The following is a 111,507-nucleotide window of genomic DNA, read 5'->3' as shown; positions in this document are numbered from 1 at the left end:
GACGTTCCCTCCGCCGTCTGCCAGACGCCCTGGGCGTTCTTCTCCAGGCGCATGTTGTACAGCACGAAGGCGTCCTTGCCGGGTGCGGAGTGGTCGACCTTTCCGGTCTTGCGGTTCTTGTTGAACGCCTTGGTCTCGTCCGAGCAGAACACGACCCCGGCCGCGTTCTTGCCGAACAAGTCGACCTTCGGGTTGAAGTAGGACGTGGTTCCTGTGAAGGTGAGCCCGGCGTCCTTCCACTTCTGCACCCACTTCACGGTGGAGACAAGGGCTTTGTCCTTGTAGTAGAAGGACATGGCCGACGTATTGGGATCACCCTTGAGGATCGCGTCGTTCATGGCATTCTGGGCACCGCCGGCGTCGGTGAGAACCGCGTCCTTCGTGGCGTCGCCGATCTCCCAGTTCTCGAAGTCGTCCTTCACGTCGCTCGGCAGCGAGATCGCCGGGCGATCGGCCGAGGCCGTCGCGCTCGGGCTGGGCGACGCCGACTGCTTCGTGTCACCGCCACCGGCGCCCGCGATCTTGTCGCTGCCCTTGTCCTTGGAACCGCTGCTGCAGGCGGACAGCGACAGGGCCGCGGCGCTCGTCAGCGCGGCCACGATGAGCAAAGGGCGGCGGTTCACGTGTGACTCCCGGTGAGGCGAGGGCTTCGCGGTGGACATGACGATACCCAGGGCACAGGGTGCCATGACGGCGAATGAGTATCGGAGCGGGAGTGCATTGTGGCCGAAATGGGCCTCATCCCCCCGTCGTCGAAGGATAGTTGTGCGCCATGTTCTATGGCATCAGGATCCCCGCACCCCTGCACGTCATCCATCCTGTAGCCACCGCCTCCCGAGTCCGCGGTACGGGTTCCAGGGGCGACTGCAGGGTGATCCTGGCATCTTCGTACGGTCGTTGCGCGTGGCTGACATTCGCGCACGCGAGACTGGCTCGGGTCACGTCTGTGGACGCGGCCGACGAGGTGCCCCGTCTCGGCTCCGTACCGTGATCACGTCCTTGCCGCCGACGATCTCAGCGACACCCGCCCGGCAGGCGATCCTCCGACGCCTCGCCATTCCTGCCCGCCCCCTGCGAAATCGTCCGCTTCCCCGTATGTGACGAAGGCGCCTTGCGGGGATGCGTGACGACGAATCCGCACTCCCGAAGCTCTTGCGTGGCACACCCGGCAGTCAGGCAATGAGGTTCACTACCTGCATGAAACGATCACGCCGTCGCATTCTTTGGAACACACATTTCCTCGCCAACGCACCCTTCATCCGCGTGTGCCGTGAAATCCCTTCGCGGAATCCCTACGCGGCCTTGATCCTCGCTTGACCCATCCGGGGCAAATCTGCGATGGCAGACGGTAGTCTCGATCTGCGTGTTGCTGTCGACAGCTGAAGGTCGGCGGAAATGCTGCAGAACGGGGAGAAACGACATGTCCGACTTCACTGGGGTCGATCCACACCGGGTACGCCTACTGGCCAACAAGCTCAAAGATCTGGCGGAGACGCTGTCTCGCGAGGCGCCCAACATCCGGAGGCTGTTCGACGAGTGGGGCGGAACGCTCAACCAGACACTGCTGACGCAACAGGTGACACAGGTCCATGACGACGCCCGAGACATGGCCAAACGGGCCGATGAGGCACTGAACCTGCTGCACGGCCCCCGGCTCGTCGACCCGAACGACCCTCACAAGGACTGGATCAACATTCCCTGGGACGTCTCGAAGATCAACACCTCCTACGAAGCGCAACAGGAGGCGCAGGATCTGAAACAGGCGATGGACAATCCGAAGGATCCGACGTCACGGCAGACGATCGCGGAGATTGCCCAGTCGTTGTCCGACCATCAGGACGACCCGGCCTATCTTCAGGCGTTCATGGCGAACAACGGCATGGATCAGGCCTCCCGTGCCGCACGCGTCCTGCATCAGCAGGACGGCACGCACGACGGTGTAGTGCTGTCGAAGGAGTCCGAGGGCATCCTCGCGCAGTTCGGCCAAGGCGTGCAGACCGCAACCAGTCTCGCCCAGGCTGGCAAAATCACCCTGCCGCCGAACTACATGGACAAGCTGACCAAGCCGGACGGCGGCGACATGTGGTCCGTCGGCATGCTCTTCAAGTACGGTCCGGACGGCGACAAGTGGGACCCCCACGTCCTGTCCGCAGTGGGCGGCTCGATGCTGGACTGGCGCCAGAAGAACGAGATGCGGCCCGACTTCATGAAGGCCGACCTCTACAGTGCCGGCGGCTACGTCGAGGACGACAACGCCTGGTACAAGTCGCTCGGCCTCAGCGTCAGCTACCTCAACGGCAACAAGGGAACCGACGCGAAGATCGCCGCCGTCGACGCCAACGACCCTTCGATCGCCCTCATGCAGCGCATGAGCCAGAACGCGGATGCGTCACGCCTGCTGCTCACAGGCCCGGACGGCGCCGATCACGCCAAGGCGCTCGTGAGTTACAAGTGGGCCACTCCCGGGAACGGGTTCGACGACGCCAAGTTCCCCGCCGCGGTCATCACCGCGGCGACCTCCGACCGGATGGGGCACGCCCAGCAGTCCGCCGAGGCCGCAACGAACGTCATCAACGCAGGCGCGGCCGAGTACGCGGCGGAACAGGGCAGGGACGACAACAAGAGGGAGCAGTACCCCTCTTTGCCGGGTGACCTGGCCCATTCACTCGCCCAGTTGTTCGCCAACTACACACCCGACCTCGCGTACTCCACGGACGGCAAGAACGGGGACGGGGCCTACCCCATCCAGCCGCAGACCGACGGCACCTGGATGATCCACGTCGGCCGCGACACCATGAAGAGCTACTTCGCGGAGATCATGCAGAACCCGACCGAGGGCAACAACGTCGTCAACGCCGTCAACGCTCAGGTTGCCCTGACCACCGCCCGAGGTATCGACACCGAACAGGCCAAGGCCTACCTGGCGAACCTGGCCGAGTTGCGTGGCGAGGTGTCCGTCGCGGGTCAGAAGGTGGGCTATGACAAGGCTGCCCGCACGGACGCCCAACACGTCCAGGACATCATGTGGCTCAACGCGGTCGGCGGCTTCATCGCGAGTGTCCCGACCCCCTCAAAGATTCCGTTCGAGTCGGTCAAGACCGGGCTGGACTACACGAAGGCGGCCATCTGGGGCGGTCTCCCGATCGCCAGCTCCGCGTTCTCCACCAACAACGCGGCGACGGTGGACGACAACGCCCAGACCACGGTCTACGACGACTACTCCCAGATGCGTGTCTCGATCATGCAGGGACTCGTCGCCTCCGGGCAGGTCAAACCTCCGGCCGACCATCCGGAGTGGTCCGGCGGCACCATCACCTTCACCAACAAGCAGGACCAGCAGGACTTCGAGGGATGGTGGACCGGGGCCACGCAGAAGGACCCCGCGCTGGAGAACGTGTTCAAGACCAGCATGGGCAGCGCCTACACCCTGGGGACTGAGCGGTTCAACTCCCACTAGGTCACCGTGCTCCCGTACACGAACAACAAGTGAAGGTGTCTTCCGCATGACCTTGCGCGCCTCGTTCGCCGCCCTGGCGGCGATCCTGCTCATGGGAACCGCCGCCGCATGTACCAGTGACAGCGGGGACCACGGCAACCAATGGGTGGCCCCCCTCAAGGGCCAGGCGGTGCAGCTCCTGGACTTCTCGGACGGTGGACGCGACGCCAAGGCCAAAGACGTGGCCTTCTACGGCCTCAGCGGGATGTCGAAGGGCATGACCTCCGGGGCTGACGGCAGTACCTACGCTCTCGGCCAGAAGCTGGTGCGACTCAAGCGTGATCGCACCGTGTCGACGCCGCTCGACACAGGCGGCTCGGCCTGGGGCGTCGTGGTGCTGGCCGACAACTCTCTGATCTTCGGCAGCAATGGTCAAGTGAAGAAGATCAGCTCTCAGGGCAAGGTCACGGTGCTGGCGGGTGTATCGGGGAAGCAGCGAGCCGCGGGGCAAGCCCTTCCGGCATCGGTACCCGCGACCGCTGTCCACTTCACAGCGAACGCGAGCCCGTTCGGAGTCCGTCCTGACGGCACCATCCTGATCGCCGACGGGAACGCCCTGTGGGCGCTGAAGGACGCGACGGTGAAGCGTCTGTACCAGGTCACGGCGAAGTCACCGGATGGCCTGCCTCTTCTACTCGCCCAGAACAACGCGATGGACGGTACGGGAACCGCCTACCTGTCACCGGAGAGCAGCGGGACCGATGTCGACGGAGCACTCGGCGACGTCGTATCGGTCGGGCCGGACGGACGGCTCGGCAAGCTGCTGCTGCCGGCAAAGGTCAGCGGCCTGCCCGGGGCACCAGCGACCTATCGAGTCCGGTGGCTGGCGGGTGACGGCAGCAACGGGGTCTTCGCTCATGTTTACGACAAATCAGGCAACAACGGAGCTGTCATACACCTTCACTCCGGCGAGGCCGAGCTGATCGCCCACGAAGGGGCGGACGCCACGTCGAGCAAGCCCTGTTCAATCACCAGGCCGGTGGACGCGCTTCACCTTCCGTGCATCCTTCCCCAAGCGATGACCTATCGTTCCGGCAGTCTCATCCTCGGCGGGTTGGCGAACTACGTTCTGCAGATCCGCGTCGCGTAGGCATCGACAGGTCGCCCGCTTGTGACGCTCTCGCCGGAAACGACACCGACGGCATCTGGAAACGAAACGTATTTCACTCAAACAGAAACCAAGTAACGGGGGACAGCAGTGGGCATACCTGACGAAGACAAGCTCGGCTATATCTGCCGCCAGGACATGAATGCGATCGAGACATCCGTCTCAAACATCCGGTCCGCCATCAAGGCCGTCAACAACCTCATCGGCTGCGAGACATGGGTGGGTTCCGCCGCTGACAAGTGGGGCAACGACTTCCAGGGACGCATGGGCGCCCTGAGCAAGTTGTTCGACTCCTACCCTGCGGAGGAGAACCGTCTGGTGACCGCGGCTCAGAAGAAGCAGGCGGCCATGGACAGCAAAAGGACAGGTGGTGCATAAAGTGGCCGACTCCAGGATCGCCGACCTGATCCAGGAGGTGCTCACCCGACCCCGCGTGGGCCGCCGTTGACGGTGCCGATGCCGCTGCGGCACTTCCCGACCGCGGGGGTCGAGTTCCCCGACGGGTCAGGGGCGGGGCTCCAGATCGGTGGCTCCATCCAAGATGGTCTACGTGTCGAGGCCGTCAAGGTCTGGGCCATGCCGAGCGGGAAGAAGTCCGCTGTCGACGTACAGGCCCATCGCGTGGAGCCCGTCGCTCGTCCGCTGATCCTCGATATGACGGACCAGCAGCCCGAGGCCGCCCAGCACGCACAGGGTCAGGCCGAGACCGAACAGCCAGCCGATCAGCCGGCTGGAGCCGGGCTCCCGTCGCGACAGGACGGCCGCCACGCCGGCTACGAGCACGACCACGGCACCGATCCCGAGCAGGACCATGGCGGGCCCGGTCGAGAGGGGCCCGACGTGCTGCCCGTCGCGCGGCATCCACTGCGCCGTCAGCATCCGCACCACCCCCATGCATCCCGTGCCGCCGAGCGGCAGCCCACCACAAGGCCCAACGGGCCTTGCCGGTGCGGGCGTCTACGGCGGATCGACCACCGCGTCAAGGCAGGATACGCACCTCACCTCCCGGACCCGAAAACGGCCAGGGCCGGATGCACGCTGCCCAAGTCCCATTGGCATGGGCCCTATTTGACCTCCGACAGCACCGCCACCGGATTCCCCTCCGCCGAGCTGTCGGACGTGTACTTCAGGTTCCCGCCGACCGGTGTCAGCTGGATCTGGTGCGGGGCGGGGTCGCAGCCCCCGTGGTTGCCCTTGGCGCCGGTCGAGGTGGCGATGAGTTTGGTCGGTGTCATCTGCTTCAGGGTGAGGATGTCGGTGCACACCCCGCCGAGCTGGTCGGTCTGGGTCAGGCGGCCCAGTTCCTCGCCGATGCCGACCCGGTGGACGGTGACACGGAAGGTCCCGATGGGCAGGTTGCCGTCGAGGGCGGCGGCCGGGCCCTGCCAGGTGCCCAGGTAGCGGGCCGGGATCGTACCGGGCGAGGGGCTGTTGTCCGGGGCGCCGGTGCCGTCCGTGGGGGCGCCGGAGGCCGCCGTCGGTGCATGGGAGAGGGAGGGGGCGCTGCCCGCGCCCGCGTCACCGTCCTGTTGGGACCAGGGGCGCAGGAGCGCGCCGAGGCCCAGGCCGCCCAGGGCCAGCGCGCCGGCGACCGCCAGGACCACCGTGCAGCTCAGCCGGCGGCCGCGGGCGCCCTCCACCGGTGTGGCGGCCGCCGCCATGCTCACGGAGACCCGGCCGGGTACGGCAGGGGGTTCCGCGGGCGGTTCGGGCGGCGGTTCGGCGGGGTTCATGTCGGGCGGAGGCCCGAAGGCACCGGCTGCGGTGGCGGATGCGGCCGGTACCGAGGGCTCTGTCTGCGAAGGGGTGTCGAAGGCCACCGGCCCCGAAGCCACCGTCTCCCCCGTGTCCAGGTTCAGGACGTGTACGGCGCTGCGGCTGACCTGTTCCACCAAGGGCCCCGGCAGCCAGCCGCCGGTGATCAGGCGGGCGGCGCCGTCGGGGGCGAGACTCCGGCTCACCGCGGCCGGGGCGGGCCTGGCCGCCGGGTCCTTGGCCAGGCAGGCGGCGGCGAGGGCGCGCAACTCGCCGCTCATGGTGGAGAGTTCGGGTTGCTCGTGGACGACCTGGTAGAGCAGCGCGGCCGAGGAGTCGCCGCGGAAGGGGGGGTCGCCGGTGGCCGCGTAGGTGAGGACCGCGCCGAGCGAGAAGACGTCGGCGGCGCCTGTGACGCCCTGGCCGAGGATCTGCTCGGGTGACATGTAACCGGGGGAACCGACCGAGACACCGGTCGACGTCAGGGACGCCGTACCGTCCGTGGCGCGGGCGATGCCGAAGTCGATGAGGAGGGGGCCGTCGAGGGTCAGCAGGACGTTCGACGGCTTCACGTCCCGGTGCACCAGGCCCAGTTCGTGCACCGCCGTCAGCGCCTCGGCGAGGCCCGCGCCCAGGGCCCGTACGGTGTGCGCGGGCAGCGGGCCGGTGTCGGTGACGGCCGCGGCGAGGGAGGGGCCGGCCGCGTAGGCGGTGGCGACCCAGGGCACCGGAGCGTCCGGGTCCGCGTCCAGGACGGGCGCGGTCCAGGCACCGCCGACCCGGCGGGCGGCCGCCACCTCGCGCCGGAAGCGGGCGCGGAACTCCTCGTCCAGGGCGAAGTGCGGGTGCACGATCTTCACGGCGACCGTGCGGCCGCCCGCGCTGCGCCCGAGGTAGACCCGGCCCATGCCGCCGGAGCCGAGCCGGCCGAGCAGCCGGTACGGCCCGACGGTGGCCGGCTCGTCCACGTCCAGCGGCCGCATGGCGGGCTCCCCCCGACGCCTCCGACATTTGCCGTCAGCAGCCTAGTGACGTGATCTCACGACCGCAGCAGGTCCACCTTCACGTCCGCCGGGAAGCCGGTCGTCGGGCCGACCCGGCGGGCGAACTCGGCGACGGCCGCCAGCTGGGAGCTGCCGAAGCTGAAGTCGAGGGTGGTGAAGTACTGCGCGAGGGTCGTCTCGTCGAAGGACTCCCAGCGGGCCGCCTGCTCGGCGACCTTGCCGACCTCCTCCAGGGAGAGGTTGCGGGAGGCGAGGAAGGCCTCGTGGATCTTGCGGGTGAGGTCCGGCTCGCGCTCCAGGTACTCCCGGCGGACGGCCCACACCGCGAAGACGAACGGCAGGCCCGTCCACTCCTTCCAGAGTGCGCCGAGGTCGTGCACGTCGAGGCCGTAGCGCGGCCCGTCGTGGAGGTTGGCGCGCAGGGCGGCGTCGCCGATGAGGACCCCGGCCTCGGCCTCCTGCATCATCAGGCTGAGGTCGGGTGCGGAGGTGTAGTACTCGGGCTGTACGCCGTAGCGCTCGGCCAGCAGGAGCTGGGCGAGCCGGACCGAGGTGCGGGAGGTCGAGCCGAGGGCGACCTTGGCGCCGTCCAGGCGGTCCAGCGGGAGCTGCGAGACGATCACGCAGGACATCACCGGACCGTCGCAGCCGACGGCGATGTCGGGGAAGGCGACCAGCTCGTCCGCGTGCTTGAGGAACTCGACCAGGGTGATCGGCGCGATGTCGAGCTCGCCCCGGACCAGCATCTCGTTGAGCTTGTCCGGGGTGTCCTTGGTCAGCTCGAAGTCGAGGAGGGTGCCGGTTCTCGCGAGCCCCCAGTACAGGGGCAGGCAGTTCAGGAACTGGATGTGGCCGACGCGCGGCCGGGTGCGGGGAAGGTCCACATCGCGAGACTAGACCCCATGCGGTACGGTGCCCCGATCGACCCCGCCGTCAAACGGCCCAGCGGTCGTTCAAACATCTGGGTGACGTGATCTTGCCCCCTATTGCTTTCGGCTGCCTGCGTGCTAGGCTCGCCGCAAGTTGCAGTTTGGTTTCCCTTGCAGTACAGAGCCTGCGGAGCATGTGACCGCGGGCTCTCGTCGTTTTCAGACGAATGCAGTTGTGCAGCACCGTTTCGCACGTGCAGGTTCTGGAGCAGGGCAACCCTTTTGAGCCCAAGGAGGGCTTATGGCTACCGGAACCGTGAAGTGGTTCAACGCCGAAAAGGGCTTTGGCTTCATCGCCCAGGAGGGCGGCGGCCCCGACGTCTTCGTTCACTACTCCGCGATCAACGCGAACGGCTTCCGCTCGCTCGAGGAGAACCAGCAGGTGAGCTTCGACGTGACGCAGGGCCCGAAGGGTCCGCAGGCGGAGAACGTCACCCCCGTCTGATGATCACTGCCTGATCGCAGAACCTGAGAGCAGTACCCAAGGAGCCCCGCGCCGTTCCGGCGACGGGGCTCCTGCCTTTCCGGTCTCGCCGAGAGCAGGCGTCTCGCCGAGAACGGGGTGCCGGTGGAGCCGGACCGGGGCGCTGCGGGGCATTGCGGGGCATTGCGGGGCAGGCTAGGAGGCCGCTCGCCAGACCGTGAGGTCCCCCTGGAGGAAGGCGATGTCGGGCACCGCCGTCGACTTCGTCCCGATGACGAACAGCGCGATGTCTCCCGACGAGTCCTTGACACAGATCTCGGTGCCGTTCGCCGCCGCGGCCAGCGGGAGGCGGTGGTTCTTCTCGCTCCTGAGCATGAGACGGCACGTGTCGAGGGTGCCGTCTCCAGGCTTTCCGAACAGTTGTACGAATACGGCGGTGTCGCTCTCCAGTTCGCAGCCAGCCGTCCTGCAGCCGAAGCGGACGACGTCCCCCTGGCCGTTCTTCGGTTCGCTGTCCGGGTCCTTGATGCTCAGCGGGTGCGTCGCGTCCAGCCACCGCAGGGGGTGGGGCTCGGCCCGCGGCTCCCGGGGCGAGGCCGCGGACGGGTGCGGGGAGTCCGAGGTGCCCGAGGTGCCCGAGGAGGATCGCGGCGCGGAGGCCGGGAGGGACGCCGACGACCGTGCGGCCGGCCCCGTGGCGGACGTCGTGGCGCCCGCGTCGCCCCGGTGGCCGCGCCGGCCCTGCGCGTCCATGACCGACCACGCGAGGGCCGTCACCAGCAGCGCACCACCCGCCGCACCCGCGGCCGTGATCAGCGCCGCGCGGCGCCTGCGGGCCTTCCTCTCCTCCGGTCCCGGCTGCGGCCACCCGAACGGTGGCTGCGGGCCGATCAGCGGCTGCGGGGAGACCGGGGTGGGGTCGGGAACCGGAGCCGGAACCGCGACGTCCGGTCCGGTGATGTCCCGCCACACGGCCGGTCCCCCGCCCGCGTGGCCGTCCGCTCCCAACCGCTGCCGGCACCACTGCACGACCTCCGCCGAAGTGGCCCGCTGCGCCGGATCGGCGGCCAGGCACCGGGCCAGCAGCGGACGCAACGGCTCGGGCAGCGAGGACAGGTCGGGTGCCGAGTGGACGATCCGGTACAGCACGTTGACGGCCGAGCCCTCACCGTAGAGCGGCCTGCCCAGCGCCGCGAACGCCGCCGTCTGACCGAGGGCGAAGACATCGGTCGCCGACGTCACCTCGCCCCCGGACGCCTGCTCCGGAGCCATGAACGAGGGCGTGCCGATCGTGCCCCCCGTCGCCGTGTACGAGGTCCCGTCGGCGGCCAGCGCGATCCCGAAGTCGATCACCCGCGGCCCGTCGGCGGCCAGCAGCACGTTCGACGGCTTCAGGTCCCGGTGCACGACGCCCGCGCCGTGGATGGCCTGCAACGCCTCGGCCACCCCCGCCATCAGCCACAGCACCGCCGGTACGGGCAGCGGCCCGCGCCGGGCCACGGCCTCCGTCAGGGACGGGCCGGGCACGTACAGCGTGGCCAGCCAGGGCGGTACGCCGTCCGCGTCCGCGTCGATCAGTTCGGCGGTGTAGGCGCCCCGGACCTTCCGGGCTGCCTTGATCTCCCGGTCGAACCGCCTCCGGAACCCGGGGTCGTCGGCCAGCTCCGGCCGTACGACCTTGATCGCCAGGGGACGGCCGCCCCGGGTGTGCGAAAGGTAGACGCGGCCCATGCCACCGGCCCCCAGCCGGGCGGCGAGCCGGTACCCGGCCACCACGGGTGGGTCGTCCGCCTGAAGTGGCTGGAAAACCTCCGTCGCATGGCTCATCGACCCATTCCCCCCGTCTGCCGCATCTCGGCCAAAGCAGCAGCCTAAAGGGCGTGTCAGTGGGGGCGGCTACGGTCCCTCCCATGACCGACGCCGAGGGCTTCCTGACCGCCACCCGCACGTTCTACGACAGCGTTGCCGAGGATTACGCCGAGTACTTCCGGGATCCGCTTGCCGACCGGCCGCTGGAGCGGGGACTGCTCGGGGTGTACGCCGAACTGGTCGGCTCCGCCGGGCCCGTCGCCGACCTCGGATGCGGTCCCGGCGCGGTCACCGCGCACCTCGCCTCCCTCGGACTCGACGTCTTCGGGCTCGACCTGTCCGCGGCCATGCTGGAGATCGCCCGGCGCGAGAATCCCCGGCTGCGGTTCGAGCAGGGCTCCATGCTGGACCTCGCCCTCGCGGACGGTTCACTGGCCGGTGTCGTCTCCTGGTACTCCAGCATCCACACCCCGGTCGCCGAACTGCCCGCACTGTTCGCCGAGTTCCATCGGGTCCTGGCGCCCGGCGGGCACCTCCTGCTCGCCTTCCAGGTCGGCGAGGAACCCCTTCGGCTGGAGCGGCCGTGGGGGCGGCCCGTGACGCTGGACTTCCTCCGCCGGCACCCGGAGCGCATGGCGGAGCTGCTCACGGCCGCCGGTTTCACCCTCGGCTCGCGCACGGTCCGCGAACACGACGGCGGCCTCTCCTCGCCCGTCCCGCAAGCGTTCCTGTTCGCCCGGAAGGGGCCCGCTCCGGATTGCGGGCTATGAGCGGGCGTCACCGTCCCGGTCCCCACGGGATATCTCCGAGAGGAACGCGGACCAGGTGGAGTGGGAGAGGGTGAGGTGGGAGGCGATGGGTTGCTTCGAGTCGCGTATGTGGATGGCGGTGGGGTGAGTGGCCACTTCGAGGCACTGGCCGCCTTCGCCGTCGCTGTACGTGGACTTGCGCCAGGTGTAGGCGAGTTCGACGCAGTCTCCCCCCTCGCCGTCGCTATAGCTGGACTTGAACCAGGTCAGGTTCTCGATGCTCATAACTCCTCCAGCTTCTGCGCAATCAGAGACCGGGACTCCTTGGGACTGAGTGCCATTGCGCGCATGATCCCATAGCGGTCGGCGATCTTCCGGACCTCCTCCCGGTCTGTGATGAGTTGGGGGAAGCCCTGGGCTTCCAGGTATGCCACCTGTCCATGCCCCTTGGGCACCAGAAGGTTGAAGGCGCTGCCCAGGTTGGGGTGTTCCTCCAGGCGCGTCGGCATTACCTGAATCTCCACGTTCTGCATGGTGCCCACGCTCAGCAGATGTCGGAGCTGCTCGCCGTGGACGCGTGCCCCTCCGATGGGACGGTCCAGCACCATCTCTTCGAGGATGTAGCTCACGACCGGACGCGGCGACCGCTGGAAGACCTGCTGGCGGTAGAGCCGGTCAGCCACTCTCTTCTCGACGGTCTCCTCGTCGAGGAACGGCCGCCGTTTGGCGAACACCGCCCGTGCGTGGGCCTCGGTCTGCAGCAGGCCGTGCACGGCGTTGTTGGAGTAGTGGTGCAGCTCAAGCGCCTCCCCCTCCATCGCCGCATGACTGCGATACCACTCCGGATGCCGCGTCCGTGCCCTGCTCATCGCCTCCTCGACCTCCGGGATGACCGCCTTCAACAGCCCGCCCGCGTTGAGGATTTCGTCCGCCTTCTCCAGGAACTCCGGCCTCGGCGTCCGTACCCCCCTCTCCATCGCGGAGATCTGGTCGGGGCCGTACCCCACCAGGTTGCCGAACTCCCGCTGACTCAGCCCCGCCCGCTCCCTCAGCAACTTCAGCTGCTTGCCCAGCAGGACGAAGACTCCCACCGCCCCGTTCACCTCAGCGGGCGTCTCCGCCCTCCGCTCCGTTTCCTCCGCCACGCCACCCTCCAAGCGACACCCGTACACCAGACGTACCGCACCCGTACGACTACCCTCCGTCGCCGGATCTCCCCTGGTCAGGGTAGAGAGAAGCGACCACGCTCGGTCACGTGAATCCGGAAATCTCCACCCCCGCAACTGGGACAACCGAACTCGTCCAACGCCTCAGCGCCACCCCACGCGGCGCCCGCCTGGCCCGTCGGCTCACGTCCCACCAGCTCGCCTCCTGGGGATACCCGCATGACGGCGACCCCAGCCACACCGCTCAACTCATCGTCGCCGAGCTGGCCTCCAACGCCGTCACCCACGGCCGGGTGCCCGGTCGGGACTTCGAGCTGCGGTTGGTGCTACTGCCGCAGAAGGGCACGTTGCGTATCGAGGTGAGTGACGCCCGGGGAGACCGCCCGCTGCGGTTCCTGGACGGCCGGCCGGAGGACGAGGGCGGGCGCGGGCTGGTCGTCGTGTTCGTGCTGTCGGCCCGGTGGGGCGTCGCCGAGCGCGCCGTGGGCAAGACGGTCTGGGCGGAAGTCGCGCTCAGCCCGCGGCGGCGGACCCGCCCCGGAACTGTGCGACCGTGTCCGCGAAGGCCCGCGCCGGAGGGCTGAGGGCGTCCCACCGGCGGACGGCCCAGCCGACGGGGAGCGGGCGCAGGCCCGGGAGCGGGATGAGTCGCAGTTCGCCCTCGCCGGGTACCGGGAGGCCCGGTACGGCGGGTACGACCGCCCTGCCCACGCCCAGCTCGACCAGCAACAGTGCCGTGTCCCAGTCGGCGACGCTCGTGTCGTAGGTGAACTGGACGCCCAGGTCGGCACAGGCGGTGTCGAGATGGGAGGCGGACGTGGAGTTCGGGGGGAGCCGGATGAGCCGGACGTCCCGCAGTGCGGCGGGGTCCAGGTCCGGCCGCACGGCGAGAGGGTCGTCGGCGCGGACGGCGAGCAGCCAGGGCAGTTCGGCGACGGTCCGCTGCTCGATGCCGCGGACCGGGGAGCCGATGGTGACCCAGGCGAGATCGAGCGTGCCGTCGGTGAGGGCGTCGAAGCTGCTCCGGCTCGAACTGACCGTACGGAACTCGAGGTTGACCTCGGGGTGGCGGCGGCGGAAGGCGACGACGGCGTCGGACATGAAGTGCCGGACCGTGGTGGCGCCGGTGGCGACGCGGACGTACCCGCTGTGGCCGTCGAGGAGATCGCGCAACTGCCGTACGGCGAGATCCAGTCCGGAGATGCCCTCGGCCGCGGCGGCCTCCAGGACGCGTCCGGCCCGGGTGGGGGCGACTCCGCGGGGTTGCCGCTCCAGCAGGGCGACGCCCGTCTCCCGCTCCAGGCGCTTGACGTGCTGACTGACGGCGGACTGGGTGCAGCCGAGGTCCCGCGCGACGGCGCTGAGGCTGCCGGCGCGGCACACGGCCACGAACACACGGAGGTCGTCCAGGGTCACGATCCCCAAGCTAACACTTGGAGTTGAGGAGGAAACCCAAGGATTGACTCTATGTCAGACGCGTACGAAGATCGGGGGCGGGCCGCGATCGACCCAGGCGGCAACCCGCTCCCCGTCTCGCCGAGTCCGGACGACGCGGGATCAGCGAGGAGCGGGTGCCGACCCTCACCCCAGGGCGCGGACGGCGACGTCGATCGCCGTGGCCATGGCCGCCCGGCCGTGCCCCGCGCGTTCGCGTACGCGCAGCCCGAGCACCGTCGTGAAGAGCAGTTCCACCGCGCCGTCGATGTCGAGGTCGGCGGCCAGTTCGCCCTGACCGCGACCCTTGAGCAGCAGTGAGCGCAGCGCCTGCCGGGTGACCTCGAAGGCCGCCTCGGTCCGCTCGCTGATCCGGGCGTCCGCGGTGCCCAGCTCCGTGGCGGTGTTGACCACGAAGCAGCCGCGGCCGGGTTCGCCGTCGGGCGGGCAGGTGACCAGCCAGAGCATCCAGTCCCGCAGTACGTCGCGGACCGGGCGGTCGTCGACGGCCAGCAGCCGCTCGGCCTGAGCGGATTCGGTGGCCCGGTAGTGGTCGAGCGCGCGCAGGAACAGCGTGTGCTTGTCCGTGAACGTCCGGTACAGGCTGCTGGGGGTGAGCTTCAGCTCGTCACCCAGGTCCCGCACCGACGTGGCGTGATAGCCGCGTCGCCAGAACAACTCGGTCGCCCTGACGACCGCGTCCTGCTCGTCGAACTGTCGGGGTCGTCCCATGCCCTTCATCCTACCCGAGTTGTGGAGCGATCGTTCCCGTACTAGCCTCCCCCTTCATATGGGAGCGATCGCTACCAAATAGTGAAAGGAGACTCCGGTGACGACGGCAGAACAGTCCGCCACCCAGGCGACCGGGCCACAGACCACGCAGAAGAGTCGGTGGCTCGCGGTCGGCGCGGTGGCCTTGGGGACATTCCTGCTGGTGACCGCCGAGCAGCTGCCGATCGGCCTGCTGACTCCGGTGGGCAGGGCGCTGTCGGTCTCCGAGGGGACCGCCGGCCTGATGGTGACCGTGCCCAGCATCGTCGCCGGTTTCGCGGCACCCGTGGTGCCGGTGATCGTCGGCGCGCTGGACCGACGGCTGCTGATGCTCGGCCTGATGGCACTGATGACCGCGGCCAACGTGGTCTCGGCCGTGGCCCCGGACTTCGCCGTCCTCGTGGCGTCCCGGGTGCTGGTCGGCATCGCGATCGGCGGATTCTGGGCCATCGCCGGCGGCCTGGCCGTCCGGCTCGTGCCCGGCGAGGACGTGCCGCGGGCCACCGCGATCATCTTCGGCGGCGTCGGCGCCGCCAACGTGTTCGGCGTACCGCTCGGCACCCTGGTCGGCGACCTCACCGGCTGGCGCATCGCCTTCGCGTCGCTGAGCGCCCTCGCGCTCGTCGCGCTGCTCGCCCTGCTCGCCGTACTGCCGTCGCTGACCGCGGAGCAGGCCGTCCGGCCCCGTCTGCTCCTCGCGCAGCTCCGCAACCCCGGTGTGCGCGTCGGCATCGTCGCGACGGCCCTCATCGTGTTCGGCCACTTCTCGGCGTACACGTTCGTCAGCCCGGCGCTGCAGAAGCTGTCGGGGATCGACGAGCGCCACGTCGGTCCGCTGCTGTTCGGGTTCGGCATGGCGGGCCTGATCGGCAACTTCGCGGCCGGCTCGGCGCTGTCGCGCCGGGTGCACCGCAGCGTGCTGATCATCGCCGTGGCCCTGGCGATCGCGATGCCGCTCTTCCTGCTGCTGGGCCGCACGACCATCGGCGGCGCGATCCTGCTGATCGTCTGGGGTCTGGCCTACGGCGGTGTGTCCGTCGGCCTGCAGACCTGGATGATCAAGGCCGCGCCGAACGCGGTGGAGGCCGCCTCCTCGCTGTGGGTGGCGGTCTTCAACCTCGCGATCGGCCTGGGCGCACTGGCCGGGGGCGTCGTCGTCGACACCCTCGGCCTGCGGGGAGTCCTCCTGCTCGGCGGCGCCTGCGCCCTCCTGGCCGCCCTGTCCCTCTTCGGCGCGCGGGGCGACGAGAGCGTGCGGTAGCCGCGCTCACCGAGCGGCGTACAGCCCCTCCACCTCATGGGTGAAGTCGGTCATGATCTGGGTGCGGCGGAGTTTCATCGAGGGGGTCAGATGGCCGGCCTCCTCGGTGAAGTCCACCGGCAGGACGGCGAACCGGCGGATGGACTCGGGGCGGGAGACCAGCTTGTTGGCCTCGTCGATCGCGCGCTGCAGGATCGCCGCCAACTCCGGGTCGTCCAGGAGCAGTTCGGGGGGCACCGGGTGCTTGCCGATCATCTGGCGCCAGTGCGTGATGCCGTCGGGGTCGAGGGTGATGAGGGCCGCGATGTACGGGCGGTCGTCGCCGACCAGCATCACCTGGGAGATCAGCGGGTGCTGGCGCAGCCAGTTCTCCAGCGGGGCCGGGGCCACCGACTTGCCGCCCGACGTGATCAGCAGCTCCTTCTTGCGGCCGGTGATGGTGAGGTAGCCCTCGTCGTCCAGCTCGCCGATGTCGCCGGTGGGCAGCCAGCCGTCCCTGGTCGCGGGGACGACACCGCCGGCCTGCGGGTCCCAGTAGCCGCGCAGGACGTGGTCGCCGGCCACCAGGATCTCGCCGTCGGCGGCGATGCGGACACGAGTGCCGGGCAGTGGCCAACCGACGGTTCCCAGGCGGGGTTTGAGCGGCGGGGTGACCGTCGTGGCGCCGGTGGTCTCCGTCAGGCCGAAGCCCTCGAAGATCTCGATGCCGGCACCGGCGTAGAACGCGGCGAGCCGCCGGCCGAGCGGGGAGCCACCGCAGATGGCGTACCGGACGCGCCCGCCCATGGCGGCCCGGATCTTGCGGTAGACCAGCGGGTCGTAGAAGCTGCGGGCCGTCTTCAGGGAGCGGCTCGGGCCGCCGCCGGTGCCGGTCTGCTGAGCCTCCAGCGCCTCGCCGTAGCGCCGGGCCACGGCCGCCGCCCGGTCGAAGGCCGCGGCCCGGCCGCCCGACTCGGCCTTCGCGCGGGACGAGTTGTAGATCTTCTCCAGCATGTACGGGATGGTCAGCAGGGCGGTCGGCCTGAAGGCCGCGAGGTCGGGCAGAAGGTCCTCGGCGGCCAGACTCGGCGCGTGGCCGAGGCGCACCCGGGCCCGGACGCAGGCGATGGCCACCATCCGCCCGAAGACATGGGACATGGGCAGGAACAGCAGGACCGAAGGCTCCTCGCCCCGGGCCTTGAAGACCGGGTGGAGCAGTTCGATGGCGTTGTCGACCTCGGCGAAGAAGTTGCGGTGCGACAGGGCGCAGCCCTTGGGGCGGCCGGTGGTGCCGGAGGTGTAGATGAGCGTGGCGAGCGTGTCGGGACCCAACATCCCGCGTCGTACGGCGACTTCACCGTCCGGCACCGGTGCGCCCGCCTCCGCCAGCCTGGTCACGTGCCCCTTGTCCATCACCCACAGATGGCGCAGATCGGGCAGATGCTGGAGTTCGGGGCCGATGGCGGAGGCCTGGGCGACGGACTCGGTGATCAGGGCGACCGCGCCGGAGTCGTGCAGGATCCAGCGGGTCTGGAAGACCGAGGAGGTCGGGTAGACCGGCACGGTCACCAGGCCGGCGGCCCAGGCGGCGAAGTCCAGCAGTGTCCACTCGTACGTCGTACGGGCCATGACGGCGATGCGGTCGCCGGGCACCAGGCCCTCGGCGATCAGCCCCTTGGCCACGGCGAGGACTTCCTCGGCGAACCGCGCGGCGGTCACGTCCGTCCAGTCGCCGCCCGGGAGCCTGCGGCTGAGCACGACCTGGGCGGGGGCCGCGTCGGCGTTGTCGAACGGCAGGTCCGCGAGGGAGCCGTGGGTGACCGGGGGCGCGAACGGCGGTACGGACACCTCCCGTACGGCACCGTCCAACCGCTGGACCCAGGGCTCCACGAGGACCGGGCGGCCGTCGTAGTCGGTGGCGGAGACCGGGGCGCCGGAGGAGGCGGGGGCGTTCGGGAAGGGGGCGGACACGGGCGGCTCCTCTGGCGTGCGTGTACCCGCGGCGCCTTGGGCAGAAAGGGGTTACCGCAGGTTAGGCAGGTGATCGTACGGCTCCGCTGTGAGGGGATCGTGCGGGTTCGGGGGTGGTCCGGGGCCGGGGGTGTGCAGCGTCGGGGGTTGTGTGACAGGGGCTCACGTTTGAACTTTTAGCGGGCTTCGGCCGCGGGAGCTAGACTTACCGGCGGTAACCTTACTCCAGGGTAATCAAGGGGGAACGGACATGGCAGGCGAATTGCTGCGTCTCGCGGGCGGCGCGCTGCGCTCGCCGTTCAAGCGCCCCTCCCCCGAGGCCGGCTTTCCCCAAGCCCGCCTGACGTCGCCCCGTGCACGGATCGACCTCGCCCGGCTCGCCGCCTACGAACGGGTCTGCGGCTACGCCACCGGATCGGACGCCGACGCGGACGGCCTGCCCGTCACCTATCCGCACGTCCTCGCCTTTCCGCTGGCCATGCGGCTGATGAGCCACCGGGCCTTTCCGCTGCCGCTGCTGGGGCTGGTCCACACGTCGATCGAGATCACCCGGCACGCACCCCTCCCTGCGGCCGACCCGTACGAACTCGCCGTGCACATCGAGGGACTCGCCCCGCACCGGCGCGGCACCGAGGCCACGGTGGTGACCGGGATGCGGGTCGGCAGGGACGTCGTATGGGAGTCCCGCAGCACCTATCTCGCACGGCACCGGACCACCACCGGCCCTGCGGCATCGCAGCCGACGCGGGAGGACCGCCCGCTGCCCGTCGTCGCCGAGTGGCGGCTCGCCGGGGACGTCGGGCGGCGGTACGGCGCCGCCTCCGGCGACCGCAACCCCATCCATCTGCACCCGCTCACCGCCCGCCTCTTCGGCTTCCCGCGGGCCATCGCGCACGGCATGTGGACGGTGGCCCGCTGCCTGGCCGCCCACGGCACGGGTGGCTCCGCCAGGGTTCGGGCGCGATTTCTGGCGCCGGTGCTGCTGCCGGGAGTGGTGAGCTACGGGGCCGACGGTTCGGGGCGCTTCGAGTTGCGGGGCGCCGGGGGCCGACTGCATCTGACCGGGGAGGTGGGCTAGTGCGCGGCAGCGGGTGGTTCGTGGCTGGTCACGCAGTTCCCCGCGCCCCTTGGGTGGGTCAGCTGCAGCGTGCTTGAGGGGCTACGGAGCTAAGCCGGGGGCTGGGCCTCCCCCGACGGGGGACTCCAATGGACGCCCCTCATCAAGTTGCCCAAGCCCGTCCACGCGAAGTTCATCAGCGTGGACGCCGCCTCCCGGGCGGTGACGCCCTCCGTGGTGTTGGCCCACGTGGCGAGGGACTCCGCCGCGCCCACCAGGGCCTCGGCGAGACCGGCGACCTCCCGCTCCGGCAGATCGGGATCCCGGTGGGCCTCCCTCGCGGCGACCGCGACCAGCCGGGTCACGAACGCGACGATCTCCGTGCGCATCGCGGCGGCCTCGGCCGCGAAGGGCTCTCCGTGCGTACGGGCCTGCAGATGCAGCACGGACCAGGCGTCGGGGTGCTCGGCGGTGTGCGCGAAGAACGCCGTGAGGCCGTCCCACAGCCGGCGGTCGGCGGGCAGATCGGTGCGGACCCCGGCGCGGACGGCCCGGGTCAGTGCGGTGGCCTCCCGCCGGATGCAGGCGGTGAAGAGGTCTTCCTTGGAATTCAGATACAGGTAGACCAACGGCTTGGAGACGCCCGCGAGTTCGGCTATCTCGTCCATCGAGGCGGCCATGTAGCCGCGTTGGCCGAAGATCTGCACGGCGGCGTCGAGCATCTGCTGCTCCCGCACCGCGCGCGGCATCCGCTTGGTCCTCGCCCCACCCATGAGGGCAAGACTAATTGGGCTCCGGGGGTGCCCGGAGCCGTGCCGTCGGTCAGGAAGCCTGACCCTGCGCCCGGACGGTGTCGTCGGCGACGTCCTCCTGGCTGCGGTTGGCATCCAGGTTGGCCTTCATGCGGTCGACCCTGCCGACGATCCGCACCGAGGCCCGGTCCCGCTCCTTGCGCAGCACCACCCAGCTGATCGGCGCCGACAGCACCAGCGAGAGGAGCAGCACCCACAGGAAGTTGGAGTCGCCGAAACCGCGCGGGAAGATGCCGGAGTAGACGGCTCCCCAGACGACCACGAGGCAGCCGGCGAAGACGCCGAGGCGCATCAGCGTGTAGCGGAGCATCTCAATCCACCCGTCCGATTCCAAATAGGGTCATCGTCCAGTGAAGCACGGTCCGGAAGAGATCTTGCAGGGGGGTCAGTCCAGCGACCGCAGCATGATCACGTCATCGCGGTCGTCGCCGGGCGCGACCCGGATGGCGTCGGGCACCCGGCCGACCTCCTTGTAGCCGCAGGAGCCGTAGAACCGCTCCAGGCCGGTGCCGCCCCGGCAGGTCAGCCGGATCGCCTCGATGCCGTCGAAGGCGCGGGCGGCGTCCTCGGCGGCCGCCAGCAGATCACGGCCGTACCCCTTGCCCTGGTGGCGGGGGTGGATCATCACCGTGTACAGCCACACCCAGTGCTTCTGGAGCCGGTGGGTGTTGTAGGCGAAGAACGCGGTCGCGGCCGGCCGTCCCGTCTCGTCGCACCCGACGAGCAGCCGGTGCCGGCCCTCGGCCATGGCCACGAAGTGCGTGACCAGGTCCGCCCGCACGTCCTCCCGGGTCACGGGAGGTACGAAACCCACGGCGCCGCCCGCGTTCGAGACGTCGGTCCACAGGTCGAGGATGCCGTCGCGCAGCGCCGGGGTGATGGCGGGGTCCAGCGTGAAGGTAAGTGGCATGACGGCACCTTATCTATTACTCGGAGGTGCCGTCAGCCGTCGGCCTTCGGCCGGCCGTCAGACCCGCATCGGCTGGGGGGAGTCGCGGCGCGCCGGGTCGGAGCCCTCGTACTCGCGGATGATCTCGTAGCGGGTGTTGCGCTCCACCGGGCGGAAGCCGGCGTCGCGGATCAGGTCCAGCAGGTCCTCGCGGGTCAGCTTGTTCGGGGTGCCGTAGTTGTCCGCGTCGTGCGTGATCTTGTACTCGACGACCGAGCCGTCCATGTCGTCCGCGCCGTGCTGGAGGGCCAGCTGGGCGGTCTGCACGCCGTGCATCACCCAGAAGACCTTCACGTGCGGGACGTTGTCGAAGAGGAGACGGGAGACGGCGAAGGTCTTCAGGGCCTCGGCGCCGGTGGCCATCTGGGTGCGGGCCTGAAGGCGGTTGCGGATCTTGCCGTCCTTCATGTCCACGAAGTCGTGCTGGTAGCGCAGCGGGATGAAGACCTGGAAGCCGTTCGTCTCGTCCTGCAGCTCGCGCAGGCGCAGGACGTGGTCGACCCGGTGCCTCGGCTCCTCGATGTGGCCGTAGAGCATGGTGCACGGGGTCTTCAGACCCTTCTCGTGCGCCAGCCGGTGGATGCGGGACCAGTCCTCCCAGTGGGTCCTGTGGTCCACGATGTGCTGGCGGACCTCCCAGTCGAAGATCTCCGCGCCACCGCCGGTGAGCGACTCCAGACCGGCGTCGATCAGCTCGTCCAGGATCTCGGACGCGGACAGGCCGCTGATCGTCTCGAAGTGGTGGATCTCCGTGGCCGTGAAGGCCTTCAACGACACGTTCGGGAGGGCGGCCTTCAGCTCGCGCAGGGAGCGGGGGTAGTACCGCCACGGCAGGTTCGGGTGCAGGCCGTTGACGATGTGCAGCTCGGTGAGGTTGTCCGACTCCATCGCCTTGGCGAGCTTCACGGCCTCCTCGATGCGCATCGTGTACGCGTCCTTCTCGCCCGGCTTGCGCTGGAACGAGCAGTAGGCGCAGGAGGCCGTGCACACGTTGGTCATGTTCAGGTGCCGGTTGACGTTGAAGTGCACGACGTCGCCGTTCTTGCGGGTGCGCACCTCGTGGGCGAGGCCGCCGAGCCACGCCAGGTCGTCCGACTCGTACAGCGCGATGCCGTCCTCGCGGGTCAGCCGCTCACCGGCGCGGACCTTCTCCTCCAGCTCGCGCTTGAGCCCGACGTCCATACCTACACCTTTCTCCGACAGCCCGACCAACGGTATCCCTAGACCTCTTCGGGCAGCTCTCCGACCCGGTTCTCCCACTTCGTGGACAGCACGATGGTGGTACGGGTCCGGGAGACGCCCTTGGTGCCGGACAGCCGCCGGATGATCCGCTCCAGGCCGTCCACGTCCGTCGCGCGCACCTTGAGCATGAAGGAGTCGTCGCCGGCGATGAACCAGCAGTCCTCGATCTCCGGCAGGTCCCGCAGCCGCTGGGCGACGTCCTCGTGGTCGGCGGCGTCGGAGAGCGAGATGCCGATCAGCGCGATGACGCCGAGACCGAGGGAGGCCGCGTCCACCGTGGCGCGGTAGCCGGTGATGACACCGGCCGCCTCCAGCCGGTTGATGCGGTCGGTGACGCTGGGGCCCGACAGGCCGACAAGACGGCCCAGCTCCGCGTACGAGGCCCGGCCGTTCTCCCTCAGGGCCTGGATGAGCTGCCTGTCCACCGCGTCCATGCGATCGAGCCTTCCGCTGAAGAGTTCCGACTTCCGAAGTGATGAGAGGTACTGCGACATGCTCCGGTCCGACCCGCTGCCGCGCTATGCGGTCGCCCCGCCGCCCAGCTCGCCGCGCCAGCGCCGGTACAGGCCGTGCCCGACGCCCGCGGCGTCCAGCACCCGCCCGGCGACGAAGTCCACCAGGTCCTGGATGTGGGTGGCGCCCGCGTAGAAGGCGGGCGAGGCCGGTACGACGGTGGCTCCGGCGTCGTCCAGCGCGACGAGGTGGCGCAGCGTCTGGCCGTTCAAGGGGGTCTCCCGTACGGCCACGACGAGCGTCCGGCGTTCCTTCAGGGTGACGCTCGCGGTGCGCTGCAGCAGGTCCTTGGACAGCCCGAGCGCCACACCGGCCACGCAGGCGGTGGAGGCGGGCACGATGAGCATCCCCTTCGCCGGGTACGACCCCGAGGACGGACCGGCGGCGAGGTCGCCGGCGCTCCAGTACCGCACGGCGCTGATGTCCACGTCGAAGGTGCCGGGCTTGCCGTCGGCCCCCCGGGCCAGCCATTCGCGCAGGTCGTCCTGCCAGTGGGCGTCGCGGAACGAGATCCCCGTCTCGTCCAGCAGCGTCAGCCGCGAGGCCCGGCTGACCACCAGGTCGACCGCCTCCCCCGCGTCCAGCAGCGCTCGCAGCACGGCCGCCGCATAGGGAGTCCCGGAAGCTCCGGACACCCCCACGATCCAAGGCACGCGCTGCGTTTCTCCTGCGTTCACACCTTGAGCGTACCGGTGGGTCGGGGAGTGCTCAGGCCGGGTCGGACACCTTGGGTCCGATGCCCGGCGGGGCGTACCGGCGGGGTCTCGGCCCGTGGCGTCGCCGGATGCGCGTCAGGGGCCCAGACCCCGGACCACGAGGTCCAGCAACGCGCACACGAACAGGGCAATGCCGATGAAGCCGTTGACCGAGAAGAAGGCCCGGTTGAGGCGGGAGAGGTCGTGGGGGCGGACGATGCGGTGCTCGTAGAGGAAGGCGCCCGCGACGATCAGCAGGCCCAGCCAGAAGAACACACCGGCGTGGGTGGCCAGGGCGTACCAGACGAACAGGGCCGTGGTCAGGGTGTGGCAGACCCGCGCGCCCCAGATCGCGGCCGGGATGCCGAAGCGTGCCGGGACCGACATGACGCCGATCTCGCGGTCGGTCTCCACGTCCTGGCAGGCGTAGATCAGGTCGAAGCCGCCGATCCAGATGCCCACCGCGAGGCCCAGGATCACCGCGTCCCAGGACCAGGAGCCGGAGATCGCCAGCCAGCCGCCGATCGGGCCCATGGCCTGGGCCAGCCCGAGGATCGCCTGCGGGAAGTTCGTGAAGCGCTTGCCGTAGGGGTAGACCACCATCGGGACCACGGCCACCGGCGCCAGGGCCAGGCACAGCGGGTTGAGCAGGGCCGCCGCGCCCAGGAAGACCACCAGGGCGATCAGGGCGCCCGTCCACGCGTGGCGGACCGACATCGCGCCGGTGACCAGCTCCCGGTGCGCGGTGCGCGGGTTACGGGCGTCGATCTCCCGGTCGATGATCCGGTTGACCGCCATCGCGAACGTCCGCAGCCCGACCATGCAGATCGTGACCAGCAGCAGCCGGCCCCAGTGGATGTTCTCGTCCCACTCGTACATCGCGGTCAGCGAGGCGATGTAGGCGAAGGGCAGCGCGAAGATCGAGTGCTCGATCATCACCAGGCGCAGGAAGGCTTTCGTGCGTCCCGGCTGAGGGATCGCGGCGGAAGCGGAACTCACAGGCCGTACTCCTTCCAGCGGCGGTCCACCAGGGCCGCCGTATCCGGGTCCGACAGGACCATGTCCGGCCAGCCCCCGTCACGGGTGTAGCCCTCCTCCGGCCACTTCTTCGTCGCGTCGATACCCGCCTTGCCTCCCCAGAACTGCTGGTAGGAGGCGTGGTCGAGGTGGTCGACGGGGCCTTCCACGACCGTGAGGTCACGGGCGTAGTCGGTGTTGCCGAAGGCCCGCCAGGCGACCTCGTGCAGATCGTGCACGTCGCAGTCGGCGTCCACGACCACGATCAGCTTGGTCAGGGACATCATGTGCGCCCCCCAGACCGCGTGCATCACCTTCTGCGCGTGCTTGGGGTACTTCTTGTCGATCGAGACGATCGCGCAGTTGTGGAAGCCGCCGGCCTCGGGCAGGTGGTAGTCGACGATGTCCGGGACGATGATCTTGAGAAGGGGGAGGAAGAAGCGCTCCGTGGCGCGGCCCAGGGGACCGTCCTCCGTCGGCGGGCGGCCGACCACGATCGACTGCAGCAGCGGACGCCTGCGCATGGTCACGCAGTCGATCTTCAGCGCCGGGAACGGCTCCTGCGGGGTGTAGAAGCCGGTGTGGTCGCCGAAGGGACCCTCGGGCAGCATCTCGCCCGGCTCCAGCCAGCCCTCCAGGACGACCTCGGCGTTCGCGGGCACCTGCAGCGGGACGGTCTTGCAGTCGACCATCTCGATCCGCTTGCCCGCGATGAACCCGGCGAACAGGTACTCGTCGATGTCACCGGGGAGCGGGGCCGTGGAGGCGTAGGTGACGGCCGGGGGGCAGCCGAAGGCGATGGCGACGGGCAGCCGCTCGCCCTTCCGCGCCGCCACCTGGTAGTGGTTGCGGCTGTCCTTGTGGATCTGCCAGTGCATGCCGATCGTGCGCCTGTCGTGGCGCTGCAGGCGGTACAGGCCCAGGTTCCGGATGCCCGTCTCCGGGTCCTTGGTGTGCGTGAGCCCCAGGTTGAAGAAGGAGCCGCCGTCCTGGGGCCAGGTGAACAGGGCCGGGAGCCGGTCGAGGTCGACCTCGTCGCCGTGCAGCACGACTTCGTGGACCGGAGCTTCCTTCACCTTCCTCGGCGGCACGTGCGTCATCGCGCCGAGCTTCCCGAAGGCCTCGCGCACACCGACGAAGCCGTGCGGCAGCTCGGGCCGCAGCAGGCCGCCGATCTTCTCGGAGATCTCGCCGTACGACGCGAGGCCCAGCGCCTTCAGCAGGCGGCGGTCGGTGCCGAAGACGTTCATCGCGAGGGGCATCGCCGAGCCCTTCACGTTCTCGAAGAGCAGCGCCGGGCCGCCGGACTTCTGCACCCGGTCGACGATCTCCCCGACTTCCAGGTAGGGGTCGACCTCGGCCTTGATGCGCTTGAGGTCGCCCTCGCGCTCCAGCGCCCGCAGCAGGGAGCGAAGATCGTCGTAAGCCATGCGGTCAAGTATCGCCGACGGACCGCCGCCTTCCCGCGCCCACCCCTGCCCGGCCGCGGCCCGGCGGCCGCTGGGATACTCGGCGATCATGAGACGCCGTCGCGTGCTCCCGGTCCTCGCCCCGCTGCTCGCGCTCGCCGCGTGCACCCCCCGGCAGGACCCGGAGACCTCCGCCCCCTCCCTCGTGACCCGCGTCCCGGTCGCCGACCGCCAGGCCGCCCCCGACCTCGCCGGCACCGCCCTCGACGGCGACCGCATCCGGCTGTCCGCCTATCGCGGCAAGGTCGTCGTCCTCAACGTCTGGGCCTCCTGGTGCGGCCCCTGCCGCGCCGAGGCGCCCGAACTCTCGCGGGCCCAACGGCACTTGGCGGCTGAGGGCGTCCAGGTGCTGGGCGTGGACACCGACGCCGACCGGTCCCAGGGCCGGGCGTTCGCGAGCGATCACCAGCTGGCCTATCCGAGTCTGCACGACCCCGGCAGCAGGCAGCTCGTACGGCGGATGCCCAGGCAGTACCTGGCGCGGGCGCTGCCGTACACGCTCTTCATCGACCGGGACGGGAGGATCGCCGCCCAGGGCCTGAGCACCCTCACGGAGGCGGACGTCCGCACCTTCACGCGCCCGCTGCTCCACGAGAAGGGCGGGACGGGCGCGCGGCGCGGCAAGGGCTGAGCGGGGCTCAGCGACTCTCCAGGCAGTGGACGCTCTGGCGGACCGGTGCGACCAGCCGGCTCAGCCGGACGAGGACGGTGTCGGTCTGCCGTACCGAGGCCGCGAGCGTCACCTCCACGGCGGGCCGGCGGCCGTAGGTGACGAGGAGCCTGCGCCCGTCGTGCCGGGGGTCCTCGCGCAGCACCCAGTCCACGCCGTTCACGGCGAAGCACGGGTTCTTCCTCGCTGCGGGCGGGACGATGCCGCAGCGCAGGCGCACGCTTCCGTGGCCCCACGCCGCGAGGCCCTCGTAGCTGACGCGGTCGCGCCGGTCGCCGGCCAGGCGGTCCGGGTAGTGCGCGGCGATCCTGGTGCACGCCGGGTCCTTCGCGAGCGGGCCCTGCCGCATTCCGTAGACCGGCGAGGCCAGTTCCTGCGCGACCAGCACCCCGGCCACGGCCAGCCCGCCCGCGGCCACCCCGGCCGCCGCCCATCTCCTGCGCGCACGAGTCCTCGGCACGGCCATCTCTCCCCCGGCGTGGTCAGCGATCATGGAGCAACCATCATGGCCACCCGCTACCCTGGCCCGGTCACCGGGGCCGTCTCATTCGTGGGGGATCGCACGACATGCTCAGGTATCTGCCGCTCCTACTGGTCCTGGCCCTGTGGATCTACGCCTTCGTGGACTGCTTGAACACCCCCGAGGAAGAGGTGCGGCACCTGCCGAAGATCGCGTGGGTGATCATCATCCTGCTCTTCGGCGAGGTACTGGTCGGCCCGGTCGCCTGGCTGATCACCGGCCGGGCGCGACAGGCGGCGGCGGGCGGCACCCGGCCCGCGGAGCGAGGCCGTGGCGCTGCCACGCGCTGGGTCGCCCCCGACGACAACCCCGAGTTCCTCAAGTCCCTCGGCCCCTCCCGCGAGGACGCCGCCGACGACGCCGACAGGTCCCCGAAGGAGTCCCGCGACACGGACGACACCAAGGGCGACTGACCCGCGCCCCGACCGGGCAAGCGGGCAAGGTCAGAGGAACACCGCGATGGGGTACTCCAGCACGCTCTCGCGGGCCTCGGGGTCCCAGCTCGTCACCTTGCCCAGGCAGTGGGCCGGGAACTGGCCGCCGGGCAGCCTGCGGTCGGGTCTGCGCAGCCCGTCGCCGCGCAGGACGACCCGCAGGTGCGCCGAGGAGTCACCGTCGCCGTAGGGGGCGCGCATCACGAGGGTCTCGCCCCGCTCGCCGGCGGCCTCGAACCGGCCGGTGACCATGACGAACTCACCGATCTCGGTGAGCACCACCTCCTGGCCGGCTCCGGCGGGCGGGGCCGAGCGGGCCAGTTTCCGGCTCAGGACGTGGTTCGGTGCGACCGTCCCGGAGTTCCGTCCCAGCTCCACCTCGACGAGGGCGTCCTTGCGCCTGAGGACGGACAGCAGCAGGCCGATCACCGAGATCGGCTCACTGCTCTCCACGTACTTGGCGACGATCTCGGTGCTGCTGCCGCCGGTCACCTTGAACAGCAGCGACAGCAGCGGAATCGCCGCCAGACAGCCGGCGTTGCGCATCCGCCGCTCCTCGACCTCCCTGCGCGTCGCCGACTTGTAGTTGCCCATCTTGAACAGGCTCATGACGGCGTCGTTGTCGAGGTACAGGGGCTGGTAGTTGGGGTCCTCGGGCGGCTTGCCGAGCCGTCCGAGGACGCGGCGCAGCGCCAGTGCGCCCAGCACGAGCAGACCGGCGAAGGCGGCCAGCCACCACACCATCGCGCCCCACCAGGCGCTCCACCAGGTGCCGTCAAGAACAGCCACGGATCTCCTTGAACGCGGTGGACAGGGACTGTGCGCGGGCGTCGACCATGCGGCCGCCGGTCACCGAGGCGACCTGGCGCAGTTCGGCGGCGTCGGAGTCGCCGAAGTGCAGGGGGTAGGTGTGCACGGCGCGGACGTCGGCCCGGCGGGCCCGGTAGCGGCTGACGAAGGAGGCGCGGTCGATGCCCGCGTTGTTCTCACCGTCGGTCATCAGCACGAGGGACACCGCGTGTCCGGGGTCCGCGCGCAGGGCCTGCTCGGCGGTGCCGTAGCCGTGGTCCAGGGCGGACCAGACGGCGGTGGCGCCGTCGTAGCCTCCGTCGGCGACGAAGTCCTCGAGGGCCGTGAGGTCGGCCGGGCGGCGCACGGTGACCGTGCGCTCGGCCAGCGGCCGGCCGCCGAAGCGGACGACGGTGAGCTTCTCGCCCTGGTAGAAGCGGACGAACTCGGCCGTGGCGGAGGAGTCCGCGCCGCTGAGCGAGGCGAACGCGGCGCGCAGCGCGGTCGTACGGGCGCCGCGCATCGAGGTGGAGGAGTCGAGCAGGAAGATCACCTGGTCGGCGGTGCGCCGCCGGGGGTCGCCGTAGTCGGCGAGGAGCCGGTCGAGGACGGCAGGGTCGTCGGGGAAGTACAGCGCGTTGTCCAGGGGCGCGGCGAGCCGGGGGTCGCGGGTGACGGCGGTGCTGACCGGGCGGCGCAGGGTGCGGCGCATGATGTCCCGCTGGTGTCCGGTCCCGGTCAGCCAGGCCACCACGCGGTCGTAGGCGGCGCGCTGGGCCGGGTCGAGCAGCAGCAGCGGATAGTCGGACAGGACCATGCCGTCGGCGGGGTGGACGATCTGAAGGGGCTGCTTCAGGCGGCCGGAGGCGTTCAGGGTGAGCAGTTCGGACTCGTAGGTGATCAGGGCGTTGGTGCGGCCCGGACGGGCGGCGAAGGCGTCCAGCAGGGCGTGGGAGGTGTCGGCGGTGAGGGTCTGCCCGGAGCGGAAGCCGCGCAGCCGGTCGCAGCTGACGTCCGTGGGGCGCAGTGCGCCGCCGGTGCCCGCGGCGGCGGTGGCGACACCGACCAGCGCGGCCAGGCCGCTGTTGCTGTGCCGGGGGTCGGCCATGCCGAAGCGCACGGTGCCGGTGGCGGCCGCGTCGGCGATGTCCGCCCAGGACAGCCGACCGCCGGGGGACTTGCCCCGCAGCTTGCGGGCCACCTGCGCGGTGAGGCCCACGACGACCGGGGAGCGCATGATCGAGGTGCTCTGGACTCCGGTGGCGGGGGTGCGGCCGGCCGGGGCGCGCTTGGCCTTGAGGCGCAGATAGCGGTCGGAGGAGAGCCAGGCCAGGTCGTAGGAGTGGCGGCCGGTGAGCAGGGTGTCGCTCGCCTCGTTGGTGGGCTCGTAGTCCATGTCCAGGCGGACCCCGGTGTCCTGCCTCAACTGGTCCAACAGCGGTTTCATGTCGGAGAGTTCGTCGCTGGCCAGGACGCGCAGGGTGGTGTCCGGGCCACCGCCGGAGCAGGAGACGAGCCCGCCGAGCGCGGCGAGCAGGACCAGACACAGGGCGAGCGGGAGCCCCCGGGCCGTCATGGCGCCTCCCCGTCGGCCGCGCCCTGGGGCACCGAGGCGCAGGCGCCGATGTCTTCGATCATCCGCTCCAGCAGGCCGAGCCGGGGCAGCACCGCCTTGGTGTCGTCGCCCGACAGGCCCGGAGCCGGGATGTGCCGCTCCCGCAGGAACCGGGTCTGCGCGCTGCTGGTGGCACCGGGGACCTGGGCGTCCTTGACCCGGAAGCCCAGCTCCACCGCCCGCTTCTGCAGGGCCGGATCGTCGTTGACCAGCCTGCTGAGCCGGTCGCCGTCGGGGGTCAGGGCGATGAGCTGGGGCTCGGTGTCGATCTGCGCCGACGGATAGAGCAGCACGCGTTCGCCGTCGACGTGCCCGGTGCGCGCCTGGGCGCGGATCTGGTAGGCCAGGAACTGATGCTCGTAGATCACCGCGATGGGGGCCTCGCTCTTGCCCTCGTCGGAAGCGTACGTCCTGCTCTTCCCTGCGGACGACAAGCCCTGGTCGTTGAAAAGGAGCCGTATCCGGTCGGCGAAGCGGGTCGCCTCGGTCGGGTTCTGCGGGATGCTGTCGTGGTTCCACACGTAGGAGACGAGGCCCATATAGGTTCCGGCGGAGTTGGAGTCGCAGATGCCGGAGGTCTGGGCGAGCACCTGGTTGCCGTTGTGCAGGCCGTGCCGGGCGAGGCCGAGCCTGTCCCAGCGGACGCCGTCGGCGGTCGTCCGCAGGAACTTCTTCATGTTCAACGAGTAGTAGAGCGGCTTCTGCCCGGCCGGCGTGCCGGGTAACGGGGTGGCGATCCCGGCGTCCTGGAGCGTTTCGGCGTACTCGCGGTAGGTGCCGAGCACGATCGGGCTGAAGAAGGGCGCGTACTCGGCCGCCTGGTGGCCCTCGTCCGTGCGCTTGTGGGTGATCAGGTCGGCGGCGGGCTGCCCGGACGGTATGACGACGTCGTAGCCGTCGTAGCTCTGGGTGGCGATGCCCCGCGATCCCATGCGGGTGATGTGCACCCGTAAGCCGTTCCGGATCAGCAGCCGCTGGACCTGCGGGTCCTCGAAGTAGTCGGCCTTGGAGGCCATCTTGGCCTCGACCGTGACGATCCGCCGGAAGGGCAGACCGGCATGGCCCTGGGCGAGGACGACGATCGCGCACAGGGCGGTGGCGGCCGCGACGAGGCGCGGGACCAGTCGGCGCGCCCGGGATCGCGGCGGGGGCACGACGGCGGGAGCACCGACCTTCAGCCGCGGCTCGCCACTGTGTCGGGGGCTGTCGGTCTCGGCTCTGAATGCGGTCACCCGTGTCTCCTGCGTCAGCGGGGACAGGATCGTCCGCTCCCCGGACGATGATGGATCGAACACCCAACCAATGTGAAGCGAAAGGGATGTGAAGAACCGTCAGATCCGGGCCCAGTTCTGCGAGGACGCCCCCGACTGGCAGCTCGCCTCGGCCACCCCGCCGCCGAAGGCGAGGTCGAGGCAGCCGCCGTCGTAGACCGTGCGCAGGGAGTTGCCGGAGCCCGTCGCCCAGCGGAGGTTGCTGCCGCCCTGCGAGCAGTCGCCGACGAAGACGGCCTGGCCGTTGCCGTTGGCGCTCAGACAGGCGCCGGTCGAGACGTTGACGACCTTGACGCTGCCGCCGGCGGCGCTGCGGAAGGTCCAGCGGGCCGTCGAGTCCGAGCAGCTGCCGAGGCCGGTGGAGCCGTAGACCTGGGTCAGGCACTTGCCGTTCTCGCCGTTCTTCAGCCGGAACGTGCCGGAACCGGGGCTGGTGCCCCCGCCTGACGAGCCACCGCTGCCACCACCGGACCCGCTCGAACCGCCGGAGCTGCTCGAACCGCCCGAGCCGCTCGAACCGCCGGAGCCCGAGGAGGTGCCGGAGCCCGAGCCGCTCCCCCCGCTCCCGGTGCCGCCGGAGTCGCCGGAGCCACCGCCCGAGCCGCCGCCCGAGCCGCCGTCGGAGCCGCCGGAGCCGCCCGTGCCCTGCGGATCCGTCTTCGAGTCGCCCTTCTTCCCCTGCCTCTTCTTCCCGTTCGCCGGTGAGGCCGAGCCCTTGGCGCCGGGCTTCGGCGTCCCGGAGGGGCTCAGCGAGGGCACGCCGGGCGTGGCACCGGCCGATGCGGAGACGGAGGCGCCCGGTGTGCCGGCGGCGCCGTCGCGGTGGGTCCCGGTGGTGTACGGGGCCAGCTGGAAGGCGAGGGTCGCCACACCGGCACCGACCACGATCGGTACGACGGCCACCAGCACGCGCCTGCGCCGCCGCTCCCGCTGCCGCTGCTGCTGCTCGGGCCGACGGCCGTCGGGCCGCACGACGATCTCGGGCTCGGACCCGCCACCGCCCGCCCCGCCCGCCCCGTCCGGCTCCTGGGGCCCCTCCTGCCCTTCCGGGCTCTCCTGTTCCGCGAGGTCCGGCACCCGCGCGGCGAAGTCCGCGCGGGTGGTGAGGTGTTCGCCGATGGTGGCGGGCCACAGCGGGGCACCGGAGGGCGGTACCCGGCCGGCGGTCAGCTCCAGCAGCTCGGCGGCGGTCGGACGGCCCTCCGGGTCCTTGTCCAGGCAGGAGGCGACGACGGCCTCCAACTCGGCGTCGACGGCGCGTAGTTCGCCCAGGTCGGGCCGCTCGTGCACGATCCGGTACAGCACCCCGTGCCCGGACTCGTCACCGAACGGCGGTCGCCCGCTGCCCGCGTACGCCACCACGGATCCGAGCGCGAAGACATCCACCGCACCGGTCAGCCGACGGGCGCCGGAAGCCTGTTCGGGCGACATGTAGGCAGGGGTGCCGACGACCATGCCGGTCCGGGTCAGCTGGCTCTGCTCGGCAGCGCGAGCGACCCCGAAGTCGATGAGGGTGACCCCGTCGAGGGTCAGCATGACGTTGGACGGCTTGACGTCCCGGTGCACCATGTCCAGCCCGTGCACCGCCGCCAGCCCCGCCGCCGCCTGCCGCAGCAGCAGCCACAGCGACTGCGCGGGCAGCGGCCCGCCGTGCGCCTCGACGGCCTCGCGCAGGGTCAGCCCGGGGACGTACGCCGTGGCGAACCAGGGCGGGCGGGCGTCCCGGTCCCCCGCGAGCAGCGGCGCGGTGGCCCCGGCGGGCAGCCGGGCGAGATTGTCCAGTTCGTGCCCGAAGCGGCGGACGAAGTCCTTGTCCTCGCCGACGACCGACGGCAGGACCTGTTTGACGGCGGCGTACCGCCCCTCGTGCACACCGAGGTAGACCCGCCCCATGCCGCCGGCTCCGAGCCGGCCGACGAGCGGGATCGGTCCGATCCGCCGGGGATCGTCCCCCTCCAGCGGCTCGACCCCGTCGTGTTCCCCGTTCAACTCTTTCCCCCTGTGCATCAGTTGGCTTCCCGCAACCTACTTCAGCGCGCGTAGGACCCGAGGCCTACCAGGCAGTACACATACTCGTTGATGGTCGCCCCGTTGATCGTGTACCGCGACGAGAAGGCGTACTGGGTGCGCGGGTTGTCGTTGCAGCGGCTCATGTCCGAGGTCAGCGGGATGGTCTCGATCACCTTGTAGTGCGCGTCGGACGCGGAGCAGGAGACCTCCTCCACACCGCTGACGGACTGTGCGGTGGTGGAGTTCGGCAGGGTGCCGTCGAGGCAGGTGCCGGAGGTGTACGGGCTCGGGTCCGGGCTGGGGCTGGTGTACGGGTCGGCGCCGCCGTACGAGCCGCTGCTGGCGTACGGGTCCGGGGTCCCGTACGGGTCCTCGGAGCGGTACGGATCGCTCGGGTACGTGGCGCTCGGGTACGGATCGCCGGTCGCGGTGGGCGAGTACGACGGGGAGCCGCCCGCGTAGTCGCCGGGCGAGCTGCCGCTGCCCGCGGTGTGGTCGGCCATCGCCAGGACCGTCACGACGAGGGCGGCGACGCCCATGACGACGAGCACGGCGAGGCCTCGTCGGCCCCGCCTCGGCGCCGGGGCGGCGGGCCGGTCGAGGACCCGGACGCGCAGGGCGACGTCGCGCCCGCTCAGACGGATGCGTACGACGTCGCCGTCGCGGACCGGCGGTATGGAGATGGGCGGCACACCCGAACTCTCCGGCAGGCGGATGATCGTGCCGCCGGCCGCCTCCTCGGGACTGAGGGAGATCGGGATCTCGGGAATCGCGGAGTTCTCGGGGTTCTCGGGCGACGACACCGGCAGCTCCTGGATGTGAGGATGGTGTACCAGTGTGGGCCGACGGCCCACAGAACTAAAATATCTTTCTAGAAAAGTACTTCAGAATGAGCCCCAAGCAGCAACGTGGCGAGGCCACCGCCGAACAGCTCCTGGACGCCGCCCTGCGGGTCTACGCCGAGTCGGGCGAGCAGGGGCTGACGGTCGCGGCTCTCACCCGGGCGAGCGGGGTCAGCCTCGGCAGCCTCTACCACCACTTCGGCAGCGTCGACGGGCTGATGAACGCCCTGCTCACGCGGTGGCTCGGCCGACTGCTCGGCGAGCTGGCCGGGGCGCTGGAGCACACCCGTACCGCGCACACCGGCATCCGTGCCCTGGTCAGGGCGTACCTGGACTTCGTGCAGGAGCACCGGGAGGCCGCGCTGCTGCTGCACTCCTCGTACGCCGACCGGCAGGGCATGGCCGACGGGAAGCGGCTGCGGGACGCGCAGGAGGCCCGGCTGTCGCCGCTCGCGCAGTGGGCGGAGCGGTATGTGGAGTGCGGTGACCTCGCTCCGCTTCCGGCCGCGCTGCTGGAGTCCCTGATCCTCGGCCCGGTCATCGCGGTCGCCCGCCGGTGGCTGTCCGGGCTCGACGACGTGGATCTCGACCAGGCGGCGGTGCTGCTGCCGGAGCGGATCTGGCGGTCGGTGGCGGCATGAGCGGGACGGCGAGCGCCCCGGCACGGCGGTAGGCCGCGGCCACCCCTGGCCAGGGGGCACGCCCGTGGTCCAGGCTGATCCCTGCCCGCCGCCCAGCCCCTCGCAGGAGTCCGTCCGCCATGTCCAAGCCCCGCTTCGCCGTCCTCGGCGCCGGCACCATCGGCTGTCATCTCGGCGGCCACCTCGTCGCGGCCGGGCACGAGGTGACCTTCATCGGCCGGCCCGCCGCGATGGAGGTGCTGCGCGAGCGCGGACTCACCCTCAGCACCTCCGCCCGGCCGCCCGTCCGTCTCACGCCGGACCGGCTGAGCCTGGCCACCGGGGCCGAGGCCGCGGCCGGCGCCGACTATGTGCTGGTCACCGTGAAGAGCGCCGGCACCGCGGCGGCGGCCGAGGACCTCGCCGCGCACCTCGCCCCGGGCGCCGTCGTGGTCAGCTTCCAGAACGGACTGCACAACCCCGCCACCCTGCGCGCCGCGCTCCCCGGCCGCACCGTGCTGGCCGGGATGGTGCCGTACAACGTGGTGCAGTCCGAGCCGGGCACCGTCCACCAGGGCATGCCGGGCCGGCTCATGACCGAGCCCGACGACCGGCTGCTCACCGCGTTCCGCGAGGCGCGGCTGGCCGCCGAGGCCCGCACCGACATGCCCGAAGTGCAGCACGCCAAGCTGCTGATGAACCTCAACAACGCGATCAACGCCCTCTCCGGGCTGCCGCTGCGCGACCAGCTCGGCCGGCGACCCTACCGCCGCTGCCTCGCCCTGTGCCAGCGCGAGGCCCTCGCCGTCTACCGCGCCGCCGGGGTCGCACCCGCCCGGCTCGGCCCCACCGCGCCCGGCGTCACCCCGTACCTGCTGGAGCTGCCCGACGCCGTCTTCCGCAAGGTGGCGGCGGCGACCCTGCGGATCGACGCCCACGCGCGCTCCTCGATGTGGGACGACCTGGAGCGCGGCCGGCCCACGGAGATCGATTCCCTGCAGGGCGAGATCGTCGCCCTCGCCGCGGCGCACGGGCTCGGCGCGCCGGTGAACGCCCGTCTGGTCACGTTGGTACGAGAGGCGGAGTCGACGCGGCGAGCGTGGCCGGGACCCGAGCTGTACGCGGAGCTGCGGGCGGCACGGAACGGATGAGCACGGGGAGAGCGTCTCGCCGCCGCAGCCGCCGCAGCCGTCACCGGGGGGCGGGGTGCGGGTCCGTCGGCCCCGTTGCTCCGCTCTCCCCCGCCCCGCACAGTGAAGGCATGGACGAACGACTGGCCCGGTCCTGGCTCGCCACCGCCGTGGACGAGGCCCGTGCCGGGCTGGCGGAGGGCGGGATCCCGATCGGCGCCGCGCTCTACGCCCTGGACGGCACCCTGCTCGGCCGCGGTCGCAACCGGCGCGTCCAGGACGGCGACCCCTCGACCCACGCGGAGACGGCCGCGTTCCGCGCGGCGGGACGGCAGCGCACGTACCGTGGCACGACCATGGTCACCACGCTCTCGCCGTGCTGGTACTGCAGCGGCCTGGTCCGCCAGTTCGGCATCTCCCGGGTGGTGATCGGCGAGGCCACCACCTTCCACGGCGGCCACGACTGGCTCGCCGGGCACGGCGTGGAGATCGTGGTCCTTCAGGACCCGGAGTGCGTCGCGATGATGCGCGCCTTCGTCACGGACAACCCGGAGCTGTGGAATGAGGACATCGGTGAGTAGCGCGCGTGTTCCCGTCATCGACCTGCGGCCCTGGCTCGACGGCGACGAGGCGGCCCGCACCGCCCTCGCCCGTACGGTCGACGAGGCGCTGCAGACCGCGGGGTTCCTGCTGGTCACCGGGCACGGGGTGGATCCCGGACTGCGGTTTGGGATCCGGGCGGCGGCGCGGGCGTTCTTCCTGCTTCCGGAGGCGGTCAAGCAGCGGTACGCAGTGCGGGTCGGCGGCCGGGGCTGGCTCGGCCCCGGCGCCGAGGCCAACGGGTACGCGGAGGGCACCGAGACGCCGCCCGACCTGAAGGAGTCGCTGAGCTTCGCCACGGACGAGCCCTACGACGATCCCGTCGTCAACGCGCGGTGGTACGCGCCCAACGTGTGGCCGGCCGAGGTCCCCGCGCTCAGGGCGCTGTGCCAGGAGTACCTGGCGAGGATGGCCGCCCTGGAGAAGGAGCTGCTGTCGCTGCTGGGGCACGCGCTGGGGCTCGAACGCGACTTCTTCTCCCGGCACATGGACCATCCGACGTACGGCTTCAACATCAACTGGTATCCGGGCACGGAGGTGGTGGGCGAGCCCCTGCCGGGCCAGTTCCGGATCGGGCCGCACACCGACTTCGGGACCGTCACCATCCTCGACCGGCAGGCCGGCAAGGGCGGGCTGCAGATCTACACCGAGGACGGCGGCTGGGCGGACGCGCCCTACGACCCCGCCGCGTTCACCGTCAACACCGGTGATCTGCTGGCCCGTTGGACCGGCGACCGGTGGCGCTCCGGACGGCACCGGGTGCTGCCGCCACCGGTCGACGCGCCCGCCGAGGAGCTGATGTCGCTCGTGTACTTCGGCGAGTGCACCCCCGGCACCCTCGTGGAGTCGGTGCCTGCGCCGGTGGGCCGGGTTGCGTATCCGCCGATCGACTCGCATGTGTACCTGCGCGAGAAGCTCGACTCGATCACCGTCGGTTGAACCAGGGCCCCACCCGTCACCGCCAGTCAATGAATCACGCGTTCGGGCCACCACCCGTTGGGGTGAAATGAACCCGGCGCGCATGTCCCGGCCGCGTCCCACGGCATTGCCATTGGAGGGGGCCCGTAACCAGGGCCCCTTTTCTGTGATGGGAGACGCGTGCGAATCACTGACATCCAGCGCTGCGAGGTCCGGCCGGGACGGCTCGTCGAATGGACACTGAGTCCGGCGAGCGTGGCGGCGGCCACGGCGCTCCCGGACGACTCCCGGCCACCCGCCTACATCCAGGAGTCGCACATCAGGACCGCCAGGTGCGTCCGGGAGGACGGGCTGTTCGTGCCGACCTGGCTCGGCACCGGCTTCGACCTGCCGGGCCCGGTCGACCTCGATGTGCTCCAGGGGGCGCTGCGCGCCTGGACGGTACGGCACGAGACGCTGCGCAGCGGATTCCGCTGGGCGGGCCCCTCGGGAAACGAGCTGCGCCGGTTCACCCTCGACGCCGCCGATGTGTCGCTGCACCGGGAGGAGGCGGGCGACTTCCCCGACGCGGAGGAGCTGGTCCGCCACCTCCAGGACCGTTTCGACACCGTCGCGGACGCGCTGCGCTGGCCGAATCTCATCTACACCGCGGTCGTACGGGACGACGGCGCCAGTGTGTACATGGCCTTCGACCACAGCAACGTCGACGCCTACTCCCTGACCCGGATCGCCGCCGACGTGCACGATCTGTACATGGCCGGCCTGGCCGGCGCCGAGCCCGACTCCCTTGCCCCGACGGCCAGTTACGTCGACTTCTGCGAGATCGAGCGGGCCGACGCGGACGCCATCGACGGGCGGCACGCGATCGTGAGCCGCTGGCGCGAGTTCATCCAGCGCGGCGACGGCAGGCTGCCGGGCTTCCCGGTCGACCTCGGCCTGGAGCCGGGCGGCCCGCTGCCGCGCCAGCGGATGCTGTGCGAGCCGCTGGCGGACGCGGACGAGGCGGCGGCGTTCGAGGCGTACTGCAGGCCCTACGGCGGCAGCATGGTGGGACTGCTGGCCGCGACCGGGCTGATCGCGCACGAGCTGGGCGGACACTCGGTGTACCGGACCGTGGTGCCGTTCCACACCCGGGTGAAGTCCCGGTGGAACGACTCGGTGGGCTGGTACGTGGGCGGCGCCCCCATCGAGGTCCCGATCGGCCGGTCGGCAAGCTTCCCGGACGCCCTGCGGGCGGTGCGCGGCGAACTGCAGGCCAACCGGCCGCTGGCCCGGATGCCGCTGGCCCGGGTGCTGCGGCTGCTCGGCGCGGACTTCCGGCCGACGTCGCCGGACCTGTACTCGATCGTCTCCTACGTCGACACCCGGTCCGTCCCCGGCGCCGAGCGGTGGGCCGAGCAGCGGGCGCACGCGCTGCTGCGGGTGTCGTACGGCGATCAGGTGTGCGTGTGGGTGAACCGGCTGCACGAGGGGCTGTGGGTGGCGAGCCGGTACCCGGACACGGACGTGGCGGCGAAGAACCTGCGGCTGTACGTCGAGCGGCTGCGCGACCGCATCGCCTCGGTGGCCCACGGCAGCCTGTCCGCGGTGTCCTGACCGTGAGGACGGCGCCGGGGAGGGAGTGCCTGCCGCCGTCCTAGAAACGGGGCGAAGCCCCCAGCCGTTCGACCAGACGCTCGAAGCGTCCGCGCCAGACCGCCTCGGACTCCCGCTCCCCCTGGAACTCACGGGTGAAGCGCAGCACGCTCCCCGTGTCCCCGGCCCGCTCCAGATGGAACCGGATCCGGCCGCCGCCCTCGACGGTGTACTCGGCGACCCGGTCGACGTCCCAGGCGGTGACCCGGCCGGAGCCCAGCTCACGCAGGGTGACCGCGCCGTCGAGACGAGGCTGCAGAACGTCGACGGCGGTGCACCACGCCCCGAGTCCCTCAGGGGTGGACACCGCCGGCCAGACGTCTTCCATGGACCTCGGGAGCCGCACCAGGAAGTGGAGTATGTGCGTGTTCCCGTGGGTCTGACTGGTGCCCTGTGCGATGGAACCGCTCATGACACCAGTGTGGGCGCCGCTCGGCTCACACGCCCGCGTAGGAGTGCTTGCCGCTGACGAAGATGTTGACGCCGTAGTAGTTGAACAGCCAGCAGCCGAAGGCGATCATCGCCAGATAGGCGGCCTTGCGACCCTTCCAGCCGGCCGTCGCGCGGGCGTGCAGATAGCAGGCGTAGGCGACCCAGGTGATGAAGGACCAGGTCTCCTTCGGGTCCCAGTTCCAGTAGCGGCCCCAGGCGTCGCCCGCCCAGATCGCGCCCGCGATGATCGTGAAGGTCCACAGCGGGAAGACGGCCGCGTTGACCCGGTAGGCGAACTTGTCCAGGGACGCCGAGGCGGGCAGCCGCTCCAGCACCGAGGTGGCGAAGGCGCCCGGCTTGCCGCCGGTCTGGAGCTTGTTCTCGTACGAGTCCTTGAACAGGTAGAGGATCGTGGCGACCGCGCCGACGTAGAACACCGCGCCGCAGAAGATCGCGGTGGAGACGTGGATGTACAGCCAGTACGAGTGCAGCGCGGGAACCAACTGGTCGCTCGCGGTGTACAGGACGGTGACGGCGAGACCGAGGTCGAGCAGGACCGTGGTGATCAGGAACAGCCCGAGCCAGCGCACGTTCTTCTTCAGCGCCAGCAGCCCCAGGTACACCCCGACGGCGACGGTGGAGAAGGTGATGTTGAACTCGTACATGTTGCCCCACGGCGCCCGCTCCACGGAGGCCGCGCGGGTGGCGACACCGGCCAGCTCCACCAGGAAGGCGAGCACGGTGAGCGAGACGGCGATCCGCCCGTAGAGGTCGCCCTGCGCGTCCCCGCCGTGCGCACCGGGACCGTCCGGAACGTCACGGGCGCCGGCCGCCGAGCGGACGACGACCTTGGGCCGCTCCAGTACGGCGGTGCCCCCGGCCTGCTTGACGGTGACGGCGGGCCCGCTCGCCTTCGCCGCGCCCTCGGAGGTCAGCGCGGCCGCCGTGCGGGCGACCTTGCTGCGGCTGCCGAAGAGCCATTCGGCGATGTACGCGAAGAACGCCAGGGTGTAGACGGCCATGGACGAGTAGATCAGCGTGTTGCTGATACTCGCCAGGTGTTCGTTGGTTGCGGCGGCGAGAGTCACTTCTCAGCCCCTTCGGCAGGAACGACGGGAGAATCGGTGGAGTCGTCGTCGGGTTCGGGTGCCCCCGGCGCCTGGTCGTAGAGGATTCCGGCGAGGTCGCCCAGCTCCTCGGGCACCTTGGCGGACTCGCTGCGGCCGAGCCCGGCCATCTCGACGACCGTCACGCCGTCGGCGCCGCGCACCGCGCGCACCCACACCCGGCGCCGCTGGATGAACAGGGACCCGGCCAGACCGAAGATCGCGGTGAGGGCACCGCCGAGCGCCCAGCCGCTGCCCGGCTCCTGGACGATCTCGAAGCCGGCCCACTCCTTGATGTCCTTCTCGAAGGTGAGGGACCCGGCGCCGTTCGGCAGGGTGAGCGTGTCGCCCGGCTGCAGGAGCTTCTTCAGCAGCTGGCCCTTGCCGTCCTTGAACGCCTTCATCCGCGTCTTGTCCAGCTGGTACACGCTCTGCGCCATGCCGGCGTTCACACCGCCGAGGTCGCCGTGGTAGGCGTTCACCGCGAGCAGCGGGTTCACCAGCGCCGGGAACTGCGAGAGCATCGTGCCGCTCTTCGGATCGAAGGTCGGCACGAAGAAGGCCTGGAAGCCGAGCTGTTCCTTCTTGCCCTGGGCGTTGCGGTAGCCGTCCAGCACCTTCACCACACCGTTGGAGGTGACGTTGCCGTCGAGCGGCAGCAGCGGCACGGCGTCCTTGTAGACGATCTTGCCCTTGCCGTCCCGGACGGTGATGACGGGCGCGTAGCCGTGGCTGACGAGGTAGACCTTGGAGTCGCCGATGTGCAGCGGCTGGTTGACCTTGATGGTGGTCGACTTCTCCTTGCCGTACGCACCCTCGCTGTAGCCGATCTTCGCTTCGAAGGTGCGCGGCGTGCCCCTGTTGGGGCCGGTGACCTCGTAGGTGCCCTTGAAGTCCTTCAGATCGAAGCTGAACGGCACGAGATCGTCGTTCTGGAAGAGGCTGCCGGCCTTGAAGTCGTCGTACTGCAGGAGCGCGTTGGAGAAGCCGTCGCCCTCGACCACCAGCTTGGTGCCGTCGGACTTGTACAGCTGCCCGGAGGCGAAGGCGACCAGCAGCACGATCAGGGCGATGTGGAAGGCCAGGTTGCCCAGCTCGCGCAGATAGCCCTTCTCGGCGGCGATGGCGTCACCGGCGGCGTGGGCGCGGAAGCGGCGCTTCTTCAGCAGGGCGAGCGCGGCCTCGCGGACCTGCTCGGGCTCGGCCGTGGTGCGCCAGGTGGTGTAGGCGGGCAGCCGGGTGAGGCGCCTCGGCGCGCCCGGCGGCCGGCCGCGCAGCTGGCCGACGAACTGCCAGGTGCGCGGGACGATGCAGCCGATGAGGGAGACGAACAGCAGGATGTAGATCGCGGAGAACCACACCGAGCTGTAGACGTGGAACAGGCCGAGCTTGTCGTAGATCGGCGCGAGCGTCTTGTGGGCCTTGCGGAAGTCGTCGACCTTGTTCAGGTCGGCGCCGGTCTGCGGGATGAGCGAGCCGGGGATCGCGCCGAGCGAGAGCAGCAGGAGCAGCAGCAGCGCGACCCGCATGGAGGTCAGCTGCCGCCAGAACCAGCGGGCCCAGCCGATGACGCCGAGGCCGGGCGCGACGGAGAGTTCCTCCGTGGGCGCGGTGGACAGCTGGGAGCCGGCCGCGCCGAGGTCCTCCTGGTCCGGGCCGTTGTCGGTTTCGGTCTTGCTCATCGGTCAGATCCCCACATCGAAGCCGCCGGACCAGATCTGCATCTGCTGCACAAGACTGTCCCAGGCACCGGTCAGCAGCAGCACACCGGTCACGATCATCATCGTCCCGCCGATGCGCATCACCCAGACATAGTGGCGCTTGACCCAGGCGAAGGCGCCGAGCGCCTTGCGGAAGGCCACGGCGGCGAGCACGAAGGGCAGGCCGAGACCGATGCAGTAGACGACCATCAGCAGGGCGCCGCGCCCGGCGCTCGACTCGCGCATGGCGAGGATGTTCACCGACGACAGCGTCGGGCCCAGGCAGGGGGTCCAGCCGATCCCGAACAGGGCTCCCACGATCGGCGCGCCCACCAGGCCGGTCGACGGCCGCTTGTGGAAGCGGAACTCGCGCTGGGTGAACCAGGGCATCAGCCCCATGAAGAAGACACCCATGAGGATCATGAACACGCCGAGCACTTGGGACAGTACGTCCTTGTGCTCCTGCAGGGTCCAGCCGAAGGAGCCGAACAGGGCTCCGGTGGAGATGAACACGGCACTGAAGCCGAGCACGAACAGGGAGGCCCCGGTGACCATCCGCCAGCGCCTGGCCTCGCCCAGGTCGGTGCCGGCGACCCCGGTGACGTAGGAGAGGTAGCCGGGGACGAGCGGCAGGACACAGGGCGAGAAGAAGGAGACGAGTCCGCCGATCAGGGCGATCGGCGCGGCTGTGAGCAGGGCGCCGTGGAGCACGGTCTGGTTCTGGCCCACGGCCAGCGTCAGCGTCGCGCTCACGTCACTTCTCCGCGAGGACGGGCTTGAGCATCTTCAACAAGGACGTGTCGTCGAGCGCTTCCAGGGCCCGCGCGGCGACCTTCCCGTGCTTGTCGATGACGAGCGTGGAGGGGATCAGCTGCGGGTTGAGCGTGCCCTTCTTGAAGCGGAGCATCAGCTTGCCCGTGGGGTCGTACAGGCTCGGGTAGTCGATGCCGTGCTCCTTCTCGAAGGCGACCGCGGGCGTGGTGCTGGTGTCCCGGGTGTTGATGCCGACGAACTGCACGCCCTTGCCCTCGTACTGCTTCGACACCTTCGAGAAGTACGCGGCCTCCTCGCGGCACGGTCCGCACCACGAGCCCCAGACGTTGACGACGACGACCTGGCCCTTGTAGTCGGCGACGTCCAGGGTCTTGCCGTCGATGGTCTTGCCCGACAGGTCCGGGACCGCGGTGCGCTTGCCCGCCGGCACGGTGTCGATGCCGTTGTTGCCGGTGACGAAGTTGGTGTTGCCACCGCCGCCGGAGGTACCGCCCTTGCCGCACGCGGACAGGGTCAGAGCCGCCACGGCGGCCACGGCACTGAGCAGGACAGCGCGGCTACGGGTACTCATGTGAAAAGTTTCGCATGCCAGTTCCGGGGATCTCGCGCGCCCCCCTGTCGGGCGGAAAACCCCATTTCAGGAGCTATTTACACGGGACATTTCCGGCAAGGGGACAGAGGGGCGGCGCGGCGCCCGCAAGGCGGGCGACCGGCAAGGCGGGCGACCGGCGGGCGATCAGGCGAGGAACTGCTTCCAGCCGCTGGTGGGCTGCTGGCCGACGCCCAGCGTGCGCAGCTTGTCGAGCACCTCGGGCTTCTGCACGTCCATCCAGTCGACGAACTGCCGGAAGGAGACCAGCCGCACGTCCGCGCCCTTCTCCTTCTCCCGCGCGATGTGCTTGAAGGCCTCCTCGACGGAGTCCATGTAGATGCCGCCGTTCCAGTGCTCGAAGTGGTTGCCGATGAAGAACGGCGCCCGGTTTGTCTTGTATGCCCGCTCGAAGCCCGCGATGTACGCCCCCGCGGACTGCTTGCGCCAGCCCGGGTAGTTGGCGGGCGGCGCCTTGGTCGAGTTGACCGACTGGTTGGCGAGCATGTTGTAGTCCATGGACAGGACCTCGAAGGAACGTCCGGGGAAAGGAATCTGCTGCAGCGGGAGGTCCCAGATGCCCAGCCGCTTCACCGGCCACACCTGACGGCCGCCCGGCGAGGAGGCGTCGTAGCGCCAGCCGAGCTTCTTGGCGGTGGGCAGCAGGTTGTTCTGGCCGAGCAGGCACGGCGTACGGCCGCCGACCAGTTCCTTGTCGTAGTCGAAGGGCAGCGAGGGCATGTCGGACCAGCCGGTGTTGGTCCGCCACTGCTTCACGAAGGCCTTGGCCTGGTCGATCTCGCTCTGCCACTGCTGCGGGGTCCAGTTGCCCACCGTGCCGTGGCCGGAGCAGAAGTGCCCGTTGAAGTGGGTGCCGATCTCGTGGCCCTCGAGCCAGGCGCGGCGCACATTGGTCAGCGTCGCCTTGATGTGCTCGTCGGTGAGGTAGCCGATGTCGGAGGCACCGCGCGGGTTGTTCGGGGGCTCGTACATCCGCTTCTTCGACTCGGGCAGCAGATACAGCCCCGAGAGGAAGAAGGTCATGCTCGCGCCGTGCTGCTTGGCGAGGTCCAGGAAGCGCGGGAAGAGTCCGTTGCCGACCTCGCCGGCGCCGTCCCAGGAGAAGATCACGAACTGCGGCGGGGTCTGGCCCGGCTCGAGCGGCTCGGGCTTGGCCGGCTGGTGCGGCTGCTTGCCCGTGAAGGACGTCGAGCCGTCCCCGATGGGCCGGCCCGCCTGCGAACCGCCCCCGCCCTGGGCGTCCTTGCCATCGCCGGAACCGGCCGAGTGCCCGGCACCGTCCGATGACGTGTTGCTCCCGCAACCGGCGAGGGTGGCGGCAGCCGCCGCGCCCGCGCCGAGGCCGAGTATTCCCCGGCGGGAGAGAGTCCGGGAGACGGTGCGCATGGAGATCCCCGATTCGTCGCGCCTGCTGGTAGTCACCAACTGAGAGGGCGCGGCGATCGGGGAGGTTCACTTCGATTCGTATGTTTTTCGCAATATCTCAGGCAAAAGCGCCAAAGGTACGTCAAGCAGCCTGCGAGAAGCGGCAGTTACGCGCCGAAGGCCTTGCTCTTCCCCTGCACCGGCTTGGCACCGGCACGGAGATGGGCCGGGACGAGATCGATGGCGGGCTCGCTGTAGCCGACCGACACGATCTTGTCGCCCAGATATGTGAAAGTCGTCAGCGAAGCCAGCGTGCACTGCCGCTTGCGCGGATCGTGCCACAGCCGCCGCCGCTCCACATAGGAGCGCACGATCCAGATCGGCAGCTGGTGACTGACCAGCACCGCCTCGTGCCCGCGCGCGGCGTCCTTGGCGGAGTTCAGCGCGCCCGTCATCCGCACCACCTGGTCGACGTACGGCTCGCCCCAGGACGGCCTGAACGGGTTGACCAGATGCTTCCAGTTGTCGGGCTTGCGCAGCGCGCCGTCCCCCACCCCGAAGGTCTTGCCCTGGAAGACGTTGTCGGCCTCGATGAGCCGCTCGTCGGTGTCCAGGTCGAGACCGTGCGCCTTGGCGATCGGGGTGGCCGTCTCCTGCGCCCGCTCCAGCGGCGAGGCGCAGACGTACGTCACGTCCCGCGAGGCGAGGTGCTCGGCGACCCGGTCGGCCATCCGCCGGCCCAGCTCGGACAGGTGGTACCCGGGCAGCCGCCCGTACAGGATCCCGTCCGGGTTGTCGACCTCGCCGTGGCGCATGACATGGACGACCGTGACGTCCTTGTCCCTGTTGCCGTTGCTGCCGCCGGTGCTGCTGATGCTGGTGCTCACGCGGTGGCCTCCGCAGCCGCCCGGGCCGCCGCCGGAAGGGCGTCGGCGATGATCTGGACGGCCCGCTCGTCGTGGGCCGTGGACACGAACCAGGACTCGAAGGACGACGGCGGCAGATAGACGCCGTTCGACAGCAGCGAGTGGAAGAACGCGGTGAAGCGGAACGACTCCTGGCGCTTGGCGTCCTCGTAGTTCCGCACCTGCCGGTCGGTGAAGAACACGGAGAACATGTTGGAGGCGGTCTGCAGCCGGTGCGCGACGCCCTCCTTGCTCAGCGCCTCGGTGACGAGGGCCCGGATCTGCGCGGACACGGCGTCGACCTTGTCGTACGCCGCGTCGTCGAGCAGCCGCAGCTGGGCGAGCCCGGCGGCGGTGGCGACCGGGTTCCCGGACAGCGTGCCGGCCTGGTACACGGGCCCGGCGGGCGCGAGGTGGGCCATGACATCGGCACGGCCGCCGAAGGCGGCGGCGGGGAACCCACCGCCCATGACCTTGCCGAAGGTCATGAGGTCGGGCCTGACCCCGTCGATGCCGAACCATCCGGCCCGGCTGGTCCTGAAGCCCGTCATGACCTCGTCGGAGATGTACAGGGCGCCGTTCTTCCCACAGGCGTCCTTCAGCCCCTGGTTGAAGCCGGGGTCCGGCGGGACGACGCCCATGTTGCCCGGCGAGGCCTCGGTGATCACGCACGCGATCTCGCCGGGGTACCGGTGGAAGGCCTCCTGCACGGCCTCCAGATCGTTGTACGGCAGCACGATCGTGTCGCCGGCCTGGGCGCCCGTGACACCGGGCGTGTCGGGCAGCGCGAAGGTGGCGAGCCCGCTGCCGGCCGCGGCGAGCAGCGCGTCCACGTGCCCGTGGTAGCACCCGGCGAACTTGATCACCTTGGACCGCCCCGTGAACCCGCGGGCGAGCCGGATCGCGGACATGGTCGCCTCGGTCCCGCTGCTGACCAGCCGGACCTGCTCCACGGGCTCGACCCGGGCGACGATCTCCTCGGCGAGCGCGACCTCGCCCTCACCGGGCGTGCCGAAGGAGGTGCCGCGGGCGACGGCCTCCTGGACGGCGGCGATGACCTCGGGCTGCGCATGCCCGAGGATCATGGGACCCCAGGAGCACACGAGGTCGACGTACTCGCGTCCGTCGGCGTCGGTGAGGTACGGCCCGTTGCCGGACACCATGAAACGAGGCGTACCGCCGACGGCGCGGAAGGCGCGCACCGGCGAGTTCACACCGCCGGGTGTGACGACGGAGGCACGGTCGAAGAGCGCCTGGGAGGCGGGCGCATCGTAGGGATAGGGCGTTTCGCTCAGGGCACTCATGACGTGCGACTTCTCCGACTTCTCGGACTCCGGTTGCGTGGTGACCTCCTCAGGGTAGGCCGCGGCCCGCCGAGACGGGGGCCCGCCTCGGGATCGAGGCGCGGATCGCCTCCCGCCGAAGACCCGGCGCAGGGCGCCGTTCGACGCCCCGGTCGCGGCCCGATCGCCGCACGGAACGATCCCGGAACGCCCCCCGGGACGATCCCCGGAACGACGCACGGAACGCCCCCCGGAACTCCCCTCGGATCGGCGCACGGACCGGTGCTTCACCATCCATCGCCGCTATCCGCCATCTGCGAGACTGAGACCTGATACACACAGCTCATACGCACGTAATGACCAGGGACCGGCAAGAACCCGTGGACTGTTGTTCCACCGCACGTTTCGGCGGGCGGCCGTGGGGGAGGTCACTGACACGATGATCGGGTTGCGCGGCGGGGGCCACGCGTCCTAGAAAAGCAGTCGGGTGGAGATATGCATCGCGGTGGCGGACTGGGCGAGGGGACTGATGACCTGGGTCCTCGACGTGCCCGGCGGGGAAGGCACCGGCGCGACGCGGAGGAATCGACCGAGGCACGACAGAACGACGCACGTCAGACACAGGGTGTACCGAGCGAGCCCGAGCGGTACGACCGGCAGACTGATCGACAGCTGGACCTTCAGCGGGACCGGCCGATCGAGAGCCGGCTCGACCACCGGGCCGACCGCCTGCGGGCGGGGAGCAGGAATGGTGGTCGGGTGGGGGTGACGTACAAATACTTCGGTGCGCCGGACGGCGCCACCGCGGCCCGCGTCCCCATCTCGATGCGCCCCGAGGAACTCGGCGGCGACGAGCTGGGCATGAACGGCATGTTCACCAAGATCAAGCCGGAGACGATGGCCGCGATGGTCCTGACCGGCATCGAAGGCGTCCCGCTGCACAAGGTCCCGCCCCTGGAACTGGTCGTCCTGCACCCCGACTACGCGGTCGTCAAGCTCCCCATGACCGTCGTCGACCCCCTGCGCGGCATCGGCGAGGAGGCGGTCGGCGCGGCAGCCTTCATCTGGTCGACGGTCCCTGACCGCGGCGGCCCGCGGGACGCGTTCAACGTGTACCAGTTGCTGCACGAGTGGCAGGACTTCTCGGTCCGGCTGCATGAGGCGGGGCATCAGCCGTATTGCCTTGTGTGGCCCTGAGCTGGGGTTTCGCTGGTTTCGGGCGGGGTCTTCGGGCCTCGCCCTTTTTGGTGCCGGAGAGGGGGCGCAGAGCAGCACTACCGCTCCGCATAGCGCAGGAACTGCCAGCCCAGTACGGCCAGGGCAAGTGTCTGCGCGAGGGAGACGATCACGAGAAGAGGCCGGACGGCGGGAGAGCACCAGAACGCGGTCACACAGATCATCGGCAAGGCCAAGTACGTGAACAGATCCACAGCGGTCTGCAGTCGCTTGCGCGTGGTGCGGCTCGCATCGTCGCGGTGGTAGACCTCCCAGCCGAACACTGCCCCGCGGGCGCCGCTGAGCTCGGCCAGCCTCGGTCCCAGCTGGTCGCGGATGTAGCAGCCGACCGCCGAGATCTTCTCGTCGTTGACCAGGTAGGTCCAGCCCAGGACCAGGCAGATCACGGGGACGGCGAGCAGCAGCTGAGCCTGCCTGCTCTGGACGGTGATCGCCAGGATCGCGGTGACCGCGGCGAGCGTGAAGTAGAGCAGGTTGTCACGGAAGCCTATCCGGGTCTTCTGCTCCTCCTTGATGCGGTCGTACTCGGCCAGCAGCAGTCTGCTCTCGGTGACGTCGTCTGTGGCGGCCACGGCCATTCCTAAGCTCGGGTCCCGGCTGGGCTGATGAGTGGGCGGGCAGGGCTCCGGCGCTCCGGCCCCTGCCCGCTCCGAAGGCCCGGAAGACTCAGCCGGCAGCATGGAAGGACGGAAGGTTGTCGGGGTTGTTTCGTTCGATCCAACCCTTTCCGTCCGCCGCGATTCCTTCCAGGAGGCGGAAGGTGTGGATGAAACCAGCCGAATTGAGGTCGATTTCGGCGATTTCCTGGGCGTTCTCGTCCGGCGCGAGGTGATGGGTGTCGGCGTCTTTGACACGAATGTTCCTGGCCGGCCCGTTGGTGAGGACGAGCTCCAGGTCGTAGCCGACCTCGCTGCGTTCCGTCACCTGTACGGAGGACAACGCGTCGAACCGGTAGTTGCTTCGCTGCCTGTTCCCGCGTCTTGCGTCGGTGAAATCGAATTCCGAGCTGATCTCACGAACGCCACCCTGTGTGACCAGGAAAAGACGGAAGCTGTAGCGCGAGTATCGCCAAGGACCGCCCTTCACACGCCCTCGTTTGTAGGGGCGTGCGGGTGTCACCAGGATGGTGTGGGTGATCAGGTCGCGCCAGGTGAGCTGGTAGTGGCGGAGTACTTCGTCGATGAACAGCGTCTTGTCGCAGGTGAGCCAGGTCTCCATTTCCTGCTCACTGGGTCGCGTGGCGTCCAGGAACGACTTCCAATTCTGGTACGCGGCTTGCCGCGCGGCCAACCGCTCCTGATATTCCTGGGTTTCCTCGGCCAGTCGGCGCTCCTCACCCCGGGCCTCCAGCCACGAGGACGCAGCCGCACGTCCGGACCAGACCATGCCGACTACGGCAAGGATGGCCAGCACCATCTGCGACGCGCCGACACTTGAGGCCACTGTTCCGAGGAGGGCCAGAGTCGTGATGCCTAGAGCGACGAGGGCGACCACGCACAGCGCCTTCGCCGCCGCCGGCGTCTGGCCCTGGTGGCGTGAATCAAACAGAGTGCCTTTGCTGTACCGGTCCCGCGTATCCTCAGCGAGATAGCGAATCAGCCAATTGACCCGGTCCACGCTGATTCGGCTCTCGCGGTAGAGAACCGCGATCTCGGAGACGAGACTATTGCGGATGTGGACGGTATGACCGAGCCATTCGTGCGGGGTGAATCCGTAGGGCACGCGGGTACTGAAGTAGTGGTCGAACGAATGACGGACGCTGTTGGTGAACCCCTCTCCGGGAGAGGCGGGGTCGCGCGCGTGCGGTACCTGGAACATACGGTTCTTGGTCTTCAGCTGATGTTCCTGGTACCACCATCGGCAGCCGAAGTGAGTCGCGGTCAGGCCCGCACCGAGCGCCACCAGCAACTCGATGGCTGCCGCAGCCGGATCCGCGATCAGGGACAGGATGCAGAGGAATGCGGTGACGGCGAGGAACAGGCCGACTCGGACCGGGAGGGTTGCCTGGGCGGCAGCAGCGGCGCTTGGACGGGGCGGCAGGGCCCGTGGCCCGATGGGGTCGGGTTCGAAATAGGCCCAGACCCGTTGGACCCGGTCGTTGCCGAAGCGAGCCGCCTCGGCCCGCTCGCGGCGCTCGGCCCACAGGCTGTCCTTCAGCCCTCCGGTGAGCACCAGGTCGAAGTGGTGGAGGATCGTGTCACGCAGGCTGGGTGACAGGGCTCGCAACCGCTCCAGCACGCGTCCTGTTTCGCCGTCCGGGGTGCTGAGCATCTCCAGCAGTTCGAAAGCGACGCGCAGAGTGTCTTTCCACTCTCCCTCGGCATAGGTCCGTACGAGCCCGGAGGCGCGGTGCAGCCTCTGGAGCTCTTCGGTACTGAGGTCGTCGTAGGCGCGTCCGCTGAGCATGGCAAGCACCCAGTGGAAACGGACCTCCGCGTTGTCGTATCCGTTGGCGATCGCGTCACTGATCAAGTCGCGAGCGCGGCTGGGGACGCCATCCTCCAGGAACCGCACGCCGACCTTGTACTTTTCCTGAGGCGACGCATCCTGGTGGCCGATGGAGACGTGGGCGTTGTGTACGACCCCGGCTTGCATTCCGACGGTGGAGCCGTAAGCGGCCGAATTGTGCGTGACACTGCTGCCGTCGTTCATGACAAGTCACCCGCCGCAACAACCAGCGGTGCCAGTCTGGCCACCAGCTCGGGAAACTCTGCGATCAGACCGCGTAACCTCTTGAGTGCCATGGTCGCCCGCTTGGACGATTCGGGAGCACTCTCCCTTGCCGCCCGGCGGGCGAAGCCCAGCTCGGCCAGTGCCTCCCGGTAGGTGTCGTCGTCGAGGGCACCCTCGGCGTGGTGACGCTTCAGGCACTCACGGAAACCGTCCAGCTCCACGACCAGGTCCGCCGGACTGGACACCTTCGGGTCCGCGTTCAAGTAGACGCTGCTCTCCTTGACCGAGCCGGCCATGATGCCAACGGTGCTGTTATGGGCGGTGTTGCTGACGTGCTCTTTGTCTCTGTCGGCCGTATGGGCCCTGTCTGCCTGGGACATTGCGATCTGCTCCTGTTCTTCCACCAGTTCCACGGCCAGCCGTGTGGCGAATGCCGCCGCGTTCGCCGCGGCCCGTGGTTGCCAGTTACGGTCCTTCGCGCTGCTCTTCGTACCGTCCGCTCGGTCGCTGATTCCCCGGATGATGGCCACCGGTGCCCCGTTGAGATGGCCGGCCTGCGCCACACCGGCGGCCTCCATCTCGATCGCGAGCGCGTCGTTGTAGTGCTGCCGGATCCACCGCGCCTCGGCCGAGATCTTCGAGTTCTGCACGACCTCGCCGGCGGCGATCGCGCCGAAGCGCACCTGCGGCGCGCGCCCATGACCGGGCATGTCGTCGGCCCAGTCGTTCACGCGAGCCAGATGCGAGCCGAGCTGGCTGATACCGTGCGCCGCCTCCCACACCCGGGGACGGGCCTTGAGTCCGTCGTCCTCGCTGGTCCCGCCGTGGTAGGCGTACACGTGTGTCGCCATCACCACGTCGCCCAGCCTGGCGGTGTCCCACAGGGCACCGGCGACTCCGACGAACAACACGGCCACCGGCGAAAACTCCTGTATCGCGCGCTCAGCGATCACCGCGGCGGAATGATTCCCTTTGTTCGTCAGACCGAGCGCGACACGACATGAAGTGCCCTGCACGGTTCCCACCTCGAACCGCGTCCCACGCTCATGACGGTGCACCTGCGGACCGGCCAGTTTCCGGCGCACGGCCTGGTATTCGAGATTGAGGGCGGTGAGAACCACCACCAGGTCCTTCGACATCTAATCCCCTTCCTCTCTCGTGTCCTCTTCCGTTCCCGTGTCCTCTTCCGTGCGGGACGGCACAGGCCGGATCAGTGGTGGGGACAACACCGACTTCGGCCCGGCCCGGTACAGCCGCGCGGGCCGTCCTCCCGTGGTCCTACGTCCCGGGCCGGCGGGGACGATGAATCCCTTTACGGCCTGGACTTTCCGGTAGAAATTGCGGGTGTCGAGTTCGGTTCCCCAAACCGCCTCGTACACCTGCTGCAACTCGGCTATGGTGAAGAGTTCTCCGCAGAACGCCGTGGCCAGCGCCGAGAATTCGAGCTTGGTACGCGCGCGTTCGATTCCGTCCGTCACGATCCGGCGGTGATCGAAGGCCAGTTCCACCTCGCCGGACAGGACGGCATCCGCGGGAACCCACGCAGCATCCACGGCGTCCGTTCCCGCGACCGGTTCGGGGAGTCCCGGCGCGATCGCCAAGTGGGCCACGGAAACGACTCGTCCCCGTGGATCACGGCCTGCGCCGCCGTAGGTGGCCAACTGCTCAAGATGCACGCACCCGGCAACCAGAGCGGTTTCCTCACTCAACTCACGGTGGGCGGCGTCCAGGATCTCCTCACCGGCGTGATTGAGGAATCCACCGGGCAGAGCCGGCATGCCCCGAAAAGGATCTTCGCCCCGCTCCACGAGCAGGACACACAGTCGCCCCTGACGCAGCGTCAGGATCACGAGATCGACCGTCAGCAGCACGGGCGTGGGTGACCACACGTCAACTTGCATGACTCTTACGGTACTTCGGTTACTGTCACTTCCACAAGAAGGGAGACACGGAGGCCGCTGGTGCTGTACGGCGGAGGCACTCCGAGCGGTCGACTCGTCGTCCGATCCGCAGCGTCGGGGTCGGGGCCGAGATGCTCGATGGTCCGCCGCACCGGCGCCGGGGGCTGCGGCCGGCGCTGGGCTCGGTGAGCGGTCGCGGGCTGTACCAGTTCTGCGCGGCACCGCGCAGGCCCGCCGTTGCGCGCGACCTCGCGGCTCACCGTCGAGGCGGGACGGTTCAGGCGTCCGCAGACGACCTGCACTGCGATGCCGTGCGGATCACCGGCGGCACCACTGGGCGACTGGCCCTCACGGCCCGGCTGAACTCCTTGCTGGCCAACATCGCAGAGACGGTGCGTTCACGGTTCAGCGGAAAGGTCACCTGCGCCTCCGGAACGTGGGAACAGGTCGATGGGGCGCCCTTCGGCATCGTGAGTGCGGACGCCTACGGCGATGCCAGTGACGCCTTCCGTCAGGACCTGCGCGAGATTGCTCGCCGTCTTCGACGAGGAAGGCGTGGACACCCTCGGCGGGGCCACGCGCCCGATTTAGTTTCAAACGATACCGTATCGAATGAAGTAGTCTTGGCCCATGACCGCCGACACCCCTCACCGAACCACCGCCTCGCGGGCGACCGACCGCCCCGGGGACGCCTCGCCTTTCGCTCTCGGTCTGCTGCTGCGCCGGGCGCACTGGCGCGCGGCCGCGGTGATGGGGGAGGCGCTTCGGCCGCTCGGTGTCGAGTTGCGGCATTTCGCGGTGCTGATCGAGCTGGTCAACCACGGGCCCACGGTGCAACGGGACCTGGCGGCGGCGACGGGGTCGGACAAGGCGGGGATCATGCGGGTCGTGGACGACCTGGAGCGCAAGGGCCTGGCCGTACGCAAGGCCGTCCCGGGGGACCGGCGGGTGCGAGCGGTGGAGATCACGCCTCAGGGGCTCGAACTCTTCGACGCGGCCCATGCGGCCGCGGGGCCGCTGGCCGAGCGGCTGGTCGCCGAACTGGGCTCCGGTGGGTCCGAGCAGCTGGCGGCCCTGCTGACCCGGCTCGCGCATCCCGCGGACGACGAGGCGTAAGCCCGCCCGCACACCGGTGTGGTGATCAACCAGAGCCGAGGCTTCGCGCTCGATAGTTTCATTCGATACAGTATTGAGTAATACTATCTTGAGTGTGATGAAGGAGGACGACCGTGGACGTCTACGAGGCAGTCGCGAGCCGGCGGGCGGTGCGCGCGTTCACCGACCGACCCGTCCCGAGGGCGACGCTGGAGCGTGTGCTGTCCGCCGCGGCCTGGTCACCGTCCGGATCGAACCTCCAGCCGTGGCACACCTACGTGCTGACCGGCGCGCCGCTGGCCGAACTCAAGAAGCGTGCCGGCGAGCGCCTGGCCTCGGGCGACCCCTGGGACGCGCCGGAGTACGAGATGTATCCGCCCGAGCTGAGGTCTCCCTACCGCGAGCGCCGATCCGTCTTCGGCGAGCAGCGCTACGGTGCGCTCGGCATCGCGCGCGACGACCTGGAGGCACGTCAGCGGGCCGCCGCCGCGAACTGGGACTGCTTCGGCGCACCCGCCGCCCTGTTCTGCTACATCGACAAGGACATGGGCTCGCCCCAATGGGCCGACGTCGGCATGTATCTGCAGACCGTCATGCTGCTGCTGCGCGCCGAGGGGCTGCACAGCTGCACGCAGATGGCCTGGGCGAAGTACCACAAGACGGTCGCGGAGGTCCTGGCAGCCCCGGACGGACTCATCCTCTTCTGCGGCATGTCGATCGGGTTCGAGGACGTCACAGCGGGCGACGCCCGCATAGGCCGGGCACCGCTCGACGAGACGGTCACGTTCGTCGACGGCGTCTGACGCCGCCCCTCCCCGGTCGATCGACGGGCCGTTTCATGCCACACCCACATAGCGGTTCATATGCCATATTGCCCACGTAATCCTGACGAAGGGCATGCCATGAAGATCGCAGTCATCGGCGGTACCGGACTGATCGGGTCGCAGGTGGTCAAGAACCTGAACGCCGCCGGACACGAGGCGGTACCGCACTCGAAGTCCACCGGGGTCGACATCATCAGCGGCCAGGGACTGGACGAGGCGGTGGCGGGAGCCGACGTCGTCGTCAACCTGACGAACTCCCCGACCTTCGACGAAGCCTCCCTGGCCTTCTTCCAGACCTCGATGGACAACCTCCTGACCGCGGCCCGCAAGGGCGGCGTCAGCCACTTCGTCATCCTCTCGATCGTCGGCGTGGACCAGGTGCCGGAGCTGGACTACTACCGCGCCAAGGCGCTCCAGGAGAAGATCCTCGCGGACGGGCCGATCCCGTACTCGATCGTGCGGGCCACGCAGTTCATGGAGTTCATGGACGCGGTCCTGTCCTGGACCGCTGACGCCGACACCGTCCGGTTGCCCACCACTCCCCTCCAGCCCATCGCCTCCAAAGACGTGGCCGCCGCGGTGGCGGAGGTCGCCGCGGGCTCCCCGCTGAACGGCATCCACAACGTCGCCGGCCCCGAGGTCTTCGGCCTGGACGAGCTGGGCCGGATCACCCTGTCCCACGAGGGCGACAGCCGTACCGTCGTCGTCGACCCCACCGCCGGCATGTTCGCCGTCGTCAAGGGCGACGTCCTCACCGACAAGGACGCCCACCTCGCCCCCACCCGCTACGCCGACTGGCTCTCCTGACACCCCCGCACGAGGGCAGCGGACGAGGGAGGCGGATGGTCCTGGACGTCTATGCGGCGGTCACGAGCCGACGTGCGGTGCGCGCGTTCACCGACCGGCCCGTCCCGCGGGAGGTGCTGGAGCGCGTGCTGTCCGCCGCGGCCTGGGCGCCGTCCGGATCGAACCTCCAGCCGTGGCGCGTCTACGTGCTGACCGGAGGGCCGCTGGCCGAGCTCAAGAGGCGCGCCGGCGAGCGCGTGGCCGCGGGCGACCCCTGGGACGAGCGGGAGTACGAGATGTATCCGCCCGAACTGAAGTCTCCGTACCATGAGCGCCGGTCCGCCTTCGGCCATGAGCGCTACAGCGCACTCGGTGTCGCGCGCGAGGACTGGGAGGCGCGCCAGAGGGCCGCCGCCGCGAACTGGGACTGCTTCGGCGCGTCCACCGCCCTGTTCTGCTACATCGACCGCGACATGGGCCGGCCTCAGTGGTCCGACATCGGCATGTATCTGCAGACCGTCATGCTGCTGCTGCGCGCCGAAGGGCTGCACAGCTGCACGCAGATGGCGTGGTCGGTGTATCGCAGGACGGTCGCGGAGGTTCTGTCACCGCCGGACGAGCTGATCCTCTTCTGTGGCATGTCGATCGGGTTCGAGGACGTCACGGTGGGTCACGCCCGTACGGGCCGGGCGCCCCTCGCCGAGACCGTCACGTTCGTCGAGGGCTAGCGCCCCAACAGGCGGGGCACCAGCGGGCAATGAGGTGCGCCGCCTTGTGCCGCCGTAGGTGAAGTGGTGCCATGGGGACGCGGGTCGGCTGCGATGCGGGGGCTGTCGTGCCTGGGCGCCGTCGGCGAAGAAGGGGCTGGGCGGGGGTCGCCGGTCGTCCTCGCGAGGCCGAGGCCGGTGTGACCTGGAGGACGCCGCGATGTGGCCGCGCAGGGCGTCCGCCGCCGGGAACTCCCCGCGATGGCGCTGGTCGGGCCGGCGCCCGCCGTGCGGGGGCGGGTGACCGGCGGTGAGCAGTGGTGCAGGAGGGCGGTCGGGGCCGGGAAGGCCAACGCACTGGTCGATCTGAAGGCCGTTCTGGAGGCACAACGCGGTTCCGGGCCCTGAACGGGCGCCGGACGCTGGACAGGGAGAGCGATGAGAGCGCACATCCGGCTGAGCGGCGAAACGGCCCAGGCCGAACTGATCGGGCTCGCGGAGTGGCTGGGCCGTGAGGACGACTTCCGCGGGCGGACGGTCGTCGAACGACCCGAGTCGCGCCCGGACCTCATGGGCGGCGTCGCCGAGGTGCTGATCGTGGCCCTCGGCGCCCAGGGCGCCGGAACGGTGCTGGCGGCCTCGCTGTCGGTGTGGATCAGGCAGCGGCGCCCGTCGGCGGACATCGAGGTGACCGGTCCCGACGGACAGAGCGTCAGGATCAGCCTGCGCAACGTCCCGCAGCCGGACCTGGACGCCGTACTGCGCAAGGTCCTGGAGCGGTAGAGATGCGCCTGCCCGATCCCCTGCGCTCCAGAGCGCTGCTGCTCGGCTTCGGCGCGTTCGCCGACCCCGGCCTGGCCGATCTGCCGGCCGTCGCGAACAACATCGAGGACCTGGCGCAAGCGCTCACCAGCCCGTGGGGCACCGCGCTCCCGGACGAGCACTGCGTACGGTCACGGCGGCGGGCCCCCGCCGACCTCACGACCCCCGCGGCCATCGGGGCGCGGCTGGTCGCCGCCGCCGATGAGGCCGAGGATCTGCTGCTCGTCTACTACGCCGGGCACGGCCTGGTCGGCCCGGACGGCGAGCTGTACCTGGCCGTGCCCGCGACCTCCGCCGACCCCTCGCTCGTGTCCTGGACGGGGCTGCCCTTCAGCCTGCTGCGCCGGACGCTGGCGAACGCCCGGGCCGCCAACCGGGTGCTGATCCTGGACTGCTGCTTCTCCGGCCTGGCCGTCGACGCGATGACCGCCACGACCTCGGTGGTCGCCGGCCAGCTGGCCGTGTCCGGCACCTGCACCCTGGCGTCGTCGCCGGCGAACCGTCCGTCCGTCGCCCCGGCCGGCGCCCGCCACACGGCGTACACCGGCGAACTGCTCCACCTCCTGGAGCACGGCACCACCGACGCCCCGGAATTCCTCACCCTGCAGTCCATCCACGACCACCTCGCCCGGGTGCTGCCCAGCAAGGGCCATCCGCGCCCCGAGCTGCGCAACACCCAGACGATCGGCCGTCTCGCACTCGCCAGGAACCGGGCCCGCTCCGACGCCACCCCCACCGACCCGGCGGCGCCGGTCCGGGAGGGCCACCTGCTGGAGCAGCTACGGCAGACCGGTCAGCAGGCCGCCCAGCAGCCCCCGCAGTACGCCCCTCAGCAGATGGTTCAACAAATGGAGACGGGCCCGGAGCCCCAGCAGGCGAAGTGGTCCGAGGACTGGGACCAGGGTTCGAAGAGTTCGTCGTAGAGGCGCCCCGGGGTCCGCCGGACCACTCCCGTTGGGTCCCGGCTCCGCTGGGTCTATCGTCTGAGTTCCGGGGTCAGGACGAGGAGGACGGCCGGTGATGCCGCAGGACGAGGCCGTAGTGGGCTGTGTGGGCACGGTGCTCATAGGGACGCGGGGATCCGCGGGACCCGGCGAGGTGCTGGTGCGGGTCCGGGGCGGCTCCGAGACGTTCCTGGCATGGTCGGAGGATCCCCTGCCTCCGGGCGCTACGGTCCTCGTGATCGAATCACGGGGATGCCGAGAGGTCGGCGTCATCGAGTGGGTGGATCCATTGGACGCGCTCGGCGGCGAGGCCGCCGGCGCCGGCTGAGGAGTAGAGCATGTTCGGATACCGCGTTCCCGCTCCCGACGAGGCGATGTTGATCTCGGGGGGTCGGCGGGGACTGGGGGGCGCGCCGTTCCGAGTGGTGACGGGCCACGGCAAGTTCGTGATCCCGTTCTTCCGCAAGACCCGCTTCCTCTCGCTCGCGATGTGCGAGTCCGAGGTCACCGAGACCTGTGTGACCAAGCAGGGCATCTCCCTGCACGTCCGCGCCGTCATCGCTTTCAAGGTCGGCAACGACCAGGAGAGCATCATCAACGCCGGTCAGCGCTTCCTCTCCGACCAGGAGCAGATGTCGGTGCTCACCGGGCGGATCTTCGCCGGCCATCTGCGGGCGATCATCGGCTCGATGACGGTCGAGGAGATCGTCACCGAGCGCCAGAAGCTCGCCGCCGAGGTCCTCGACACCTCGAAGGTGGAGATGGCGAAGATCGGCCTGATCGTCGACTCGCTGCAGATCCAGTCGATCGACGACGGCGACACCGGTTACATCGCCGCGATGTCCGCCCCGCACAAGGCGGCCATCCAGCGACAGGCCCAGATCGCCCAGGCCCAGGCCACGCAGGCCTCGGCCGAGGCCGAGCAGGCGGCGGCCCGCAAGCAGGCCGAGTACGCCCGGCAGACCGCCGTCGTCCAGGCCGAGTACTCGGCCGAGGTGGACCGTGCGCAGGCCCAGGCCTCGCAGGCCGGACCGCTGGCGCAGGCGCACGCCCAGCAGGAGGTGCTGGACGCCCAGACGGAACTGGCCCAGCGTCAGGCCCAGTTGCGCCAGCAGCAGCTGGTGGCCGAGGTCGTCAAGCCCGCCGAGGCCGAGGCCGAGCGGGTCCGGATCCTCGCCGCCGCCGAGGCCCAGCGCATGAAGATCCAGGCCGAGGCCGCGGCCTCCTACGACCGGGTCGCGCTCGACCGGATGCTCATCGACCAGCTTCCGCAGATCGTGAAGGAGGCCGCGGGCGGCCTGGCCGGTGCCAACGTCAACGTCCTGAACGGCGCGGACGGCCTCGGTGAGATCGCCGCCGGTCTGGTGTCCCAGGGGCTGACGATCCTCGACTCGGTCCGCCAGAACCTGGGCGGCCAGGACGCGGGCGACCGCCGCCCCGAGGAGAACAAGGGCAACGGCCTGCTCCAGCTGCGGTCGGGCAAGGAGCGCACGTCGGACGACGGCCCGGTGAACATGGACTAGTACGGGCCCTCAGGCCCGGCGTGGACGAGTGTGACGTGCCGGTCGGGTCCGGGGGTTTCGAGTTCGTCCAGTACGGCGACCGCCAGGTCCTCGGCGCTGATGCGGGACTGCCCGTCGGCGCCGAGGAGCAGGGTGTCGGTGCCGCGCCGATAGCGGCCGGTCCGCTCGCCGGGTTCCAGTACGGCGGGCGGGCTCAGGTACACCCAGTCGGCACCGGCACGTGCCTGGCAGGCACGCAGCTGGGCGACGCCGGCGAGCGCCACGGCCCGGTGTTCCGCCGGCACGTAGAGGGGGTTCTCGGCGACCGGCGGCTCCTGGTCGTCGGGGCTGCGCAGGGCGCCGGCGCCACCGACCACGAGGACCCGGATGCCGAGCCCCGCGGCCGCGTCCAGCACGGTACGGGTGGCGCCGACCAGGAAGTCCTGGTCGACCGGGACGGTCCGCACGGTCAGTACGACGGCGTCCGCCGCCGACCCGGCCAGTGCCTCCCGTACGGCCTGCGGGTCGCTCACGTCGACGGCGACCGGCGTCACCGCCGGGTCCTCACTCTCGGGCGGTCTCCGGGACAGCGCCGACACCCGGTGTCCGCGCGCGCTCGCCTCGGTGACCACCCGGCCGCCGACCATTCCGGTGGCCCCGAGCACGGCGATCGTCATGGCGTTCGTCATCGGTTCTCTCCTTCTCCGCCACTGTCTTCTTCTCCGCCGCGGTCTTCTTCTCCGCCGCGGTCTTCTTCTCCGCCGCGGTCTTCTTCCGTCCCGTGGGACTGAGTTGCGCGGCCACCAACGCGGTCAGCGCCAGGGCGAAGCCCAGGGCCTGGGGCAGGTTCAGCGACTCGCCCTGTGCGATGCCGATGACGGTCGCGACCAGCGGGGACAGCAGCACCAGCGGTGCGGACGCGGCGACCGGCAGTCTGCCGATCCCGCGGAACCACAGCGCGTAGGCGATCAGTCCGCCCATGCTGCCGAGCCACGCATAGCCGCCGACGGCACCCGCGTCGATCCGCTGCGGCACCCCCTCGACCGCCAGGGTGAGCGGCAGCAACAGCAGGCCGCCGACGGTCAGTTGCCAGCCGGCCAGGGTCAGCGGGCCCACGCCCGCCGGGCGTCCCCAGCGTTTGGTGAGGACGACCCCGCCGGCCATGGTGGTCGTGTGCCCGAGGCCGGCGAGCACTCCTACGGCGTCCAGCCGGGCCCCCGGTCCCAGCACCACCAGCCCCACCCCGACCACTCCGAGCACGCCCCAGGCCAGCCGCCAGACCGTCGGCCGGTCGTGGAGCGCGGCGAGGCCCAGCCCCGCCACCAGCAGCGGCTGGACGGCGCCGAGGGTGGCGGCGACCCCGCCGGGGAGCCGTTCGGCGGCCACGAACAACAGGGGCATGGCGCCGATGTTGAGGGCGCCGAGGACCGCGGTCCTCCACCACCACTGCCCGCGCGGCAGCACCCGGGTGATCGCCAGCGCGAGCAGCCCGGCGGGCAGGGCGCGCATCAGGCCCGCGAACAGCGGATGCCCGGGCGGCAGCAGCCGCGTGGTGACCACATAGGTGGTGCCCCAGGACGCGGGAGCGAGCGCGGTCAGCAGAACGGTTGTCGCCTGCGCCTTGTAGCGATCCATGAGGGAAGTCTCGGCCCGCCCCCATCATGAATCCAAAGCATGCTTGTCATCGCAACCATGAAGGAGAACGATTGATCCGTGGACCTTCAGCAGCTGCGCTACGTCGTCGCCGTCGCCGACACCCTCAACTTCACCCGGGCCGCGGAGCGGTGTCAGGTGGTGCAGTCCGCGCTGAGCCATCGGATCGCCGCGCTGGAGCGGGAGTTGGGGGTGCGGCTGTTCGCCCGGTCCAGCCGCAGGGTCGAAGTGACCGGGGCCGGTGCGGCGTTCCTGGTCGGCGCGCGCGAGAGCCTGGCCGCCGCCGACCGCGCGGTCGCCGACGCCGCCGCGGCGACGGGCGTGGTGCGCGGGCGGCTCGCGGTCGGCGTGATCGTGACCACGGCCGCCGTCGACGTGCCCGAACTGCTGCAGCGGTACCGGGCCCAGCACCCCGATGTGCACGTCGTACTGCGGTCCGGGCGCAGCGACGAGCTGGCGGCCGCGATTCGCGCCGGGGAGCTGGACATCGCCTTCCTCGGCCTGCCGGAGGGCGCGCGGCCGACCGGTGTGGAGAGCGTCGTCCTCGATCACGACCGGCATGTCCTGGTGGTGCCGGCCGGGCACCGGCTGGCGGGCGCCGCGCGGGTCGCGCTGGCGGAGATCGCCGGGGAGACCTTCGTGGACTTCGTGGCCGGGACGCCCGCCCGCGCCCAGTCCGACCAGGCGTTCGCCGCGGCGGGCCTGGCCCGCGACGTCGCGTACGAGTCGGGTGTCGTGGAGCTGATAACCCGGCTGATCGCGCGCGGGCTCGGTGTCGCGCTGCTGCCGTCGGCGTTCATCCGGCCGCTGGCCTCCGCCGACCCCCTGCTGGCCCTGGTCCCGGTGGCCGACGGGCCGCGCCGGCTGGAGTATCTGGTCTGGAGCCGCTTCAACCCCAGCCCGGCCACCCGGGCGATGCTCGACGTCCTCGGCGTCAGAGCGCCGTGACCGGCCGTACGGCGCCTTCGCAGAGAGGTTCTCGGAGCCCGGCTCGAGTGCGTCAGTCCAGCTGGAGCCTGTCCGCCAGGCCCGCCGCCTCGAAGGCCTTGACCACGTCCTCGCGGGTCTCGGTGAAGTGGGCCCAGCTGTCGCAGTGGGCCGGGACCACCCGGCGGGCGGCGAGCAGCCGGGCCGCGGTCGCCGTTCCCGTGCCGTCGAGGACGAGGAGCGCGTCGTCGAGGACCGGCATCCGCGGTGCGCCGGCGAAGAGGACGGCGGTGTCGACGGGGGCGTACCGGTCGGCGATCTCCCGGACCAGCTCCAGGGAGGCGTTGTCGCCGCTGACGTAGACGCCGGGCAGGTCGGCGGAGGTCAGCAGGAAGCCGGTCACCTCGCCGACGAGCGGCTCGGAGCCCTCGGGGCCGTGCAGGGCGGGGGCGGCGGTCACGGTGACCGTGCCGCCGTCGGGGCGGGGCAGGTCGACGGACTGCCAGGGGTTGAGCGGCTCGGCGCCACCGCCGAGCCGCCCGGCCGCCGCGGGGGTGGTGAGGGTGCGCGGGGTCGTGGCGAGCAGAGCCCGGCCGGAGTGGTCGAGATTGTCGGCGTGCTGGTCGTGCGAGAGCAGGACGACGTCCACGGGGCCGAGTTCGGCGGCGCTCGCGCGGGGCGGGGCGGTCTTGGTCAGGGTGCGGCCGCTGGGCGAGGGGTAGTCGCCGGGGCCGTCGAAGGTGGGGTCCGTGAGGAAGCGCAGTCCGCCGTACTCGATGAGGACCGTGGGGCCGCCGAGGACGCGGACGGGTATGCGCTCTCCGGTGGAGGCGGAGTCGGCGGCGGAGGGTTCGGCGGCGGAATCGGCGGGGTCGGAGAACGGGGAGGGCGGTACGGCCATGTCGGCTCACCTCACGGATAGAAGGAGTTCATCCGTGAGAGACAGTAGAGGCTTCTCACGGATGGGCGCAAGACGTACCATGAGACTCGTGACAGAGAGCGTGAGCGCGACCGGCCGATCCGCCCCGTACCCGCCGGCCCCGGGGGCGGAGCGGCACCCGGCCCTGGACCTCGTCAACAGCGCCGTCGCCCTGCCTGGCGGCGTCCGCGTCGACCTGCTCGACACACCCGCCGCCGCGCAGGACTGGCTCGCGCACCACGGCCTCGCCCCCGTCGGCGCCGACCTGCGCGAGACCTGTGCCGGGCGACTGCGCTCCCTGCGGGAGCAGATCCGCGCCCTGCTCGCCGCCCGGGCCGCGGACCGGCCCGCCCCCGCCGACGCCCTGGGCGCGGTGAACGACGCGCTCACCCGCGCCCCCGCCGCCTCGCTGCTGCACTGGTCCGCCGACCGCGGCCTGTACCGGGCGGCGGCCCACCCGACCACCCAGCTCGTCGAGCACGCGCTCGCCGCGCTCGCCGCCGACGCCGCCGACCTGCTCACCGGCCCCGAAGCCGACCGGCTGACCGCCTGCGGCTCCGCTCCCTGCAACCGCTATCTGCTCCGCCACGGCCGCCGCCACTGGTGCTCCACCCGCTGCGGCGACCGCGCCCGCGCCGCCCGCGCCTACGCCCGCCGCGCAGGCCGCACCGAAGAGGCCTGAGCCGGCAGCCACGGCCGCCACGCCCTGGCCCCTTTGGTTCACCGCCGTGCCGACGGTGTACATCGCCGCCGTACCGCCTGTCTGCGGAGGCATGACGGCCGCTCCTCAGTGGCTGCTTCCCCGCCACACCTGGGACGCCGTCATGTTGGCGATGACCGCGGTGCACCTGGGGCTGTCCGGCGTCGCGGCCGCGCGGTGGCGCAAGAAGACCGGTGTGGCGCTGCGCCTGGACGTGCTGCCCAGGCGCGCCACCGTGCCGCTCATGATCGGGTTGCCCGTACTGCCGATCGGCTCGACTCTCGCCTTCCGCGCCGACCAGGAGCCGCTGTGGCTGTTCGCCGCCTCCGTGCGGAGCAAGCACGTCGCGGCGCCGATGGAGGCGGGCCACGTCGAGCAGCGCAGGGCCGTGCGCGACACCCGGCAACGCGTCCGGCTACGCCTGACCCCGCACGGGCGCGGAGCGTACCGGGCGCATCTCGCCGCCCTGCGCGCCATCGTCGGCCCTGCCACCCCCTGGCACCGGGCGTGAGCTACATCATTGGACAAATAGAAAACATCAGACATTCTGCTCGGCATGCGTTTCTCCCCCACTGATCGGCGCCGAGGTGGCGCGACGGCGACACCGCAGGCCTTGGCGGCGCTGCCGGGCCGGATCAGGACGATCGGCTCAGGCCGGAGCGAGTACGTCCTGCACGGCGTGAAAAGCCTGATCGCGGCGGTACTCACCTGGCAGCTCATCGCCCTGTGGCTACCTGGACAGCAACAGTTCCTGGGTGTGGCCACCGCCCTGTTCATGGCGAACGCGCCTACGGTGTACAGCTCGGTCGTCCATGCCGCGCGCCGCGTGGGGATCCAGGTGCTGGGCGTGTTCCTGGCCGTCGTCGCCGCCTGGCTGCTGGGAGCCACCGCAGGAGGCATCCTGGCCGTCCTGACAGCGGTGCTGCTCACCGGCAGACGGGGCACCGGCGAGGACCGGCTCCAAATCGCATCGACTGCGTTGATCACCCTGACAGCTGCTGCCGCGGCTCCGGTGGGACACGTGGCCTCCCCCGTGGTCTCCACCCTCACCGGCGCCGTGGTGGGAGTCGTGGTCAACGCCCTGGTCCTTCCGGCGACGCACCTCACCCAGTCCGACGCCGCTGTCCGCCGTCTGGCCCGCTGCACCGGCACGCTGCTGCAGGACATGGGCCGAGGGCTGAAGGGGGAACCGTCCCTGACCCACGTCTCCATCTGGCTGGAGCGGGCACGCGACCTGGAGCGGCAGCTCTCGGAGGCACGGGAAGAGGTGCAGACAGCGGCGGAAAGTCTGCGCTGGAACGTCCGAGCCGGGGCTCGAAGGCAACACATGATCCCGGTCTACGAGGGTGCCTTGGAGGTGCTGCACACGGCATCGTTCCAGGTGCGCGGCATCGCCAGGACGCTGGCCGACAGCATGGGCCGAGGCGTGCACCCCGGCCTGAACGGCGGCTTCGCCGTTCGGTACGCCGAAGCCCTCGATCTGGCAGGGCAGGCGTTCATGACCTATGCCGGGATCGGAGCGGCGGCCGGCTCGACCGAAGTCGACGCCCAAAGGCACTTGCACACAGTGATCGAGCGCATGCGTACCTGGCATGCCGGGATGACCGATCTCATCGACCGGGGAGCAGTCGGCACGCCTGATGCGTGGCATGTCTATGGATCACTCGTCGTCGACGTGGAGCGTCTGCTCTGCGACCTGGACGACACAACGCCGCCCCAGGGCGCGAGCCCGGCCGCGGTCGTCGAGATCAACGGGTCACGGTGCATCGCCTCGATGATCCGGGCCTGACGGTTCGCCACGGGACCGTGAACGCGGAGCCCGGCTCAGGGCCTGCGCGACCCCCTCTTCGACGGCCTTCCACGCCTCCGCCTCCGGCCGCGGCTCGGCCGCGAACCGGTCGTGGGCGTACTTCACGGGGACCGTGACGACGGATGCGTCCCACGCCGCCGTCTCCGCACACGCCACGTCGTCACCGGTGAGGGCCACCACGGGCACGCCCAGTGCGGCCGTCGTCGCGTGGGCGAGCCCGATCTCACCCACCGGCCGCCCGTCCAGCCACATGCCCTCGATCTCGTGGCCCACAAAACTGTGACTGATCACACCCGGACACCGGGCCGGGGGCGGTAGCCGACGCACAGCGCGGCGTCGTACTCGCCGGTCAGGCCCTCAAGCATGAGTCGTTGACGAGGATGTCCGCGGCGCCGGCCGTCAGCGCGCCCCGCACGGCGGCGTTCACATCCTCGGCCATCATGGAACGGCCGCGCTCGTAGTCCCGCCCACCTGGCCGGACGTCGTCGGCGTCGACGAGCCCGGTGACGCCTTCCATGTGCACGCTGACGTAGATACACACGCCGTTGCCCCTGGCCGACCCCGACCCTACGTATTGTAGGTTCCCAATCGCCAGCGGCCACTGGGCTGTCCGTTCGACTGTTCACCGGGGGATCCATGCAGGACACGGAAGCAGAGGCCGGTGAGGAGGTCTGCATGCGCTCGCTCGCGCCGACGGTGACCCTGCTCGTCGTCAGCCTCCTCGTCGCCGCCGTCGGCGTGTACGAGCTGTGCGGCTTCGGCCTGCACAGCCTCGACCGGCGCCCGCACCTGTTCAGCGACGGCCTCGCGACCGGCGGGGTGATCGTCGCCGCGGTCGCGGCCGGTGCGGCCGTGGGCAATCTGGCCTGGCATCTGGTGGCGGCCCGGCGCGACGGGGGAAGGGCCGGGTAAGAGGCCCGACCGGGCAAGTTACGGGTAAGAGCGGTTGTGGGTACGCTCCTTCCCCGAAGGTCTTGCGCTTCTCGTCCGAAAGCCCCTGGCCCTCACCGGAAGACCTCTGTCGCGACGACCCTCGGGCGCATTACCCTACAAGCTGTAGGGTCAGGGAGCCCCGTCCGGGGCGGCCCGTCCCCTCCCTCCTCCAAGGTGACCAGTCACCATGTCCGCTCAGCAGCAGACCCTGACCTCCGCGCAGGTGCCCGCCCAGCGTGGTCCGCGCCGTACCCCGCATCTGCCCCTGCCCGGCCCCCGCCTGCGCGCGCGGGCGGCCTCGGCCACCGTGTGGTACCTGCGACTGATCGCCGTCTTCAACATCATCGCGGTCATGTCGCTGCCGTTCCGCAAAGAGGTGCAGGAGCACAACGACGGCAAGCTGTTCACCGCTCGCCACGTGCACGCGCACACCCACCACTCCGGCCAGTTCTTCACCCCGTACCTGGCCACCGCGGGCCTGGTCTCGGCCGCGGCGGCGATCTTCCTGGCGCTGGTGATGCGGCGCGGGAAGCGGGCCGCGTGGGTGGTCAACATGCTGCTCGCCGGGCCGCTGTTCGCGCTCTACGCCCTCGCGCTCACCCAGCACCCGTTCCGCGACCACGTCTTCAACTGGGTCTCCACCGCCCTCACCGGCCTCTTCGTGGCCGCGCTGGTGATCGGCCGCCGCGAGTTCAACGCCATCGGCGACCCCTCCAACCCGAAGCTCGCGCTGGCCGTCGGCGCCGGCGGTCTGCTCGCGACCGGCGGCCTCGGCACACTGCTCGTGCACGTGACCAACAAGGTGCCGGGCGGCGCCCCGCTGCCCGAGGAGCTGGCCTACACCCTGCTGCGCGGCATCAGCGTCGGCCCGCTCGCCGACCGGGTCGACTCCGTGCACGCGCCCCGCTGGGCCGACATCATCATCAACATCCTGCTCGCCGCCGTCTTCTGCCTGGTCCTGTACGCCTGCTTCCGCTCCCCCCGCGGCCGCCGCCTGCTCACCGCGGACGACGAGGAGAAGCTGCGCGCCCTGCTCGCCAAGCACGGCGCCCGGGACTCCCTCGGCTACTTCGCGCTGCGCCGCGACAAGGCCGCCGTCTTCTCCCCCACCGGCAAGGCGGCCGTCACCTACCGCGTCGTCGGGGCGGTCTCCCTCGCCTCCGGCGACCCGATCGGCGACCCCGAGGCCTGGCCCGGCGCCATCGACGCCTGGCTGACCGAGGCCCGCCACCACGCCTGGACGCCCGCCGTCATGGGCGCGAGCGAGGAGGCGGGCACGATCTACGCCCGGCACGGCCTGGACGCGCTGGAACTCGGCGACGAAGCGATCGTCGACATCGCCGACTTCACCCTGGAGGGCCGGGCGATGCGCGTCGTCCGCCAGGCCCACAACCGGGTCAAGCGGGCCGGCTACACGGTCCGCATCCGGCGCCACGAGGACATCCCCGCCGACGAGATGGCCGTCCTGATCGACCGCGCCGACCACTGGCGCGACGGCGCCACCGAGCGCGGCTTCTCGATGGCCCTCGGCCGCCTCGGCGACCCGGGGGACGGCCGCTGCGTGATGCTGGAGTGCCGCGACGCGAACGACGAACCACGCGCCCTGCTCAGCTTCGTCCCCTGGGGCGAGCACGGGCTGTCGCTGGACCTGATGCGCCGCGACCGCGACTGCGAGAACGGCCTGATGGAGTACATGGCCGTCGAACTCCTGCTGAACGCGAAGGAGTTGGGCATCCAGCGGGTGTCGCTGAACTTCGCGATGTTCCGCTCGGTCTTCGAACGCGGCGCCCGCCTCGGCGCGGGCCCCGTCCTGCGCCTGTGGCGTTCCACGCTCACCTTCTTCTCCCGCTGGTGGCAGATCGAGTCCCTGTACCGGGCCAACGCCAAGTACCGCCCGGTCTGGGAACCCCGCTTCCTGCTCTTCGCCAAGTCCAGCGACATCCCGCGGATCGGCCTGGCGAGCGCCCGGGCGGAGGGGTTCCTCACGCTGCCCGGCATGGGCGAACGACGGTCGTAGCGAGGAGCCGGGTGAGCGGCGCGGGGCGGCCCCCCGCGCCGCTCACCCGCCCACCGTGAATCCGATCACCGCTCCGCCGCCCTCCCGCCGGAAGGCGAACGGCGCTCCGCCATGCGCCATGGCGACCTCCCGCACGATGGACAGCCCCAGCCCCGAGCCCGGCAGGGACCTCGCGTCCGCCGCCCGGTAGAAGCGGTCGAAGATCCGGATCAGGTCGCCCTCGGCGATCCCGGGCCCCCGGTCCAGCACCTCCACGCGCACGGTCCCCGGCCGCCCCGGCCCGGTGATGGCGACCTCGATCGGCGCCTTTCCGGCCCGGTCGAACTTGGCCGCGTTCTCCACCAGGTTGGACATGGCCCGCTGCAGCATCCCGGGCCGCCCGTCGGTCGTCGTGTCGCCGCTCGTGCGCAGCACGATCTCGCGCCCGGTACGCCGTTTGGCGAGCCCCACGACCTCCTCGGCGATGTCGGCGAGGTCCACCCGCTGCGGCGGCTCGGTGTCGGACTGCCCCGCGGCGAGGTCGACCAGCTCATTGACCAGGTCGGTCAGTTCCCGCGCCTCCTGGCCGAGGTCGGCGACCAGTTCCTCACGTGTGGCGGGCGGCAGCTCGTCGATGCGCCGGAGCAGGGAGATGTTCGTCCGCAGGGACGTCAGCGGGGTGCGCAGTTCGTGCCCGGCGTCCTGGACCAGGCGCCGCTGGTCCTCCTCGGACTGCGCGAGCCGGCCGAGCATCCGGTCGAAGGCACGGCCGAGGCGCCCCACCTCGTCGAGCCCGGCCACCGGTACCTCGATGCCCAGCCGGCGGGTGCGGGCCACGTCCTCGGCGGCGGAGGTGAGGATCACCAGGCGCCGGGTGATCCGCCGGGCCAGCCACCAGCCGAACAGGCCGGCGGCCACCACGACCGCCGCCATCAGGATCAGCGTGCGCTGCTGAAGGGTGCGCAGCAGGTCCTCGGTGTCGCTGAACTCCTGCGCGACCTGGACCGCGCCCCGTCCGCCGCCGAGCGAGACGGTGGCGATGCGGAACAGGTCCGAGTCCACCGGCACGTCCTTGTGCTGGACCACCTTCCCGGCGGTCTCGGCGAGCGCCATGGCCTTGTCCCGGGAGGTGACGGGCAGGCTCGGGTTGCCGTGGTCCACGATCTGGCCCTGCGCGCCGAGCACCTGCACATCGGTGCGGGCGGGCCGGACCAGGTCGTGGCCGGGACGGGAGGAGGAGAAGTCCTCCGGGTCCATGTCGTGCTGCCGCACCTCGTTCTGGACGTCCTGCACGACCTGGGTGAACACCGACTGCTGGTCGACGCGGACCAGCCGGGCCGCGCTGCCGTAGGACAGGATGCCGACGAGGATCGTGACGGCGGCGGTGACGGCCGCGAAGGAGACGGCGAAGGTGGTGCGCAGGGAGACCAGCTTGGGCCGGCCCGGGACCGGCAGCCGCCGCAGGCGGCCCACCTAGTCCTCCCGGAGCACGTAACCCACGCCCCGCACGGTGTGGATCAGCTGCGGTGCGCCGGGCTCGTCGAGCTTGCGGCGCAGATAGCCGACGTACACGGCGAGGTTCTTCGAGCCGGGCCCGAAGTCGTAGCCCCAGATCCGGTCGTAGATCGTGGAGTGGTCGAGCACGATGCCCGCGTTGCGCACGAGCAGTTCCAGCAGCTCGAACTCGGTGCGGGTCAGCTCCAGCTCGCGCTTGCCCCGCCAGCCCCGGCGGGCCTGCAGGTCCATGCGGATGCCGGCGGCCTCGACCTGCCGGTCGGAGATCTGGGGTTCCCGGCCGCCGCTCTCGGCGGCGGCCCCGGCGCCGCCGGCGGTCACCGGGCTGGTGCGGCGCAGCAGCGCCCGCAGCCGCGCGAAGACCTCTTCCACGTCGAACGGCTTGACCACGTAGTCGTCGGCGCCGGCGTCCAGGCCCGCGATCCGGTCGGCGGTCTCCACCAGGGCGGTGAGCATGAGGATCGGGGTGCGGTCGCCCTCGGCGCGCAGCACCCGGCACACCTGGAGGCCGTCGATGCCCGGCATCATCACGTCGAGCAGAAGGATGTCCGGCGGCGTCTTGTGGGCCTGCGCCAGCGCTTCCACACCGTCGGCGACCGCCGTCACCTCGTACCCTTCCAGCGTCAGGGCACGCTCAAGGGCATGACGGATGGCACGGTCGTCTTCGGCGAGCAGCACAGTCTGGGGCACTCCCCCAGTCTGCCAAGGCCTCCGGCGGTTCGGCCTGGAGCAGTGGACCTACGATCACCCTTTTTACCGGGCTCTCACCGTCACACGGGCAACCGGAAGGGTGCGCCTACCGTCCTCTCACCTTGCTCAGGGCCTGTCCGGCGGATCTCGCCGGAGGCGCGGGGCTTGGCACGCCCCACGCACGTGCGCCGACGAGGCACCGCTGCTTCCCTCCGGCCTGATCCGCCGGACAGTCCCTAAGCGCCGAGCCGGGCGAGCTGCTCCTCGAACGGGACGACCGGCGTGTCCGCCTCCTGGCCGGTTCCGGCCGCCCGCAGTCCCGTCATCAGCCCGGCCAGCTCCCCGGCCGCCCGCTCGATGCGCCCCGCGAGCCCTTCCTCGCCCCAGTCCTCCGAGGCGGCGTACACCCCGGTGGGCACGACGACGGCCCGCAGGTAGGCGAACAGCGGGCGCAGCGCGTGCTCGAGCACCAGCGAGTGCCGGGCCGTGCCCCCGGTCGCGGCGATCAGCACCGGCTTGCCGGCCAACGCGTCCTTGTCGAGCACGTCGAAGAACGACTTGAACAGCCCGCTGCAGGACGCGCTGAACACCGGTGTGACGACGATCAGCCCGTCGGCCCCCGCCACCGCGTCCTGCGCGGCGGCGAGCGCCTTTGCGGGGAAGCCGTTGGTGAAGGCGTGCGCGATCTCGACGGCGAGGTCCCGCACCTCGATCACCTGGATGTCCACCGGCGTCCGCCGGTCCACCGCGGCGGCCAGCCGGTCGCCCAGCAGCCGGGTGGAGGACGGGACGCCCAGTCCCGCCGAGACGACGACGAGCTTCATGCGACGGTCTCCTTCGATGCGGCGGCGAGCAGGGACTGGTGGGTCGGCGCCTGCGGGACATCCGCGGGGCGGCCGTTGGCGAACTCCTTGCGCAGTACGGGTACGACCTCCTCGCCGAGCATGTCGATCTGCTCCAGCACGGTCTTCAGCGGCAGCCCGGCGTGGTCCACCAGGAACAGCTGGCGCTGGTAGTCACCGGCGTAGTCGCGGAAGGCCAGGGTCTTCTCGATGACCTGCTCGGGGGTGCCGACGGTCAGCGGGGTCTGGTCGGTGAAGTCCTCCAGCGACGGTCCGTGGCCGTAGACCGGCGCGTTGTCGAAGTACGGCCGGAACTCGCGCACCGCGTCCTGCGAGGTGCGGCGCATGAAGACCTGACCGCCCAGTCCGACGATCGCCTGCTCCGGCGTGCCGTGCCCGTAGTGGGCGTACCGGGCCCGGTACAGGTCGACCATCCGCTTGGTGTGGTCGGCCGGCCAGAAGATGTTGTTGTGGAAGAAGCCGTCGCCGTAGTACGCGGCCTGCTCGGCGATCTCCGGGGAGCGGATCGAGCCGTGCCAGACGAACGGCGGGACCCCGTCCAGCGGTCGCGGCGTGGACGTGAAGCCCTGCAGCGGCGTACGGAACTTCCCCTCCCAGTCCACGACGTCCTCGCGCCACAGCCGGCGCAGCAGGGCGTAGTTCTCGATGGCGAGGTCGATGCCCTGCCGGATGTCCTTGCCGAACCAGGGGTAGACCGGTCCGGTGTTGCCGCGGCCCATCATGAGGTCGACGCGCCCGTCCGCCAGGTGCTGCAGCATCGCGAAGTCCTCCGCGATCTTCACCGGGTCGTTGGTGGTGATCAGGGTGGTGGAGGTGGAGAGGATCAGCTTCTCGGTCCGGGCCGCCACATAGCCGAGCATGGTGGTCGGGGACGACGGCACGAACGGCGGGTTGTGGTGCTCGCCGGTGGCGAAGACGTCCAGGCCCGCCTCCTCGGCCTTCAGCGCGATGGCGACCATGGCCTTGATGCGCTCCGCCTCGGTCGGCGTACGTCCCGTCGTGGGGTCCGGCGTGACGTCGCCGACCGTGAAGATCCCGAACTGCATGGCCGCTGCCCTCCATGTTGTTGATCGTTCAACTATATCCGCTGAACGGTCCCCCCGGCCGGGTTATTCCGGACGCCTTCCGACGGACCGGTCCGGACACCTCCCGCAGACCGGTCCGGACACCTTCCGGCAGAGCGCGCACCAGGCCGCCACCGAGGCCCTCGCCGGGACCCCGTCAGGGGACGAGCACCAGCCGCCCCCGCGTCCCGCCCTCGGCCAGCCGCGCATGCGCCTCGGCCGCCTCCCGCAGGGCGTACGTCCGCGCCACCCGCAGTGTCAGCACCCCCTCGTCCACCAGCCGGACCAGCTCCGCGAGCTGCGCCCCGTCGGCCCGCACCCGGACGTTGTCCCCGCGCACCCCGCGCTCCGCCTCGGGCAGCACCCCGTCACGGACCGCGACGAAGGCGCCGCCGTCCCTCACCCACCGAAGGGCCGGCGCCCCGAGCACGGCGGCGTCCAGCACCGCGTCCACACCGCCCGGTTCGATCCCGTCGGCCGTGAAGCGCGCGGCGCCCAGGGAGCGCACCAGCCCCTCGTCCCCCACGCGGCCGTGCCCGACGACCTCGATCCCCCGGTGCGCAGCCAGCTGCACCGCGAACCCGCCGACCGCCCCCGCGGCCCCGGTCACCAGCAGCTTCTGCCCCGGCGCGAGATCCAGCAGGTCCAGGGCCTGCAGCGCGGTCAGCCCGTTCAGCGGCAGGGTGCCCGCGTGCACCGCGTCCACCGAGACGGGCGCCGCGGCCACCGCGTCCGCGGCCACGACGACGTACTCGGCGTGCGCGCCCAGCGGGTCGGCCACCCCCGGCACCAGCGCCACCACCGGATCACCGACCTGCCAGGCGGCGGGCGCGCCCACCGCGTCCACCGTGCCGGCCACGTCCCAGCCGAGCCCCAGGGCCTTGCCGGCCCCGCCGAGGAACCCGGCGCGCACCGCCGCGTCCACCGGGTTCAGCGCACCGGCCGCCACCTTGATCCGCACCTGTCGCGCCCCCGGCTCCGGCACCGGCACGTCCGCGATCTCCACGGCCTCCGGACCACCGAACGTCCGCACCACAGCAGCACGCATGTCAACTCTCCCCTGATACACCACGTTTGTTGGCTTTCGCGGCAACTTTCCGGCCGCACCACCAACCGTAGGAGAGCTACTATCGATCGGTAAGTAGTTACCTGAGAGTGCGTAGCCGACCCCGAGGTGAGAGCCCATGGCGACCACGACCGCCGCCCAGCGGCGCGAACAGGCCCGCGCCGACTACGACGCCTTCCTGCGCGAGTGCCCGACCAACCAGCTCCTCGGCCGGCTCAGCGACAAGTGGGTCAGCCTCGTCGTCGCCGCCCTGGCCACCGGCCCCAGGCGCTACAGCGACATCAGCCGCCGGATCGCCGGCGTCAGCCCCAAGATGCTCACGCAGACCCTGCGCGCCCTCGAACGGGACGGCATCGTCAGCCGCACGGTCACCCCGTCCGTCCCGGTCCGCGTCGACTACGCGCTCACCCCGCTCGGCGCCAGCCTCGCCGGCCTGCTGACCGCCGTGAAGGACTGGGCGGAGACCCACTTCGACGACGTCCGCGCGGCCCGCGAGGTGTACGACACGGAGAACCCGGCGTAGCGCGCCGCGCCACCGGGGACGAGCCCACGGACGTGCGGCCTCAGAACGCGTACGGATCCCCGGTGTTCAGCACGAGCACCTTCTGCCGGTCGTTCGTCCTGTTCTTGTCCACCGCGCCGCCGGCCCACGCCGTGTCGGTCTCCAGCGTGGCCTCCGACGGCTTCTCCTTCAGCCGTACCGGCACGCTCAGCTGCTCGCCCACCGCGTTCGCGGCCAGCGGCCCCGTCGCGCACACCACCGTCCGCTCGTCCTCCCGGGCACACCGGGCGGGCAGCTGCTGCGCCTCGGCCAGCGCCACCGACCAGCGCAGCCGCACGGTCGCGTCGGTCACACCGGCGGGCCCGTTGTTGCGCGGGGTCACCTTCACCTCCACCCTGTCGCCGTTCAGCACCGCGATGCCGTGAAAGGCCAGATCGGCCTCGGGCACCGGGGCCGGAGCCGCCACGGCGACCCCCGGCACCAGAACCGCACCGGCCAGGGCCCCTGCCACACCCCACGTCCACATCCGCATGCCGCTCACCACTCCACGCTCGCGATCCGACTGCCATACGGATCTATGCCACGCGCAGCGGTCGGCAGGCGCCGTCCATCAGGTGACAAGGAGCGCCCGAAGGCCGGGCACGCCGCCGTGCCAAGCTGCTGCCATGCCGATCCTGCGCTCCGCCGCCCTGTTCGTCGTCGCCGCCGTCTTCGAGATCGGCGGCGCCTGGCTGATCTGGCAGGGCGTGCGCGAGCACCGGGGCTGGCTGTGGATGACCGGCGGCGTCCTCGCCCTCGGCGCGTACGGCTTCGTCGCCACCTTCCAGCCGGACGCCCACTTCGGCCGCATCCTGGCCGCGTACGGCGGGATCTTCGTGGCCGGCTCGCTCCTGTGGGGCGCGGTCGCCGACGGCTACCGCCCCGACCGCTGGGACGTGACCGGGGCGCTGGTCTGCCTGGCCGGGATGGCCGTGATCATGTGGGCGCCGAGGAACGGCGGCTGAGCCTCACTTACGCTGGATCACGTCGCCGTCACCGCACCAACGGATCTCAGGAGCTGCCCATGGCCCCCGCCTCCCGCATCGCCGTCGTCACCGGCGCGAGCAGCGGCATCGGCGCCGCCACGGCCCGGCAGCTCGCGGCGGCCGGCTACCGCGTCGTGATCACCGCCCGCCGCAAGGACCGTATCGAGGCGCTGGCGAAGGAGCTGACCGCGGCGGGCCACTCGGCGATGGCGTACCAGCTGGACGTGACCGACCGGGCGGCGGTGGACGAGTTCGCCACCGCCTTCGAGACGATCGGCGTGCTGGTCAACAACGCGGGCGGCGCCCTCGGCGCGGACCCGGTGGCCACCGGCGACCCGGCCGCCTGGCGCGCGATGTACGAGACGAACGTCATCGGCACCCTGAACCTCACCCAGGCCCTGCTGCCCAAGCTGGTGGCGAGCGGCGACGGCGTGGTCGTCGTCGTGTCCTCCACCGCCGGCCTCGGCACGTACGAGGGCGGCGCGGGCTATGTGGCCGCCAAGCACGGCGAGCACGTCCTCGCCGAGACCCTCCGCCTGGAGATCGTCGGCCAGCCGGTCCGGGTCGTCGAGATCGCCCCCGGCATGGTCAGGACCGAGGAGTTCGCGCTGACCCGCTTCGGCGGAGACGAGGCGAAGGCGGCGAAGGTCTACGAGGGCGTGGCCGAGCCCCTCACGGCGGACGACGTGGCGGAGACGATCACCTGGGCGGTCACCCGCCCCAGCCATGTCAACGTCGACCTGCTGGTCCTGCGCCCCCGCGCCCAGGCGTCCAACACCAAGGTCCACCGGGAACGGTGATGCCCGAAACCCCCGCCGACTCCCCCGACTCGGCCGACACCCTGGAACAACGCCGCCTGGCCCAGGAAACCAGAGACGAACGCAAGGTCTGGTACTTCCTGGGCTACTTCCTCTTCGGCATCCACTTCGTGGCCTTCGTGATGATCTACGCGGTACGGCACGCGAAGTGAGCCACGCGTAACCCACAAGAGTGATCCGGATCGATCACCCGATCGCCACGCGAACATACCCCCTAGGTTCGCGCCACACGATCAATTCGACGGCCCTCGGCAGGGATTGCAGTCCCGACCGAGGGCCTCACCAGCATGGAAGTGGAGCCTTCCTGTGGCTGACTGCGAGCCTGACGCGCACCGGTTCATGGACCTCACGGTCCCCGCGTACGCGTACATGTTCGGGTTCTTGCGGGCGGACGGGCATCTGGCGAAGGGCACCGGGCAGAAGGGCCACCTGACCGTGGAAATCAGCGCCCGGGACATCGATCTCCTGCACGCCTTCCAGAAACTCACGCCGTACTACAGCAGCATCACGGAGCGCACCCGGACAACGAACTTCGCCGAGACCCACACTGCCGCCGTCTGGAGCCTGTGTTCCCTGGAGGCCAGGACCAGGATGAACGAACTCGGCCTACCTTACGGCCGCAAGTCAAAGACGATCGCTCCACCCCACGTCGAATTCTCGCGCCGCGACTATCTGCGAGGCCTGATCGACGCAGACGGCTCCGTGGGATTCACCGGTCAGGGCTACCCATTCCTCTCCCTGACCACGGCCAGTACGACTGTCATCGCCTACCTGTGCTCCTACGTGGAGGAGATCACGGGCACCAAGCGCAGCCCTCGGCGCAACCAACGCGACGACAGGCGGCAGCCCAACTCGGGTACTCCCAGAGCGCCTGCCAAGTACGCCGCTGGAAACTGCTCCACGGCATGGTCCCGCTGCCCGAATGAGCAGCCAGCTGGGCGCGGCGAGTGTTCACCGCGCCCAGCACCACACCTAGCCCTTCACACAAACGAACTGCTTCAGCTTCGCCACGACCTCCACGAGATCGCGCTGCTGGTCCATCACCTGGTCGATGTTCTTGTAGGCACCCGGAATCTCGTCCAGCACTCCGGAGTCCTTGCGGCACTCGACACCCCGCGTCTGCTCCTCCAGGTCCTTGGTCGTGAAGTGACGCTTCGCTGCGTTACGGCTCATACGCCGACCCGCCCCATGGGACGCCGAGTTGAAGGCCTTCTCGTTCCCGAGCCCCTTCACGATGTACGAGCTGGTGCCCATCGAACCGGGAATGATCCCGTACTCACCAGAGCCGGCCCGGATCGCTCCCTTGCGGGTGACGAGCAGGTCCATGCCCTCGTACCGCTCCTCTGACACATAGTTGTGATGGCAGGAGATCTCCGCTTCGAAGGTCGGCTTCGCCTTCTTGAACTCCTTTCGGATCACGTCCTTCAGGAGGGCCATCATGAGCGCGCGGTTGTGCTTGGCGTACTCCTGAGCCCAGTAGAGATCGTTCCGGTACGCCGCCATCTGCGGAGTGTCCGAGACGAACACCGCCAGATCACGGTCGACCAGACCCTGGTTGTGCGGCAGCTTCTGCGCGACGCCGATGTGGTGCTCGGCCAGTTCCTTGCCGATGTTGCGGGAACCGGAGTGCAGCATGAGCCAGACCGAACCTGACTGGTCCAGGCACAACTCAATCATGTGATTTCCGGCTCCAAGCGTCCCCATCTGCTTGTGCGCCCGCTCCCGCCGGAACTTCACCGCCTCCGCGACCCCGTCGAACCGCCCCCAGAAGTCGTCCCAGCCGGCCGTGGCCAGCCCGTGGAAGTCCCCCGGCTCGACCGGATCCTCATGCATCCCCCGCCCCACCGGAATCGCCTGCTCGATCTTCGACCGCAGCCGGGACAGGTCACCCGGCAGGTCGTTCACCGTCAGCGACGTCTTCACCGCCGACATTCCGCACCCGATGTCCACTCCGACCGCCGCCGGGCACACCGCGCCCTGCATGGCGATGACGGAGCCGACCGTCGCACCCTTGCCGTAGTGCACGTCCGGCATCACGGCCAGGCCCTTGATCCACGGCAGGGTCGCCACGTTCTGCAGCTGGCGCAGCGCCACGTCCTCGACCGTCGCGGGGTCCGTCCACATCCGGATCGGGACCTTGGCGCCCGGCATCTCCACGTACGACATAACTTCCTCATTCCCCCGGATACAACAACAAAAGGCTTAAAAGCGGCAAAACGCAAAAGCGGCGCCAGGGTCAGCGAAAAGGGACAAGGGACCGGCGGCCACGGCAGTGCGTGCGATACACATTGTCTCCAGGGGACGCCCCGCTGCGGCAAGCGAATAACCAGCGGGGACACTGGAACACCGAGCGAGCGCACATCCGAGAGGAGCCCGACCGTGCAGCGGAAGGCGTACGTAACCGGCACCGCCGCCCTCCTTGCGGCACTGCTGGTCGGCTGCACGAGCGGCTCGGGCGGTGACAGCCCGACGGACAACGCCAATCCGGGCGACACCGGCACCGCCACGGCGGCGGCCCGGCCCGGCAAGTACCGCACGCTGCCCGAACCCTGCGGCGCGGTCGGCCACGACACCCTCGACGCGATGCTGCCCGGCATCAAGCAGATCACCGACCCCGACCAGCGGGACAAGGCCTACCAGGGCGAGGCCGCACTGACCTACGACACCGATCGCAAGGTCGGCTGCCACTGGAAGGTGGAGTCCGCCGACGCCACCGACCGCCTCTCGGTCGACTTCGAGCGCGTGGTGTCGTACGACAACACGGTCAGCGACGACGACCAGGCGGAGAAGCTGTTCGGGGACAAGGAGACGGCCGCCGACCTTCCCGAGCCGAGCGGCTCCTCGGCACCGGCCGGGACGCCGACCCCCACGTCCTCGTCGTCGTCCTCGGCGTCCTCCTCGGCCTCGTCCGCGTCCGGCGGCACCCCCTCGGCGCCGGCGAGCGGCCACGCCTCCGGCTCCGGCTCCCCCTCTCCCTCGGGCTCCCCCTCCGGCTCCGCCTCCTCCGGCGCCCCCGAGGCCGATCTGCAGCCGCGGGTGCTGACCGACCTCGGTGACGAGGCGTACATCGACGACCGGCTCGCCGCGTCCGGTTCGACGGCCGAGCAGCGGACGGTGACTGTGGTGTTCCGCACGTCCAACGTCGTCGTCACCATCGAGTACGAGGAGCAGCCGATGGCCACCGGAACGGTCCCGGACAGCAAGGAAATGCAGGACACGGCACGTGAGCTGGCCTCTCAACTGGATGACGCGCTGGGCGGTTGACGGCACCCGCGACCGTTCGCCGCACCGCGTGCAAAGCACACGAACCGAAACCGCACAGCTCCTTCACCGCGTACCGTGGGCCCCCGCAGGAACCCGCACGACCACCGAGCGTCACTAGTGAAGGAACCATGCAGCGAGCAGCCCAGCGAGACGACCGTGCCCAGCAGACGACGCGTGGCAAGCGCCTGAGCCGTGTTCTTGTCTGCGCGGCAGCCGTTCCGGCGGTACTGATCACCGCAGCCTGTTCGTCGGACTCGGGCGATTCCAAGGGCAAGGGCGCCGACAGCAGCGCACAGCAGTCCGCGAGCGGCAGCACCCAGCCCTCGGCGAGCGCGTCCCCGACCGTGCAGGCGGCCGCGTACAAGAAGCTTCCCGACGCGTGCGCGGTGCTCTCGAAGAAGACCCTCACGAACCTGGTACCGAGCGGCACTTCAGGCAAGAAGGGCAGTTCGGACGATCCGTCGTCGCGCGCGTCCTGCTCCTGGAGCAGCCTGGACAACAACGGCGTGAAGGGCTCGCAGTTCCGCTGGCTGAACATCTCGTTGCTGCGCTTCGACTCGGACACCACACGCGGCTCCGGTGAGGCGCAGGCCCACACGTACTTCGGTCAGCAGGTCAAGGACGCCGAGGCGGTGGACGGCGCGAAGAACACCAAGGGGACCCCGCTGTCCGGCACGGGCTCGGAGGCGACGGCCGTGCGCTACGACCTGAAGAAGAAGGAAGGTCTGTTCAAGCAGCAGACGGTGGTCGCCCGGGTCGAGAACGTGGTCGTCACGCTCGACTACAACGGCGCCGGTCTCGCGGGCGAGAAGACCCCGGACGCCGACGATCTGACGAAGTCCGCGCAGGCGGCGGTCAAGGAAGCGATCGGAGCGGTGTCGTCCGCCAACGGCGGCTCGTCGTCCGGCGGTTCGGCCTCTGGCTCCTCGGCCTCTCCGTCGCAGTCGGCGTCGAAGCCGTCCTCGAAGGCTCCTTCCAAGTCGGCTTCTTCCGGCGCGTCTCCGTCCGAGTCGGCCGCGAAGAAGAACTGACCGAGGGGTCCCGAAGCCCCGACCGGTACCACGCGCGCCGTGCGCGTGTGCCACCCTGTTGCGCGCAACAACAGGCAAGGGGAGGGGAGTACGAGTGGCCGCGCCACCGCAGCTGACTCGGATGCACCGCATTCTCATAGGCGTGGTCGTTTCCGGCGCCTTGATCATCGCCGGCATCGGCTTCGCCGGCTCGTACGCGGCTGTCCGTGAGCTGGCCATCAAGAAGGGCTTCGGGAACTTCTCCTATGTGTTCCCGGTCGGCATCGACGCAGGCATCTGCGTCCTGCTGTCCCTGGACCTGCTGCTGACCTGGATCCGCATCCCGTTCCCCCTGCTGCGCCAGACGGCGTGGCTGCTGACAGCGGCGACGATCGCGTTCAACGGCGCCGCCGCCTGGCCGGACCCGCTGGGCGTCGGCATGCACGCCGTGATCCCGATCCTCTTCGTGGTCGCCGTGGAGGCGGCCCGGCACGCGATCGGCCGCATCGCCGACATCACGGCGGACAAGCACATGGAGGGCGTCCGGCTGACCCGCTGGCTCCTCTCTCCGCTCCCCACCTTCCTGCTCTGGCGCCGTATGAAGCTGTGGGAGCTGCGCTCCTACGAGCAGGTCATCAAGCTGGAACAGGAACGTCTCGTCTACCAGGCCCGCCTCCGCTCCCGCTACGGCCGGGCCTGGCGCCGCAAGGCCCCGGTGGAGTCCCTGATGCCCCTGCGCCTGGCGCGCTACGGCGTCCCCCTGGCGCAGACGGCACCGGCCGGGCTGGCGGCGGCGGGCATCGAGCCGGTCCTGCTGCCGCCGGCGCAGCAGCAGCCTCGGCTGGCAGCGGCGCCCGAGCCCGCCCCGGCATCCGCGGGCGACCCGGCCGCGGGCGCCCGCGCCGCCGGGAGGGGGCCCTACCCGCAGCGAACGGCACCGCGGGACGAACAGTTCCCCGAGCCCCCCGTGGACGACCAGAGCCCCTGGTTCCACGCCCAGCAGCAGGCCGAGTACCACGGCGGCTACGACCCCGCCTACGAACCGCTGCCCGAGCCCGAGTACGTCCCCGAGGAACCGTACGAGCAGTGGTACGAGGAGCAGCCCCCGGAGCAGCTGCGGGAGCATCTCCAGGAGCCCTCCCCCGAGGAGACCGGCAGCTTCCCCATCCCGGTGGGCCCGAACCGCACCCGTGAACTCGGCGAGGGCGGCGGCTCCCCCGAGCCGGACCCGACCGAGGACGAGTACTACCAGGTCTTCCGCAAGTCCATCGACGGCAGCTTCCCGACCCCGCACCAGTTCGGTGAGGCCGTCGAGGCCACGTACGGCCGGGCGCTCGCCTCACGCGACGCCGACCGCATGGTCAACCGTTTCACCAATCGCTTCAACGCGGAGCTGGAAGAGGACCACATCGCGTAAGGGGTGACACACGCGAAAGGCGCCCGGTGCCGAGAGGCACCGGGCGCCTTCGTCCGTGCGGACGCGCTGCGGACGCGGTCCTACTCGCCGAGCAGGCGCCGCACCCGCTCCTGCCCCACCGCGAGCAGCAGCGTGGGCAGCCGCGGTCCGGTGTCCCGCCCGACGAGCAGGTGGTACAGCAGCGCGAAGAACGTCCGCTGGGCCGTCTTGATCTCCGGCGGCAGCTCCTTGGGCGTGGCGTCGGCCGAGAACCCGGCCTGCACCTTCGGCACGCCGTACACGAGGTGGGTCAGCCCGTCGAGCGACCAGTGCTCGGCGAGCCCGTCGAGCAGCAGCCGTACCGACCGCCGGGACGCCTCGTCGAGGGACTTCAGCAGCTCGGCGTCGGGCTCCTCGCGCACGATGGTCCGCTGGTCGGCGGGGACGTGGGTGTTGATCCACGCCTCGGCCTTGTCGTACCGCGGCCGGGCCTGCGCCAGCGAGGCCAGCGGCTGCTCCGGGTCCAGCTCGGAGAGGATCCGCAGCGCCTGGTCCTCGTGCCCGGCGGTGATGTCGGCGACGGACGCGAGCGTGCGGTAGGGCAGCGGACGCGGCGTCTTCGGCAGCTCACCGGCGGCCGTACCGACGGCCCGGGTGTGGGCGGCGACGTCCGCCGGCAGCGCGGAGCCGTCGGCGACCTTCCCGGCGAGCTTGTCCCACTCGTCGTAGAGCCGCTGGATCTCCTGGTCGAAGGCGATCTTGAAGGACTGGTTGGGCCTGCGGCGGGCGTACAGCCAGCGCAGGATCTGCGGCTCCATGATCTTCAGCGCGTCGCCCGCGGTGGGGACGCCACCGCGCGAGGACGACATCTTCGCCATGCCGGAGATGCCGACGAAGGCGTACATGGGGCCGATGGGCTGCTGTCCGCCGAAGATCGGGGCGATCTGCCCGCCGACCTGGAAGCTGGACCCCGGCGAGGAGTGGTCGACACCGCTGGGCTCGAAGATCACGCCCTCGAAGGCCCAGCGCATCGGCCAGTCGACCTTCCAGACCAGCTTGCCGCGGTTGAACTCGCTGAGCCGGACGGTCTCGGCGAAGCCGCACGCGTCGCACGTGTACGACAGCTCGGTGCTGTCGTCGTCGTACGACGTGACGGTCGTCAGGTCCTTCTCGCAGTTGCCGCAGTACGGCTTGTACGGGAAGTAGCCGGCGGAGCCGGACGAGCCGTCGTCCTCGCTCGCCGCGCCCGAGCCCTCCTCGGCCTCCAGCTCGGCCTCGTCCACGGCCTTCTGCTGCTGCTTCTTGGCCGGCTTCGGCTTGGTCCGGTACTGGGCGAGGATCGCGTCGATGTCGGCGCGGCACTTCATGGCGTGCAGGACCTGCTCGCGGTAGACACCCGAGGTGTACTGCGCGGTCTGGCTGATCCCGTCGAACTCCACGCCCAGTTCGGCCAGCGAGGCGACCATCGCGGCCTTGAAGTGCTCGGCCCAGTTCGGGTACGACGACCCCTCCGGCGCCGGGACCGAGGTCAGCGGCTTGCCGATGTGCGCGGCCCAGGACTCGTCGATCCCGGCGATGCCCGCCGGCACCTTGCGGTAGCGGTCGTAGTCGTCCCAGGAGATCAGGTGCCGGACCTGGTACCCGCGGCGGCGGATCTCGTCGGCGACAAGGTGCGGGGTCATGACCTCACGGAGATTGCCCAGGTGAATGGGCCCGGAGGGGGACAGGCCGGACGCGACGACGACCGGTTTGCCCGGGGCCCGGCGCTCCGACTCCTCGATGACCTCATCCGCGAAACGGGAGACCCAGTCGGTGGTCTCGGTGCTCTGAGCCACGATCGGCACGTCCTTCTTTCTGAACGGGGTGACACCCCATTCTCACAGACCCGCTCGCGCCCGCGAAAACGGCTTTACCCCCCATGGGATACTGGCCGGGATCATCCATCCCCACGAGGAGAACGGCACCCATTCTCATGGCCTCGGTCACGTCCCTCAGCGATTCCGTCCAGCAGCACCTCGCGTCCGCCCTCTCGGCCACCCTGCCGGACGCCGCCGGCGCGGACCCGCTGCTGCGACGAAGCGACCGGGCCGACTTCCAGGCCAACGGGATCCTGGCGCTGGCCAAGAAGGCGAAGGCGAACCCCCGGGAGCTGGCGACCCAGGTCGTCTCCCAGGTCGTCACGGGTGACGTCATCGAGGACGTCGAGGTCTCCGGCCCCGGCTTCCTGAACATCACGATCGCGGACCGGGCGATCACCGGGAACCTGGCCGCGCGGTACGCGGACGAGACCGGCCGCCTCGGCGTGCCGACCGCCGCGCACCCCGGCACGACGGTGATCGACTACGCGCAGCCGAACGTGGCGAAGGAGATGCACGTCGGCCACCTGCGCTCGGCGGTCATCGGCGACTCGGTCGTCCAGCTCCTTCAGTTCACCGGCGAGAACGTGATCCGCCGGCACCACATCGGCGACTGGGGCACCCAGTTCGGCATGCTCATCCAGTACCTGGACGAGCACCCGCACGAGCTGGACCACAAGGCGGCCACCGAGGACGCCGCGGCCTCGGGCGAGGAGGCGATGTCGAACCTCGACCGCCTCTACAAGGCCGCGCGCAGGAAGTTCGACTCCGACGACGAGTTCAAGACCCGGGCCCGCCGCCGGGTCGTCGACCTCCAGGCCGGCGAGCCGCACACCCTCGCGACGTGGCAGAGGTTCGTGGACGAGTCGAAGATCTACTTCTTCTCCGTCTTCGAGAAGCTGGACATGGAGGTCCAGGACGCCGACATCGTCGGCGAGTCGGGCTACAACGACATGCTGGCCGAGACCTGCCGCCTCCTGGAGGAGTCGGGCGTGGCGGTCCGCTCCGAGGGCGCCCTGTGCGTGTTCTTCGACGACATCAAGGGCCCGGAGGGCAACCCGGTCCCGCTGATCGTGCAGAAGTCGGACGGCGGCTACGGCTACGCGGCCACCGACCTCTCGGCGATCCGCGACCGTGTCTTCAACCTCAAGGCGAACACCCTCCTGTACGTGGTGGACGCCCGCCAGTCCCTGCACTTCCGGATGGTCTTCGAGACCGCCCGCAGGGCCGGCTGGCTGAACGACGACGTGAACGCCGTCCAGCTGGCCTTCGGCACGGTCCTCGGCAAGGACGGCAAGCCGTTCAAGACGCGTGAGGGCGAGACGGTCCGCCTGGTCGACCTCCTCGACGAGGCGATCGACCGCGCCTCGGCCGTGGTCCGGGAGAAGGCCCAGGACCTCTCCGAGCAGGAGATCGCCGAGCGGGGCACCCAGGTGGGCATCGGCGCGGTGAAGTACGCCGACCTGTCCACGTCGGCGAACCGGGACTACAAGTTCGACCTGGACCAGATGGTGTCGCTGAACGGCGACACGAGCGTGTACCTGCAGTACGCGTACGCCCGGATCCGGTCGATCCTCCGCAAGGCCGGCGAGACCCGCCCGGCCGCGCACCCGGAGCTGGAACTGGCTCCGGCCGAGCGCGCCCTCGGCCTCCACGTCGACGCCTTCGCCGAGACGGTCACCGAGGCGGCGGCGGAGCACGCCCCGCACAAGCTGGCCGCGTACCTGTACCAACTGGCGTCGCTGTACACGTCGTTCTACGACAAGTGCCCGGTCCTGAAGGCCGAGACGCCCGCCCAGGTCGAGAACCGCCTCTTCCTGTGCGACGTCACGGCCCGCACCCTGCAGCAGGGCATGGCCCTGCTGGGCATCAGGACGCCGGAGAAGCTCTGACGTTGTCCTCGGCCAGCTCACGGGCGCGGCGCGCGAGGGCCTCGCGCACGGCGTCCGGGGCGAGGACGCGCAGCGGCGTGCCCAGGCCGAGGAGGTAGCGGGCGAGGCCGTCCGGGTCGCGACCGCCGACCTCGACGAGGGTCGCGTCGGGCCCGTCGGCGCGGTGGGTGCCGACCGTCGGCGGGACGAGCCGCAGCGCCTGGCCCAGCGGGAGCGGAAGGCGGACGGTCGCGGACAGCGGGTAGGGGCCGTTCGCGATGTTGTGGGAGACCAGGCGCGCGGGGTCCGGCGGCTCGGTGAGGTCCGCCGGCCGCCCGGTGGGCCGAAGGCGCTCGACCCGGTCGGCCCGGAAGGTGCGCCACTGCCCCCGGTCGACGTCCCGCGCGACGAGGTACCAGTGCCGCCCGGTGTGGACGAGACGGTACGGATCGATGTCCCGGACCGTGGCCCGTCCCTGCCCGTCGGTGTACGACAGCCGGGCCCGCTCCCCCCGCCGGCAGGCGTCCGCCAGCTCCAGCAGCAGGCCGTGGCGCAGCTGCGGCCCGGCGGAGCCCGGGAGCCGTACGAAGGCGCCGTCCAGGTCGCCGAGACGGTCCGCGATGCGCCGGGGCAGGACCTGGCGCAGCTTCAGCATCGCGGACAGGGCCGCCTGGTCGCCGCCCAGGGCCGCCTCGCCCAACCCCACGGCCACGGCCAGCGCTTCCTCGTCGTCGAGGATCAGCGGCGGCACCCGGGAGCCGGCGCGCAGCCGGTACCCGCCCCAGGGCCCGGCCTCGGAGTCGACCGCGTAGCCGAGGTCCCGCAGCCGTGCCACGTCACGGCGGACCGTGCGGTCCGTGACGGCCATGCGCTCGGCCAGCTCGGCGCAGGTCCAGGACGGGCGGGAGGACAGCAGGGACAGCAGCCGCAGCAGGCGGGCGGACGAGCTGAGCACGGCCGGAAGTCTGGCACACATCCGGCACGACCAGGACCGGAACTGTCCTGGTCATGTCCTAGCGTCGTCCCCATGACCACGGACACCACTTCCGCACCCGCGTTCCGCTACGCCGCCGTCACCTTCGACTGCGCCGACCCCGCCGAACTGTCCCGCTTCTACGGCAAGTTGCTCGGCATGTCCGTCCTGTTCTCCACCGACGACTTCGTCCTGCTCGGCAAGGAGGGTGCGACCGGCCTCGGCTTCACCCGCGTGGCGGACTACCGCCGGCCCACCTGGCCGGACCCCGCACAGGGCAAGCAGGCGCACATCGAACTCGGCGTGGACGACCTGGAAATCGCCGAGAAGCACCTGCTGGAACAGGGTGCGACCAAGCCCGACCGGCAGCCGCAGCCCGAGCGCTGGCGGGTGCTGCTGGACCCGGCCGGCCACCCGTTCTGCATCACGACGCTCGTCTGACGCACCCCTCCACAAGGACGTCGATCGATGCCCGCAGCCGCTATACACTCCGCCCGGGGTGCACTTCTCTGGGGGGACGGTCGCCATGGGCACCGAGATCTACTTCAGCAGCAACTACCGCGACCTGTGCGTCGAGCACGGCACGGGGGCGGGTTTCCAGTTCGAGTTCAACTGCTCACGCTGCTGGGACACCTGGCGTTCGCCGTTCGAACCGTTCCGGGCCGGGCAGGTGGCCGGCTGGCTGTCCCGGGGCGTGAACGCCGCCTGGTCGCTCGTCGGCGGCAGCGCCGGCCAGGGCGTGGCCAACGCCGCGGACGGCCTTGCGGGGGCGAGCTTCGGCAACCAGCGGGACGCGGCGTTCACCCGCGCCATCGAGAACGCGCGGGGACACTTCAACCGTTGTCCGCGCTGCACCTCCTACGTCTGCGCCCGCTGCTGGAACCCGGGGCAGGGGCTCTGTCTGAACTGCTCCCCGGACACCGCCGCGGAGGCGCAGACGGCGCAGCAGCGGGGGCTGAACGACATGGTCGCGCAGCGCGCCTACGACATCGGCCAGCGGCAGGGCGCCGACTACGACGTCACCGCCCCGCGCCAGCTGGTGTGCCCCCACTGCCGTACCGAGACCCGTGGCGGCGCCTTCTGCTCCGGCTGCGGAAACCGGCTCGCCCAGAGCACGAACTGCGCGTCCTGCCAGGGTGCCCTCCCGGACGACGCCGCGTTCTGCCCGTCCTGCGGGGCCAGGCGCTGACGCGCCGGGTCATGTGCCGACGAGCCTGTCGTGACGGGGTTCGCCGCGCGCCCGCCGGCCCCGCCCGCCGCGCGGCGCCCGCTGGGGCCACAGCAGGACGTACGCCGCCGAGCCGAGGCAGAACGCCATGCGGATGAGGCCCTGGGTGGACTCCGAAGGGACCACGAGGGCGCTGCCGTACAGGGAGATGAGGGCGATCCAGCTCACCCACGGGACCAGCCGGCGCTGGCCGATGGAGTCCCAGATGAGGGTGCCGAGGAGGACCGAGGCGTTGTAGTACGTGTAGACGCTCGGGTCCAGCAGTATGCGTGCGTCGGCGGCGAGGAAGAGGACGGCCGGCCAGCGGTTGCGGCGTACGGCCACCGCGCCCAGGGCGATGCCGAGGGCCATCTGCGCCGGACGGTCCCACCAGGGCGTGGCGGAGTCGTCCACACCGAACCAGCGCAGCGAGGAGGCGGGTTGGTTGGGGATGGCGAAGCGGGCCGCGTGCAGGGTCTCCAGGTGGCTCAGGTAGAAGGGCAGCCAGGCGACCGCGACCAGGCCGAAGACCCAGGCCGCCGCTCGTGCGCGGTGGGGGCGGGGCAGGGCCAGGAGCAGGGGGAGGAAGCCGACCGCCCAGGGTTTGGAGTCGACGGCCAGCGCCAGGAAGACGCCCGTCGCCGTCGCGTTGCCGCGGACCAGCGCGCGGACGGCGAGCGTGGTGAAGAACAGGGCGAGGACGTCGTCGAGATGGGCGAAGCGGACCGAGACCTCGACCCACATGGGGATGAAGGCGGCTCCGGCGATCAGGACGCGCTGCTGGAGACGTTTGTGGTTGAGGCCGGTGCCCCGGTAGTGGTCGGCGGCGGCGCGGCCGACCAGGACCAGCATGTACAGGCCGAGGCCGGACATGAACGCGTCGGCCAGTTTCTCACCGACGTCGGCGGAGAAGGGCGCGAAGAGTCCGGCGACCAGGAAGCTGACCGGGCCGATCTGCAGCTCGGGGTGGTTGGCGTAGAGGGCGAGGCCGCCGCCGGGAGCCTGGTTGAACAGCAGCTGCTCGCCTTGGCGCAGATAGTGCCAGGACACGGCCGCGTGGCGTTCGGCCACGACGAACCAGACGGCCGTCCACAAGGTGAGCAGCACGATGTGCCACCGCACCGGGTAGCGCCCCATCTGCACGTTCCTCCGTCCCTCGCGTCACCCGTCCCCCATCACAACACCATCCGGTAAGAGCGGCTGCGGCGGGGCTGGGTTCATCGGGAAGGCGAGCCAACGGCGTTGTCAGTGGCGGCCTCTACAGTCACTGCCATGGCGACTCTTCCCAACCCGCTGCCCAAGCTGGCCACCGACCCCAGCGGCCGTTCCCTGGGGCTTCAGCTGCCGCCCGGCAGACTGGTCGACCTGACCGAGGACGGCCCCTGGCACGAACCGCTGCTGTGGCACGCGGAGAAGCCGGCCGCGCCGGGGACCTGGAAGGCACTGGGCGCACCGGCGGCGCGTGCCGGACTGCTGCCGGTGCTCGTGGACGTGGGAGGCGGCCAGGGCGGGCCCGCGGACTGGGAGTTGATGCCCCGGCTGATGTCGTACCCGGGTGATCACGACGCCGAGGACGTCCTCGCCGACTACTGGGAGGACTGGACGCAGGAGGGCTGGGGCGAGGAGGTCGAGCCGTTCGGGGCCGCCTGGCCGGGGCTCGCGCCCGCACCCGCCCCGACCGCCGTCCCCGACGCCCGCGCGGCCCAGGTGGCCGACTCGCTGACGGACGCCGCGTCCCCGTGGTTCCGGGATGCGCGCCTCGCCCTGGTCCCGGCCCGCCGGTCCGCCGACATACCCGCGGCGATCGGCTGGGCCGGTCCGCTGAACCACGACAACGACGTCGCCCGGCCGTGCGCCGTCCTGCGCTCGTGGGAGGACCGCTTCGGCGTACGCGTGGTGGGGCTCGGCTTCGACACCCTGGCGCTGTCCGTCGCGGCCCCGCCCAGCACGCGGGAGGACGCCGAGGCGGTGGCGGCGGAGCACTTCGCCTTCTGCCCGGACAACATCACCCAGGGCTCCGGGAGCCTGCGGGACTACGCCGAGGGCCTGGTCGGCACCCACACCTGGACCTTCTGGTGGGACTGACCCGCCCGGCCCGGCCCTGGAGAGCTGTGTGCCGTCCACTCCGGAAATTCCGCGATCCGGACGGTCAGTTCGAGTTCGAGCCCGCGTCCGCCGCCGCCTCCCACTTCTCGCCGCCCAGCGGAAAGGCGTACGCGGGCCGCCCGTTGTTGCCGCTGGTGCGGAACGGCCGGCCGTCGTCGTCGATCCGCAGCGTGCCGTGGCGCGTCCCGCTGGACCACGACAGCTCCAGATACCAGCTGACGTCGTACGCGGAGGCGTCGGCCGTGACATAGAAGACCTCGGGGTCGGACCGGCTCACCTTGAAGGGGAAGCCGCGGTGCCCGGCCGCCGGTACGGCCGCGGGGCGCAGGGCGTCCAGGGCGACCGTGAAGGAGTGGGTCGGCACGCCTCCGCCACAGCCCACGCCCGGATAGCCCATGGCGTAGTCGTTCCAGGCGAGCGGCGCGGCCCGGCCGGCCATGCGCACCGACAGCCCCTCCAGGACGACGGTGTCCGAGCCGGTCCCCTGCACGGTGAACGTGACGAACTGCTCGCCCGCCGAGACCGCCTTGTGCACGGCCACCCAGGCGGGCGCGTCCTGCTCCAGCGGGGGCGGGGAGACCGCGGTCGGGGCGCGGTCGATCAGATAGTGCTGGGAGCAGGGGCTCACCCAGCTGTAGGGGTGGGTGGTGACGGCGAGCGGCGGGGCGGCGGTGTCCGTGCCGCCGTTCGCGCCGGTGGTGGTGGTGTGCGAGGCGCTCGGCTCGTCGCCGGGCCGCGTGCCGCCGGATGCGGGCGAGGTGGCGGACGGGGAGGGGGAGGCCGAGCGAGCGGGATGCATCCCCCGCTCCGCGCCGGCCGTCGGCGTGTGCTGCGGTGCGGCGCCGGCGACGGCCGAGCCGCCCTTTCCGTCCGCCTCGGCGCCGCCGGAGGGGAGGGTGAGGGCGAGCGCCGCACCGCCGAGCAGGGCGGTGCAGGCGAGGGCGGCGAGGAGCACGGTCCGGCTGCGGCGCCCGCGCCGGGGGCCCGGCACCGGCGCGGAGACATCCGACACGGCAGGCACCAGCTCCTGGACGGCCACCGGCTCCTCCTCCGACACCGGTCCCGGACCCGCCACCGCCTCCTTCTTCCCCCGCCCCGCATCCGCCAGCACCCATCTGCGGTGCAGCTCCACGAGTTCCTCGGGCGTGGCCTTGCACAGGCGGGCCAGGCGCTCCACAGGGGCGTAGTCGGCCGGTACGGCGGCCCCGTTGCAGTAGCGGTGGAGCGTGGACGTACTCATGTGCAACCGCTTGGCGAGCGTGCCGTAGCTGTGTCCGGAGCGGTCCTTCAACTCCCTCAGAAAGTCGGCGAAACCGCTGTCCGTGGTGCCGTCCGCCACCGTGTCCCCTCCCCCTCGTCCCATCCCGGCGTTCCAGGGAGGGACTGTTTGCGCACGTCAGCGCCTGTGTCGGCGTTCCAGCGTCCCGGAGTGCCCGTGGCCTCTGGCCGTCGGGACGGGGCTCCGCACAGGCTGTGACTCATCCAAGCACGCCAACCGGCCCAGCCCGAAAGAGGACTTGCCATGCGTTTGCGCCACATTCGTCTGCTCGCCGCCACCGGTACCGCGGTGACCGCCCTCGCGCTCAGCGCGTGCAGCGGCAACGGGACGGGGACGAAGGACGAGGGCGCCTCGGAGGCCGTGTCACCGACCACGTCGGCGACAGCGCACAAGACGCCCTCCTCCGCCCCCACCGCCACCACCCCCGCCGACGCGGGGAGGACGAACGGCACCCCGGTGACCCGCACCCACGGATCGGGCACCGCGAAGGGCGGCTCCGGGACGACCGGCGGCGGGTCCTCGATCGTCCTGTGCAACGGCGCGAACACCCGCGTCACCGCCCAGCCGGTCAACCGCCCGCTGAACCACATGCTGCTCACGGCGACGAACACGGGCAGGAAGACCTGCGAGCTGACGTACTACCCGATCGTGCGCTTCGACGAGATGCAGTGGGCGCCGCAGGCGGACGAGGAGACCCAGCCGCAGGCGGTGACGACGCTCAAGCCGGGCGAGTCGGGGTACGCGATGGTGCGCCTGTCGGCCGCCGACGGCAGCGGTGAGGGCGGGACGACCGCCCGCAAACTGACGCTGATGTTCCAGGGCACCACCCCGCGCAGCGACGGTGGCGCCACCGCGACCCCGGCCCTGCCGGCGAAGGGCTTCTACTACGACAGCTCGCTGACGGTGACGTACTGGCAGCAGAGCCTGGACACCATCGCCTCCTGGTGAGCCCGGCCCGGCAGGCCCTAACGCAGCTTCCGTGCCGCCTCGGTCGCCCAGTAGGTGAGGATGTTGCGCGCCCCGGCCCGCTTGATGCCGGTCAGGGTTTCCAGGATGGCCCGGTCCCGGTCGACCCAGCCCTTCTCGGCGGCGGCCTCGATCATCGAGTACTCGCCGGAGATCTGGTAGGCGGCGACGGGTACGTCCACGGCGTCCGCGACCCGGGCGAGGATGTCGAGGTACGGCCCGGCCGGCTTGACCATGACCATGTCCGCGCCCTCCTCCAGGTCCAGGGCCAACTCCCGCAGGGACTCACGCCAGTTGGCGGGATCCTGCTGGTAGGTCTTGCGGTCGCCCTGGAGCGAGGAGGCGACGGCCTCGCGGAAGGGGCCGTAGAAGGCGGAGGAGTACTTGGCGGTGTAGGCGAGGACGGCGACGTCCTCGCGCCCGATCTGGTCGAGCGCGTCGCGGACGACGCCGATCTGCCCGTCCATCATTCCGCTGGGCCCGACCACATGCGCACCCGCGTCGGCCTGCACCTGCGCCATCTCGGCGTACCGCTCCAGGGTCGCGTCGTTGTCGACGCGGCCCTCGGCGTCCAGCACCCCGCAGTGCCCGTGGTCGACGGTCTCGTCCAGGCACAGGTCGGACATGACGAGCAGGTCGTCGCCGACCTCGGCCCGCACATCGCGGATGGCGACCTGAAGGATCCCCTCCGGATCGGTGCCCGGCGTCCCGACGGCGTCCTTCTTGCCCTCCTCCGGCACGCCGAACAGCATGATCCCGGAGATCCCGGCCTCCACCGCCTCCAGCGCGGCCTTCTTCAGGCTGTCGCGGGAGTGCTGGACGACACCGGGCATGGCGGCGATCGGCACGGGCTCGCTCACGCCCTCCCGGACGAACGCCGGGAGGATGAAGTCGGCCGGGTGCAGCCGTGTCTCGGCGACCATCCGCCGCATGACGGGCGTGGTCCGCAGCCGCCGGGGACGCGTACCGGGAAAGGATCCGTACTTCGTCATGCCTTCTACGCTACGCCCGCCCGGCCGACGCCTTTGCCAACACCCTGTCGGCCCAAGAGGGGCATAGCGGCATCCCCGTAGAACCCCCATAGCAAGTTTTTGCGCTCTCCTGGCCGTCCCTGGATCCATGTGACTCCCCACCGTTCTACGCGCGTGGTGTCATGCACGCGCCACCCCCACAACGGCATCCCCCAAGGAGTCACGCATGCTGCGGAACGTCCTCACCCGTGCTGCCATCGCCCTGACCGCCGGCGCCGCCGTCGTCGTCACCGCCGTGCCCGCGAACGCGGCGAGCTACTCGGCGTTCGCCTTCTCCCGGACGACCGGCCAGCCCCAGATCTACGACTTCATCAACTCGGCCACCAGCTCGCTCGACATGACGATGTACGAGCTCGAGGACACGACGGCCGTCAACGACCTCATAGCCCTGAAGAACAAGGGCATCACGGTCCGGGTGGTCCTCGACCGCCAGCACAAGTCGGCCAACGACTCGGCGTACACGTCCCTGACGAACGCGGGCATAGGCGTGGTCTGGTCGTCCTCGGCCTTCACCTACACCCACCAGAAGACGATCACGGTCGACGGCACCAAGTCCCTGGTGCTGACCGGCAACCTGACCTCGCAGTACTACACCACCGGCCGCGACTACGGCGTCTTCACCGACGACACCCGTGACGTCGCCGCGATCGAGAAGGTCTTCGCCGCCGACTACGCCGGCACCTCGGTCACCCCGACCGACGGCGACCACCTCCTGTGGTCCCCCACCGACTCCCGCAGCCGCCTCGTCTCCTTCATCGACTCCGCGACCAAGACCCTCGACGTCCAGGAGCTGGAGTTCAGCGACAGCACGGTGGTCAACGCGATCGTGGCCCGCGCCAAGGCCGGCGTGAAGGTCCGGGTCGTCCTGGAGAGCCCCTCCAGCTACTCCAGCCAGGTCTCCGCCGTCAAGGCCGCCGGCGGCACGGTCGTCGGCTACTCCGACCCGAACGGCTTCTACATCCACGCCAAGGCGATGGTCGCCGACTACGGCCTGTCCACCCAGGCGGTCGAGGCCGGCTCCATGAACATCAGCAGCAACTCCCTGAGCAACAACCGGGAGTTGGGCATCATCCTGACCGGCACGGGCGTGGCCCAGCCGGTCGCCCAGACGATCGAGACGACGTTCGCCGGCGACTACGCGGGCGGCACGGCGGCGTAAGCCATCAAACGGCCGGGCGGACACCAGCACCAGCACCACCCGCCCGGCCGGCCTCACGTGGCCCCCGATCCGGAGTGGTCCCAGGGGCGCAGCGGGCAGGTGTCCCAGGAGAAGCGGCGTAATCGCGCCGGCGCGACGTGCGCGAGCGGTGTTCAGCGCTTGTCGGCCACCGTTCACCGCAGACGACGGGGGCAAGATGGTCATGCGCGGGCAGCTCGAACAGCTGCTGGAGGTGGCCGAGTTCCGCAACGTCGACCTCCGGGTACTCCCGCTGGGCCGTGAGGAGAACTCGGGGCTGGCGGGCGGGTGCCCCGCATCAGGGCACCCGCCACGTCTCACGTCGTCGAACGACGCCTGCGCGCCCCCGGCCGCCGCTCGCTCGGCCGAGTGACGGGGTCCCCCGCCTCCAGCGCGGCAGCGCGGCGCTTCAGGCCGAAGTCGGCCAGTGCCTCCGCCAGCTTGTGCACGGACGGCTCGGGCGCCATGACATCGACGCGCAGCCCGTGCTCCTCGGCGGTCTTCGCCGTGGCGGGCCCGATGCAGGCGATCACCGTCACGTTGTGCGGTTTCCCGGCAATACCGACCAGATTCCGCACCGTAGAAGACGACGTGAAGAGAACGGCGTCGAAGCCACCCCCCTTGATCGCCTCCCGCGTCTCCGCCGGCGGCGGCGAGGCCCGCACGGTCCGGTACGCCGTGACGTCGTCGACCTCCCAGCCCAGCTCGATGAGCCCGGCCACCAGGGTCTCCGTGGCGATGTCGGCACGCGGCAGGAAGACGCGGTCGATCGGGTCGAACACCGGGTCGTACGGCGGCCAGTCCTCCAGCAGACCGGCGGCCGACTGCTCACCGCTCGGCACCAGATCGGGCTTCACGCCGAAGGCAACCAGCGCCTTCGCGGTCTGCTCGCCCACCGCGGCCACCTTGATGCCCGCGAAGGCCCGGGCATCGAGCCCGTACTCCTCGAACTTCTCCCGAACCGCCTTCACCGCGTTGACGGATGTGAAGGCGATCCACTCGTAGCGGCCGGTGACCAGGCCCTTGACGGCACGTTCCATCTGCTGGGGCGTGCGCGGCGGTTCCACCGCGATCGTCGGGACCTCGTGCGGCACCGCGCCGTAGGACCGCAGCTGGTCGGAGAGCGAGGCCGCCTGCTCCTTCGTACGCGGCACGAGCACCTTCCAGCCGAACAGCGGCTTGGACTCGAACCACGACAACTGGTCGCGCCGGGCGGCGGCGGAACGCTCGCCGACCACGGCTATGACCGGCCGGCCGCCGTCCGGCGACGGCAGCACCTTCGCCTGCTTCAGCGTCTGTGCGATCGTGCCGAGCGTCGCCGTCCAGGTGCGCTGGCGGGTCGTCGTACCGGCGACGGTGACCGACAGGGGGGTGTCCGGCTTGCGGCCGGCGGACACCAGCTCACCCGCCGCTGCCGCCACCGAGTCCAGCGTCGTCGACACGACCACCGTGCCGTCCGACGCACCCACCTCGGTCCAGCAGCGGTCCGATGCCGTACGGGCGTCCACGAACCGGACGTCCGCGCCCTGCGCGTCCCGCAGCGGCACACCGGCGTACGCCGGCACACCGACCGCGGCCGCCACGCCCGGGACGACCTCGAAGGGCACCCCGGCCGAGGCGCAGGCGAGCATTTCCTCGGCCGCGTACGTATCAAGTCCCGGGTCCCCGGACACCGCACGGACGACCCGCCTGCCGGACCGCGCGGCCTCCATGACAAGATGAGCCGCGTCCCGGGCAGGAGACGGGGCAGCGGCGGTTGTTGACGTGCCGTCAACGACCGTGAGCTGCGGCGTGCCCGTGCCCGGCGGCGACATGGAGGAAGCGTCCGTCGGCACGACGGAGACGCCCTGTCGGGCGTGCGTCCGGATCACGTCGAGCACCTCGTGCTCGGCGACCAGGACATCCGCGCGCGACAGCGCCTCCACAGCGCGCAGAGTCAGCAGTCCCGGATCTCCGGGTCCGGCACCGAGGAAGGTGACGTGCCCGTGTTCCGGACCGGCGGCAGGAAGGGTGGTGGGGCTCAATGTGCTCGCTCCCCCATCAGACCGGCCGCGCCCTGGGCGAGCATCTCGGTGGCGAGTTCGCGACCGAGTGCCATCGCTTGGGTCTCCGTCTGGGGCACGGAACCGGTGGTGGACAGCTGCACCATACGAGTGCCGTCGGTCGTGCCGACGACGCCACGCAGGCGCATTTCCTTGACAATCTGCCCGTCGAGCAGGTCGGCCAGCGCGCCCACAGGGGCGCTGCAGCCGGCCTCCAGGGCGGCGAGCAGTGATCGTTCGGCGGTCACGGCGACCCGCGTGAGCGGGTCGTCGAGCGCGCCGAGCGCGGCGATCAGGTCCGCGTGGTCCGCGGCACACTCGATCGCCAGTGCCCCCTGGCCGGGGGCGGGCAAAACCGTGTCGACCGACAGGAAGTCGGTCACTTCATCGATGCGGCCGATCCGGTTCAGTCCGGCGGCGGCCAGCACGACGGCATCCAGCTCGCCGTCCCGTACGTACCCGATCCGCGTATCGACGTTCCCGCGGATCGCGACCGTCTCTATGTCCAGGCCGTGGGCGCGGGCGTACGCGTTCAGCTGCGCCATGCGGCGCGGCGAACCGGTGCCGATGCGCGCCCCGCGCGGCAGGTCCGTGAACTTGAGGGCGTCGCGCGCGACGATCACGTCCCGCGGGTCCTCGCGCTCCGGCACGGCGGCCAGGACCAGCCCGGCGGGCTGCGCGGTCGGGAGGTCCTTGAGCGAATGAACCGCGAAGTCGACCTCGCCGCGCACCAGCGCGTCCCGCAGCGCCGTCACGAAGACGCCGGTGCCGCCGATCTGCGCGAGATGCTCGCGGGAGGTGTCACCGTAGGTGGTGATCTCGACCAGCTCCACGGGCCGGCCGGTCACCTGGCGGACGGCCTCCGCCACCTGCCCGGACTGGGCCATGGCGAGTCTGCTCCGCCTCGTCCCCAGTCTCAAAGCCTTGTCACTCATGCCGGTCGGTCCTTCTTGTCTGTGCTGTCCCCGGCCCGGGAGACGGCGGCGACCGTCTCGGGGTCGAGGTCGAACAGGGTGCGCAGCGCGTCCGCGTACCCGGCGCCGCCGGGCTCGGCCGCGAGCTGCTTGACCCGTACGGTCGGTGCGTGCAGCAGCTTGTCGACCACCCGGTGCACGGCCTGCCGGATCTCGCCGCGCTGGCGTTCGTCCAGGTCGGGCAGTCGGCCGTCGAGCCGCGCGATCTCACCGGCGACCACGTCGGCGGCCATGGTGCGCAGCGCGACCACGGTCGGCGTGATGTGCGCCGCCCGCTGTGCCGCGCCGAAGGCCGCGACCTCGTCGGAGACGATACGCCGGACCAGGTCCACATCGGCCGCCATCGGAGCGTCGGCGGAAGCTTCCGCCAGCGACTCGATGTCCACCAGCCGCACCCCGGCCAGCCGATGCACGGCCGCGTCGATGTCGCGGGGCATGGCCAGGTCGAGGAGGAAGAAGAAGGGCGCCGGACGCTCGGCCACCGGCTCCGGCTTGCGCCGCTCGGGGATCCGGCCCACCGTGGCGGCGGTCGCGGCGAGCGCGGTGATCAGCTCGGCGTCCCCCTCCGGCGTACGGCGCTCCCGGCGGTCGACGGTGCCTCCGGCGACCCAGGCCGCGTGCTGCTCCAGGGTGGCCGCGTCCATGCCCGCGACGGCGGCCTCACCCATGAGCGAGAAGCCGGGCTGTACGGCGGCCAGGTCCAGCGGGCAGTTCTCGTCGGCGCCGACGCCGGTGGGCGGCAGCGGGGACTTGGCGGTCACCGCGGCGACCGTGGCGGCGGCGACGGCCGGCTGTCCGGTGCGGCCCTCGACCGCCTGTGCGATCGCCTCCGCCGTGAGGACCAGGCCCGTCGCCCCGGTACAGGAGACGACGACGTCGGCACGTGTCAGCTCGTCCGGCACGGCGTCCATCCGTACCGCACGGGCGGTCACCGCGTTGTCGTCGGTCTCCGCCAGGATCTGGGCGAGCCGCTCGGCGCGTTCGAAGGTGCGGTTGGCGACCACGACCTCGGCGACCCCGGCCCGCGCGAGCGTGGCGGCGGCCAGCGAGGACATCGATCCGGCGCCGATGACCAGCGCCTTCTTGCCCGCGGCCCATTCGTCGACGGCCCCGCCGACGGCCAGCCGCTCCAGGCCGAAGGTGACCAGGGACTGACCGGCGCGGTCGATGCCGGTCTCGGAGTGGGCGCGCTTGCCGACGCGCAGGGCCTGCTGGAACAGGTCGTTCAGCAGCTTGCCCGCGGTGTGCAGCTCCTGCGCCTGGGCCAGCGAGTCCTTGATCTGCCCGAGGATCTGGCCCTCTCCGACGACCATCGAGTCCAGGCCGCAGGCCACCGAGAACAGGTGGTGGACGGCGCGGTCCTCGTAGTGCACGTACAGATAGGGGGTCAGTTCCTCCAGGCCGACGCCGCTGTGCTGGGCGAGCAGCGTGGACAGCTCGGCGACACCGGCGTGGAACTTGTCCACGTCGGCGTACAGCTCGATGCGGTTGCAGGTGGCGAGCACCGAGGCCTCGGTGGCCGGTTCGGCGGCGACCGTGTCCTGCAGCAGCTTGATCTGGGCGTCCGCGCTCAGCGCGGCCCGCTCCAGCACGCTCACCGGCGCGCTGCGGTGGCTCAGTCCGACGACGAGGAGACTCATGCCGGCATCACGGCGGGTACGTCCCCGTCGGGCCCCTGGTCGGCGGAAGCGTCACGGGTGGTGGCGGGCAGCGCGCCGTCGCCCGCGGCGGTCTCCTCGCCGGCCTTGCGCTGCTCGTGGAAGGCGAGGATCTGGAGTTCGATCGAGAGATCGACCTTGCGCACGTCGACACCGTCCGGGACGGTCAGCACGGTCGGCGCGAAGTTCAGGATGGAGGTCACTCCGGCGGCCACGAGCCGGTCGCAGACCTGCTGGGCGGCGCCCGCGGGGGTGGCGATGACACCGATGGACACGCCGTTGTCCTGGATGATCTTCTCCAGGTCGTCCGTGTGCTGCACCGGGATCCCGGCGACGGGCTTTCCGGCCATTGCGGGATCGGCGTCGATGAGGGCCGCGACCCGGAAGCCGCGGGAGGCGAACCCGCCGTAATTGGCCAGGGCGGCGCCGAGGTTGCCGATACCGACGATGACAACCGGCCAGTCCTGGGTCAGACCCAGTTCACGGGAGATCTGATAGACGAGATACTCCACGTCGTAGCCGACACCGCGCGTTCCGTAGGAGCCCAGGTACGAGAAGTCCTTGCGCAGCTTGGCGGAGTTGACCCCCGCAGCAGCCGCCAGCTCCTCGGAGGAGACCGTGGGTACCGAGCGTTCCGACAGTGCGGTCAGGGCTCGGAGGTACAACGGAAGCCTGGCGACGGTGGCCTCGGGAATCCCTCGGCTGCGGGTCGCCGGTCGGTGTGTTCGGCCAGTTGCCACGGTGCTCCTGCGGGTAGAGCGGGGCTGCGGGCGGTCGTGCGTCCCCAGACCGCCCCGTCGACAGCAGGCTATGTCTTTGTGAACGCGTGCACAAAGATGGTGTCCGATTTGCCCGGCAGAAGTGACCGGGGTCACGCACCTTTCGCGCCCTCGTCGGGAACCGGCGCACACGCACCGACGTTCCTTCGTTACTGGGGGCAAAACCGCACACTCTCCTCACGAATCCCGCCCCCGAGATCAGACCGCCGTCGATCCTAAGCGACTTTCGAGCCGGTTTGGACTAGTCGGTCAGTGCACGGCGCAGTCGCTCCTCGTTCACGCGCCAGAAGGTGTGCTGTTCACCGTCGATCAGTACGACCGGGATCTGCTCCCAGTACTGATCGTGGAGAGCCCGATCCTCGGTGATGTCCTTCTGCTCCCATGACACGCCGAGTTCGCCGCAGACCTTCTCGACGACGAGCCGCGCGTCGTCGCACAGATGACAGCCGGGCTTGCGGACCAGCGTGACGAGCCGCTCACGGGGATCGGCCTTGCGTCGGAAAAGGGGACTCATGCCGGCCATTCTCGCCCGCCCCGCCCGACCTGCGGTCCCACCTGCTTTAACGGCTCGGTAGCGGAGAGTTCACACGCTTCCAACCTCTCGACTCCGGAAGCACCGAACAAACTGGCTATGCTCACGACATGGCCGCTCTCGGATGGCTCACCCCCCGTAGGCGCTCCGCCACGGCGCGCAGCGTGTTGGCAGGCGAGGCCTCGGCGGAGGCTGCCCGCAAGTCCTCTCAGGAGGCCCAGGAAACCCCGCGGGCCACCGACGAGGAACCGGAGTTCCCGGTGCGGGGCGACGTCAGGGCAGCCGCCTTCTTCGACCTCGACAACACCGTGATGCAGGGCGCCGCGCTGTTCCACTTCGGCCGGGGCCTGTACAAGCGGAAGTTCTTCGAGACGCGCGACCTCGCCAGGTTCGCCTGGCAGCAGGCGTGGTTCCGGCTGGCCGGCGTCGAGGACCCCGAGCACATGCAGGACGCCCGCGACTCGGCGCTGTCCATCGTCAAGGGCCACCGGGTCGCCGAGCTGGAGTCGATCGGCGAGGAGATCTACGACGAGTACATGGCCGACCGCATCTGGCCCGGCACACGCGCCCTGGCCCAGGCCCACCTGGACGCCGGTCAGAAGGTGTGGCTGGTCACGGCGGCCCCCGTGGAGATCGCCCAGGTGATCTCCCGCCGCCTCGGCCTCACCGGCGCCCTCGGCACGGTCGCGGAGTCGGTGGACGGCGTCTACACCGGCAAGCTGGTCGGCGAGCCGCTGCACGGCCCGGCGAAGGCGGAGGCGGTCCGCGCGCTGGCCTCGGCGGAGGGCCTGGACCTCGCCCGCTGCGCGGCCTACAGCGACAGCCACAACGACATCCCGATGCTGTCCCTGGTCGGCCACCCCTACGCCATCAACCCCGACGCCAAGCTCCGCAGGCACGCCCGCGAGAAGGACTGGCGCCTGCGGGACTACCGCACCGGCCGCAAGGCGGCGAAGGTGGGCATCCCGGCGGCGGCGGGCGTCGGAGCGGTGGCCGGCGGCACCGCGGCGGCGATCGCCCTGAGCCGGCGCCGTCGATAACGGCCGCCCGTACGCGGCCCGCGGGCAGCCCCCGCCCCCCTTCACCCCTCCTCCGGCCCCAGCGCCTCGCTTCGCGCGCCCGAATTATGCCGCGGCCACTTCAACACGCCCTGTACCTCACCGAAACAGGCGCCTTTTCGATCAACAACCGATCAAGGTGCGGCACTTGATAGGGCGCCAATCGGTAACAGAAGCGACGCAATCGATGATTTGAGCAACTCGGTGTAGCAGTGCCTGCACGAAGCGTTATTCTCCTCAGACGCAAACCGGTACCTCTCCGTCGCTACGACGGGTGAACGGTCCCGTACTGCACGTGATGGAAGCTCTGCCTCTGGGAGTCCCGTGTACCCACACGTCGGGGTTGACGCCTCGGGCCTGGCTACGCTGCGCGCAACACTCGCAACGGTCAAAGAGACGCTGCGCGGCCTCGTCCCCACCGCGTACGCCGTCCCCGCCTTCGCCGCCGCCGCGCCCGTCGGCCCGTGCTACGCACTGGCCGACGGCGGCGCCGCCGTCGGCAGACGAGGGCGCTCGGCCGGCGCCACCACCGCCCGCCGTCCGGCCGCCGACAGCGACAGCGCCCGGATGATGGATCTGGTCGAGCGCGCACAGGCGGGCGAGGCCGAGGCCTTCGGTCGGCTGTACGACCAGTACAGCGACACGGTGTACCGCTACATCTACTACCGCGTCGGCGGCCGGGCCACGGCCGAGGACCTCACCAGCGAGACCTTTCTGCGGGCGCTCAGAAGGATCGGCACCTTCACCTGGCAGGGCCGCGACTTCGGCGCCTGGCTCGTGACGATCGCCCGCAACCTCGTCGCCGACCACTTCAAGTCCAGCCGCTTCCGCCTGGAGGTCACCACCGGCGAGATGCTCGACGCCAACGAGGTCGAGCGCTCCCCGGAGGACTCCGTCCTGGAGACGCTGTCCAACGCCGCGCTGCTGGACGCCGTGCGCCGGCTCAACCCGCAGCAGCAGGAGTGTGTGACGCTCCGCTTCCTCCAGGGGCTCTCGGTCGCCGAGACCGCCCGCGTCATGGGCAAGAACGAGGGCGCGATCAAGACCCTTCAGTACCGCGCCGTACGCACTCTGGCCCGGCTGCTGCCGGACGACGTGCGCTGAGCCGCAGCCCGTGACCCCGCCACCCACAGCGACGTCCAACTCACGTTCTGTGAGCGCTCGTTGCCTTTCCGATCCGGTCATCCGCCGTCCGTAACCCAAGTGCCGCGCCAGTCGTTGTGCGGGATACAGGCTCCCTGTGGTCACGTCTGGCCGACCCTGATCACTCGATCGTGTGGAAGTGGTCGCGGGCGTGCAACCCTCAGGACCCCCTGGGGAGTCGACCGTGATGACGAGAGGAGGTGCCGCCAGTGATCGCGAACGTATCGGCACACCGGCGGGCGAACGCCTTCGCCCAGGCCCTGGAGGAGCTGTCCGACCGGGACACGGCGGCCGACCAGTCCGTGAGCCCGGCGGGTTCCCCGCCGACCGCCGAGGAGCAGAGCGAGCAGGGTCGACTACTGGCCCTCGCCGACGACCTCGACGCGCTGCCCAAGCCGCAGCTCGACCCCGAGGTCAAGGTCGTGCAGCGCGCTCAACTGGTGGCCGCGATGGAGGCCATGCTCCAGGAGGGCACCGGGGCGGCGGACGCATCGGTACCGGAACAGCGCGGACACGGCCGGGGCGCGCACCGGGCGAGTCCACTGTCCAAACTCCGCCCGCGCTCCCGGCTGAGCAAGGGCCTCGCGGCGGGCGGGCTCAGCGTCGGCGTGGCCGCCGGGGCCTTCGGCGGCGTCGCCGCCGCCAGCTCCGACGCGCTGCCCGGCGACTCGCTGTACGGCCTCAAACGCGGCATCGAGGACTTCAAGCTCAACTATCTGACCAACGGCGACGACCAACGCGGCCAGACGTACCTCGACCAGGCCTCCACCCGGCTCAGCGAGGCCCGCCGGCTGATGGAGCGCGACCGCGGCGGCCACCTCGACCACGAGTCCATCAGCGAGATCCGCCGCACGCTCTCCGGCATGCAGCGTGACGTCAGCGAGGGCCACCGCCTGCTCCACGAGGCCTACGAGGCCGATCCCGGCTCGCTCGGCCCGATCCAGGCCCTGTCCACGTTCTCCCGCTCCCACCGCGAGGTATGGAGCGCGCTCAGCGACAGGCTGCCCCTGCAGCTCGGGGACGTCAAAAAGCAGGTGTCGTCGGTGTTCGACGCCATAGACCAAGAGGTCGCCCCGCTGCAGTCCCTGCTCCCGCACTCGCCCGCCCAGGGCGGCGACGGCAAGCGACAGGGCTCCGGCTCGGCAGCCACCGGCTCCTCCGGCGGCCACCGGTCGACCAAGCCCAGCGCCTCCGGCCACACCCCGTCCACCGGCAAGCACGCGAGCACCGGCGACCCGAGCGGCACGGCCACCGGCAGCAGCGGCATGGGCCTCATCGGCGGGGACACGGGCGGGCTGCTCGAACCGCCGAAGACCGGCGCCAGCGGCAGCACCCCGTCCACCAGCAAGCCCCCGACGAGCACACCGGACGTCACCATCCCACCGCTCCTGCCGGGCCTCCTGCCCGGCCTGGGCATCGAGGGCGAGGACACGCACTAGCGGCGGTACGGCCACGGCAGTGGGGGCGCCCTTTCCGAGCAGGGCGCCCCCACTGCCGTACCGCGGCGGATGTCAGAAGAACGCAGATGTCAGAAGAACACCGACCGGCGCTGCACCAACAGCTTGTACAGCGTGTGCTGGATCTGCTCCCGTACCTGATCCGTCAGGTTGAACATCAGCATGGGGTCCTCGGCGGCCTCCGCCGGATAGCCGTCCGTCGGAATCGGCTCACCGAACTGAATCGTCCACTTGGTCGGCAGGGGAACCGCGCCCAGCGGCCCGAGCCACGGAAACGTCGGCGTCAACGGGAAGTACGGAAAGCCCAGCAGCCGCGCCAGCGTCTTCGCGTTGCCGAGCATCGGGTAGACCTCCTCGGCCCCGACGATCGAGCACGGGATGATCGGCACCCCCTGCCGCAGCGCGGTCGACACGAAGCCGCCCCGACCGAACCGCTGCAGCTTGTACCGCTCGCTGAAAGGCTTCCCGATGCCCTTGAAGCCCTCCGGCATCACTCCGACCAGCTCGCCCTGGCGCAGCAGCCGCTCCGCGTCCTCCGCGCACGCCAGGGTGTGCCCCAGCTTGCGGGCCAGCTCGTTGACCACCGGCAGCACGAAGACCAAGTCGGCCGCGAGCAGCCGCAGATGCCGGCCGGCCGGATGACGGTCGTGCACGGCGACCTGCATCATCAGCCCGTCCAGCGGCAGCGTCCCCGAGTGGTTGGCGACGATCAGCGCCCCGCCCTTGGCCGGGATGTTCTCGATGCCCTTCACCTCGACCCGGAAGTACTTCTCGTACACCGGCCGCAGCAGCGACATCAGGACCTGGTCGGTCAGCTCCTCGTCGTAACCGAAGTCGTCGACGTCGTAGTCCCCGGTCAGCCGGCGCCGCAGAAAGGCCAGCCCGGCCGCCACGCGCCGCTCCAGGCCGCCGCCCGGCTCGCCGGCACCCGAACGCACCTGCGGCTCCTGCGGCTCCTCCTCGCGGCTCACAGGCCCATCTTCCTGCGCCCGGGCCCGGCCCGGCAGGGGCTGGACCTCACCCATCTCCCCGGCCTCGCCGAGAGCACCGCGCCGGCTGCCCGTGCTCCGGCGCCGCGCGGGGCGCTGCGCGGCGCCCCCGCGGGACCGGTCGTCGTCGAACGGAATGACCTTGGCGTCCGCCATCGTGTGCCGCTCTCCTCAGTTGGCGCTGTGCGTGGTGGGCCGGCCGCCGGCCCGCGCGGCCAGTGCGGCGATCCGGTCGACGGCCCCCGCGAGGGCCTCCGGCGGCACCAGCCCGGGGCCCTGGCCGCGGGCGAAGTCCTCGAACGTCTCGGCCGTCGTGTACCTGGGGGTGAAGCCCAGCGTCTCGCGCATCTGGACCGTGTCCACCACACGTCCGTGCGTGAGCAGCCGGATCTGCTCCGGCGAGAAGTCCGTCATGCCGAGCGTGCGCACCAGCGAACCCGCCCACGTGACGGCGGGCAGCAGCAGCGGCACGGTGGGCCGCCCGAGCCGCCGGGAGCACTGCGAGAGGAGCAGCACACCGTCCCCGGCGATGTTGAACGTGCCGCTGTTGAGGGTGCCCCGGCGCGGGTCGTGCGAGGCGATCCTGAGCACCTCGACGACGTCGTCCTCGTGGACGAACTGCAGCCGCGGGTCGTAGCCGAACACGGTCGGCAGCACCGGCAGCGCGAAGTACGAGGCGAGCGGGGTGTCCGCGGCCGGACCGAGGATGTTGGCGAACCGCAGCACGCACACGGCGACGTCCGGCCGGCGCCGGGCGAACCCGCGCACATACCCCTCGACCTCGACGGTGTCCTTGGCGAAGCCGCCGCTCGGCAGCGACTTCGGCGGGGTCGTCTCGGTGAAGACGGCCGGGTCGCGCGGCGCGGAGCCGTAGACGTTCGTACTGGACTTGATCACCAGCCGCTTCACGGTCGGCGACTTCTGACAGGCGCCGAGCAGCTGCATGGTGCCGATGACGTTGGTCTCCTTGACCGTGGCCCGGCTGCCGCCGCGCAGCGCCGTGCCCGTCACATCCATGTGGACGACCGTGTCGGCGCCGGTCTCCGCGAGCACCCGGGCGATCGTCGGCAACCGGATGTCGGCCTGGATGAAGTCCGCCCCGCCCAGATGGTGCGCAGGCGGCACCGCGTCCACGGCGATCACCCGGTCGACCTCGGGATCCCGCTGGATCCGCCGTACGAACCGGCCGCCCAGTTGCCGGGCCACTCCGGTGACGAGCACGACCTTCCCCAAGATCAGCGCCTTCCTTCCCGCGATACCCGTGTCCCGCGCGTTCGCCGTGTGCGGCCAACTTAGCGGGTTGATGTTGCGCTGTGATGACCACCCGATGCACGAAGTCACGGAAATTCACTGATCGGAATATGCCCGGTGCCCCGGACACACCTGTGGCCCCCCACCAGTGCTGATGGGAGGCCACAGAGGCACGCTCTCGCGACGCCGCTTACTTCTTGTTGCGACGCTGAACGCGCGTGCGCTTGAGCAGCTTGCGGTGCTTCTTCTTGGCCATCCGCTTGCGCCGCTTCTTGATAACAGAGCCCACGACTACCCTCGCTCACTTCTCATCACTCGGTTGTTTGGGCGCCATGGGCCCACACGACCTACGAGGGGCTAGCCTACCCAACCGAGCGCCCAGGTCGTAATCGAGGGGGTACCCCGGGGTCACCCGGGGGTCGCCGTCAGGCCGTCTCCACCCCCACATAGCTGTCACGGAGGTACTCGTGTACCGCTTGTTCCGGGACGCGGAAGGACCGCCCCACCCGGATCGCGGGCAGATGACCACTGTGCACCAAGCGGTACACGGTCATCTTCGACACTCGCATCACCGCGGCGACTTCCGCCACGGTAAGGAACACAACCTCGTTGAGAGGCCTCTCGTCAGCTGCACCCATGACACACCTGAACCTTCCGCACTCGACGGCCACCGGCTTCCCCTTCCGGTGACTCTTCGTCGTTGCGTGCTCACTCCCCAATGTAGGGGCGGGTGATGCAAGTGGGGAAGAGGTGCACCCATCGCAGGCCTACTGTGACAGACATGCTCGTTTGAGTACGTAGCGGGTAAGCGGCCGGTAGTAATCAGACCGCACGGCGTCATCAACCGGAACGGCGACGGACACGCGCCCCTCGGCCTCCCCCACGAACAGCGCCGGGTCGTCGGTGTCGGCCAGACCGATGGCCTCGAACCCCAGCTGACCAGCGCCGCAGACCCACCCATGGTCACCCACGACCAGCTCCGGCAACGGTCCGCCGCCCTCCGCCGCGGCCTCCAGCGCGACCCGAACCGGCAGCGGCGAATGGCAGTGCACGCCCGGCTCACAACGGGGGCGCCCACCGCCTGATTCCCGCACCAACCCGATTCGCCGTGTGTAGTCCACCGCACACGTGCGTAGACCGAACCGGGTCAATATGTCGACACAGCGGCCCTGCGCCGGAGTGAGCACGTCACACCCCGCCGCCGAGAGCGCGTCCGCCAGTCCGGCGTAGAACCCGAGCAGCCGCTGCGGATGCCCGGTCCCGAAGAGCACGGGCGCACCCCGTCTCGCCGCCTCCCCGATCCGCCCCGCGAACGCGTCCAACGCGGCCAGCGTCCGCTCCGGATCGATCACATCCGGCCCCGAGATGTGCCGCGGATCGGCCGAGACACCGCACTTCTCCGCCATGAGGCCCAGCAGATCCCGCTGCCCCCAGGCCCCTTCGGGATCGATCCCGATCAACACCCGGGGATCCCGGGCGGCGAAGAGCCGATAACTTCGCAGACTGTCCTCGCGGGAGGTCCCCACCTCCCCGGCAAGCCGAACAGCCAGCAGATACGCACGCAGAGCTCCGCCGGTCGACACGGATGCGATGGTGGCGCATCGGGGACGGGACGCGGGACGAAACAGGGGGAATTGCGCACAGTTGGCGTAACAGCCGAGAGACCGGGCCGGTGCCCTCCCCGGCTCAGGGCAGAAGGCCCCGCAGAGGGAACACCGCCCGACGCGTCGCCAGAACGGCCTGATCCAGGCGATCGGCGGGGTCGTACCCGGTCTCCCACGACGCCCAACTCACCGGCCACCGCCCGTCGGTCATCCGCTGCGGACCCAACTGGCGGGTCCGCGCGAACACTTCCTGCCGCCACCCCTCCGGAATCACCGTCTCCGGCGCCACCGGCCTCCCCGCCGCGATCGCCACCAGATGCGTCCACGACCGCGGCACCACATCCACCACCGCATAGCCGCCCCCACCGAGCGCGATCCACTTCCCGCCCGCGTACTCGTGCGCCAGTTCATGACACGCGACCTGCACGGCCCGCTGCGCGTCCAGCGACACGGCGAGATGCGCCAGCGGATCCTCGAAGTGCGTGTCGGCCCCGTGCTGCGAGACGAGCACCTGCGGCCGGAACTCCGCGAGCAGCTCCGGCACCACCGAGTGGAACGCCCGGACCCATCCCGCGTCCCCGGTCCCCGCGGGCAGCGCCACGTTCACGGCCGAACCCTCGCCGGCCCCGGCGCCGACCTCCTGCGGCCACCCGGTCTGCGGGAACAACGTACGAGGATGCTCGTGCAGCGAGATCGTCAGCACCCGCGGATCCTCCCAGAACGCCGCCTGCACCCCGTCCCCGTGATGCACGTCGACGTCCACGTACGCGACCCGCTCGGCCCCCAGCTCCAGCAGCCGGGCGACGGCCAGCGAGGCGTCGTTGTAGATGCAGAACCCCGACGCACCCCCGGGCATCGCATGGTGCAGTCCGCCCGCGAAGTTCACGGCGTGCTCGGCGTCCCCCCGCCACACCGCCTCCGCCGCCCCCACCGACTGCCCGGCGATCAACGCGGACACCTCGTGCATCCCGGCGAAGGCCGGATCGTCGACGGTCCCGAGCCCGTACGCCCCGTCCGCCCCCGCCGGATCGGCCGACGCGGCCTTCACCGCGTCGATGTAGTCCTCCCGGTGGACCAGCTGCAGCGTCGACTCCCCGGCCGGCTTCGCCGCGACGACCTCCATCTCCCGGTCGAGCCCGAAGGCGCCCACCAGCTTCCGGGTCAGCGCCAGCCGCACCGGATCCATCGGATGGTCCGGGCCGAAGTCATAGCCCGTTACTGCCTCGTCCCACATCAGCTGTGCGCGGCCGCTCATGCCCGCCACCGTATCGGCCCGTCCCCACGGCGAACGACCTGGCGTACACCAGCGTCACCAGGACCAGCACCATCGGCACCAGCATGGCTCCCCGATAGCTCCACGCCTCGCCCAGCGCACCCACCAGCGGCGAACCGACCAGAAAGCCCACGTAATTGAAAATATTGAGTCGTGCGACGGCGGCGTCCGAAGCGCCGGGAAACAGCCGCCCCGCCGCCGCGAACGTCTGCGGCACCAGCACGCACAACCCCAGCCCCAGCAAGGTGAACCCGAGCATCCCGACCCACGCCCCGGGCGCCGAGGCCACCACCGCGAACCCGGCCGCGGCCACCAGCGTCCCGAGCCGTACGACCGCCACCGCCCCGAACCTGCGCACCCCGAAGTCCCCGATGGCCCGCCCCAGCAGCGTGGTCACCATGTACACGTTGTACGGCACGGTCGCCAGCTGCTCGGAGCTGCCCAGCACGTCCTTCAGATACTTCGCGCTCCAGTTGGAGACCGTCGAGTCCCCGATATAGGCGAAGGTCATCACCAGGCAGAGCGGCAGCAGCAGCTTGAAGACGACGCCCGCGCCGCCCGCACCCTGCTCCTGGCCCGCCGCCACGGCCCCCGGCTCCCCGTCGACGTACCACCGGCTCCCGACGAGCGTCGCCGGCAGCAGCACAACCACCACCGGCAGGTACGACACCCACAGCGCGAGATGCCAGTGCGCCCCGACCCACGCCAGCGACGCGCCGAGGATCCCGCCCAGGCTGTACGCGGCATGGAAGCTGAGCATGATGCTGCGCCCGTACGACCGTTGCAGGCTCACCCCGAGCATGTTCATGGAGGCGTCCAGCGCCCCCACGGCCAGCCCGAACGCGCCCAGCGCCACCGCCAGCTCCGCGATCCGCCCGCCCGCCCCGGCTCCGAGCAGGGCCAGCAGCACCACCGGCTGAGACCAGCGCAGCAGCCGACTGGGCCGTATTCGCTTCACCAGCTGCTCGGTGCTCACGCTGCCGACCCCGGCGAGGATCGGTACGGCGGCCAGGAAGAGGGGCAGCAGCGCGTCGGAGACGCCGTACCGGTCCTGGATGCCCGGGATCCGCGTCACCAGCAGCGCGAAGGTGGCACCTTGGGCGAAGAAGCTGAACGCCAGCGAGGCCCTACCGCGCCGCAGCACATCAGTCATGGCGGCGAGCGTAGGGCCCCGGACTACCTGTGGGTAGATCCAGCCAAAGATGAATTTTCCTCAGGTTCACCGACCGGAAGGTCGGGCCGCGGGTCAGGCGACGGCGTGCACGGTGGCTCCGGCCTCGCCGGCCTCATCGGTCTTGCCGCTCTCGGCACCGGCCTCGGCCTCGGCCTTGAGCATCCTCTCCATCGGCTCGATCGCCAGGCCACCGCCGACGACCATGCCGATCCCGATCGCGCCGACCAGGAAGACCGTGCCGAGCCAGACCATGGTGTCCACAGGGACCGTGTACGCGCCCACGACCCGCGCGATGCACTCGGCGAGCAGCGCCACGCCCCAGACGACGGAGTAGGCCCGCTCCTTGCGCAGGAAGGCCGCGGACGGGGCCGACGCCCCGGACGTCAGCCGCGCCCAGGCGGCTTCCTTGGCCGCGTCGGCCTTGACGAGGAAGGGCTTCAGGCCGGCGGTCATCATCGGCTTGCCCATCCGCACGGAGAGCAGGATCCCGATCCCGACGGTGCTGCTGACCGCGCCGTCCTTGGCGAGCATCAGCCGCGGGTCACCGGAGAGGAAGGTCAGCAGCAGTGAGACCACGTTGACGACCAGGATGAGCCCGGCCAGCCCGTTCACCTTCCGCTCCTTCACCAGGCTCCACACGGTCCGCAGCGCCGGCACCACACTGCTCCAGGCGAGCGCCGCGAAGGTGCTCATCCCGAAGGCGTCCTTGAGGAGGTAGTAGGAGCCGAGCGGCACCGCCACGTCCACGATCAGCGGCAGGAAGTTCTCCAGCACGCTCGGGTTCTGCTTCTGCTGCTCGGTCCGGCCCTGGGCCCCCGTGTTCTTCGTCATGCCCTCAGCTTCGCCGCTTCGAGGGGTCCACCACTAGAAACGAACGTCCGGACGTGCGTATGACAATTGTCAGCCCGGACCGCTGGCTCAGGTCATATCAGCAGGTCAGCCAACTCGCCCATGGTGGCGAAGAGTTCATCGGCCGCTGCCAGCTTCGCCGGGGGCGTCATCGCGGTGAACCCGTAGACGGCCATCCCGGCCGCCACGGCGGCCTGCACGCCCAGCGGCGAGTCCTCCACGACCAGGCACCGCTCGGGCGCCACTCCCATCCGCTCGGCGGCGTGCAGGAAGAGATCGGGCGCCGGCTTGCCCCGCCCCACATCCTCGGAGCTGAAGATCCGCTCGTCCCCGAACCACCGGTCGAGCCCGGTCGTACGATGCCCGACCCGGATCCGCGCATGGCTCCCGGAAGAGGCCACGCAGTACGGCACCCCGTCCGCGGCCAGCTTCTCCAGTACGCCGCTCACGCCGGGCACAGGCTGCAACTCCCGCTCGAACGCGGCGAACACGCGCGCGTGGAAGACGTCGTCGAAGTCGTCCGGCAACCGTTGCCCCGTCCGCTCCAGCACCAGGTCGTGTATCCGGTGCATCGCCGAGCCCATGTAGTCCCGAATGGAGTCCTCGTAGGAGGTGGGATGCCCCAACTCGGTGAGAAGAGCGGCCAGCAGACGGTTGGAGATGGGCTCGCTGTCCACGAGCACACCGTCGTTGTCGAAGATAACCAAGTCACAGCGCATGCATTCGAGCATAAACGCAGAAAGGCCCACACCAGAGGTGTGGGCCTTTCTCAAAATTT

Annotated in this window: 113 protein-coding genes and 2 pseudogenes (1 of these 115 only partly in view); 49 read left to right on the top strand and 66 right to left on the bottom strand. The window is 70.6% G+C overall.

The window, feature by feature from the left end; all coding sequences use genetic code 11:
- Window positions 1-623, bottom strand: partial view of a hypothetical protein gene (locus AQI95_RS07040; RefSeq protein WP_067119125.1) — the 5' portion only. It extends 31 nt beyond the left edge of the window; only the first 623 of its 654 coding nucleotides appear in the window; it begins with the start codon at window positions 621-623; the stop codon falls past the left edge of the window.
- 797 nt (window positions 624-1,420) lie between these two features.
- On the opposite strand from AQI95_RS07040, the gene AQI95_RS07035 reads away from it, so the two are divergent.
- From AQI95_RS07035 to AQI95_RS07025, 3 genes are all read left to right on the top strand, one after another.
- Complete coding sequence (locus AQI95_RS07035; protein ID WP_067119122.1) at window positions 1,421-3,457, top strand: hypothetical protein; 2,037 nt, start codon at window positions 1,421-1,423, stop codon at window positions 3,455-3,457.
- Window positions 3,458-3,503: 46 nt separating this feature from the next.
- Window positions 3,504-4,586, top strand: coding sequence for a hypothetical protein (locus tag AQI95_RS07030; protein ID WP_067119119.1), 1,083 nt, complete (start codon window positions 3,504-3,506; stop codon window positions 4,584-4,586).
- A 108-nt stretch (window positions 4,587-4,694) separates the two neighbouring features.
- Window positions 4,695-4,982, top strand: a complete 288-nt coding sequence (locus AQI95_RS07025) for a hypothetical protein (RefSeq protein ID WP_159056481.1) — start codon at window positions 4,695-4,697, stop codon at window positions 4,980-4,982.
- Window positions 4,983-5,150: 168 nt separating this feature from the next.
- On the opposite strand, the gene AQI95_RS07020 is transcribed toward AQI95_RS07025, so the two are convergent.
- The 3 genes from AQI95_RS07020 to AQI95_RS07010 form a co-directional block, all read right to left on the bottom strand.
- Window positions 5,151-5,483, bottom strand: coding sequence for a hypothetical protein (locus tag AQI95_RS07020; protein WP_159056480.1), 333 nt, complete (start codon window positions 5,481-5,483; stop codon window positions 5,151-5,153).
- A gap of 185 nt (window positions 5,484-5,668) precedes the next feature.
- Complete coding sequence (locus AQI95_RS07015; protein ID WP_067119110.1) at window positions 5,669-7,342, bottom strand: protein kinase domain-containing protein; 1,674 nt, start codon at window positions 7,340-7,342, stop codon at window positions 5,669-5,671.
- Window positions 7,343-7,398: 56 nt separating this feature from the next.
- Entirely contained in the window at window positions 7,399-8,247 is an 849-nt protein-coding gene (locus AQI95_RS07010; protein WP_067119107.1) for a menaquinone biosynthetic enzyme MqnA/MqnD family protein, read from the bottom strand.
- A 286-nt stretch (window positions 8,248-8,533) separates the two neighbouring features.
- Here AQI95_RS07010 and AQI95_RS07005 point away from each other — a divergent pair, with 286 nt between their 5' ends.
- Window positions 8,534-8,737 (top strand): cold-shock protein, encoded by a 204-nt coding sequence (locus AQI95_RS07005; protein ID WP_007490911.1) that lies wholly within the window; start codon window positions 8,534-8,536, stop codon window positions 8,735-8,737.
- Window positions 8,738-8,911: 174 nt separating this feature from the next.
- Here AQI95_RS07005 and AQI95_RS07000 read toward each other — a convergent pair whose 3' ends face one another.
- Window positions 8,912-10,543: a serine/threonine-protein kinase gene (locus AQI95_RS07000; RefSeq protein ID WP_067119104.1), complete on the bottom strand. Its 1,632-nt coding sequence runs from the start codon at window positions 10,541-10,543 to the stop codon at window positions 8,912-8,914.
- Window positions 10,544-10,626: 83 nt separating this feature from the next.
- Here AQI95_RS07000 and AQI95_RS06995 point away from each other — a divergent pair, with 83 nt between their 5' ends.
- Complete coding sequence (locus tag AQI95_RS06995; RefSeq protein WP_067119101.1) at window positions 10,627-11,295, top strand: class I SAM-dependent methyltransferase; 669 nt, start codon at window positions 10,627-10,629, stop codon at window positions 11,293-11,295.
- On the opposite strand, the gene AQI95_RS06990 is transcribed toward AQI95_RS06995, so the two are convergent.
- On the bottom strand, window positions 11,290-11,559 hold the full coding sequence (locus tag AQI95_RS06990) for a DUF397 domain-containing protein (RefSeq protein WP_067119098.1): 270 nt from the start codon (window positions 11,557-11,559) through the stop codon (window positions 11,290-11,292). The two genes, AQI95_RS06995 and AQI95_RS06990, sit on opposite strands and share 6 nt — an antisense overlap.
- On the bottom strand, window positions 11,556-12,419 hold the full coding sequence (locus tag AQI95_RS06985) for a helix-turn-helix domain-containing protein (RefSeq protein WP_067120364.1): 864 nt from the start codon (window positions 12,417-12,419) through the stop codon (window positions 11,556-11,558). Before AQI95_RS06985 ends, AQI95_RS06990 begins: the two co-directional genes overlap by 4 nt.
- Window positions 12,420-12,529: 110 nt before the next feature.
- On the opposite strand from AQI95_RS06985, the gene AQI95_RS44585 reads away from it, so the two are divergent.
- A complete protein-coding gene (locus tag AQI95_RS44585) occupies window positions 12,530-13,024 on the top strand; it encodes an ATP-binding protein (RefSeq protein ID WP_079071114.1) in 495 nt (164 codons plus the stop codon).
- Here AQI95_RS44585 and AQI95_RS06980 read toward each other — a convergent pair.
- Both AQI95_RS06980 and AQI95_RS06975 read right to left on the bottom strand, forming a co-directional pair.
- A complete protein-coding gene (locus AQI95_RS06980) occupies window positions 12,954-13,856 on the bottom strand; it encodes a LysR family transcriptional regulator (RefSeq protein WP_167361931.1) in 903 nt (300 codons plus the stop codon). The genes AQI95_RS44585 and AQI95_RS06980 overlap by 71 nt on opposite strands.
- 165 nt (window positions 13,857-14,021) lie before the next feature.
- Window positions 14,022-14,606 carry a TetR/AcrR family transcriptional regulator gene (locus AQI95_RS06975; RefSeq protein ID WP_067119095.1) on the bottom strand — a complete coding sequence of 195 codons (585 nt, stop codon included), beginning with the start codon at window positions 14,604-14,606 and terminating at the stop codon, window positions 14,022-14,024.
- 97 nt (window positions 14,607-14,703) lie between these two features.
- Between AQI95_RS06975 and AQI95_RS06970 the strand changes: the two genes are divergently transcribed.
- A complete protein-coding gene (locus AQI95_RS06970; RefSeq protein ID WP_067119092.1) occupies window positions 14,704-15,906 on the top strand; it encodes an MFS transporter in 1,203 nt (400 codons plus the stop codon).
- 6 nt (window positions 15,907-15,912) lie between these two features.
- Here the strand turns inward: AQI95_RS06970 and AQI95_RS06965 are convergent, their stop codons facing one another.
- Window positions 15,913-17,856 carry an AMP-dependent synthetase/ligase gene (locus AQI95_RS06965; protein ID WP_067119089.1) on the bottom strand — a complete coding sequence of 648 codons (1,944 nt, stop codon included), beginning with the start codon at window positions 17,854-17,856 and terminating at the stop codon, window positions 15,913-15,915.
- 250 nt (window positions 17,857-18,106) lie between these two features.
- On the opposite strand from AQI95_RS06965, the gene AQI95_RS06960 reads away from it, so the two are divergent.
- Entirely contained in the window at window positions 18,107-18,934 is an 828-nt protein-coding gene (locus tag AQI95_RS06960) for a MaoC/PaaZ C-terminal domain-containing protein (protein WP_067119086.1), read from the top strand.
- Window positions 18,935-19,023: 89 nt separating this feature from the next.
- On the opposite strand, the gene AQI95_RS06955 is transcribed toward AQI95_RS06960, so the two are convergent.
- The 8 genes from AQI95_RS06955 to AQI95_RS06920 all read right to left on the bottom strand — a co-directional run bounded on the left by AQI95_RS06955 (window position 19,024) and on the right by AQI95_RS06920 (window position 25,571).
- The gene (locus tag AQI95_RS06955) at window positions 19,024-19,686 is read right to left on the bottom strand and encodes a TetR/AcrR family transcriptional regulator (RefSeq protein ID WP_208614096.1); all 663 of its coding nucleotides are present in this window, start codon (window positions 19,684-19,686) and stop codon (window positions 19,024-19,026) included.
- 49 nt (window positions 19,687-19,735) lie between these two features.
- The gene (locus tag AQI95_RS06950) at window positions 19,736-20,035 is read right to left on the bottom strand and encodes a DUF4229 domain-containing protein (RefSeq protein ID WP_067119084.1); all 300 of its coding nucleotides are present in this window, start codon (window positions 20,033-20,035) and stop codon (window positions 19,736-19,738) included.
- A 75-nt stretch (window positions 20,036-20,110) separates the two neighbouring features.
- Complete coding sequence (locus AQI95_RS06945; RefSeq protein ID WP_067119081.1) at window positions 20,111-20,635, bottom strand: GNAT family N-acetyltransferase; 525 nt, start codon at window positions 20,633-20,635, stop codon at window positions 20,111-20,113.
- A 57-nt stretch (window positions 20,636-20,692) separates the two neighbouring features.
- Entirely contained in the window at window positions 20,693-21,856 is a 1,164-nt protein-coding gene (gene mqnE, locus AQI95_RS06940) for an aminofutalosine synthase MqnE (RefSeq protein ID WP_067119078.1), read from the bottom strand.
- Between the two features lie 38 nt (window positions 21,857-21,894).
- Entirely contained in the window at window positions 21,895-22,350 is a 456-nt protein-coding gene (locus tag AQI95_RS06935; protein ID WP_067119075.1) for an Lrp/AsnC family transcriptional regulator, read from the bottom strand.
- An 84-nt stretch (window positions 22,351-22,434) separates the two neighbouring features.
- Window positions 22,435-23,082, bottom strand: coding sequence for a UbiX family flavin prenyltransferase (locus AQI95_RS06930; RefSeq protein WP_067119072.1), 648 nt, complete (start codon window positions 23,080-23,082; stop codon window positions 22,435-22,437).
- Between the two features lie 138 nt (window positions 23,083-23,220).
- Entirely contained in the window at window positions 23,221-24,123 is a 903-nt protein-coding gene (gene mqnP / locus AQI95_RS06925; RefSeq protein WP_067119070.1) for a menaquinone biosynthesis prenyltransferase MqnP, read from the bottom strand.
- Window positions 24,120-25,571: a menaquinone biosynthesis decarboxylase gene (locus tag AQI95_RS06920; RefSeq protein ID WP_067120357.1), complete on the bottom strand. Its 1,452-nt coding sequence runs from the start codon at window positions 25,569-25,571 to the stop codon at window positions 24,120-24,122. Before AQI95_RS06920 ends, mqnP begins: the two co-directional genes overlap by 4 nt.
- An 88-nt stretch (window positions 25,572-25,659) precedes the next feature.
- On the opposite strand from AQI95_RS06920, the gene AQI95_RS06915 reads away from it, so the two are divergent.
- Entirely contained in the window at window positions 25,660-26,241 is a 582-nt protein-coding gene (locus tag AQI95_RS06915; RefSeq protein WP_067119067.1) for a TlpA family protein disulfide reductase, read from the top strand.
- 7 nt (window positions 26,242-26,248) lie between these two features.
- Here the strand turns inward: AQI95_RS06915 and AQI95_RS06910 are convergent, their stop codons facing one another.
- On the bottom strand, window positions 26,249-26,773 hold the full coding sequence (locus AQI95_RS06910; protein ID WP_079071112.1) for a DUF3515 family protein: 525 nt from the start codon (window positions 26,771-26,773) through the stop codon (window positions 26,249-26,251).
- Window positions 26,774-26,847: 74 nt separating this feature from the next.
- On the opposite strand from AQI95_RS06910, the gene AQI95_RS06905 reads away from it, so the two are divergent.
- Window positions 26,848-27,213 carry a PLD nuclease N-terminal domain-containing protein gene (locus AQI95_RS06905; protein WP_067119064.1) on the top strand — a complete coding sequence of 122 codons (366 nt, stop codon included), beginning with the start codon at window positions 26,848-26,850 and terminating at the stop codon, window positions 27,211-27,213.
- A gap of 30 nt (window positions 27,214-27,243) precedes the next feature.
- Here AQI95_RS06905 and AQI95_RS06900 read toward each other — a convergent pair whose 3' ends face one another.
- The 5 genes from AQI95_RS06900 to AQI95_RS06880 form a co-directional block, all read right to left on the bottom strand.
- Complete coding sequence (locus AQI95_RS06900; RefSeq protein WP_159056479.1) at window positions 27,244-28,023, bottom strand: hypothetical protein; 780 nt, start codon at window positions 28,021-28,023, stop codon at window positions 27,244-27,246.
- Window positions 28,010-29,599 carry a vWA domain-containing protein gene (locus AQI95_RS06895; protein ID WP_067119058.1) on the bottom strand — a complete coding sequence of 530 codons (1,590 nt, stop codon included), beginning with the start codon at window positions 29,597-29,599 and terminating at the stop codon, window positions 28,010-28,012. The genes AQI95_RS06900 and AQI95_RS06895 overlap by 14 nt, the downstream gene beginning before the upstream one ends.
- Window positions 29,596-30,870: a hypothetical protein gene (locus AQI95_RS06890; RefSeq protein WP_244188664.1), complete on the bottom strand. Its 1,275-nt coding sequence runs from the start codon at window positions 30,868-30,870 to the stop codon at window positions 29,596-29,598. The genes AQI95_RS06895 and AQI95_RS06890 overlap by 4 nt, the downstream gene beginning before the upstream one ends.
- Before the next feature lie 99 nt (window positions 30,871-30,969).
- Window positions 30,970-32,916, bottom strand: coding sequence for a serine/threonine-protein kinase (locus tag AQI95_RS06885; RefSeq protein WP_067119055.1), 1,947 nt, complete (start codon window positions 32,914-32,916; stop codon window positions 30,970-30,972).
- Window positions 32,917-32,939: 23 nt separating this feature from the next.
- Window positions 32,940-33,722: an LppU/SCO3897 family protein gene (locus AQI95_RS06880; protein ID WP_244188663.1), complete on the bottom strand. Its 783-nt coding sequence runs from the start codon at window positions 33,720-33,722 to the stop codon at window positions 32,940-32,942.
- Between the two features lie 86 nt (window positions 33,723-33,808).
- Here AQI95_RS06880 and AQI95_RS06875 point away from each other — a divergent pair, with 86 nt between their 5' ends.
- From AQI95_RS06875 to AQI95_RS06855, 5 genes are all read left to right on the top strand, one after another.
- On the top strand, window positions 33,809-34,402 hold the full coding sequence (locus AQI95_RS06875) for a TetR/AcrR family transcriptional regulator (RefSeq protein WP_067119052.1): 594 nt from the start codon (window positions 33,809-33,811) through the stop codon (window positions 34,400-34,402).
- Window positions 34,403-34,521: 119 nt separating this feature from the next.
- Window positions 34,522-35,532 carry a 2-dehydropantoate 2-reductase gene (locus AQI95_RS06870; protein WP_067119049.1) on the top strand — a complete coding sequence of 337 codons (1,011 nt, stop codon included), beginning with the start codon at window positions 34,522-34,524 and terminating at the stop codon, window positions 35,530-35,532.
- A 110-nt stretch (window positions 35,533-35,642) separates the two neighbouring features.
- Window positions 35,643-36,092 (top strand): nucleoside deaminase, encoded by a 450-nt coding sequence (locus AQI95_RS06865; protein WP_067119046.1) that lies wholly within the window; start codon window positions 35,643-35,645, stop codon window positions 36,090-36,092.
- A complete protein-coding gene (locus tag AQI95_RS06860) occupies window positions 36,073-37,050 on the top strand; it encodes an isopenicillin N synthase family dioxygenase (protein ID WP_067119042.1) in 978 nt (325 codons plus the stop codon). Before AQI95_RS06865 ends, AQI95_RS06860 begins: the two co-directional genes overlap by 20 nt.
- 159 nt (window positions 37,051-37,209) lie before the next feature.
- Window positions 37,210-38,625, top strand: coding sequence for a condensation domain-containing protein (locus AQI95_RS06855; protein WP_067119039.1), 1,416 nt, complete (start codon window positions 37,210-37,212; stop codon window positions 38,623-38,625).
- Window positions 38,626-38,665: 40 nt separating this feature from the next.
- Here the strand turns inward: AQI95_RS06855 and AQI95_RS06850 are convergent, their stop codons facing one another.
- The 8 genes from AQI95_RS06850 to hemL all read right to left on the bottom strand — a co-directional run bounded on the left by AQI95_RS06850 (window position 38,666) and on the right by hemL (window position 46,860).
- On the bottom strand, window positions 38,666-39,076 hold the full coding sequence (locus tag AQI95_RS06850) for an SRPBCC family protein (protein ID WP_067119036.1): 411 nt from the start codon (window positions 39,074-39,076) through the stop codon (window positions 38,666-38,668).
- Window positions 39,077-39,101: 25 nt separating this feature from the next.
- Entirely contained in the window at window positions 39,102-40,184 is a 1,083-nt protein-coding gene (gene ccsB, locus AQI95_RS06845) for a c-type cytochrome biogenesis protein CcsB (RefSeq protein WP_067119032.1), read from the bottom strand.
- Window positions 40,181-41,884, bottom strand: a complete 1,704-nt coding sequence (gene resB, locus AQI95_RS06840; RefSeq protein WP_067119029.1) for a cytochrome c biogenesis protein ResB — start codon at window positions 41,882-41,884, stop codon at window positions 40,181-40,183. Before resB ends, ccsB begins: the two co-directional genes overlap by 4 nt.
- Window positions 41,885-41,887: 3 nt before the next feature.
- Window positions 41,888-42,655, bottom strand: a complete 768-nt coding sequence (locus AQI95_RS06835; protein ID WP_067119026.1) for a cytochrome c biogenesis CcdA family protein — start codon at window positions 42,653-42,655, stop codon at window positions 41,888-41,890.
- A 1-nt stretch (window position 42,656) separates the two neighbouring features.
- A complete protein-coding gene (locus AQI95_RS06830; RefSeq protein WP_067119023.1) occupies window positions 42,657-43,247 on the bottom strand; it encodes a TlpA family protein disulfide reductase in 591 nt (196 codons plus the stop codon).
- 165 nt (window positions 43,248-43,412) lie between these two features.
- Window positions 43,413-44,672: a polysaccharide deacetylase family protein gene (locus tag AQI95_RS06825; RefSeq protein ID WP_067119020.1), complete on the bottom strand. Its 1,260-nt coding sequence runs from the start codon at window positions 44,670-44,672 to the stop codon at window positions 43,413-43,415.
- A gap of 146 nt (window positions 44,673-44,818) precedes the next feature.
- Window positions 44,819-45,466, bottom strand: a complete 648-nt coding sequence (locus AQI95_RS06820; protein WP_067120349.1) for a histidine phosphatase family protein — start codon at window positions 45,464-45,466, stop codon at window positions 44,819-44,821.
- A gap of 68 nt (window positions 45,467-45,534) precedes the next feature.
- Window positions 45,535-46,860 (bottom strand): glutamate-1-semialdehyde 2,1-aminomutase, encoded by a 1,326-nt coding sequence (hemL, locus tag AQI95_RS06815; RefSeq protein ID WP_208614095.1) that lies wholly within the window; start codon window positions 46,858-46,860, stop codon window positions 45,535-45,537.
- Window positions 46,861-47,598: 738 nt separating this feature from the next.
- Between hemL and AQI95_RS06805 the strand changes: the two genes are divergently transcribed.
- On the top strand, window positions 47,599-48,036 hold the full coding sequence (locus tag AQI95_RS06805) for a hypothetical protein (protein ID WP_067119017.1): 438 nt from the start codon (window positions 47,599-47,601) through the stop codon (window positions 48,034-48,036).
- Window positions 48,037-48,113: 77 nt separating this feature from the next.
- Here the strand turns inward: AQI95_RS06805 and AQI95_RS06800 are convergent, their stop codons facing one another.
- The 4 genes from AQI95_RS06800 to AQI95_RS06785 all read right to left on the bottom strand — a co-directional run bounded on the left by AQI95_RS06800 (window position 48,114) and on the right by AQI95_RS06785 (window position 52,649).
- Window positions 48,114-48,653, bottom strand: coding sequence for a hypothetical protein (locus AQI95_RS06800; RefSeq protein WP_067119014.1), 540 nt, complete (start codon window positions 48,651-48,653; stop codon window positions 48,114-48,116).
- Between the two features lie 88 nt (window positions 48,654-48,741).
- The gene (locus tag AQI95_RS06795) at window positions 48,742-50,727 is read right to left on the bottom strand and encodes a hypothetical protein (protein ID WP_208614094.1); all 1,986 of its coding nucleotides are present in this window, start codon (window positions 50,725-50,727) and stop codon (window positions 48,742-48,744) included.
- Entirely contained in the window at window positions 50,724-51,887 is a 1,164-nt protein-coding gene (locus AQI95_RS06790; RefSeq protein WP_067119011.1) for a 5'-methylthioadenosine/S-adenosylhomocysteine nucleosidase family protein, read from the bottom strand. Before AQI95_RS06790 ends, AQI95_RS06795 begins: the two co-directional genes overlap by 4 nt.
- Entirely contained in the window at window positions 51,888-52,649 is a 762-nt protein-coding gene (locus AQI95_RS06785) for an NUDIX hydrolase (protein WP_067119009.1), read from the bottom strand.
- A gap of 630 nt (window positions 52,650-53,279) precedes the next feature.
- On the opposite strand from AQI95_RS06785, the gene AQI95_RS06780 reads away from it, so the two are divergent.
- From AQI95_RS06780 to AQI95_RS06740, 9 genes are all read left to right on the top strand, one after another.
- On the top strand, window positions 53,280-53,765 hold the full coding sequence (locus tag AQI95_RS06780; protein ID WP_067119006.1) for a MarR family winged helix-turn-helix transcriptional regulator: 486 nt from the start codon (window positions 53,280-53,282) through the stop codon (window positions 53,763-53,765).
- 113 nt (window positions 53,766-53,878) lie between these two features.
- Window positions 53,879-54,547: a nitroreductase gene (locus AQI95_RS06775; protein ID WP_067119003.1), complete on the top strand. Its 669-nt coding sequence runs from the start codon at window positions 53,879-53,881 to the stop codon at window positions 54,545-54,547.
- Window positions 54,548-54,646: 99 nt separating this feature from the next.
- Window positions 54,647-55,375, top strand: coding sequence for an SDR family oxidoreductase (locus AQI95_RS06770; protein ID WP_067119000.1), 729 nt, complete (start codon window positions 54,647-54,649; stop codon window positions 55,373-55,375).
- 41 nt (window positions 55,376-55,416) lie between these two features.
- A complete protein-coding gene (locus AQI95_RS06765; protein ID WP_067120341.1) occupies window positions 55,417-56,082 on the top strand; it encodes a nitroreductase in 666 nt (221 codons plus the stop codon).
- Window positions 56,083-56,283: 201 nt separating this feature from the next.
- On the top strand, window positions 56,284-56,469 hold the full coding sequence (locus AQI95_RS06760) for a hypothetical protein (protein ID WP_067118997.1): 186 nt from the start codon (window positions 56,284-56,286) through the stop codon (window positions 56,467-56,469).
- Between the two features lie 30 nt (window positions 56,470-56,499).
- The gene (locus AQI95_RS06755) at window positions 56,500-56,844 is read left to right on the top strand and encodes an effector-associated constant component EACC1 (protein WP_067118993.1); all 345 of its coding nucleotides are present in this window, start codon (window positions 56,500-56,502) and stop codon (window positions 56,842-56,844) included.
- 2 nt (window positions 56,845-56,846) lie between these two features.
- Window positions 56,847-57,806 (top strand): caspase family protein, encoded by a 960-nt coding sequence (locus AQI95_RS06750; RefSeq protein WP_107121570.1) that lies wholly within the window; start codon window positions 56,847-56,849, stop codon window positions 57,804-57,806.
- 97 nt (window positions 57,807-57,903) lie between these two features.
- A complete protein-coding gene (locus tag AQI95_RS06745) occupies window positions 57,904-58,155 on the top strand; it encodes a hypothetical protein (protein WP_067120339.1) in 252 nt (83 codons plus the stop codon).
- A 10-nt stretch (window positions 58,156-58,165) separates the two neighbouring features.
- On the top strand, window positions 58,166-59,350 hold the full coding sequence (locus tag AQI95_RS06740) for an SPFH domain-containing protein (RefSeq protein ID WP_067118990.1): 1,185 nt from the start codon (window positions 58,166-58,168) through the stop codon (window positions 59,348-59,350).
- On the opposite strand, the gene AQI95_RS06735 is transcribed toward AQI95_RS06740, so the two are convergent.
- Both AQI95_RS06735 and AQI95_RS06730 read right to left on the bottom strand, forming a co-directional pair.
- Complete coding sequence (locus AQI95_RS06735) at window positions 59,347-60,006, bottom strand: NAD(P)-dependent oxidoreductase (RefSeq protein ID WP_067118987.1); 660 nt, start codon at window positions 60,004-60,006, stop codon at window positions 59,347-59,349. The two genes, AQI95_RS06740 and AQI95_RS06735, sit on opposite strands and share 4 nt — an antisense overlap.
- Window positions 59,894-60,964 (bottom strand): EamA family transporter, encoded by a 1,071-nt coding sequence (locus AQI95_RS06730; RefSeq protein WP_341849461.1) that lies wholly within the window; start codon window positions 60,962-60,964, stop codon window positions 59,894-59,896. The genes AQI95_RS06735 and AQI95_RS06730 overlap by 113 nt, the downstream gene beginning before the upstream one ends.
- Before the next feature lie 78 nt (window positions 60,965-61,042).
- On the opposite strand from AQI95_RS06730, the gene AQI95_RS06725 reads away from it, so the two are divergent.
- The gene (locus AQI95_RS06725; protein WP_067118984.1) at window positions 61,043-61,930 is read left to right on the top strand and encodes a LysR family transcriptional regulator; all 888 of its coding nucleotides are present in this window, start codon (window positions 61,043-61,045) and stop codon (window positions 61,928-61,930) included.
- Window positions 61,931-61,982: 52 nt separating this feature from the next.
- On the opposite strand, the gene AQI95_RS06720 is transcribed toward AQI95_RS06725, so the two are convergent.
- Window positions 61,983-62,810: an MBL fold metallo-hydrolase gene (locus tag AQI95_RS06720; protein WP_079071109.1), complete on the bottom strand. Its 828-nt coding sequence runs from the start codon at window positions 62,808-62,810 to the stop codon at window positions 61,983-61,985.
- Between the two features lie 79 nt (window positions 62,811-62,889).
- On the opposite strand from AQI95_RS06720, the gene AQI95_RS06715 reads away from it, so the two are divergent.
- The 3 genes from AQI95_RS06715 (at window position 62,890) to AQI95_RS06705 (ending at window position 65,317) form a co-directional block, all read left to right on the top strand.
- A complete protein-coding gene (locus tag AQI95_RS06715; protein ID WP_067118981.1) occupies window positions 62,890-63,510 on the top strand; it encodes an ABATE domain-containing protein in 621 nt (206 codons plus the stop codon).
- A gap of 91 nt (window positions 63,511-63,601) precedes the next feature.
- The gene (locus tag AQI95_RS48840; RefSeq protein ID WP_244188662.1) at window positions 63,602-64,039 is read left to right on the top strand and encodes a transcriptional regulator; all 438 of its coding nucleotides are present in this window, start codon (window positions 63,602-63,604) and stop codon (window positions 64,037-64,039) included.
- 45 nt (window positions 64,040-64,084) lie between these two features.
- Window positions 64,085-65,317 carry an aromatic acid exporter family protein gene (locus AQI95_RS06705; protein ID WP_159056478.1) on the top strand — a complete coding sequence of 411 codons (1,233 nt, stop codon included), beginning with the start codon at window positions 64,085-64,087 and terminating at the stop codon, window positions 65,315-65,317.
- 18 nt (window positions 65,318-65,335) lie between these two features.
- Here the strand turns inward: AQI95_RS06705 and AQI95_RS06700 are convergent.
- Window positions 65,336-65,879: pseudogene (locus AQI95_RS06700) on the bottom strand (M55 family metallopeptidase); the annotation flags it as partial.
- 95 nt (window positions 65,880-65,974) lie between these two features.
- On the opposite strand from AQI95_RS06700, the gene AQI95_RS06695 reads away from it, so the two are divergent.
- Window positions 65,975-66,250: a hypothetical protein gene (locus AQI95_RS06695; protein WP_067118975.1), complete on the top strand. Its 276-nt coding sequence runs from the start codon at window positions 65,975-65,977 to the stop codon at window positions 66,248-66,250.
- A 208-nt stretch (window positions 66,251-66,458) separates the two neighbouring features.
- Window positions 66,459-68,288, top strand: a complete 1,830-nt coding sequence (locus AQI95_RS06690; RefSeq protein ID WP_079071108.1) for a phosphatidylglycerol lysyltransferase domain-containing protein — start codon at window positions 66,459-66,461, stop codon at window positions 68,286-68,288.
- 42 nt (window positions 68,289-68,330) lie between these two features.
- Here AQI95_RS06690 and AQI95_RS06685 read toward each other — a convergent pair whose 3' ends face one another.
- From AQI95_RS06685 to AQI95_RS06665, 5 genes are all read right to left on the bottom strand, one after another.
- The gene (locus tag AQI95_RS06685) at window positions 68,331-69,740 is read right to left on the bottom strand and encodes a sensor histidine kinase (RefSeq protein WP_067118973.1); all 1,410 of its coding nucleotides are present in this window, start codon (window positions 69,738-69,740) and stop codon (window positions 68,331-68,333) included.
- A complete protein-coding gene (locus tag AQI95_RS06680) occupies window positions 69,741-70,460 on the bottom strand; it encodes a response regulator transcription factor (RefSeq protein ID WP_067118970.1) in 720 nt (239 codons plus the stop codon).
- 248 nt (window positions 70,461-70,708) lie between these two features.
- On the bottom strand, window positions 70,709-71,296 hold the full coding sequence (locus AQI95_RS06675) for an FMN reductase (protein WP_067118968.1): 588 nt from the start codon (window positions 71,294-71,296) through the stop codon (window positions 70,709-70,711).
- Window positions 71,293-72,381 (bottom strand): LLM class flavin-dependent oxidoreductase, encoded by a 1,089-nt coding sequence (locus AQI95_RS06670; RefSeq protein ID WP_067118965.1) that lies wholly within the window; start codon window positions 72,379-72,381, stop codon window positions 71,293-71,295. Before AQI95_RS06670 ends, AQI95_RS06675 begins: the two co-directional genes overlap by 4 nt.
- Window positions 72,382-72,556: 175 nt before the next feature.
- On the bottom strand, window positions 72,557-73,447 hold the full coding sequence (locus AQI95_RS06665; protein WP_067118962.1) for an NADP-dependent oxidoreductase: 891 nt from the start codon (window positions 73,445-73,447) through the stop codon (window positions 72,557-72,559).
- Window positions 73,448-73,583: 136 nt separating this feature from the next.
- On the opposite strand from AQI95_RS06665, the gene AQI95_RS06660 reads away from it, so the two are divergent.
- Window positions 73,584-73,988, top strand: coding sequence for a winged helix-turn-helix transcriptional regulator (locus tag AQI95_RS06660; protein WP_067118959.1), 405 nt, complete (start codon window positions 73,584-73,586; stop codon window positions 73,986-73,988).
- 40 nt (window positions 73,989-74,028) lie between these two features.
- Here AQI95_RS06660 and AQI95_RS06655 read toward each other — a convergent pair whose 3' ends face one another.
- Complete coding sequence (locus AQI95_RS06655; RefSeq protein ID WP_067118957.1) at window positions 74,029-74,499, bottom strand: hypothetical protein; 471 nt, start codon at window positions 74,497-74,499, stop codon at window positions 74,029-74,031.
- 133 nt (window positions 74,500-74,632) lie between these two features.
- Here AQI95_RS06655 and AQI95_RS06650 point away from each other — a divergent pair, with 133 nt between their 5' ends.
- From AQI95_RS06650 to AQI95_RS48835, 4 genes and pseudogenes are all read left to right on the top strand, one after another.
- Window positions 74,633-74,971, top strand: a complete 339-nt coding sequence (locus AQI95_RS06650) for a YnfA family protein (protein ID WP_067118954.1) — start codon at window positions 74,633-74,635, stop codon at window positions 74,969-74,971.
- Between the two features lie 59 nt (window positions 74,972-75,030).
- On the top strand, window positions 75,031-75,792 hold the full coding sequence (locus tag AQI95_RS06645) for an SDR family NAD(P)-dependent oxidoreductase (RefSeq protein WP_067118952.1): 762 nt from the start codon (window positions 75,031-75,033) through the stop codon (window positions 75,790-75,792).
- Window positions 75,792-75,962: a hypothetical protein gene (locus AQI95_RS47925; RefSeq protein WP_167361930.1), complete on the top strand. Its 171-nt coding sequence runs from the start codon at window positions 75,792-75,794 to the stop codon at window positions 75,960-75,962. Before AQI95_RS06645 ends, AQI95_RS47925 begins: the two co-directional genes overlap by 1 nt.
- A gap of 154 nt (window positions 75,963-76,116) precedes the next feature.
- Window positions 76,117-76,644 (top strand): annotated as a pseudogene (locus AQI95_RS48835) (hypothetical protein); the annotation flags it as partial.
- Window positions 76,645-76,782: 138 nt separating this feature from the next.
- Here AQI95_RS48835 and AQI95_RS06640 read toward each other — a convergent pair.
- Entirely contained in the window at window positions 76,783-77,976 is a 1,194-nt protein-coding gene (locus AQI95_RS06640; RefSeq protein ID WP_067118949.1) for an RtcB family protein, read from the bottom strand.
- 213 nt (window positions 77,977-78,189) lie between these two features.
- Between AQI95_RS06640 and AQI95_RS06635 the strand changes: the two genes are divergently transcribed.
- From AQI95_RS06635 to AQI95_RS06625, 3 genes are all read left to right on the top strand, one after another.
- Window positions 78,190-79,074, top strand: a complete 885-nt coding sequence (locus AQI95_RS06635; protein ID WP_067118945.1) for a hypothetical protein — start codon at window positions 78,190-78,192, stop codon at window positions 79,072-79,074.
- 128 nt (window positions 79,075-79,202) lie between these two features.
- Window positions 79,203-80,105, top strand: coding sequence for a DUF3558 family protein (locus AQI95_RS06630; protein WP_107121569.1), 903 nt, complete (start codon window positions 79,203-79,205; stop codon window positions 80,103-80,105).
- Window positions 80,106-80,226: 121 nt separating this feature from the next.
- Window positions 80,227-81,501, top strand: a complete 1,275-nt coding sequence (locus AQI95_RS06625) for a DUF2637 domain-containing protein (RefSeq protein ID WP_208614092.1) — start codon at window positions 80,227-80,229, stop codon at window positions 81,499-81,501.
- 80 nt (window positions 81,502-81,581) lie between these two features.
- Here the strand turns inward: AQI95_RS06625 and lysS are convergent, their stop codons facing one another.
- Window positions 81,582-83,324, bottom strand: a complete 1,743-nt coding sequence (gene lysS, locus AQI95_RS06620; protein ID WP_067118941.1) for a lysine--tRNA ligase — start codon at window positions 83,322-83,324, stop codon at window positions 81,582-81,584.
- A gap of 128 nt (window positions 83,325-83,452) precedes the next feature.
- Here lysS and argS point away from each other — a divergent pair, with 128 nt between their 5' ends.
- Complete coding sequence (argS, locus tag AQI95_RS06615) at window positions 83,453-85,228, top strand: arginine--tRNA ligase (RefSeq protein ID WP_067118938.1); 1,776 nt, start codon at window positions 83,453-83,455, stop codon at window positions 85,226-85,228.
- Here argS and AQI95_RS06610 read toward each other — a convergent pair.
- Complete coding sequence (locus AQI95_RS06610; protein WP_067120328.1) at window positions 85,206-86,162, bottom strand: helix-turn-helix transcriptional regulator; 957 nt, start codon at window positions 86,160-86,162, stop codon at window positions 85,206-85,208. The two genes, argS and AQI95_RS06610, sit on opposite strands and share 23 nt — an antisense overlap.
- Before the next feature lie 72 nt (window positions 86,163-86,234).
- On the opposite strand from AQI95_RS06610, the gene AQI95_RS06605 reads away from it, so the two are divergent.
- Window positions 86,235-86,621 (top strand): VOC family protein, encoded by a 387-nt coding sequence (locus AQI95_RS06605; RefSeq protein ID WP_067118935.1) that lies wholly within the window; start codon window positions 86,235-86,237, stop codon window positions 86,619-86,621.
- 85 nt (window positions 86,622-86,706) lie between these two features.
- A complete protein-coding gene (locus AQI95_RS06600; protein ID WP_067118932.1) occupies window positions 86,707-87,369 on the top strand; it encodes a zinc ribbon domain-containing protein in 663 nt (220 codons plus the stop codon).
- A gap of 9 nt (window positions 87,370-87,378) precedes the next feature.
- Here AQI95_RS06600 and AQI95_RS06595 read toward each other — a convergent pair whose 3' ends face one another.
- Complete coding sequence (locus AQI95_RS06595) at window positions 87,379-88,524, bottom strand: hypothetical protein (RefSeq protein ID WP_067118929.1); 1,146 nt, start codon at window positions 88,522-88,524, stop codon at window positions 87,379-87,381.
- Between the two features lie 135 nt (window positions 88,525-88,659).
- Here AQI95_RS06595 and AQI95_RS06590 point away from each other — a divergent pair, with 135 nt between their 5' ends.
- Entirely contained in the window at window positions 88,660-89,472 is an 813-nt protein-coding gene (locus AQI95_RS06590; protein ID WP_067118926.1) for a DUF4253 domain-containing protein, read from the top strand.
- A gap of 64 nt (window positions 89,473-89,536) precedes the next feature.
- On the opposite strand, the gene AQI95_RS06585 is transcribed toward AQI95_RS06590, so the two are convergent.
- Window positions 89,537-90,832, bottom strand: coding sequence for a helix-turn-helix domain-containing protein (locus AQI95_RS06585; RefSeq protein ID WP_244188661.1), 1,296 nt, complete (start codon window positions 90,830-90,832; stop codon window positions 89,537-89,539).
- Between the two features lie 183 nt (window positions 90,833-91,015).
- On the opposite strand from AQI95_RS06585, the gene AQI95_RS06580 reads away from it, so the two are divergent.
- A complete protein-coding gene (locus AQI95_RS06580) occupies window positions 91,016-91,720 on the top strand; it encodes a DUF4232 domain-containing protein (protein ID WP_208614090.1) in 705 nt (234 codons plus the stop codon).
- A gap of 17 nt (window positions 91,721-91,737) precedes the next feature.
- Here AQI95_RS06580 and hemB read toward each other — a convergent pair whose 3' ends face one another.
- Complete coding sequence (gene hemB / locus AQI95_RS06575) at window positions 91,738-92,730, bottom strand: porphobilinogen synthase (protein ID WP_067118919.1); 993 nt, start codon at window positions 92,728-92,730, stop codon at window positions 91,738-91,740.
- Window positions 92,731-92,935: 205 nt separating this feature from the next.
- Here hemB and AQI95_RS06570 point away from each other — a divergent pair, with 205 nt between their 5' ends.
- Together AQI95_RS06570 and AQI95_RS50325 are read left to right on the top strand one after the other, a co-directional pair.
- Entirely contained in the window at window positions 92,936-93,928 is a 993-nt protein-coding gene (locus AQI95_RS06570; protein WP_067118917.1) for a phospholipase D-like domain-containing protein, read from the top strand.
- A 196-nt stretch (window positions 93,929-94,124) separates the two neighbouring features.
- Window positions 94,125-94,319 carry a Scr1 family TA system antitoxin-like transcriptional regulator gene (locus AQI95_RS50325; protein ID WP_067118914.1) on the top strand — a complete coding sequence of 65 codons (195 nt, stop codon included), beginning with the start codon at window positions 94,125-94,127 and terminating at the stop codon, window positions 94,317-94,319.
- On the opposite strand, the gene AQI95_RS06560 is transcribed toward AQI95_RS50325, so the two are convergent.
- From AQI95_RS06560 to AQI95_RS06540, 5 genes are all read right to left on the bottom strand, one after another.
- Complete coding sequence (locus AQI95_RS06560; protein WP_067118911.1) at window positions 94,264-95,970, bottom strand: bifunctional uroporphyrinogen-III C-methyltransferase/uroporphyrinogen-III synthase; 1,707 nt, start codon at window positions 95,968-95,970, stop codon at window positions 94,264-94,266. The genes AQI95_RS50325 and AQI95_RS06560 overlap by 56 nt on opposite strands.
- A complete protein-coding gene (gene hemC, locus AQI95_RS06555; RefSeq protein ID WP_067118908.1) occupies window positions 95,967-96,923 on the bottom strand; it encodes a hydroxymethylbilane synthase in 957 nt (318 codons plus the stop codon). The genes AQI95_RS06560 and hemC overlap by 4 nt, the downstream gene beginning before the upstream one ends.
- Window positions 96,920-98,602: a glutamyl-tRNA reductase gene (locus AQI95_RS06550; protein WP_067118905.1), complete on the bottom strand. Its 1,683-nt coding sequence runs from the start codon at window positions 98,600-98,602 to the stop codon at window positions 96,920-96,922. Before AQI95_RS06550 ends, hemC begins: the two co-directional genes overlap by 4 nt.
- Window positions 98,599-99,360, bottom strand: a complete 762-nt coding sequence (locus AQI95_RS06545) for a redox-sensing transcriptional repressor Rex (RefSeq protein ID WP_067118902.1) — start codon at window positions 99,358-99,360, stop codon at window positions 98,599-98,601. The genes AQI95_RS06550 and AQI95_RS06545 overlap by 4 nt, the downstream gene beginning before the upstream one ends.
- A gap of 280 nt (window positions 99,361-99,640) precedes the next feature.
- The gene (locus AQI95_RS06540) at window positions 99,641-99,922 is read right to left on the bottom strand and encodes a glutaredoxin family protein (RefSeq protein WP_107121568.1); all 282 of its coding nucleotides are present in this window, start codon (window positions 99,920-99,922) and stop codon (window positions 99,641-99,643) included.
- A 119-nt stretch (window positions 99,923-100,041) separates the two neighbouring features.
- On the opposite strand from AQI95_RS06540, the gene AQI95_RS06535 reads away from it, so the two are divergent.
- The 3 genes from AQI95_RS06535 (at window position 100,042) to AQI95_RS06525 (ending at window position 103,571) form a co-directional block, all read left to right on the top strand.
- Complete coding sequence (locus AQI95_RS06535) at window positions 100,042-100,971, top strand: HAD family hydrolase (RefSeq protein WP_067118899.1); 930 nt, start codon at window positions 100,042-100,044, stop codon at window positions 100,969-100,971.
- Between the two features lie 342 nt (window positions 100,972-101,313).
- Window positions 101,314-102,093, top strand: coding sequence for an ECF subfamily RNA polymerase sigma factor, BldN family (locus AQI95_RS06530; protein WP_067118896.1), 780 nt, complete (start codon window positions 101,314-101,316; stop codon window positions 102,091-102,093).
- Window positions 102,094-102,341: 248 nt separating this feature from the next.
- A complete protein-coding gene (locus AQI95_RS06525) occupies window positions 102,342-103,571 on the top strand; it encodes a DUF5667 domain-containing protein (protein WP_067118894.1) in 1,230 nt (409 codons plus the stop codon).
- Window positions 103,572-103,660: 89 nt separating this feature from the next.
- Here the strand turns inward: AQI95_RS06525 and AQI95_RS06520 are convergent, their stop codons facing one another.
- From AQI95_RS06520 to AQI95_RS06485, 9 genes are all read right to left on the bottom strand, one after another.
- The gene (locus AQI95_RS06520; protein WP_067118891.1) at window positions 103,661-104,734 is read right to left on the bottom strand and encodes a lysophospholipid acyltransferase family protein; all 1,074 of its coding nucleotides are present in this window, start codon (window positions 104,732-104,734) and stop codon (window positions 103,661-103,663) included.
- A gap of 15 nt (window positions 104,735-104,749) precedes the next feature.
- Window positions 104,750-105,811, bottom strand: coding sequence for an NAD-dependent epimerase/dehydratase family protein (locus tag AQI95_RS06515; protein ID WP_067118888.1), 1,062 nt, complete (start codon window positions 105,809-105,811; stop codon window positions 104,750-104,752).
- 208 nt (window positions 105,812-106,019) lie between these two features.
- The gene (locus tag AQI95_RS44570; protein ID WP_003948845.1) at window positions 106,020-106,118 is read right to left on the bottom strand and encodes a 30S ribosomal protein bS22; all 99 of its coding nucleotides are present in this window, start codon (window positions 106,116-106,118) and stop codon (window positions 106,020-106,022) included.
- A 136-nt stretch (window positions 106,119-106,254) separates the two neighbouring features.
- Complete coding sequence (locus AQI95_RS06510) at window positions 106,255-106,467, bottom strand: helix-turn-helix domain-containing protein (RefSeq protein ID WP_159056494.1); 213 nt, start codon at window positions 106,465-106,467, stop codon at window positions 106,255-106,257.
- 129 nt (window positions 106,468-106,596) lie between these two features.
- Window positions 106,597-107,412 (bottom strand): phosphatase, encoded by an 816-nt coding sequence (locus tag AQI95_RS06505; protein WP_067118883.1) that lies wholly within the window; start codon window positions 107,410-107,412, stop codon window positions 106,597-106,599.
- A 103-nt stretch (window positions 107,413-107,515) separates the two neighbouring features.
- Window positions 107,516-108,688 (bottom strand): acetoin utilization protein AcuC, encoded by a 1,173-nt coding sequence (locus AQI95_RS06500; protein WP_067118880.1) that lies wholly within the window; start codon window positions 108,686-108,688, stop codon window positions 107,516-107,518.
- The gene (locus AQI95_RS06495; protein ID WP_067118877.1) at window positions 108,639-109,859 is read right to left on the bottom strand and encodes an MFS transporter; all 1,221 of its coding nucleotides are present in this window, start codon (window positions 109,857-109,859) and stop codon (window positions 108,639-108,641) included. Before AQI95_RS06495 ends, AQI95_RS06500 begins: the two co-directional genes overlap by 50 nt.
- Window positions 109,860-109,952: 93 nt before the next feature.
- Window positions 109,953-110,711, bottom strand: a complete 759-nt coding sequence (locus tag AQI95_RS06490; protein ID WP_067118874.1) for a VC0807 family protein — start codon at window positions 110,709-110,711, stop codon at window positions 109,953-109,955.
- Window positions 110,712-110,803: 92 nt separating this feature from the next.
- Window positions 110,804-111,448, bottom strand: a complete 645-nt coding sequence (locus AQI95_RS06485; protein ID WP_067120323.1) for an HAD family hydrolase — start codon at window positions 111,446-111,448, stop codon at window positions 110,804-110,806.
- Window positions 111,449-111,507: the final 59 nt, after the last annotated feature.

Origin of the sequence: Streptomyces yokosukanensis, assembly GCF_001514035.1 — a bacterium.
Classification (GTDB): domain Bacteria; phylum Actinomycetota; class Actinomycetes; order Streptomycetales; family Streptomycetaceae; genus Streptomyces; species Streptomyces yokosukanensis.
This window is presented reverse-complemented; position numbering and strand designations above follow the sequence as displayed.

Excerpts from the sequence above, each read along its gene's own strand:
- AQI95_RS06975 (WP_067119095.1), bottom strand. The coding sequence starts at position 14,606 with ATGGGACGACCCCGACAGTTCGACGAGCAGGACGCGGTCGTCAGGGCG.
- AQI95_RS48840 (WP_244188662.1), top strand. The coding sequence starts at position 63,602 with ATGACGGCCGCTCCTCAGTGGCTGCTTCCCCGCCACACCTGGGACGCC.
- AQI95_RS06745 (WP_067120339.1), top strand. The coding sequence starts at position 57,904 with ATGCCGCAGGACGAGGCCGTAGTGGGCTGTGTGGGCACGGTGCTCATA.
- AQI95_RS06570 (WP_067118917.1), top strand. The coding sequence starts at position 92,936 with ATGCTGCGGAACGTCCTCACCCGTGCTGCCATCGCCCTGACCGCCGGC.
- AQI95_RS06665 (WP_067118962.1), bottom strand. The coding sequence starts at position 73,447 with ATGCGTGCTGCTGTGGTGCGGACGTTCGGTGGTCCGGAGGCCGTGGAG.
- AQI95_RS06595 (WP_067118929.1), bottom strand. The coding sequence starts at position 88,524 with ATGGGGCGCTACCCGGTGCGGTGGCACATCGTGCTGCTCACCTTGTGG.
- AQI95_RS06895 (WP_067119058.1), bottom strand. The coding sequence starts at position 29,599 with ATGACGGCCCGGGGGCTCCCGCTCGCCCTGTGTCTGGTCCTGCTCGCC.
- argS (WP_067118938.1), top strand. The coding sequence starts at position 83,453 with ATGGCCTCGGTCACGTCCCTCAGCGATTCCGTCCAGCAGCACCTCGCG.
- AQI95_RS06705 (WP_159056478.1), top strand. The coding sequence starts at position 64,085 with ATGCGTTTCTCCCCCACTGATCGGCGCCGAGGTGGCGCGACGGCGACA.
- AQI95_RS06625 (WP_208614092.1), top strand. The coding sequence starts at position 80,227 with ATGCACCGCATTCTCATAGGCGTGGTCGTTTCCGGCGCCTTGATCATC.
- AQI95_RS06675 (WP_067118968.1), bottom strand. The coding sequence starts at position 71,296 with ATGAAGCTCGTCGTCGTCTCGGCGGGACTGGGCGTCCCGTCCTCCACC.
- AQI95_RS06690 (WP_079071108.1), top strand. The coding sequence starts at position 66,459 with ATGTCCGCTCAGCAGCAGACCCTGACCTCCGCGCAGGTGCCCGCCCAG.
- AQI95_RS06495 (WP_067118877.1), bottom strand. The coding sequence starts at position 109,859 with ATGACTGATGTGCTGCGGCGCGGTAGGGCCTCGCTGGCGTTCAGCTTC.
- AQI95_RS06740 (WP_067118990.1), top strand. The coding sequence starts at position 58,166 with ATGTTCGGATACCGCGTTCCCGCTCCCGACGAGGCGATGTTGATCTCG.
- AQI95_RS06885 (WP_067119055.1), bottom strand. The coding sequence starts at position 32,916 with ATGCACAGGGGGAAAGAGTTGAACGGGGAACACGACGGGGTCGAGCCG.
- AQI95_RS06870 (WP_067119049.1), top strand. The coding sequence starts at position 34,522 with ATGTCCAAGCCCCGCTTCGCCGTCCTCGGCGCCGGCACCATCGGCTGT.
- AQI95_RS50325 (WP_067118914.1), top strand. The coding sequence starts at position 94,125 with ATGGTCATGCGCGGGCAGCTCGAACAGCTGCTGGAGGTGGCCGAGTTC.
- AQI95_RS06910 (WP_079071112.1), bottom strand. The coding sequence starts at position 26,773 with ATGATCGCTGACCACGCCGGGGGAGAGATGGCCGTGCCGAGGACTCGT.
- AQI95_RS06945 (WP_067119081.1), bottom strand. The coding sequence starts at position 20,635 with ATGCCACTTACCTTCACGCTGGACCCCGCCATCACCCCGGCGCTGCGC.
- AQI95_RS06830 (WP_067119023.1), bottom strand. The coding sequence starts at position 43,247 with ATGAGTACCCGTAGCCGCGCTGTCCTGCTCAGTGCCGTGGCCGCCGTG.
- AQI95_RS06920 (WP_067120357.1), bottom strand. The coding sequence starts at position 25,571 with ATGGCTTACGACGATCTTCGCTCCCTGCTGCGGGCGCTGGAGCGCGAG.
- AQI95_RS06755 (WP_067118993.1), top strand. The coding sequence starts at position 56,500 with ATGAGAGCGCACATCCGGCTGAGCGGCGAAACGGCCCAGGCCGAACTG.
- AQI95_RS06650 (WP_067118954.1), top strand. The coding sequence starts at position 74,633 with ATGCCGATCCTGCGCTCCGCCGCCCTGTTCGTCGTCGCCGCCGTCTTC.
- AQI95_RS06915 (WP_067119067.1), top strand. The coding sequence starts at position 25,660 with ATGAGACGCCGTCGCGTGCTCCCGGTCCTCGCCCCGCTGCTCGCGCTC.
- AQI95_RS06655 (WP_067118957.1), bottom strand. The coding sequence starts at position 74,499 with ATGCGGATGTGGACGTGGGGTGTGGCAGGGGCCCTGGCCGGTGCGGTT.
- AQI95_RS06640 (WP_067118949.1), bottom strand. The coding sequence starts at position 77,976 with ATGTCGTACGTGGAGATGCCGGGCGCCAAGGTCCCGATCCGGATGTGG.
- AQI95_RS06645 (WP_067118952.1), top strand. The coding sequence starts at position 75,031 with ATGGCCCCCGCCTCCCGCATCGCCGTCGTCACCGGCGCGAGCAGCGGC.
- AQI95_RS07015 (WP_067119110.1), bottom strand. The coding sequence starts at position 7,342 with ATGCGGCCGCTGGACGTGGACGAGCCGGCCACCGTCGGGCCGTACCGG.
- AQI95_RS06865 (WP_067119046.1), top strand. The coding sequence starts at position 35,643 with ATGGACGAACGACTGGCCCGGTCCTGGCTCGCCACCGCCGTGGACGAG.
- AQI95_RS06735 (WP_067118987.1), bottom strand. The coding sequence starts at position 60,006 with ATGACGATCGCCGTGCTCGGGGCCACCGGAATGGTCGGCGGCCGGGTG.
- AQI95_RS07005 (WP_007490911.1), top strand. The coding sequence starts at position 8,534 with ATGGCTACCGGAACCGTGAAGTGGTTCAACGCCGAAAAGGGCTTTGGC.
- AQI95_RS06540 (WP_107121568.1), bottom strand. The coding sequence starts at position 99,922 with ATGGCCGGCATGAGTCCCCTTTTCCGACGCAAGGCCGATCCCCGTGAG.
- AQI95_RS06695 (WP_067118975.1), top strand. The coding sequence starts at position 65,975 with ATGCAGGACACGGAAGCAGAGGCCGGTGAGGAGGTCTGCATGCGCTCG.
- AQI95_RS06955 (WP_208614096.1), bottom strand. The coding sequence starts at position 19,686 with ATGGGTGGGGCGAGGACCAAGCGGATGCCGCGCGCGGTGCGGGAGCAG.
- AQI95_RS06960 (WP_067119086.1), top strand. The coding sequence starts at position 18,107 with ATGGCAGGCGAATTGCTGCGTCTCGCGGGCGGCGCGCTGCGCTCGCCG.
- AQI95_RS06785 (WP_067119009.1), bottom strand. The coding sequence starts at position 52,649 with ATGCAAGTTGACGTGTGGTCACCCACGCCCGTGCTGCTGACGGTCGAT.
- AQI95_RS06820 (WP_067120349.1), bottom strand. The coding sequence starts at position 45,466 with ATGCGCCACGGCGAGGTCGACAACCCGGACGGGATCCTGTACGGGCGG.
- AQI95_RS06605 (WP_067118935.1), top strand. The coding sequence starts at position 86,235 with ATGACCACGGACACCACTTCCGCACCCGCGTTCCGCTACGCCGCCGTC.
- AQI95_RS06800 (WP_067119014.1), bottom strand. The coding sequence starts at position 48,653 with ATGGCCGTGGCCGCCACAGACGACGTCACCGAGAGCAGACTGCTGCTG.
- AQI95_RS07035 (WP_067119122.1), top strand. The coding sequence starts at position 1,421 with ATGTCCGACTTCACTGGGGTCGATCCACACCGGGTACGCCTACTGGCC.
- AQI95_RS06750 (WP_107121570.1), top strand. The coding sequence starts at position 56,847 with ATGCGCCTGCCCGATCCCCTGCGCTCCAGAGCGCTGCTGCTCGGCTTC.
- AQI95_RS06860 (WP_067119042.1), top strand. The coding sequence starts at position 36,073 with ATGAGGACATCGGTGAGTAGCGCGCGTGTTCCCGTCATCGACCTGCGG.
- hemL (WP_208614095.1), bottom strand. The coding sequence starts at position 46,860 with ATGAGTGCCCTGAGCGAAACGCCCTATCCCTACGATGCGCCCGCCTCC.
- AQI95_RS07030 (WP_067119119.1), top strand. The coding sequence starts at position 3,504 with ATGACCTTGCGCGCCTCGTTCGCCGCCCTGGCGGCGATCCTGCTCATG.
- AQI95_RS06550 (WP_067118905.1), bottom strand. The coding sequence starts at position 98,602 with ATGAGTCTCCTCGTCGTCGGACTGAGCCACCGCAGCGCGCCGGTGAGC.
- AQI95_RS06935 (WP_067119075.1), bottom strand. The coding sequence starts at position 22,350 with ATGGACGCGGTGGACAGGCAGCTCATCCAGGCCCTGAGGGAGAACGGC.
- AQI95_RS06905 (WP_067119064.1), top strand. The coding sequence starts at position 26,848 with ATGCTCAGGTATCTGCCGCTCCTACTGGTCCTGGCCCTGTGGATCTAC.
- AQI95_RS06770 (WP_067119000.1), top strand. The coding sequence starts at position 54,647 with ATGAAGATCGCAGTCATCGGCGGTACCGGACTGATCGGGTCGCAGGTG.
- resB (WP_067119029.1), bottom strand. The coding sequence starts at position 41,884 with ATGAGCAAGACCGAAACCGACAACGGCCCGGACCAGGAGGACCTCGGC.
- AQI95_RS06875 (WP_067119052.1), top strand. The coding sequence starts at position 33,809 with ATGAGCCCCAAGCAGCAACGTGGCGAGGCCACCGCCGAACAGCTCCTG.
- AQI95_RS47925 (WP_167361930.1), top strand. The coding sequence starts at position 75,792 with ATGCCCGAAACCCCCGCCGACTCCCCCGACTCGGCCGACACCCTGGAA.
- AQI95_RS06520 (WP_067118891.1), bottom strand. The coding sequence starts at position 104,734 with ATGGCGGACGCCAAGGTCATTCCGTTCGACGACGACCGGTCCCGCGGG.
- AQI95_RS06500 (WP_067118880.1), bottom strand. The coding sequence starts at position 108,688 with ATGAGCGGCCGCGCACAGCTGATGTGGGACGAGGCAGTAACGGGCTAT.
- AQI95_RS06850 (WP_067119036.1), bottom strand. The coding sequence starts at position 39,076 with ATGAGCGGTTCCATCGCACAGGGCACCAGTCAGACCCACGGGAACACG.
- AQI95_RS06720 (WP_079071109.1), bottom strand. The coding sequence starts at position 62,810 with ATGGCCGTACCGCCCTCCCCGTTCTCCGACCCCGCCGATTCCGCCGCC.
- AQI95_RS06950 (WP_067119084.1), bottom strand. The coding sequence starts at position 20,035 with ATGCTCCGCTACACGCTGATGCGCCTCGGCGTCTTCGCCGGCTGCCTC.
- AQI95_RS06995 (WP_067119101.1), top strand. The coding sequence starts at position 10,627 with ATGACCGACGCCGAGGGCTTCCTGACCGCCACCCGCACGTTCTACGAC.
- hemB (WP_067118919.1), bottom strand. The coding sequence starts at position 92,730 with ATGACGAAGTACGGATCCTTTCCCGGTACGCGTCCCCGGCGGCTGCGG.
- AQI95_RS06590 (WP_067118926.1), top strand. The coding sequence starts at position 88,660 with ATGGCGACTCTTCCCAACCCGCTGCCCAAGCTGGCCACCGACCCCAGC.
- AQI95_RS07000 (WP_067119104.1), bottom strand. The coding sequence starts at position 10,543 with ATGAGCCATGCGACGGAGGTTTTCCAGCCACTTCAGGCGGACGACCCA.
- AQI95_RS06630 (WP_107121569.1), top strand. The coding sequence starts at position 79,203 with ATGCAGCGAGCAGCCCAGCGAGACGACCGTGCCCAGCAGACGACGCGT.
- AQI95_RS06490 (WP_067118874.1), bottom strand. The coding sequence starts at position 110,711 with ATGACGAAGAACACGGGGGCCCAGGGCCGGACCGAGCAGCAGAAGCAG.
- mqnE (WP_067119078.1), bottom strand. The coding sequence starts at position 21,856 with ATGGACGTCGGGCTCAAGCGCGAGCTGGAGGAGAAGGTCCGCGCCGGT.
- AQI95_RS06795 (WP_208614094.1), bottom strand. The coding sequence starts at position 50,727 with ATGAACGACGGCAGCAGTGTCACGCACAATTCGGCCGCTTACGGCTCC.
- AQI95_RS06485 (WP_067120323.1), bottom strand. The coding sequence starts at position 111,448 with ATGCGCTGTGACTTGGTTATCTTCGACAACGACGGTGTGCTCGTGGAC.
- AQI95_RS06600 (WP_067118932.1), top strand. The coding sequence starts at position 86,707 with ATGGGCACCGAGATCTACTTCAGCAGCAACTACCGCGACCTGTGCGTC.
- AQI95_RS06780 (WP_067119006.1), top strand. The coding sequence starts at position 53,280 with ATGACCGCCGACACCCCTCACCGAACCACCGCCTCGCGGGCGACCGAC.
- AQI95_RS06730 (WP_341849461.1), bottom strand. The coding sequence starts at position 60,964 with ATGGATCGCTACAAGGCGCAGGCGACAACCGTTCTGCTGACCGCGCTC.
- AQI95_RS06660 (WP_067118959.1), top strand. The coding sequence starts at position 73,584 with ATGGCGACCACGACCGCCGCCCAGCGGCGCGAACAGGCCCGCGCCGAC.
- AQI95_RS06580 (WP_208614090.1), top strand. The coding sequence starts at position 91,016 with ATGCGTTTGCGCCACATTCGTCTGCTCGCCGCCACCGGTACCGCGGTG.
- AQI95_RS06990 (WP_067119098.1), bottom strand. The coding sequence starts at position 11,559 with ATGAGCATCGAGAACCTGACCTGGTTCAAGTCCAGCTATAGCGACGGC.
- AQI95_RS06670 (WP_067118965.1), bottom strand. The coding sequence starts at position 72,381 with ATGCAGTTCGGGATCTTCACGGTCGGCGACGTCACGCCGGACCCCACG.
- hemC (WP_067118908.1), bottom strand. The coding sequence starts at position 96,923 with ATGAGTGACAAGGCTTTGAGACTGGGGACGAGGCGGAGCAGACTCGCC.
- AQI95_RS07020 (WP_159056480.1), bottom strand. The coding sequence starts at position 5,483 with ATGCTGACGGCGCAGTGGATGCCGCGCGACGGGCAGCACGTCGGGCCC.
- AQI95_RS06790 (WP_067119011.1), bottom strand. The coding sequence starts at position 51,887 with ATGTCGAAGGACCTGGTGGTGGTTCTCACCGCCCTCAATCTCGAATAC.
- AQI95_RS06510 (WP_159056494.1), bottom strand. The coding sequence starts at position 106,467 with ATGGGTGCAGCTGACGAGAGGCCTCTCAACGAGGTTGTGTTCCTTACC.
- AQI95_RS06715 (WP_067118981.1), top strand. The coding sequence starts at position 62,890 with ATGAGACTCGTGACAGAGAGCGTGAGCGCGACCGGCCGATCCGCCCCG.
- AQI95_RS06535 (WP_067118899.1), top strand. The coding sequence starts at position 100,042 with ATGGCCGCTCTCGGATGGCTCACCCCCCGTAGGCGCTCCGCCACGGCG.
- AQI95_RS06825 (WP_067119020.1), bottom strand. The coding sequence starts at position 44,672 with ATGCGCACCGTCTCCCGGACTCTCTCCCGCCGGGGAATACTCGGCCTC.